This window comes from Streptomyces sp. NBC_01669 (assembly GCF_026339735.1).
Taxonomy (GTDB): Bacteria; Actinomycetota; Actinomycetes; order Streptomycetales; family Streptomycetaceae; genus Streptomyces; species Streptomyces yanii.
Genome location: NZ_JAPEQG010000001.1, coordinates 1,439,718 through 1,554,596 on the forward strand (window position 1 = coordinate 1,439,718; position 114,879 = coordinate 1,554,596).

Genomic DNA, 114,879 nt, shown 5'->3' on the forward strand with positions numbered 1-114,879 from the left:
AGGCTGCGCCTGCCGGCTGCGAAGAAGCCGGTGCTGGAATCGGCCCTGATGCCAGTTGACTCATTCTCGACCGGTCGTCTATATTCAAATAGCCGACCGGTCGGCTAGTAACAACCACTTCAGTTTCGAGGTCGGTCATCATGAGCTCTCAGGGTCAAGGCCGCAGTCCTCACCGGCGCCTCGCCACATGGTCGTCGAACCATACGGAACCCGGCCCGCCGACAACCGGCACAGGCTTGCGGCATGCGACGGCCGAACCCGCGGCCGACGTCATGACCGGCCTGACCCAGCAGCCCTGAACCCGATTCCACCCGACAGGAGAACCCTGATGAACAGCACGACAGACAGCGAAGCGATCCTGCGCGGTGTCCTCGACCAGTGGAAAGCGGCCGTCGACGGGCACGAACCGCAGCGGGTCGCCTCCCACTTCACCGAGGACGCGATCTTCCAGGGTCTGCGCCCCTACAGCGTCGGCCGGCAGGGCGTCGCCGACTACTACGATTCCCAACCCCTCGGGCTGAAGGCCGCGTATCGGATTCTCGAAACCAGGCGGCCCGCCGACGACCTCGTGCTCGGTTACCTGAGCGTCGACTTCTCGTTCACCGACCGGCCCACCCTCGGCGTCAATCTCGGCGTACTGGTCAAGCGCGTGGAGGACGGCTGGTACATCAGTCACTACCAGGTGTCCCGCCTCGATTGATTACCGCAGGCCGGCCGGGGCACCACCGAGGAACGGCGATGCCGGCCTCCGCGATTGCGAGAGCCGGCCCGTCCGGTGGTGTATCAGTTGATCCCGGTCGTCGCCCTCCCCCGGGGCCGCAGTGCGCGTGCGGTCACCCTTCACCATTCCGCTTCCCGGTAGTCCTTGAGGAAGACGCCTGAGACGGGCGATCCCGCCTCGCCACGCACGATCGGATCGTAGACGCGGGCGGCGCCGTCCACGATGTCGAGCGGGGTACGGAAGCCTCCGGCGGCGATCCGCTCCTTCTTCGGCACCGGGTTCTCGTCGGTGATCCAGCCGGTGTCGACGGCGCACATGTGAACGCCCTGAGCGGCGAGTTCGGCGCCGCTGGTGCGGGTCAGCATATTGAGGGCGGCCTTCGCCATGTTGGTGTGCGGGTGGCCACCCGTCTTGTTCCGTACCGCGAACCGGCCCTCCACCGCCGTCACATTGATGATGTAGCGGCGCGGCCGCGGGGAGGCCAGCAGGAGCGGGAGCAGCCGGTCGCAGAGGAACACGGGGGCCAGGGAGTTGACGAGCTGCGTCTCCAGGACTTCGGCGGGGTCCAGTTCGCCGATCCTCGCGGACCAGGAGTTCACGGGCGCGGTGTCCGGCAGCAGGCCGGCCTCGTCGACGCCGGGAAGCAGGCCCGATCGATCGACACCGTCCGGCAGTCCGGCCTGCTCGGCGTCGGGGAGCACCAGTGCCAGTGCGCTCGACGCGGAAGGCCCTTCGAGGGCGGTCATGGCCGCGTATCCGGGGGCGCGGAGCACACCGGCGGGCAGTGATCCGTACTCCCCCGCCGCCAGCAGCGCGTACGACCCGGGCGGGCGGCGAACGGTCTGGGCGGCGTTGTTGATCAGGATGTCGAGCGGCTCGCCCGTATCCCGCAACTGCTCGCACAGGCCGAGGACCTGGCGCGGGTCACGGAGGTCGACGGCGGCGACGGTGAGCCGGTCGAGCCACTTCGGGCTGTCATGGACGGCCCGGAAGCGGCGCAGGGTGTCGTGCGGGAAGCGGGTGGTGACGACGAGTTCGGCGCCGTCCCTGAGCATCATGAGCGCCAGCTGGAAACCGATCTTGACCCTGCCTCCGGTCAGCAGGGCGCGGCGTCCCGAAAGGTCGGTGGAGAGCGCGCGGCGGGACCTGTTCTTTGCCGCGCAGTCCGGGCAGAGCAGGTGGTAGAAGGCGTCGACCTGCCGGTACGGGGTCTTGCAGATGTAGCAGCGGCGGGCCCGCGCCAGTGTTCCCGCCGGACCGGCGGAAACCGCGCCGGGGTCCAGCGGGGCGTCCTCGCGCCGGTCGGCCGCGCCGGTCGCCGTCGCCGAGGTCACGGCGACGTCGGCCTCGGTCCGCCGCTCGCCGCGGATTCTGCGACGCCCCAGCCGGCCGTCGCGGGCGAACGAGGAGGCGACCTGTTCCGCGCGGAGCCGGGCGGGGTCGTCGACGGGCAGTGCCCGGAGCCGGCCGACGAGGCGGTCGAAGGCCGCCAGCTCCTCGTCCGTGATGCCGCTCTCCATGGCTCCGCCCCCTCGTGGTCCCGACCGGATTCGAACCGGCGTCCTCCCGCATGCCATGCGGACGCGACTGCCTCTGCGCTACGGGGCCCCGAGGGGGCGACCTGCCAGGACGGCCGGATTCGAACCGGCGTACCCGCCTTGGCAAGGCGGTGCGCCTGCCTCTGCGCTACGTCCGGGCATTGGGGAGATCCTAACCATCTGTCACCCGCGCGTCCTCACGAATTATTTCGGCCGCCCGCTCGGCGATGGCGACAGGGGGCGCATGGGTGTGGCCGCGGGTGCTACGCGGCATGGCCGAGGCGTCGACCACCCCGCAGTCCCGTCACGCCGTGCACCCGCAGCCGGCCGGAATCCGGATCTCCGGCTTTGGGTCACGCCCTCCTGACTCGACGAGCGCGACCCGGACCGTGGGGTCCTCGGAGAGGCGCGCGGCCGGTACGCAGCCGGCCGATCCCGCCCCGACGACGATGTAGTCGCAGTCGCTCAACTCGGCCCCCTGGAGATGCGGGCTCAGGACTGCGGAGGGCTGAACCATGGTGCGTACCGGGGAAGTTCAGGCCCTGCCGCGCTCAACCCTGCGCAGCCGCTCCCGCTCCTTCTCCGAAAGTCCGCCCCAGACGCCGAACCGTTCGTCGTTGTCGAGGGCGTACTCCAGGCATGCCACTCGCCCCTCGCAGGCGTTGCACAGCTGCTTCGCCTCACGCGTGGAGCTGCCGGGGGCAGGGAAGAAGAACTCGGGTCCCGCTTGCGCGCAGAGCGCCGTCTCCTGCCAGGCGAGTGCGGGGTCGGTCACGGTGTTGATCAGCATGGTGCACACAGTGCCCGGTCGCGATAAACGACTGATCAACGCCGCATCAATGCGTGGTCCGTGCGCCCTCCGGTCAGCTTTCCGACGCGTCCGAGCTCTTGATCACGGCGAACTGCGCCCCGTACGGATCGGCGACGTTGGCGAACTTGCCCACGCCTTCCATCTCCATCGGCTCCAGCGTCAGTTTGCCGCCCAGCCGCTCCACGTCCGCGACCGTGGCGTCGCAGTCGTCCACCTCGAAGTACGGCAGCCAGTGCGGCCCCAGGACACCCTGGGTCGCAACGGCCTCGAGAGGTACGAGCCCGCCGAAATCGGCATGCTCGCCGCCACCCTTGGTGCGGATCAGAGTGTAGGACCCACCGCCGCCGGGGTACGCAACCTGATGGGTCTCCCACCCGAAGACTCTGCCGTAGAACGCCGCGGCCGCGGGCACGTCCGGGGTGTACAGCTCGGCCCAGCAGAGCGAGCGCGGCACGCCCACCACGCCCAGGCCGGTGTTCTTCTTCGGCTGCCAGGTCCCGAAGTACGCACCGCCCCGGTCCGTGAAGCCGCCCATCCGACCGAAGTCGAGGACATCCATCGGCTGGAAGGGCACCGCGCCACCGGCCTGCTCGACCGCCTTGGCGGTGGCATCGACATCGGGGGTCTGGAAGTAGACCGACCAGGACGACTTCGCCTGCTCCTGGGTGACGGTCATGGCGCCCGCGACCGATTTCCCGTCCAGCATGAACATCCCGTACCCGCCGGTCTCGGGACCGCCGGGAACGAAGTCCCAGCCGAAGAGGCCCTGGTAAAAGGTGGTGGCCCGGTCGAGGTCGGGCGTGCCGAGATCGAGCCAGTTGGGGGATCCGGTGACAAAACCGGTGGTGAGCATGGTGCGCTCCTTCAGCGAGTCCCGCGTGTGCACTGCAGGGGTTTCTCCTGACCATCCGAGTCTTGCACCGGGCACCGACAACCGCAGACTGCGCAACGCGGGAAACCATTGCGCCTCGGCCCGGCCCTCATGGATGATCGGCGCATGACCATCAGAAAGGCTCATGCCTCGTAGGCGCCCTCTGCTCCGCCCCTCGGCCCACGCGCCGCCGGCACCTGTGCATGCCCCACAGCCGCCCGGTTCACGTTCCGCGTTCCTGCTTTCCTGCCGAGGAGCACCATGGAGTCCACACCTCTGACCCCGTACGCCCGTCTGCCGCACACCTACCGGGGTCTGCACATGATGAGCAGCACCGTCGACGCGCACGGCCGCGCGCACTGGCTGCTGAGCGAGCGCATCCCCGTGCAAGGCACGTCCGATCCGTACGAAGCCACGATGGTCACCGCGGACGACGGCCGTGTGTACGAGACACACCTCAGCGCGGTGCAGCTGTACTGCCCCGCCTTCGACGCGCTCCCGGACGGCGGATTCGTACTGGCGGAGAGCCGCAGCACCATCGACAGGCAGCACGTGCAGGTCTTCGACGCGCTGGGACGGTCGTCCTGGACATTCCGGATGGGCGATGCCATCGAGCATCTGATCGCCGACGAGGCGGGTGATCTATGGGTGGGCTATTTCGATGAGGGGGTCTACGGCGGTGATCCACTCAGCCATCCCGGTCTGCGCCGCTGGAGCAGCACCGGCGAGCCGCTCTGGTCGTTCCGCCCCGGCCCCGGGCTCATCGACATGTCGGACTGCCTGGCGCTGAACGTCGACGGCGGGACTGCCTGGGCCTGCCCGTACATGCACTACCCGCTGATCGAGGTGCTCGGCGACGGGACCGTACACGTGCGCCCCACATCGGTGCGCGGTGTGCGCGGTCTCGCGGTGAACGGCGAACGGGTCGTCTTCCTGACCGGCAACGGCACGCTGGAACACGGCCGGATCACCGAGACGGCTGTCGAGCCGGAAGAGCGAGGGACGCTGCTGGCCCGGCCGGACGGCGGCGTGCCGGACCGGAACGCGGTCGTCTGCCGTGGCTCCCGTATCTACCTGCGGGAGCGCAAGGGCACGGACTGGTCGGTGTTCGACCTCAGCGCGTAGTACCGCGGCAGTCCGCCCCTCGTATGTATCGCGGTCGGCGGGGTCCTACTTGGTGATCCGTCAGCGGACGAGGTGTTCGCTCACGGCCGGGAGCATACGGCACGGCCCCCGCCGACCACGCAGACTGTCCGCCTACCCCCGCCGCACCCCCAGTGCCGGCAGCACGGTCTCCGCCACCCGGTACGCCTCCTCCAGTAGCGGATTGCCGGAGAGGATGAACGTGTCGACGCCGAGCTCCTCGAACTCCTGGAGTCGCTCCACGACCTGTGCCGTCGAGCCGACGACTGCCGTGCCGGGGCCGGGGCGGAACAGGCTCATGCCGGGCCACATGTTGGGGTGCACCTCCAACTCCCTTGCGCGTGCGGGGACCTTCCCGCCGTGCTGGCGGAACTGGCGCTGCCAGCCCACCCCGTCCTCGCCCGCCCGGTCTCCGAGCTGGCGGGCGTACGTCGCCTCGCTCGTGACATCGAGCAGCCGGTCGGCCGCCGCCCATGCCTCGTCCTCCGTGTCCCGGACGATGAGGTGGAGCCGCAGTCCGATCCTGAGGGTCCTGCCGTAGGCAGCGGCGCGTTCGCGGACCCGGTCCAGCTTCTCCTTCAGCAGGTGCGGGGGCTCGCCCCAGGTGAGGAAGACATCGACGTGTTCGGCCGCCATCTCGATGCCGGGGGCGGACGAGCCGCCGAACCAGAGCGGGATGTGCGGGTCCTGGACGGGCCTCAGCTCCCGGAAGGAGGCGCCCGCGTTCCTCAGGTCGTAGAACCTGCCCTTGTGGTCGAACACCTCCCCCGCCGTCAGCCGCTTCACGATCGACCAGTACTCGGCGCTCAGTTCGTACCGCTCGTCATGCTCGACCTGGAGTCCGTACTCCTGAAGCGCTTTCGTGGAGCCGTTGACGACGTTGAAGCGCAGCCGGCCACCGAACAGCGTGTCGAAGCTGAGCGCCATCTTCGCCAGAAGGGTGGGCGAGATCAGCCCCGGGTGGACGGCGAGGAGTGGCTTGAAGTGGGTGCTGGTGGACGCGGCGAGGGCGCTGCCGAGCGGCCAGACGTCATACAGGTCGGTGGCGAGCAACGCCCCGCTGTAGCCGAGGCGTTCGACCGTACCGGCGAGCTGGGTGAGATAGCCCAGGTCGACCGGGCGGCGTCCTTCGGGCTCCCAGGGGTAGGCGCCTTCGCGCGGGATGATGTACCAGAGGACTTCGGTCGCCATGTCGGTCAGGCCGCCTTCTCGGAGGCTGCGTCCGCCAGCGCACGGGCGACGATGACAGGGCGCTCGATGAAGCCGGTGCGGTGGAAGATGTCGGCGGCTTCCTGCTGTTCGGCGATGAACGCGTCGGTGACGGGCTCGATCCGCCACGGCAGGGCGCGCAGCGCGGTCTCCCAGTCGTCGGCGGATCCGCCGAGGTCGGCGGCGGCGATCTCGGCGGCCTGGCGGGGATGCGCGGCCGCCCAGTCATCGGCGCGCTGGAGTGCCCGGGTCAGCGCCTCGATGATCTCGGGGCGGCTCTCGGCGAGGTCGCGGCGGGCGAAGAAGACGGACCGGTCGGTGATGACGTCGCCGGTGCGGACGAGGGTGCGCAGTCCGCCGGTGCGGCGGGCGGCGGCCAGCTGGGCGCCCTGGGCGACCCATCCGGCGATGGCGCCGGTGCGGAGCAGGTGTTCGCTGTCGTCGTTGCTGCGTACGGCGGTGATGTCGGTGGCGTACGAGAGTCCGGCGTCGTCGAGCGCCTTGGCGATCAGGTGGGTCTGCCAGGAGCCGATCGCGAGGTGGACGGTGGCGCCCTTGAGGTCGGCGACCGTACGGACGGGACTGCCCTCGGGGACGAGGAGCGCGCCGTGCTCGGGGCGCGGGGCGGAGACGGCGGTGTAGACGATGTCGTGTCCGGCGGCCTGGGCGGTGACGGGTGGGGTGGAGCCTGTGCCGCCGAAGTCGATGACGCCCTGGGTGAGAAGTTCGCCGGTGCGGACGCCGTTCGTGTACGGGTGGAAGACGACGGTCTCGCCGAGCGGGACCAGTTCCTCCTGGGCGAGGCCGAGGCGGGAGAGGTGGTACAGGTGGTAGAGGGACGGGTTGCTGCTGTGCACACCGATGGTGATGGTCATTCAGATCACTCCGACTTCGGTTCGGCCAGGGGTGGGTTCGACGGGGGCGGGTACGGGCTGCGGGGGCGCGGCGACGCCGAGGTCGCCGAGCAGACGTCGGCGCAGTGCGGCGAACGCAGGGTTGCCCGGGTCGCGAGGCCGGTCGACGGTGACGGTCTCGTCGGTGATGAGCCGGCCGTCGCGCAGGACGGCGACGCGGTCGGCGAGGCGTACCGCTTCGTCGACGTCATGGGTGACGAGGAGTACGGCGGGGCGGTGGATGCGGCAGAGCTCCCCCACCAGGTCCTGCATCTTCAGCCGGGTCAGTGCGTCGAGGGCGGCGAACGGCTCGTCGAGCAGGAGGAGTTCGGGTTCGCGGACCAGGGCCCGGGCGAGGGCGACGCGTTGGGCCTCGCCGCCGGACAGGGTGGCGGGCCAGGCGTCGGCGTGCCGTTCGAGGCCGACTTCGGCCAGGGCGCGCAGCCCGTGTGCGGAGCGGCTGCGCGGCAGGGCGACCGTCACATTGGCGAGGACCTTCTTCGACGGGACGAGGCGGGGTTCCTGGAAGACGATGGTGCGGGCCTCCGGGACGAGCACCTCTCCCCCGTCGGCGCCGTCGAGGGCGCCGAGGATGCGCAGCAGTGTGGTCTTGCCGCTGCCGCTCGCCCCGAGCAGGGCGACGAACTCGCCGCGTGCGATGTCGAGTTCGAGGTCGTCGAGCACGGCCCGGTCGCCGAAGACGCGACGCAGGTCCCGTACCCGTACAGCAGGCGTGGTCGGCGTGTCGGTGGTCATCGGGAGGCTCCCTGTGGAGTGCGCCAGGGCATCAGGACCCGTTCCAGCAGGCGTACGACGATGTCTGCGGCCAGTCCGAGGAGCCCGTAGACGAGGATGCAGACGGCGAGGATGTCGGTGCGGGCGTAGCTCTGCGCCTGGGACATCAGATAGCCGATGCCTGCGGTGGCGTTGATCTCCTCGGCGGCGATCAGCGCGATGACGCTCAGCGTCATGGAGAGCCGCAGTCCGGCGAGCAGGGACGGCAGGGCGCCGGGGAGGACGACCTCACGGACGGTCGCGAGGCGGCCCATTCCGAAGCTGCGCATGGCCTCGATGAGCTTGGGGTCGGTGTTGCGTACGCCACTGGATGTGGAGACATACATCGGGAAGGTGGTGGCGACCGCGATGAGCAGGATCTTCGCCGTCTCGTTGATCCCGAACCAGACCATGAAGAGCGGGACGAGGGAGAGGAAGGGGATGGTGCGCAGGGTCTGGAGGGAGGAGTCGAGGAGTTCGTCGCCGAGGCGGGTGAAGCCGGTGGTGATGCCGAGGGTCAGGCCGGCGGCCAGGCCGATGAGCAGGCCGATTCCGGATCGTGTGAGGGACGTGGTGAGCGCATCGGACAGCTGCCCGTTGTCCCACAACTCAACTACGGCACGAAGGACTTCGGCGGGCGAGGCGAGCACGTCGGGGGTCAGCAGTCCGGTGGCGGAGGCCACCCACCAGAGCGCCAGGAGCACCACCGGGCCGAATGCGCGGACGGTCAGGGCGTAGGAGCGGCTGCGCGCCTTGCGGAGCTGGGGGCGCGGGGTGACAAGACCGCTCGCGGTCGTCTTCGGTGGGGCGCTCATGTCAGCTTCTCGATGTCGAGGAGATGGGCCGCCACATCGACCTCGGTCTTCGTGACCTTCTGCTCGGCGTAGAAGGCGGCGACGGCTTCGAAGCGCTTGATGTCCTCGGGGCCGATCGGTTCGACCGTGGCGCCCTTGCCGGTGACCTCGGTCTGTACCTCTTTGGCCTTGCCGGTGACGGCGGTCGGGCCGGCGTCGGTGAAGACGTTGAGGTACGCGGCCGGGTTCTGCTTCTCCTTGACGCTGCCGTCGTGAAGGTACTGGTAGAGCGCCTTCACGATCTCCGGGTGCTGTTCGGCGAAGCCCGTACGGACCGCATTGAGGCTGTAGTTGTCGGAGCCGATCGCCGCGCCGTCGGCGACGAAGTGGGCCTTGCCGCTGCCGATCTCGGCGACGGCGTAGGTCGCCCAGACGGACCAGGCGTCGACCTTGCCCGCGTTGAAGACGGCCGCGGTCTGGTCGGGCCGCAGATAGACGCGCTTGACCTTGTCGGCAGGGATGTCGGCTTTGGCGAGCGCCTTGAGGAGCAGGTATTCGCCGGTGCCGCCCTGATTGACGGCGACCCTCTTGCCGACCAGATCCGCGACAGAGTCGATCCCCGAACCGTTCTTGACGAGAATCCCCTCACCGGCCGCGTCGGGGTCGACCGCGGTGAAGAACTTGAAGCCGGGCCGCTGCGCGAGCGAGGTGATGCCGGAGGTGATGGAGCCGGTGGCAATGTCGAGCTGGTCGGCGTTCATCGCCTGGGCGGCCGGGGCGAAGGGCCCCGCGCTGCCGGTCCACTCCACCTTCGCGCCCACCTCGGCGAGCGCCTTGTCGAGGCTGCCGTCCTTCTTGCCGAGTGCGAGCACACCGGAGTTGCCGGGGTCGGGGATGCGCACGGACACCGCATCCTTGGCGCCGGAGCCGGTGCTGCCGCTGTCGGCTTCTGAGGTGCCGCAGGCGGTGAGTGCGACGAGGGCGGTGACCGTGAGGAGCGCGGGGGTGACAGTCGAACGGAGGTGTGGTCGGGGGAAGTTCATGGTGATCGGTTCCTCGGGGCTCAGGGGGCGGAAGGTCGGTGGGCGGGTTGCAGCCGGGCCAGGGCTGCCGCGCGGCGCAGCGGTTCGGGGTCGGCCCAGGCCGTGACGTCGACGGGTTCGGGCAGGAACCCGTGTGCGCGAAGTCCTGCCTCCTGCTCGGCGAGCAGGGCGAGGCGCTGGTCGGACAGGTCGGGGTGGAGGGTCAGATGGGTACCGGGCCGGTAGGCGCCGGCAACTCCGGCGGCGCCTGCCCCGGTCTCGGCGCCGAGGATGCGGGCCACCTCGTCGGGCTGTCCGGTGGCCCAGTCGGCGGCCCTGAGCAGGACGGCGAGGAAACGGTCGACGAGGTCGGGGTGGTCGTCGAGCAGCTGCTGGTGGACGGTGATGGGGCGCGGGGTGCCGTTGTTGATGCGGAACCTGCGGTCGGGCAGCTCATCGAGCTCGACGGCGACCTCGGCACCGGCCCGCCGCGCCGCCTCGACGGCAAGCGCGCCCTTCACGTACACGGCGTCGACGTCGCCGCGGCGCAGCGCGGCCAGCTCGGCGGCCCACTGGCCGTCGTGCTCGTCGGCGGGCACGTCGACGAGCGTGGCGTCGTCGAGCGTGTGACCGGCGGAGGCGAGCGCCCCTTCGAAGCCGCGTAGGGCCATGGCCCGCCAGAAGTCGATGGCGATCGAGTGCCGGGGCACGGCGAGACGAAGCCCGCGCAGCGCGTCGGCCCCCCGGATCCCGGAGCCCGGCGCGACCAGCACGGTCTGCCGTTCCTCGATCCAGGTGAGCCCGATCAGGCGGGTCCGCTCCCCCCTCGAGCGGGCCCACAGCGCGGGAACGTTGCCGCCTTCTCTGAAGAGGCCGGGCAGAGCATGGGTGAAGTGGGCGGCGCGGTCGGCGTCGGGTACGGCGTCCTGGAGGGAGCGCACGGTGATTCCGTCGGGGGTGAACTCGTCGGCCAGCCACTGCCGGTCGGCTGCGATACCGGTTGCGGTGGGCACGGGACAGCGGGTGAACCAGAGGGTGTGAGGCAGGACGGCATGCGTCATGAAGTCTTCCCGGAGGATCGACGAAGCAAGGGAGGGCGGCGCGGTAGGTCACGTGTCCCGTACGGGCATGGTCACGGTGACGCGGTCCCTGCCGTACCGGAACAGCACGGCAGGCACGGGGAGGGGCGCCGGATGACGAGGGGGAGAAGATCAGCGACAGGCGGCGCTGGCGACGCGCGCCAGGTCGATGTGACGGCGCAGCGTGAGGGCGAGCGGGGCGGGAGCGGCAGGCGTACGGGTCGCGGTTCGGCGACCGGCCATGGCACTGCTCCCTTCCGCTCGTCGGTGGTGACGGCAGCAGCCTGCCACGGACGCCCGCCCGCTCACAACTCGCTTCCCATGATGTGGGATTGAGGATGAACGGAGTGTTTCACAACCTCGTTAACACGCCTCCTCCCTCCCGTAGTGTGGCAACCGACTGTCCCACCTTTCCCCACCCCACGAGCGGAGAGTGATCCCGACATGACCGAGGCCGCGACAGTGCGTGTCCCCGGCGGCGCGCAGGCGGTCCAGCGCGCCCTGGACGTCCTGCACTGTTTCCACGACAACGGCCCCGACCTCAGCGCCTCCGAACTGGCCCGCCGCCTGGAGCTCCCGGTCTCCACGGCGCACCGGCTGGCCCGCACGCTGCTCGGCGCGGGATTCCTGGAGCAGGACGCCCGTACGTCCCGCTACCGGCTCGGCCCGGCCGTGACCGAGCTGGGCCGGCTCTCGTACCACCAGCGCGGTCTGCATCTCGCCGCTCCGGAACTGAGTGATCTGGCCGAACGCACCGGCGCGACCGCCGATCTGGCGCTGCGCAGCGGTCCCCATGCGGTGATCGTCGCGGGAGGCTCGGTCACGCCCAAGGTGGGGCTGCGCCGCCCGCTGCACTCCACCGCGCTCGGCAAGGTGCTGCTGGCCTGGGCACGGCCGGGTGAGGGAGGGCCGTCCTCGCTCCCCCCGCTGCCCGCCTTCACCGACCGCACGATCGTCGAACCTGCCGCCATGGAAGCCGAGTTGGCCCGCGTACGGGACGATGCCTACGCGCTCAACGACGGCGAGTCGGCGTACGGGGTACGCACGTTGGCCGTCCCGGTGCTGGACGGCGCCGGTCATGCGCGGTTCGCCCTGGCGGTACGGGCGACGCCTGAGGTGATCACGGCGGCGCGCACCGAGTGGTTCCTGGTGCAGGCGCGGTCCTGCGCCAGGGCACTGGAGGTCCTGCTGCTGTCCCCGGCCGAACGCCGTCCGCCCGCGTCCTGACCGCGCACCGGGGCTCTCGCTCCGTCGGGCCCGCACCGTCATCGGCCCATGGCACGATATGTCTCACTCGGGCAGCTGCCGGGCAAGGCGGCAGCGGGGCTGCGCGGACAGAGGAACGTACATGACAGAGGCCGGGGAGACCGGTACCGGGGCGAGGGACACCGGGGCGCCGACGGGGAAGGCAGCCCGGGAGCTGATCGCAGAGGCCGAACGGCTGCTCGACGCGGCGCGTGCCGTGCTGGCCGACCACACCCGCGCGACCGACGCCATACATGCTGCCCTCACCCCGATCCTCGACTCCCTGATCCACCGTGAGCTGGCCGCGATCCCGGTCTCCCGGCTCAAGGACGTCACCGAGGGCCGACTGCGCCTCGGCGCGGTCGAGCAGGCCGGCTACACGACGGTCGGTCAGGTCCATGAGGCCAATCGGTACGAGCTCCGCCAGATCCCCGGCGTCGGTGCGCAGACCGCCGATCAGGCGCTCGCCGCCGCGGGCCAGATCGCGCACGCGGTCCGGGACACGGTCGCCGTCCGGATCGACGTCGAGGCGCCCGACGAGTCCACGACCGCCCTGCTCATGGCGTTGCACCGGCTGGTCGAGGCGGGTCCGGACGTCCGGCGGGCCGTGGACGCGGCCCGGCGGCTCGTCGGGCAGCTGGAGCCGCTGCTCACCGAGGCCGGACCGGCCCGCGGGCGGTTGCGCATGCTGTTCGCCCGGCGGCAGGCCCGCACGGCGGCGCTCACTGCCGTCGCCTCTGTCCGGACCGTGGTCGCGGAGGCGACGGAGCGCGGGCTTCCGCTGCTGTTCGGGCAGGTGTCGGTCGATCTGCTGCGCGCCCCGGAGTCGGACCTCGCGGCATGGGTCGACTTCGAGCTGCGGTCCGCCGAGTACTACAGCCTGCTCGCCCAGATGTCGGGCACGCACCCCGACCGGGACGCCGCCGAGGGGTTCCTTCCGTCAGGGATCGCCGACCGGGTACGCGGGCTGCGGCTCGACGATGCGCATCTGCGGGTCTCCCTGCGGGGCTACCAGTCGTTCGGTGCGCGCTTCGCGCTCGCGCAGAAGCGGGTGATCCTCGGCGACGAGATGGGGCTCGGGAAGACCGTGCAGGCGATCGCCGCGCTCGCGCACCTCTCGGCACGGGGCGAGACGCACTTCCTGGTGGTCTGCCCGGCGAGCGTGCTGATCAACTGGGTGCGGGAGCTCCGGGCCCGGTCCACCCTGCGGGTGCTGCCGGTGCACGGCCCCGAGCGGCAGGAGGCGTTCGCCGATTGGCGCGAGCGCGGCGGGGTCGCCCTCACCACCTTCGACGCCCTGCACACCCTCCCGGCCGCCCGGGACGGCGGGAAGCGGCCCGGCATGCTGGTCGTCGACGAGGCGCACTACGTCAAGAACCCCGCCACCCGCCGCTCGCGCGCGGTCTCCGGCTGGGCGGGACGCACCGAACGGGTGCTGTTCCTGACCGGTACGCCGATGGAGAACCGGGTCGAGGAGTTCCGCAGTCTGGTCCGCCATCTCCAGCCCGAACTCGCACCGTCGATCAGGACCACCCACGGGGTGGCCGGTTCGCACGCCTTCCGCCGCGCCGTCGCACCCGCCTATCTGCGGCGCAACCAGGAGGATGTGCTGACCGAACTCCCGGCGCTGGTGCAGGTCGACGAGTGGGAGGAGTTCAGCGAGGCCGATCTCGACGCCTACCGGGAGGCGGTCGCCGCCGGACAGTTCATGCGGATGCGCCGGGCCGCGTACGCCCGCCCGGAGACCTCCGCAAAGCTGAACCGGCTGCGCGAGCTGGTCACGGAGGCCGCCGGCAACGGGCTCAAGGTCGTCGTGTTCTCCTACTTCCGCGAGGTGCTCACCACGGTCCGGGAGGCCCTGGACAACGGGGTGTTCGGGCCGGTCTCCGGCAACGTCCCGGCCGCCCGGCGGCAGGAGCTGATCGACGAGTTCAGCACGGTGGACGGCCACGCGGTCCTCCTGAGCCAGATCCAGGCCGGGGGCGTCGGGCTGAACATGCAGGCCGCGTCGGTTGTCATCCTCTGCGAGCCGCAGATCAAGCCGACCATGGAGCACCAGGCCGTGGCCCGCGCCCACCGGATGGGGCAGATACGCACGGTCCAGGTGCACCGGCTGCTCGCGACGGACAGCGTCGACCAGCGAATGCTGGACATCCTGGCCCGCAAGGAGCGGCTGTTCGACGCGTACGCGCGGCGCAGCGACGTCGCCGAGACGACGCCGGACGCCGTGGACGTCTCGGACGGGAGCCTGGCCAGGCGCATCGTCGAGGAGGAACAGCTGCGCCTGGCGACGGGACCGGCGGAACCCTGACCGGATTCTGTCGGCCTCGGTCCGTCGGCCTCAGGTCTTGTCCGTCATCGCCTTGTCGTTCATCGGTGTGTCGGCCTTCATGTCATGCATGGCATGGGGGTCGTAGCCAGGGACCGTGCCGTCCGCCTTGGCGACCAGCAGCAGTCCGGCCATACCCATGTCGGAATGGCTCTGCACATGGCAGTGGTACATCCAGGCACCCGCGCCCACGTATTCGCCCGCGATCCGGATCAAGGAGCTGTAACCGCTCGGGGAAGGTCAGGAGGCTGTGGCCGCATGCTGAGGCATGCCGTCACGGCCTCCGGGGTGCCGGTGGCGCCATACCCAGAACACCGTGCAGGAGACCAGTGACCAGCCGGCGAGCACCAGGTAGGGAAAGATCCGCTGGTGCCCCTGGTAGTAGACGGCGGCGTGCTGGGCGTTGACCGAAGCGCCCGGGGGGAGCCAGCGGCCGATGAAGCCCAGCACCGACGGCAGCAGCGGCCAGGACACCGCACCGCCGGAGGACGGGTTGCCGAGCAGCACCATCAGTCCCCAGGTGGGGATCATCGCCCAGCGCCCCATCAGGGCGTTGAACATGGTGAAGACCATGCCCGTGGTGAACATCGTGAAGGCGAGGATCATCCACGACTGGACGAACGGCAGATCGACGGAGCCGAGCAGCCAGTCCACCACGGCGGCGATCGCGAAACCGCCGAGCAGCGCGTACGCGACGGTGAAACCGATCCGCTCCAGCGGGTTCAGCCCCTTGGCGTGCACGCTCAGCTGGATGGCGCCGACGAAGCCGATGATGACCGCGGCGAGCGAGATGTAGAAGAGAGCAAGGCCACGGGGATCACCCCGCTGCAGTGGTTTCACATCGGTGACCTTGACCGGCACATGCGTCGCTTCCGCCACCTTCAGTGCGGACTCTGCGAGCAGCTGGGCGACCGAGGCTCCGGACGCGCTCGCGACATCGAGGGCGACCCCGCCGTTCGCGGACCACAGGACGGCGAAGACCTTCTGCTCCTCCAGGGCGATGCGGGCCTCGGCTTCGGTGGCGTAATCGCGCAGCACCAGCGAGGTGTCGAGCGCGACCTCCAGCCGGGCGAGGAAGGCCTTGTCGCGCAGCGAGTCGAGGCCGCCGACCACGGCGGCCGGGATGTTGCGCGGGGTCGGATTGGCCATCGCGTACGTGTACGACCCGGCGAAGAGACCGGCCGCCGCCGCAATGATGAACAGCAGCACGACGGCGGGCAGATACGGCGACTCCTTGAACGCCGCCCAGCTGTCACCGCGGGTCCGGGGGCGGGCGTGTTCCCCGTGCGGCGTGACGGGCTCCAGGTCGGGCGCGCTCATGCCTCCCCGTCCTCGTCGCGCCGGGCGCGGCTCGGCTGGACCCGCTTGGGTTCGCCGGGCATCTTCGGGTACTCCGGCGGGTAGGGCATGTCGCCGAGCCCGCGCTCCCGCTCGTCCCGGTCCGCCAGTTCCAGCAGCCGGTCGAGCCGGAAGGCGTGGTCGTCCATGTCCGCGTGCACGTCGCCGACCTCCCTGTACCGCTTCGGCATGGTGCGGATGTCGAAGTCCTGCGGCTCGGCGTCGTCGATCTCGTCCCATCGCAACGGCGCCGAGACCGGGGCGTGCGGGTGGGGCCGCACGGAGTAGGCGGAGGCGATCGTCCGGTCGCGGGCGGTCTGGTTGAAGTCGACGAAGATGCGTTCGCCGCGCTCCTCCTTCCACCACGCGGTGGTCACCCGGTCCGGCATCCGGCGTTCGAGTTCGCGCCCGGCCGCGATGGCCGCGCGACGGACCTCGGTGAAGGTCCAGCGGGGTTCGACGGGGACGAAGACGTGGATGCCGCGGCCGCCGGAGGTCTTGGGCCAGCCGCGCAGACCGTGGTCGTCGAGGACGACGCGCAGCTCATGGGCGGCGGTGACGGCGTCGGCGAAGTCCGTGCCGGGCTGCGGGTCGAGGTCGATGCGGAGCTCGTCCGGGTGGTCGGTGTCGGCTTTCCGTACCGGCCAGGGGTGGAAGGTGAGTGTGCCGAGGTTGGCCGCCCACAGGACGGCGGCGAGTTCGGTGGGGCAGATCTCGTCGGCGGGCCGGCCGCTGGGGAAGGCGATGCGGGCGGTGGGGATCCAGTCGGGGAGGTTCTTCGGGGCGCGCTTCTGGTAGAAGAAGTCGCCGTCGACACCGTCGACGAAGCGCTGGAGTGTGGTCGGCCGGTCCCGCAGGGCGCGCGTGATCCCGGCGCCCACGGAGAGGAAGTACTCGGCGACGTCCCTTTTCGTGTAGCCCTTCTCCGGGAAGTACACCTTGTCGGGGTTGGACAGCCGTACCGCCCGTCCGTCTGCATCCAGCTCCACCGCCGCGCCCATGGGGCCACGGTAGGCCGGGAGCTCGCATATGCCGCATATCGGGAGCCGTGTCGAGGTATCCGGGCAAGAATCGGTCCATGGATCTGCCAGTGATGCCGCCCGTGAAGCCGATGCTCGCCAAGTCCGTGTCCCGGATCCCGCCGGGCATGCAGTACGAGGCCAAATGGGACGGCTTCCGGGCGATCGTGCACCGCGACGGCGACGAGGTGGTGATCGGCAGCCGCACCGGCAAGCCGCTCACCCGGTACTTCCCCGAGCTGGTCACGGCGGTCCGGGAGAATCTGCCGCCGCGCTGTGTGATCGACGGCGAGATCGTCGTCGCGTACGACGGGAAACTGGACTTCGACCGGCTCAGCGAACGCATCCATCCGGCCGATTCACGGGTGCGGCTGCTCGCCGAGCAGACGCCGGCCAGTCTGGTCGCCTTCGACATCCTCGCGGTGGGCGACGACTCGCTGCTCTCCACCCGGCAGGCGGACCGCCGGGCCGCCCTGGAAGCGGCGCTGTCCGGTGCCTCGGCCCCCGTCCATCTCGCCCCCGCGACCACCGACCCGGCCGTCGCCCACGAGTGGTTCGCACGGTACGAGGGTGCCGGGCTCGACGGTGTCGTCGCCAAGCCGCTGGATCTGCCGTACCGCCCGGACGTCCGCGTCATGTACAAGATCAAGCACGAGCGGACCGCCGACTGTGTGGTGGCGGGATACCGCTACCACAAGAGCGGACCGGTCGTCGGCTCGATGCTCCTCGGCCTGTTCGACTCCGAGGGCGCCCTGCAGCACGTCGGGGTCTGCGCGGCGTTCTCGATGAAGCGCCGCGAGGAGCTGGTCGCCGAGCTGGAGCCGTTGCGGACGGAGTTCGCCGACCATCCGTGGGCGGCGTGGGCGGATGCCGCCGCGCACGAGACAGCCCGGCTGCCCGGTACGCCGAGCCGCTGGTCCGGGAAGAAGGACCAGTCATGGGTGGCGCTGCGTCCGGAGCGGGTGTGCGAAGTCGGTTACGACCACATGGAGGGCGACCGGTTCCGGCACACGGCCCAGTTCCGCCGGTGGCGGCCCGACCGTACACCCGGGAGCTGCACCTACGCACAGCTGGAAGAAGTGGTGCGGTACGACCTGGCCGAGGTGCTGTCAGCCCGCTGATGCCGCGCCCGACGGGGTGGCGCAGGGGTCGTCGCCCGGGCTCGGGTCCGGTGACGGCGAGTCCGTGGCCCCGGCCGTGTCGGTCGGATCCGGCGACGGGCTGTCCGTCGGGCAGCCGGGGTCCGTCGTACCCGGATCGGGCTCCGAGGTGGTGGGGTTCGGGTCGGGGCTCGTCGTCCCGGGGCGGTGGTGGCCGTCCGCTGTCGGTCGGATCGGGGCTGCCGGGATCGGTCGGGTCGGCGGAGCCGCCCGGGTCCGGCGAACCGGAGTCCGTCGGCGACGGGGCAGGGGAGCCCGAGGACGTGGGGTCCGTCGGATGGGTGGGCTTCGGACCGATGATGATGCCGTCGCTCGGGCTGCTGTCGGAGTAGTGGCACTCCGCGGCCCGGTAGTCACTGCCGGAGTCACTGCCGGGTGCGAGACGGAACGACCGGTGGGCGACTCTCCTGGAGAGGGTTGCCCCACCGGGGCGCGTACGGAGAAGTCGTCGGCCGGGCATCCCTAACGATCGTCGGCACGGCCGTCCGGGTCGTCGGGGTCGTCGGACGTCAGCCACTGGTCGGTGACCGGGTGGTCCGGCATGGCCGCCACCATGTCGGTGAGCCGTGCGCAGAGACGCTTGATCTCGTCGTGGGTGCGGTTTCGCTCGGTGATGACCGCCGCGAGCAGCAGCGCGGTCAGTGCCGTGGCGCCGTTGAAGGCCTGGAGCGTGACCATATTGGTGAAGAGGTCCTTATGGGCGAACGGACCGGCCCCGCGACCGGCGGCCAGAATCGCCAGTGTGGAGACTCCGAGCGCACACGACGCGGCGCCGGCGCGTTCGAAGCGGAACGCGGCCCAGATCAGGAACGGGAAGACAAGGAAGAGCAGGGTGGCACTGCTGCCGCCCGTCACCAGGAGCGTGATCGCAAGGGTGCCGAGCAACAGGGTCGCCGCTTCGACCCACCGCAGGAGTGCCACACCCCGAGGCCACCGCGCCTCGCGAAGGACGAGCAGAAACGGTGCGACGACCAGCACACCCATGGCGTCGCCCGTCCACCACACCGACCACGTGGGCCAGAAATCGCCTGCGGACAAGGCGCCGGAGAGCACCAGCACGCTGCTGCCCACGGTCGCACTGATGAGCATCCCTCCCAGGGCACCGATGAAGACCAGCGCCAGCGCGTCGCGCAGCCGGTCCAGGTCGTTGTGGAACCCCGCACGCCGCAGCATCAGGTAGGAGCAGACCGGTGCGAGCGTGTTTCCCACCATGATGACCAGAACGGTGAGAGCCGTCGGCCCGATGGACACGTTCGCCAGAAACGCCCCGATCGCAATGCCCGGCCAGACCCGGAGTCCGAAGACCAGCAGACCGGCCAGGGCAATGCCGGTAGGGGGCCAGAGCGGCGTGACTTGTCCGCGCACCAATTGTTCGAGCAGGCCCAGCCGGGCGGCACCGTAGTAGGCGGCTGCGACAGCGAGGACCAGGAGAGTCGCGACGCCCTTGCGCCGAAGCTCCGGATTGGTCACCACGGCAGTCATCAGACACCACCTGGAAGGGCTCTTCCGGCCAGGACACGCCGGGAGCCACCTCGGTCGCTGCAGCGCGGAGCATGCATCGCGTGCCGTGGCTACCCTGCGCTGGGGAGGCCGGCATATCGAACGACGAGGACGGCGGCATCGTCGCAGTGGCCCGTCAGATCGGCCACCTTCACCACTTCACGAGCCAGGTCGTCGGGGTCGCCGTCGTAACCACGGCACACCCGCCGCACCACCTCCTCCAGCCCTTTCTCGATCGGGTAGGTCGGTCCTTCCACCACCCCATCGGTGACCATGACCAACGATCCCGGCTCCTCCAGCCGTCTTCGCGTCACCGGATAGATCTCCCCGGGGAGAATGCCGAGGGGCGGGCCGCCGCTGTCGAGGATGATGCCGGAGTGACCGGCGGACGTGGCCCAGACCATCGGAATGTGGCCTGCCCGGGAGATGGCGAGCGCGCCGCTGAGCGGGTCGAAGGTCAGGAAGCAGCAAGTCGCGAAAAGGCCGCAGCCCATGGAAATGAGCAGATCATTGGCGCGGCTCAGCACCTCGCCCGGATCGGTCGTGGCGCAGGCGAGGGCCCTCAGGCTGGTGCGGGCCTGTCCCATGAAGGCAATGGCTTCCACGTCGTGACCCTGCACGTCACCGATGGCGATCCCGACCGCCCCGTTCGTCATCGGAAAGGCGTCGTACCAGTCGCCCCCGACATCGAGACCGTCATGCGAAGGGGTGTAGCGGGCCGCAATGGCCAGGCGGGGCAGCTGCGGAAGCTGGGGCGGGAGCAGATGGCGCTGCAATGCCTCGGCCAGTTCCACACGCGCCCGCTGGATCCTGATCCGCTCCAGCGCCTGGTCGACAAGACGCCCGAGGGTGAGCAGGGCTTCCTGGGCGCTGTCGGGATGGGTGGTGCGGTGTCGGCGCATGGCCCCTCCGGGGGCGTTCCTACATGACCCGTATACCACCTTAGTTCTCTTCGCGCCTGGGGGCCGGACTACTGACCGACGGTGCAGGAGACCTCGACGGATGGGGTCACGGTTGTTCATGCGACTCGTCCGACGTAGGCGGACCACTCACCACCGGATCCGGTCCCGACGACGAGGCCGTCGTCCAGACGCACGCTCGACCACGCGCTCCTGGGCACCCACGCGGCCATCGGCCTGACCGTTCCGACCGTCCTCGCCTCCGACTCGATCCGCTGGGCCCGCCGGGTCCTCGAACTCATCGATACAGGCGTCATCGACGACGCGCCCGTCGTCCTCCGCGAGGACCACCTCATCACCCTGTGGCTTCTCTCCGACCCGGTCCTCCTCGACCAGCTCGCCCGGCGCGAACTCGCGCCCATCGCGGAGATCAGCGCCAACCGGCGCGAACGGCTGATCGAGACGCTGCGGATCTGGCTCGAAACCCGCGGCACCGCCGCCCAGATGGGCGAGCTGCTCGACGTGCACCCGCAGACGGTCCGTTACCGGATGCGCAATCTGGAGACCATCTTCGGCGAGCAACTCGTCGACCCCGAGTCGCGGTTCTCGACCGAGGCAGTGCTGCGTGCGATGCAGCTGCGCACCCGCAGCGACGACGCGCCCCTCTGATCGGCGCAGCGCGGATTCCGACCGAGCACGTACCTCACGTGGAGTCAACTTACTTACGGGTAAGGGGAAATAGCCGGTCACTCTCAAACGGTTGCCAGACGGAGACGTTCTCAATGAGAAACCCGGAACTGCGTCCCGTTACATAAGGAGGAGTCGACCGCCCACCCGGCGGCCGCTGAGCACCACCTCCTGGTCAACCATCCGAGAGGGCCCCCCATGACCGCCTCGCACCTCCTCGTCCCCGTGCCGATCCCGGACCGGGTCGCCGAACTGATCGGGTCCTGCATCCCGCCGCACATCGTGCAGGCGGAGTTCGACGCCGAGTGCGCCGCCCGGGAGGTCCGCAGGTTCCGCGGCCCCCGGCTCGGCATCGAGGATCAGGCCGATCGCGAACAGGCCTTGTCCGAACTGGCCCGGGCCAACAAGGTCCTGGCCGCCCACCATCCCCGACTGGCGGTGCGCCCCGGCAGCTCCTGGTGACTCACCCGCATCCCGCCCGCTCCGCGCCTCCCTCGCGAAGGGACGGCACCCCCCTACCTTACCCGAAAGTAAGTTTACTTCAGAGTAAGGAACTGGCGTGGCCGACAACAGCAGCGGCAACCTCATCGACGATCTGGCCGGGCTCGACTTCTCGGCCGTCTCCCCCAAGGAGTTCGCGCGGATCGTCAAGGGACTGTCCGCCAAGCAACTCGGCGCTCACCGAGGAGCAGCAGGACCTGCGCAACTGGGTGCACGGCTTCGCCGCCCAGGCCGTCCGCCCCGCGGCCGCCGAATGGGACGAGCGGGAGGAGACCCCCTGGCCGGTCATCCAGGAGGCGGCGCGGATCGGTCTGTACGGTTTCGAATCGCTCGCAGACATGTACGGCGACCCCAGCGGGCCCTCTCTCCAGATCGCCAACGAGGAGCTGTTCTGGGGCGACGCCGGGGTCGGCATGGCGCTCTTCGGCACCTCCCTCGCCGTCGCCGGAATCTTCGCCTCCGGCACGCCGGACCAGTTCACGGAGTGGGTTCCGCAGTGTTACGGGGACAAGGACGACCCGAAGGTCGCGGCATTCTGCGTCTCCGAACCGCAAGCGGGATCGGACGTCTCAGCGATGACCACCAAGGCCCGTTACGACGAGGCCCGCGACGAGTGGGTTCTCTCCGGGCAGAAGGCGTGGATCACCAACGGCGGCATCGCCGAGGTGCACGTGGTCGTCGCCTCCGTCGATCCACAGGCGGCGTTGGCGACCTTCGAGGTCAGCCGCCCGACCGTCGGCGCACAGGCACTGGGCATCGCGCGCGCGGCGTACGAGTACGCGTTGGAGTACGCGGGAGAGAGGGAGGCGTTCGGCCGGCCCATCATCGAGAACCAGTCGATCGCGTTCGCCCTCGCCGACCTCCGGACCGAGATCGAGTCCGTACGGCTGCTGATCTGGCAGGCCGCCTGGATGGCCCGCAACGACCGGACCTTCGACGCGGCACAGGGATCCATGTCCAAGCTGCGGGCGGGCGAACTGGCCGTCGCGGCAACGGAGAAGGCCGTTCAGATCCTCGGCGGCGCCGGGTACAGCAGGGAGCATCCGGTGGAGCGGATGTACCGCGACGCCAAGATCTACACGATCTTCGAGGGCACCAGCGAGATCCAGCGTCCGGTGATCGCGCGGGCGATCTCCGGGCGGCACATCCGCTGAGAACGGGTCGTCAGTGCCCCGCGGCGGACTGTACGGATGCCGGGCAAGGATCTTCAGCTCGAAGCACATGCCACCGCCGGGCACCACACCTCCGTGGACGCCTCCGGAGACCGGCCCGGCAGCCGACCGCGCCCGAGCCCCCCGCCCGTGCGGGCGAGGGGCTCTCTGCGGGCGTGATGCCTGGGGCCTCTCGTCTGGATCCTGCCGGGCTCACGGGGTCCGGTACGCACATCTGCCGCGTTGTCGTCGGTCGACGACGCTCCGCTCCCCGATCCAGCCTCATCCGAACGAAATACCCTAGTGCCCCTCCCGGCGGGCTTTGCCGGTCACTAGTCGTGCTTGAGGGAGTCCTTCACACCCTTCACGCTTTCGCCCGCGTGGTGGACGGCACCCTTGACCTGCCCTTTGGCCTGGTCCGTCTTGCCTTCGACCTTCTTGCTTCGGTCGCCGGTCATCTTGCCCATGGCTTCCTTGGCCTTGCCCTTGGCCTTGTCCTTGGCGCTTCCGCTACTCACTACAGCTCCTTGGATCGTACGGATTGTGCCTGCCCAACGTAGGACATATCCGCCCATATCGCCTGCGGTGAGATGGGCGACCCCACCGTTCCGCCACCCGAACCCGTTGTGGCACCGGCGCCGAACCGTAAGGGCGGCCATGCGCCCACCCCGGCCACCCCTCAGCGCCGATCGAGACGCCGTCAGGGGTGGCCGGGCGAGACGCGAAACCCTACGATCACATGCGACCGGCGCACGGGGGGCGACGTCGGCCACACCATCGCATGCGTGCCCCCAGAGGGAGATTCCATGCGACCAACCACCCTTTCCTCGCTGGCAGTCGTCACGACACTCGCCTCGGCACTGCTGGGTGCCGTGCCCGCCTCCGCGGAGACCGCAGCACCCGGGAAGGACGGCTGGGTGCCCGCCCCCACCCCATCGTTCGACTATCCGGCCGGAGCCCGCTGTGACTTCCCCATCCACACCGAACCGATCGTCGACGAGGTCGTGAAGAAGGTACTGGTCGCCCGTCCGGACGAATCCCCCTCGAAGATCGCGTTCAGGGGCGATCTGGTCGTCCGGGTCACCAACACCGACACCGGCGCCTCCTACGACGCCGATGCCGGTGGCAGCGCGATCGTCGACATCCACACCGACCACTCGCAGCTCTGGCACGTAGTCGGGCCGGTGCTCGTCGGCGTGGGTGAGAACAACGGCAATCTGCCACGCGGCGAATACCGCATCGACGGCGTCTACACCCTTGCCATCAGCTCCACCGGGTACAGGACGCTGAATATGTTCAACGGGTCCACGGACGACGTCTGTTCGCGCATCGGCTGAGGGTCGCTCGGTCAACCGGAGGCGGGGGTGAACCGGACCGACAACGATTGCGGACCCCTGGTGAAGACGCCCCGTTCAGCGGGGGTGAATCCGTCCGCGAGACGCAGGTCGGGCATCGCGTCCAGCAGTTGGGTGACCGCGGTCTCCACCTCCGCCCTGGCCAGCAGCGCCCCGACACAGAAGTGCCGGCCGAGCGCGAACGCCAGAAGGTGTCGATCAGTTCGCGCGCGTTGCGTTCGATGACCGGCAGGAACTTCTCCTGGAGGTCGGTGCCACGGAAGGCGGGGGCGACCAGGGCCCGGCGCACCGTGTGCTCACGCCCGCTGAGCTGCAGGATCGTCCGGCCGTGCACCGGTTCGATCTGCCAGTCGTAGTTGTCGGTGGTGAACTCTCCCGCCTTGTCCTTGAAGACCCGCTCGACGTCCTCGTACCGGGAGACGAGGTAACTGTCCGTGGCCTCGTGGTGGATCAGCGGGGCGCTCTCCCTCATGGTCCGGTAGGCCCCGTAGGGGTCGGCGGCGAAGGCGGGCGAGAGAATGTCGGGCAGTGGCGACACGTGCGACTCCTGTGGGGCAGAGGTCATGATGCTCCGACGTGGTGAACGAGCAACGCCATCAAGGTTATTGATCCGCTGTCCGCCTCCAAACCCCCTGGGAGAACGTCATGCCCGCCGGTCCGCGCCTGTCCGTCCTCTTCGTCACCGACCTCGCGTACCAGGCGCGCGGCCGCCGCTACTGCGACGAGGACATCTTTCTCACCTCGCGGCTGCGCGAGGAATTCGATGTCGCGCTCTGTCATCCGCGCGACGCGGCCGCGCTGCTCGACGGCTTCGACGCCGTCGTTGTCCGCAACAGCGGGCCGGTGCTGCACTACCAGGAGGCGTACGACGCGTTCTGCGCCCGCGCCCGCGAGCGGAAGGTGCCGGTGTACAACCCGCTGACCGGGCGCGGTGACATGGCGGGCAAGCAGTATCTCGTCGATCTGAGCGCCGCGGAGTACCCGGTGATCGCGACCGTGGACCGGGTGGGCGATCTGGGGCTGCTGCCCGGGGCAGCCGAGTATGTGATCAAGCCGAAGCTGGGCGCGGACTCGGTCGGGCTGCGCTTCGTCACGCCCGACGCGCTCGCGGCCGAGGTGGGCGCCGAGCCGGACGGCAGCGTGCTCGTCCAACCGAGGATCGACTTCCGCTACGAGGTGTCCTTCTTCTTCATCGACCGCGACTTCCAGTACGCGCTCTACGCACCGCACCCCGAGCAGCGCTGGGTACTGGACCAGTACGAGCCGACGACGGCGGATCTGGACTTCGCTCGCCGGTTCGTGGAGTGGAACGACCTCGCGCACGGCATCCAGCGCGTCGACGCGTGCCGGACGGCGGACGGTGACCTGCTGCTCGTCGAGCTGGAAGACCTCAATCCGTATCTCTCGCTGGACCGGGTGACGGACGAGGTGCGGGAGGCGTTCGTGGCCCGGATGAAGACGTCGATACGGGCCCTGCTGCGCTGACCCGTCCGGTCGTCCCCCGCATGCGGACCCGGACCGTCTCCGGCGCCCGGCCGGAGCGGGTCGAGGAACGGCTCTGGATTCCCACGGCGCCCGGCCCGACAGCTGGGCGTCATCCGCGCCGATTTCGCGCTGCCCGACCGGCACGGCGCGTCACGCGGGGCTGCCACCCCGTAGCCATCACCTCTCCGGCCGTCGCGGCGCGATCAGACAGAAGGCGCCACTCCGGTACCGAGCTGCTCGCGTCATTCCGTGGTCGGGCGGTGCCGGCCGGAGGCCCAGGTGTGACTGGTGGCGACGATGGACGTGACGATGTCGAGTTCGGCTTCGTCCCGAGGCCCGTAGACAAGCACCATGCCCGGAGCGAGCCGGACTCCGGCGAGCGGATGTGCCACGGCCCAGCCGTGCGCGACCGCGTCGGCAGCCAAGTGCACAGGCAGCGCGACATGCAGCGAACCGTCGGGGTCAGGGTGCAGGTGGGCGAACTCCCCGGCATGCGGTACGAGGAACGCGTCGTCGGGTCCGGCCTGCGGTGCCGTGACCATGAATCCACGCGCGCCCGGGACAGAGAGGGCGGACTGACGGCTGTGCACGCCGGGTAGCGCGCTCAGTCGGGCGAACAGCTTCTCCTGCACCTCGACAGGTGCGTTGTCGGTACGTTGCCGCTGGGGAATCGTCGTACTGACGTCGGGACGCGGACCGGTCCGGTCCGGAAGGTCCCCGGGCAACGTCTCCCAATGAGCCGGCGCAGGTACCGGTCCGCCCTGCCGGGCGAGGAAGGCTGCCCGCTCGACCAGCCAGCCTGCCAGGGCCGCCAGCGCGTCACGGGCGATTCCATGGCCGACCTGGTCACGCCGGGAGATCGCAGGTGCCCCCGACTCGACAGTCAGGTAGCGCCATGTCCGGTCGAGCAGGTCGCGGGGAATGACCTGGTCGTAATCGCCTTGTGCGACGAAGACGGGCACTCCGGCGAGCCGTCCGGCATCGGTGGGAACCCCTGCCTCGAACGGCAACGTTCCGTACAGGATCGCCGCACCGGCGAACCGCGCGGGATCGTCCAGCAGAAGACCCCCCGCGAAGGCGGCTCCACCGCTGAAGCCGACGAGAATGACCGGGCGGTCCGGCGGGGCGATGCCGTCGAGCCACAGCCGGAACCAGTCCATGGTGGCCCGCAGCGACTCCGCGACGGGACGGCCGATGCCACGGTTGGCAAACCAGGCGAAGCCGCCGTGTTCAGCGATAGGAGCGCGAACCGCCGCGTAGGAGAGGCCACGGGGCAGAGCGTCCGCCAGTCCGATGATCTCGGTCTCACGCGAGCCGCGGCCGTGCAACAGAACGACCAGTGGCCCCTCCGCGTCTCCTCGGGTCACCACAACAGGTGTGTCGAAACGGCTCACCACGCGCCTCCCGTATCAGTGCCGTGGGTCGGTGTCGCAGGAGTAGTGCTCACGAATGCTGTCCTTTCAGGCGGTGGGGCCGAGCAGTGCCCGGCCGGTCCGCCGAGGCCGGTTGTTGCCGGCGGTGGGTGAAATGGTGAAAAGGCCCGGCTCGTGATCACGATCCGTGTCCTGGACCGCCCGTCCGGGCAGCTCGTGCGCGACGGACGAAGCCGAGAACGTTGCTGGAGAAGTGCACAGCGAACAACTGTGGTCAGTTACGGATGAGCAGCACGAGAGCAGCGATCACAGCGGCAAGCACCAGGGCCGCGACGCCGTATCCAAGCCGATGGGCCCGCAGCCCGGGGAGAAAACGGTCGACGGCGAACCTGCCCGGCCCGGTGAGGGCCAGCCCGGCCGCACCCGCGGACAGCAGGAGTTCGTACTCGACACCCGTCGGGGCGAAGAAACCGCCGCCCCACTTGACTGCGAGCGCGTTGATCATTGTGCCGAGCACGGCCGCGCCCGCGAGCGGCGTGAGCAGCCCGAACACAAGGCCGAGTCCGCCGAGGACTTCACTGAGTCCGGCAATCAACGCCATGGTTTCGCCGGAAGGGTAGCCACTCATGGTGAAGAACTGACCAAAGCCTTCAAGCCCGCCGCCACCGAACCAGCCGAAGAGTTTCTGCGCGCCGTGGGCGGCCACTGTCAGACCGAGGGCCAGGCGCAGGATCAGCAGCCCCACATCGTAGGCATGCAGAGAGGGGCCCTCCGCGCGGGCGTCGGAGGAGGTGGTGGTGGCGGCGGTGCGCAGGGTGGAGGTCATTTTTACACGTGCCCTTCCGCAGGGAGTTGAAGTTGAACTTTCAAACGTTAGGGGAAGCTTACCTGTTGCGTGAAACTTCAAGCAACTTCTGTTCGTCGCCACGATGCCCTCCTGAGATCCCGGCGGTCTGCCGCCTGGCTCTACGGCCGTACCGTCGGCCGAGGTGGCAGACCACTCGCAAGGACCGCGGCCCTGCCGCCTCCCACCCGGGTCCGACAGGCTGCCGCCGGTACACCCCGGTTGTCCCCACGTCGTCCTCGTCGACAGCGCGAGGAGCGCAGCATCCGCCGGCGTTCGCCGGACCCGGAATCGGGCAGGACAGTCACGGTGACGCCCTACGGCGAGGACAACTGGTGCCGTAATGTGCCCACAATCAGCGGCACCACCGCAACGCGTCTCTTCCTCGATGGTCAGGAGCCGGTCGACCCATCGGTCGCGGACCACCCAGTGCGTCTCCGCGGCCACCGGCGGCCGGTATGTGGCGCGTGTCGACGACGCGCACATCCATTACGGGGTGCCGGCTGTCACGTATGTATTCGCGAGACAGTGATGAGGGAGCGTATGAGGGGCGGGATCGGGGACGTCGTCCGCGGGGGCGTGTGCCTGCTGCTGGCCGCCGTGCTGCTGGGGGCGGCCTGGCCGCTCTGGCAGCGGGCGGAACAACTGCGCGCCGACGACGTGGACTTCGCGAAGGTGGCGGTGGTCGAGGACGGGCACCCCACCGACCGGCTGAAGGTGTGCGGGGACCGCTATCTCAAGCCGTACTGCATGCAGCGGGAACACGTCACTGTGCGGGACACCGACTACGAGCTCAAGCGCGCGTCCACGGTGTACACGCTGGAGCTGACCCGGGCGGACAAGCGCGCGATGGAGCTGCGCTACCGCGACCACCGCTCGCACGAGGAGCGGGACTCGGTATACGGGCGGGCACGGGCCGGGGAGCCGGTGACTCTGTTGTGGTGGCGCGGATCGGTACGGATGATCCAGGCCGGTGAGGGCGACGACACCACCACCGTGCGCACCGGCCACTACCCGGGACGGCTCTTCAGCGGGCTCGCCGCCCTGACCTCCGCGCTGTGCGGGATCGGTCTCGGGCCGCTGTGGGCAGCGCTGTGGCTGCTGCTGCGCGGGCGGCGCAATCCGCTGACGATGGCCTGGCAGTGGCTGGCACCGGCCCTCGCGCTGGGGGCCGCGGGCGGTGTCGGCGCGGTGGTGGCGCTGATCGCGCCGCGGCCCGACGCGGTGGTGCGGGGCTTCGCGGTGGCGGCGGTGGCACTGCTGGTACCGACCCTGCTGTGGCTGCGGTGGTGGACGCGGACGCGGCTGCCGCGCAAGTGCGAGGTGGAGCCGGTCGAACCGGTCGAGGTGCACGCGGTGGACGGCGCCGTCGCAGGAACGGGCCCGTGGAAGCTGGACATCAAGGGCCCGCTGTACGTGGGGCCCGGGGTGCTGGGCACAACTCCCGACCCCTGCGCGAAGGTGGCGTTGAAGCCGCTGCCGGGCCCGCTGCGGGTGCTCGCCGTACGGCCGCCGTTCCGCAGTGATCCGCGGGCGGTACGGCGGTACTCGATCACCCCCTACATGAACGAGGAAGCGCGCGCGAGAAGACCGAAGGGCCGGTACCAGCAGGTGGGGGCAGAGGCGACCCATCCACTGGTCGCCGTCTGCGAGGTACTGGACGGACCGGGGCGTGGCTCGCGGGTGCTGATAGGGGCGCCGGAGCAGGACATGCCCGAGGTGCTGGGAGCCATCGCCGCGCACGCGCGGCGATGGCGCTGAGCCAGTACGTCAGCAGCACCTGTACCGTGCGATCGTCGCGCACGCGCGAGGATGGCCGACGGCGCACGCCCCGGCCACGTCGATGGCGTGGGCGCTGCCGACGACCGCCCTGTCGACCGGACCGAGCAAATCGCGGGCACCCCAGCCGCCGGGCAGGTCGCCCAGTGTCTCGTCCATGGTGACGACCAGGTCGGCGTTGTGGATCGGCAGATCGGCAATGGTCACGGTTCCCCGTCGGTGTAGTCGTCCAGGATGGACAACGCCGCGGCGGTCGCGGCGATCGGATCGCCGGCGAGTACGGCCTCGAACAGCGCGGTGTGGAACGGGTCGTCGCCCGCGTCGTCCATGCACTGGTTGGCCTTGACGGTCTCCCACAGGGCGTCGCTCATGTTCCGGTAGAGGTCACCGAGCAGCCAGTTGTGGGAAGCCTCGGCGATGTACAGGTGGAAGTCGACGTCGGCGTCGGTGAAGGCGTCCAGGTCGGCCGCCCGGCCTGCGACAGCGCGACGTTCCATGGCTTCCCGGAGCTTGTCCAGGTCCTCCTCGGTGCGCATGGTCGCGGCCAGTCGGGCCGCAACGATGTCCAGACCCCGCCTGACGTCGAGGATATCGGCGGTCTCGGCCCGGCCGAGGTGGCGGCGGAGCGCGACCTGGCCCTCGTCCGTGGCGGTCACGTAAGTGCCGTCGCCCTGACGGGCGGTCAGCAGCCCGGCGTGAATGAGCACGCGGACAGCCTCGCGGATCGAGAGCCGGCTTACGCCCAGAGTCTCGGCGAGTTGGCTCTCCGGGGGGATCCGGTCACCGACCTGCCAGGCGCCCCGGGAGATTTCCTTTCGCAGTTCGATGATCAAGGTGTCGACGATCGACACTCGTCCAACTGGCTTCACCCAAACCCCTTCTCAGTCATCTGATGACCTGATAACTATATGAATCCCCTGGGCTGGGGTCCAGTCCTTCCGACAGATTCAAGGGGGTAACGACCCGTGGGTCACGTGCTGTTCACCCGAGTCCGCCCGTACGGCGGCGCCCTTCGCGACCTTCTCGTGACCGATGGCCGCATCGCTGCCATTGATCCCACGAACCGGCCGGAACATGTTCAAGTCGTCGAGGGTGGCGGCGCACTCGCGCTGCCCTCACCGGTCGACGCGCACATCCACCCCGACAAGTCGACCTGGGGCCAGCGCTGGCTGAGCCGGGAACCCGCCGAGACCCTGCGCGAGCTGATCGACGGCGACGTCGCCACGCGGATGCGGATGGCCGCCTCGGTCGAGGAGCGCGCCGGTGCTCTCATCGCCCACGCCGTCGGCCGGGGGACTCGGGCGATGCGTGCGCACGCCGATGTCGCACCGGTCTACGGAATGTCCAACGTGCACGGGGTCCGTGCCGCCGCCACGCCCTTCGCCGAGGCCATGGACCTTCAGGTGGTGGCCTTCCCCCAGCTCGGCCTGCTCACCGAGCCCGGCACCGCCGACCTGCTGGAACAGTCACTGAAGGAAGGGGCCGACATCATCGGCGGCCTGGACCCGATCGGCGTCGACGGCGACCTCGACGGCCACCTGGACCTCCTGTTCGGCATGGCGGAGCGGACCGGCGCGCCGATCGACATCCATCTGCACGACCGCGGTCGTCCGGGCCTGGCTCAGGTCACCGAGATCGCGCGCCGCACCCGGACGGCCGGCATGCAGGGAAAGGTCACCATCAGCCACGCCTTCTGCCTGGCCGAATGCGACCCGGCCGAGCTGGAGCGAACAGGTGAGCTGCTCGCCGACGCGGGAGTGGCGCTGACCACCTGCGCGCTGGGAGACGAACCGGTCGTCCCGTTCCCGCCGCTGCGCGCCCGCGGAGTGCTGGTCGCCGCGGGTTCCGACGGCGTACGGGACCCGTGGACGCCGTTCGGCGACGGCGACATGATCACGCGGGCGCACCTGCTCGCCTACCGCACCGACGCCAGGACCGACGAGGAACTGGCGGCCTGCTACGCCGTCGTGGCGCACGGGGGCGCCGACCTCCTCGGTCTGGACCGGGCCGACCTGCGGGTCGGCGATCCGGCCGACTTCGTCCTGCTGACCGGGGAGACGGTCGCGCAGGCCGTCGTGGACCGTCCCCTGCCCGGCATGGTCGTACGCGCCGGGAACGTCATTGCTCGTGCCGGTCACCTCGAGAGGAATCCCCGATGAAGCGTCGTACTTTCCCCCTGGCGGCGGGCGGCCTCGCGCTCGCCCTGACCGCCTGCGGCGGCTCGGCCGGGACCACACCGCACGCTGTCGACAAGCTCGACCTGAAGACCACGACCGCACCGGCCGGCCACGGCCTGGACAAGATCACCTGGAATCTGCCGTACGAGCCGCAGACCCTGGACCCGATCCGTTCCTTCAACTACGCCGAGAACACGGCCCTCGCCAACATGTGCGAGAGCCTGATGCGGCTCACACCCGACCTGAAGATCGAGCCGGGGCTGGCCGAGAAGGCGGCGAACCCGACCCCGACCACCTGGGTCTACACGCTCCGCAAGGACGTGACGTTCTGGGACGGCACCCCGCTGACCGCCGACGATGTGGCGGCCAGCCTGAACCGCCATCTCGATCCCGCGCTGGGCACGTGGTGGAGCGACTACTTCCGCACGGTCGACTCGATCAAGGCAACCGGGCCGCGCCAGGTCACGGTCGTCCTCAAGCAGCCCGACGTGCTGTTCAACCAGGCCATGGCCACCGCGGCCGGGGCGGTGGTGGAAAAGTCCTTCCTCAGCAAGGCCGGCAAGGACCTCGGCTCGCCCAAGAGCGGGGTCATGTGCACCGGGCCCTTCAAGTTCACCGGCTGGACGTCGGGCAACTCCATGACGCTGACCCGCAACGACACCTACTGGGACACCGCGCTCAAGGCCAAGTCGAAGTCGCTGGTGTTCCGCTTCATCGCCGACGAGACGACCGCGGTCAACGCGCTGCGCTCCGGCGAGATCGACGGACAGTACTTCTACCTGCCGCCCGCCGGGCTCGGCCAACTCCAGAAATCGCCCACCGGCTCGGTCACGCTCGGCCGCTCGCTCACCTTCTGGACCCTGCTCGGCGCCGCCAAAACCGGCCCGTACGCGGACCCGCGGGTCCGCGGGGCGCTGTCGGCAGCCCTCGACCGCGCGGCGATCGCCAAGGTGATCTTCCAGGGCGCCGCCTCCCCGGACCGCGCCCTGGCCAACCCCGACTACTGGGGTTACTCCACCGACAGCTTCCGGAAGGCCTACGACACCCTGCCGGCCGGTGGCGCCGACCTGGCCAAGGCCAACAAGCTGCTCCAGAAGACCGGCAAGCCCTCCCAGCCCATCACCATCGGCATCCAGGGCAGCTCGGCGGTGCACGAGCAGACCGCCAACCTCCTCAAGGCCACCGGCGAAGCGCTCGGCCTCAAGATCAATATCAAGGTGATCCCGGTCGAGCAGTACGGCAACCTGTACAGCGACCCGAAGGCCCGCACCGGCATCGACGCCTTCCTGAGCACGTGGTACGGCAACGTGCCCGACCCGCTGGACGTCTACCGTGTCTTCACCAAAAACGGCCGGTCCAACTTCAACAACTACCCGGCCGTCGACGCCGACATCATGAAGGCCCAGGCCGCGTACGACCCGGCCGAGCGCGCGGCGCTCGTCACCGGCATCCAGGCCAAGGTCACCCGCGACGTCCCCTGGACGCCGCTCAACAACCTGCCCGTCATCCTTTACATGAACAAGCGGGTCACCGGCGCGGTCGCCTCCTTCCCCTACCTCTACTACCCCTGGGCCGCCGGGCTCGGTGCGCGATGAGCTGGCCCCTCTTCCTGGCGCGGCGGCTGGCCGCGCTCGTGGCGGTCCTCCTCGTCGCCTCGTTCCTGGTCTACGGGCTGCTCTATCTGGTCCCCGGCGGGCCGATGGCCTTCCTGCTGGGCAATCGGAGCGGCAGCCCCGAACAGATCGCCGCCATCCGTCATGAGTACCGGTTGGACGATCCGTTCCTGATCCGCTACTTCGGCTGGCTGGGCGACGCACTGCGCGGCGACTTCGGCCAGTCCCTGGTCTACCGGCAGGACGTCTCCGACCTGATGTCCACGCGGCTGGCGACCACCGGGCTGCTCGTCCTCTACGCCACCGTGATCATCGTGGTGGCCGGCGTCGGACTCGGCGTCCTGGGAGCGCTGCGGCGCGGCACGGTCGACGCGGTCATCTCCCTGGTGAACAGCATCTTCCTGGCCACCCCCACGTTCGTCGTCGGAGTCCTGCTGGTCATCGTCTTCGCCCTCGGACTCGGCTGGTTCCCGGTCTTCGGCCCGGGGGCAGGACTGCCGGACCGCCTCTACCACCTGACGCTCCCGGCGATCGCTCTCAGCCTGGGCAGCGCCGCCTTCCTCGCCCGGATCACCCGGGCCTCGGTGGGAGAGGAACTCCGCCGGGAACACGTGGAGACCGCGCGCAGCCGCGGCTTCTCCCAGAGCCACATCGTCCGCAGGCACGTCCTGCGCAACGCCTCCATCCCGGTCGTCACCGTCACCGGCCTCACCGTGGCCGGCCTGATCGCCGGCTCGGTCGTCGTGGAGAACATCTTCGCTCTGGACGGACTCGGTTCCCTGCTCGTCCGGGCGATCCTCCAACGGGACTTCGCGGTGGTCCAAGGCGTCGTGCTGGTCCTCGTCACCGCGTTCGTCCTCATCAACCTGGCGGTCGACGTCTGTTACTCCCTCATCGACCCGCGTCTGTCTCCCGGGGAGGCGACATGAAGGCACGCCTGGGCCCTCTGGGGCTGGCCACCGTACTGCTGCTCGGCGTCCTTGCCGTGGTGACCGCCTGCGCACCGCTGCTGGCCCCTCAAGATCCGAATCAGCCCGACCTCTTCAACGCGCTGGCCGGCAGCTCCGGAACCCATCCGCTCGGCGGCGACGCACTCGGCCGAGACGTCCTGTCCCGACTGATGTTCGGTGCCCGTACGACGCTGCTGGGCCCGCTGTTCACCATCGTGCTGTCCACGGCGGCGGGCACGGTGCTGGCGGTCACCGCCGCCTGGGCCGGCGGCCGGGTGGACGCGGTCATCTCCCGGCTGCTCGACGTGCTGTTCGCGATACCGGGCATCGTGTTCGCCCTGGTGACCGTGGCGGTCCTCGGACCCGGCATGACCGGTGTGGTCGCCGGCCTGGCCGTCGCCTACACCCCCTACGTGGCCCGGGTCGTGCGCAGCGCGGCCCTCCGCGAGCGCAATCTCCCCTACATCGCGGCCGCCTGGGTCCAGGGCAGATCAGCCGTCGCCATCTGCAGCCGCCATCTGCTGCCCAACCTGCGGCCGATCATCGTGGCCCAGTCGGTGTCCGCGCTCGGCTTCGCGATCATCGACGTGGCTGCGATCTCGTTCCTCGGCCTGGGCGTACAGCCGCCGACCGCGGACTGGGGACTGATGGTCAAGAACGGACTGGACAGCGCAGTACGCGGCCAGCCGATGGAGGCGGTCAGCGCGGGTGTGCTGATCGCGCTCGTCGTGGTGGCGGTGAATCTGCTCGGCGACCGGCTCGGCAGGCAGGAAGGTGATCTGAGGTGAGCAATGATCTTCTGGTCCTGGACCAGGTGAGGCTCGACATCCCGGCCGGCCGAGACTGGCGGACACTGGTCGAGAACGTCAGCCTCACCATCGCCCCGGGCGAGGCCGTCGGGCTGGTCGGCGAGTCCGGATCGGGCAAGTCGATGACGGCCCGCTCCGTGCTACGGCTGGCCCCGCCCGGTGCCCGGCTCAGCGGCCGGATCGAGTTCGACGGCACCCCGGTCCTGGACCTGGGCCCGCGCGACCTACGTGCCCTGCGGACCCGCCGGATCGCGATGATCTTTCAGGATCCACGTGCGCACATCAACCCGGTCCGCAGTATCGGCGACTTCCTCACCGAGGCCATGGTCACCCACCTGTCGGTACCGGCGCGGGAAGCGCACGCCAGGGCCGTACGGCTGCTCGCCGATGTCGGTATCGCCGACGGTGAGCGCCGTATGCGGCAGCATCCGCACGAGCTGTCCGGCGGGCTGCTGCAGCGCGTCATGATCGCGTCGGTGCTGGCCGTGGAACCCGACCTGGTACTCGCCGACGAGCCCACCACCGCACTGGACGTGACCACCCAGTCGGAGGTCATGGCCATCCTGGACGACCTCCGCAGAGAACGCGGCATGGCCATGCTGCTGATCACCCACGACCTCGAGCTGGCGGCCGCCACCTGCGACCGCATCGCCGTCATGTACGCCGGGCGGATCCTGGAGGTGCAGTCCGCCGAGACACTTGTCCAGACGCCCCGACACCCCTACACCACGGGGCTCATGGTCTCCCGGCCCAGCATCGACCGGGTCGCGCACCGATTGCCGGTCATCGCCGGACGGCCGGTCGCCGCCTTCGAGGCAGGGGCGGGCTGCGCGTTCCAGCCGCGCTGCACCCAGGCCGGACCGGAGTGCCTGACCGGCCGGCCCCCGCTGCGGGAGCTGGCCGGCGCCCATGTCGCCTGCGTACGAGCGGAGGAATCGTGACCGAGATCCTGGTCAGGGCCGATGGGCTGCAGAAGGTCTTCGGGAAGGACATGGTCGCCGTCGACGACGTGTCCTTCACGGTCGCCCGCGGTCAATCGCTGGCGGTCGTGGGGGAGTCGGGCTCGGGCAAGACCACGGTCGCCCGCATGCTGCTCGGGCTGGAGACCCCCACCGGCGGGACGATCAGTGTCTGCGGGCGCGTCCGGCAGGGCCGCGCGGGTTCGGCCGAGCGCCGTCGCCGGGCCCGGGAGATCCAGATCGTGTTCCAGGACCCGTACTCCTCCCTGGACCCGCTGCAGCACATCGGCGATGTCATCGAGACCGGCCTCGCCCTGCACTTCCCACTGACGGCGACGGAGCGGCGCACCCGCGCCCTCGAGCTGCTGGAGGCGGTGGGGCTGACCGAACGGCATGCCGTGATGTTGCCCCGCCAGCTGTCCGGCGGGCAGCGGCAGCGCGTCGCCATCGCCCGGGCCATCGCCGTCGAACCGAAGGTGCTCGTCCTGGACGAGGCGGTCGCTGCGCTGGACGTGTCCATCCAGGCCCAAATCCTCAACCTGCTCGCCGACATTCGGGAACGGACCGGCATCAGCTACGTGTTCATCTCCCACGACCTGGCCGTCGTCAACCAGATCAGCGACACCGCCATCGTGATGGCCGCCGGCCGGGTGGTCGAACGCGGCCCCACCGCCGAGCTCCTGCGCACCCCCCAGGAGGACTACACCAAGGCGCTCCTGGCCGCCGTCCCCCGCCCCGGCTGGAAACCCCGCCGCCGCACCCCGTCGCCCAGCGGTTCCCCGGCCGGAACCCCGTAACCGTCCATGCCGGGCATTCCTGGTGAGCCGCCTGTTTCCTTCCGACGCGCTCCACGGTGTCCGTTCACCGCACGGACTTGGTCTGCGGTGGCGTCGGTCTCGTCCTTGCGCGGGGCAGGCGGACCGCGTCGAGCGCAGTCCAGGACGTGCGCCCCGGCTCCGGGGTCGCGACGAAAGAACTCGGAAGGCCCGGGGCAGAACAGCTGCTCCGGGCTGGTGGCACAGCGCCTGCACGGGGGCCACTCGCCCCGGCAAAAAAGCACCGCTGCCCAGGAGAGTGGCGCCCCGGCCTTTACGGCCTGGTGCACGATAGCGAGCGGGCTCCCGGCGTCATGCGACTCCGCCTACGGCGTTGTCGCATGACGCCGCTCGCTGATCCACTCTCTATCGTGCGCCAGGCCGTTGGACCGGGACGCCACCTTCAACCAACGCAACGCTTCTCAACACAACCCGGACAACCCCAGGCCGGCCCCTACACGGACTGTCTCGCGATCCCTCGCTCGGCACCCCCGTCGATCCCTCTGGACGAACCATCAACACCCCGGCTCACAGAGCACCCGACGCACCACCTACCGCCCCCCTGGGACGACAGTGGAAATACCGGCGGAAAGAGTTCGTTCACCGGGCGCCGACGACAGTCGCGCTCCGGATAAGCCGCGCGCATCACATCGAACAGCTGCTGACCGGCTCCGCCTCAGCGCGGTGAGATCGACACCCGGGATCGAGCCGTTGCGCATGACCACCTTGCCCGCGACCATCGTCAGGACTGCGTCGCGGGCAGTGCCGTTGAGCACCAGGGTGCGCAGCGGATCCTCCGTGACACCCATACGGAAGTCGTCCAGGGCGAACGCCGCCAGGTCGGCGGTGGCCCCCGCGGCCAGACGCCCGAGGTCCTGGCGGTGCAGCGCGGTCGCCCCACCGGTCCAGAGCGCATCGAAGTAGCCGGTGAGATGGCCCTGGCCCAGGTCGCCGGCCTGGAGTTTGGCGACCTGGGTGCCCACGTCGATTCCCCGGATCAGGTCGGGCGGGAAGGAGTCCGTGCCCAGACACAGGTTCACTCCCTGTGCCCGGTAGCCGGCGAACGTGTGCAGGTTGTGGGCATACCGGGCGTTGGTCAGCGGGCAATGCGCGATCGAGACGCCGGCGTCGGCCAGCACCGCAACATCTCCGGTGTCGCTACCGAGTACTTCGGGATGCACATCCAGCACTACCCCGTGCGGAACGATCAGCCGGTCGGACAACAGCCCGGAGTCGGCGATCAGCTGCAGCGGGGTACGCCCGTAGGTGTGTTGGATGTAGTCGCGCTCCGACATGCCTTGCAGGGCGTGCAGGCGCACCAGCGCGCCGCGTTGGTCCGCGGCTCGGGCGGCGTCGCGGAGCAGGTCGGGGGTCAGGGTCTCGATCCGGCACGGGAGCAGCACCCCGGTCACCAGAGGATCGGCGAGCTGCGCGGTGTGGTCCAGGAACCGCAGCGCGTCGGCCAGACCCCGCCGGCCTGCCTCCTCGTCGAACCTCACGGTGCGCTTGCCGTCGGCGCCGATCACGTTGACCCCGGACCGGAACGACGGCCCGAGGAAGGCGCGCAGACCCAGTCGCGTGGACACTTCGGCCATCGCCACCAAGTCCTCGTAGGTCTCCGCCCAATCGCTGTGCACCTCGGAGGCGATCGGCATGTAACTGGTGATGCCGTGCAGGGCGAGCTGGGCCAGCGCGTACTCGCGCACCGTGCGCCGTTGCGCGGCGTCGAACACCGCCCGGGGCGCGGCGAAGTACTCGGTCGACCAAGTGAAGCCGGCGGCCAGCTCCGGGGACGCCCAGGAGTCCAGGATCAGATGGTCGATGTCGGTGAGGGCGTCCAGGTCGATGAGGCCGGGGGTGACCACCGCGTCACCGAGGTCGATGCGTTCGTCGGCCTGGTGCCGGTCGAGTTCGGCGCGCTCGCCCACATCGACGATGGTGTCCCCGTCGATCAACACGGCCCCGTCCGGTATCTCCACGTGCGAGCGTCCGTCGTGGGCGATCACCCAGGAAGCGGTCACCAAGGTCTTCATCGACATCCTCTCAGATTTGGTAAACCAAATTATCGAACCGGCCACCGCTGACCCGAGCGCGGGTTGCCGCACCCCTCCACCGAAGGACTCACCGGCTGCAGCCCGCACATCCTTTGCGTGACCGTAATCCCTCCACCACAAGGGAAGTGTTGCGGCTGGCGGTCCGCACTACGGGGATGCAGCCGATGTCACAGCACCCTAGTGGAAACCGCGATTATTGGTATACCGTTCCGGCCACCCACACCCCCGAGCACCGAAGGATCGACGTGCCGGATCCGCATGAGTCGCCGAGTCGGACGCGCCGCGCCAGCACGCCGGAGCCCTCCGACGGACAGGTGGCCACCTTCTCTTCACCGGAATCCGCGGCCGCAACAGCCGAGCGCAGGCCCACCGCGGAGATCGCCACCGCGCGGTCGCTGCTGGGCACGGCGTGGCTTCGGATTCGGCGCAGCCGGATCGCCGTCGCCGCGCTGATCGTGGTGGCCCTGATGGTGCTGTTCGCGATCCTGGCCCCGGTGTTGGCGGCCATCGAGGGATCGGATCCGTTCACCGCCCGGACCGGGCCGGACTTTCTGGACGACTTCTACACGCCGGGCTTGCCGCTGTCATACTACCGTTTCCCGTCCGGCGAGCACTGGCTCGGCCTCGAACCAGGGCTCGGTCGCGACATCTTCGCCCGCATGGCCTACGGCGCAAGGATCTCTCTGACCATCGCGCTGCTGTCCACGGCGGTGTCGGTGGTACTGGGCACCGTGCTCGGCGCCGCCGCCGGATACTTCGGTGGCAAGGTCGACATGGCGATCAGCCGAGTGATGGATCTGTTCCTGGCCTTCCCTCACCTGCTGTTGGTACTGTCGCTGACCCCGATCATGCAGTCCCGACTGCGCGGCACCGCGCTCGATTCGGGCAGCCTGGTGCCGATCGCCTCACTGGTGATCATTCTCGGATTCTTCGGCTGGGCGTACCTGGCCAGGGTCGTGCGTGGTCAGGTGCTCTCGATCCGGCAGCAGGAATTCGTCGAGGCCGCCCAGGCCTACGGAGCTTCGCATCGAAGCATCATCTTCAGGCAGATCATCCCGAACGTCATGGGGGTCGTGCTGGTCTACGCGACCATGATGATCCCCACCAACATCACCGCAGAGGCGGCCCTGTCGTTCCTCGGCGTCGGGGTCAAGGACCCCACGCCCTCCTGGGGCCAGATGCTCAACGCGGCCCAGTCGGGCAACTGGTACCTCTCCGACCCCTGGTTCCTGGCCGTTCCGGCCGGCGCACTGGTGATCACCGTGCTCGCCTTCAATCTGCTCGGCGACGCGGTCCGGGACGCGCTGGACCCCAAGTCCTCTCGAAGCTGATGCACCCGTGATCCACCCTCCGCGCCATCCCTTTCTCGTCCGCAAGGAGACGCAGTGAAACGAAGCACCATGACGGCGCTCGCCCTGACGGTCAGTGCCGGGCTGGCCCTGACCGCCTGTGGCGGCGCCAAGCCGGCCCCTGGTTCCGGCTCCGACTCCGACTCCAAGGCCGACACCTACGCGCCGGTGACGATCGGGAAGGGCTACACCACCAAGGGCGGGAACATCAACGTCCTGATGTCCTCGGACTTCCAGACGCTGGACCCCGGCAACAGCAACTACGTGCAGACCGCCAACGTCGGGCAGCTGTACTACCGCACACTGACCATGGCCAAGGAGACCGCCGGCCGGCCGCCGACCATCGTGCCGGATCTGGCCACTGACCTGGGCAGGCCCTCCGCCGACGGCCTCACCTGGACCTACACCCTCAAGAAGGGGTTGAAGTTCGAGGACGGCACGCCGATCACCAGCAAGGCCATCAAGTACGGGGTCGAGCGCACCTACGCCCGCGATGTCTTCACCCAGGCACCGCAGGAACTGAACTCCGCCCTGGCCGACGACGGGTACAAGGGCCCGTACTCAGGCGGTGACTTCAAGGCGATCGACACCCCGGACGACCACACCGTCGTCTTTCACCTCAAGCAGCCGTTCGCCGAGTTCCCCGCCCTGGTTTCGCGGTCGAACACGGCACCGGTGCCGCGGGCCAAGGACACCAAGCTCGACTACACCAACCACCCGGTCTCGTCGGGCCCGTACAAGATCAAGTCGTACGACCGCGGCCGGTCGATGAAGCTGGTCCGCAACGACCAGTGGGACCTGGCCACTGATCCGAACCGGCCCGCCCTGCCGGACACGTTCACCTTCACCCTGTCCACCGCCCAGGCCACCATCAGCCAGCAACTGCTCGCCGACTCGGATCCGACGGCGATCACATTGGACAGCAACGGTGGCCTGCAGGCGTCAGACGCGGCCAAGCTCAACGATCCCAAGACCAAGGCGCGCACCGCGGCCGGCCTGCTGGGCTGCACGGACGTGCTGAACTTCAACACCGAGACGATCAAGGATCCTCAGGTGCGCAAGGCGATGGCGCTCTCCATCGACCGGGGCGCCGTCCAGGTGCAGTACGGCGGCGGACGGTTCGGCAAGCTGGCCCAGTCGTACATCAACCCGGCTCAGCGAGGATACGTCGAGCAGCACACCGCCTTGGACCCGACCGGCAAGCCGAAGCTGGACGAGGCCAAGAAGCTCCTGGAAGGCAAGAAGGTTCCCAAGAAGCTGGTGTACGGCTACGCCGACACCAACGCCCGGTACAAGAACGTCGGCACCGTGCTGCAGCAGAACTTCAAGAAGCTCGGTATCGACCTGCAGCTGCGCCCGATCCCGGCCGCCAACTACTACACCGTGCTGGCCGGTGACCAGATGCCGGACATCGCCCGCAGCGGCTGGTGCGGCGGCGCGGACAGCGGTTCGGTGCGCACCACCATCGACCCGAACGTGGGGCCGAGCCTGGACGGGAAGACCTACGGCTTCTCCAACATCCCGCGGTACCACGACCCGAAGATCTCCGGCGACATGTACAAGCTGCGTGGCACCAACGGGCCCAGCGAGGAACTCGGCAAGAAGTGGGCCACCCTGTTCGACCAGGCCATGCAGGACTACCCGCTGGTTCCGTTGGTACGCAGCTACACCAGCAGCGTGGTCGGCTCCAAAATCCGCAACGCGCAGATGGGTTACTTCTTCGGCGCCATAGACCTGTCGATCGTCGGCGCCGAGCACTGACGCTCGCGGCACAAGAGAGGTGGAACGGTGAGTTCATCCCGAGCCGGCAGGTCGCGCTCATGACCGGTTTCCTGATGCGGCGGTTCGTCGCGATGATCGTGCTTCTGTTTGTCATCAGCTTCGTGACGTTCAGTCTGTTCCAGCTCGGTCCGGCGGACCCTGCCGCCGCGGCCTGCGGTCAGGAGTGCACTCCGCAACGCATCGCGGAGGCCCGGGTCGCGCTCGGGATGGACAAACCGTTCCTCACCCAGTACCTCACCTACATGTCTGGGCTGCTGGGCAGCCACATGGTCGGCGCGCCGGGAGCCGAAACCCTGTGCTCCTGGCCGTGTCTGGGCAAGTCCTTCCAGACCAACGAGGATGTCACCACGATCATCGAGCGAGCCCTGCCGTACACGCTGTCGATGGCCAGCGGTGCGATCGTGCTGTGGACCGTCGCCGGCGTCGGGTTGGGCCTGCTCGCGGCACTGCGCAAGGGCCGGTTCACCGACAAGCTGATCGTCGGCGCAGCCTCGGTCGGGGTGTCCCTCCCCATTCCGGTAACCGGCCTGTTGCTGCTGCTGTTGTTCGTCAGCACGCTGAAACTTCTGCCGTTCACCACGAATGAGATCGCCTCACCGTTCGGCGCCGCGGGTCCGGGCGGCTGGTTCTTGAACTACCTGCTGCCCTGGGTGGCACTGGCCGTGCTGTTCAGCACGCAGTACATCCGGGTCACCCGCAGCAACATGCTGGAGACCTTCGGCGAGGACTTCATGCGCACCGCGCGCTCGAAGGGCCTGTCCCGGCGGCACATCGTGTTCAAGCACGGTGCGCGGGCCGGCATCACTCCGGTGGTCACCATGCTCGGGCTGGACATCGGCGGCCTGTTGGGCGGTGCTGTGCTCACCGAGCAGATCTTCTCGGTGCCGGGTGTCGGATTCACCGCGGTGCACGCCGCACAGGCCGGCGACCTGCCAGTCACCATGGCCATCACCATGATGGCCGCGTTCTTCATCATCGTCGCCAACGTCCTGGTCGACATCGTCTACGCGGTGATCGACCCGCGAGTGAGGGTCGCCTGATGACCACGCCCGAAGCCGCGCCCATGCTCGCCATCCGCGACCTGCGGGTGAGCTTCCCGACCGACGACGGCGTGGTGCACGCGGTCAACGGCATGGACCTGACCCTGGCGCGCGGGGAAACCGTCGGAATCGTCGGCGAATCCGGCTCCGGCAAGACCGTCACGAGCCAGGCGCTGATGGGGCTGCTCAAGGGCACCTCGGCCACCGTCACCGGGCAGATCCTCCTGGACGGACAGGATCTCAACGCGCTCACCGAGGCACAGATGCGTGCCCACCGGGGCACGAAGATCGCGATGATCTTCCAAGACCCACTGTCGGCGATGCACCCGTTCTACCCGGTCGGGGTGCAGATCGCCGAGGCCTATCGGGTACACAACGACGTGTCCAGGAAGGCCGCGGCGCAGGTCGCCATCGACATGCTCGGCCGGGTCGGGATTCCCGACCCGAGCCGCCGATACTCGGCGTACCCGCACGAGTTCTCCGGCGGCATGCGGCAGCGCGCGATGATCGCCATGGCGCTGGTCTGCGAACCCGAGCTGCTGATCGCCGACGAACCCACGACCGCGCTGGACGTCACCGTGCAGGCCCAGATCCTCGATCTGCTGGGCGAGCTGCAGGAGGAGACCGGGGCCTCGGTGATCCTGGTGACCCACGACCTCGGCGTGGTCGCCGAGGTCTGTCACCAGGTCGTGGTGATGTACGGCGGGGAGTGCGTGGAGCAGGCGACCGTCGCCGACCTGTTCAGCGACCCGCGACACCCCTACACCCAGGGACTGCTGGCTTCGATGCCGTCACTGGCAAGGCGGTCCGAGCGGCTCAACCCGATCCCGGGTTTCCCGCCGTCTCTGCTGGCGCTGCCCGACGGCTGCCTGTTCGCGGACCGCTGTCCGAAGACACACCTGGTGCCCGACAACGCCTGTGGTACGCGCCGGCCGACCCTGATCGGACCCGACGGGCACCCGTCGCGGTGCCACCTCGAGATCCTGCAACCGACCGGAGATGTGGTCCGATGACGCCGCTGCTGCAGGTCACCGACCTGACCAAACACTTCCCGATCCGCTCCCGCGCCTTCCGGTCCGCCGGCGGCGTGATCAAGGCGGTTGACGGCGTCAGCTTCTCGGTCGACGCCGGGCAGACCCTCGGGCTGGTGGGAGAGTCCGGTTGCGGCAAGTCGACCACCGGCCGACTGCTCATGCGGCTACTGGCGCCCACGTCCGGGAGCATCCAGCTCGGCGGCCGGGAGATCGCCGAACTGCGCCGGTCGGACCTGCAGGAGTACCGGCGCCGGGTGCAGATGGTGTTCCAGAATCCCTCGTCCTCCCTCAACCCGCGTCAGTCCGTGGGCAGCGCGATCGCCGCACCGCTGCTGGCCCAACGGGTCACGCCGGCCGGCGGCGTCAAGGCCAAGGTGCGGGATCTGATGGACCGGGTGGGGTTGCGCCCCGACCACTACAACCGCTTCCCGCACGAGTTCTCCGGCGGCCAGAAGCAGCGCGTGGGCATCGCCCGGGCGCTCGCCCTGGACCCGCAGCTGATCATCTGCGACGAACCGGTATCCGCGCTGGACGTCTCGGTGCAGGCGCAGGTGATCAATCTGCTTGAGGACATCCAGCGGGACACCGGGGTTGCGTACCTCTTCATCGCCCACGACCTGTCCGTGGTCCAGCACTTCGCCGACCGCATCGCGGTGATGTACCTGGGCAAGATCATGGAATACGGAGACACCGCAAGGGTTTTCGGCGCTCCGGAACATCCCTACACCCAGGCGCTGCTGTCCGCCGTCCCACAACCGGACCCGGCGGCAGACCGGAGCGGGCGGATCCGGCTGTCCGGAGATCTGCCCAGCCCGGCCGACCCGCCGCGCGGCTGCGTGTTCCGGTCCCGGTGTCCGGTGCATCCGCGGCTGGACCCACAACGCCGGCAGCTGTGCAACGACAGTGTGCCGAGCGGCGACATCGCCTGCCATCACACCGATGTCGCAGCCGAGGCACTGGCCACGACAACCCGATAACCCGTTCCGCATCCGGGTGAACAGCCCTACCGCACAACAGAAAGGTGACAACAGTGTTGATCCGTGACGTCCGTCCGTGGGGTGGCCGGCGCAGCGACATCGACCTGTCCGGCGATCGCATCGCGGCAATCCGACCGCACGACCCGGCCGCGCAGCCGGCCGGCGAGGTGGTCGAAGGCCGTGGCCGGCTGTTGCTGCCCTCGTTCAGCGATGTGCATGTGCACCTGGACTCGACCCGGATCGGCCTGCCGTTCCGGCCGCACACCGGCGGCCCGGGAGTCTGGACGATGATGCTCAACGACCGGCAGAACTGGCGCACCGCAGAGGTTCCCCTCATGGAACGGGTCGCCGGCACGCTGGAGCAGATGATCGCCCGCGGCACCACCCGGGTGCGGTCGTACGCGCAGGTGGACGTGGACTGCAAGCTCGAGAAGTTCGATGCCGTGGTGGCCGCGAAGGAGAAGTTCGCCGGTCAGGCCGACGTCCAGATCATGACGTTTCCGCAGGCCGGCATCCTCCGTGAGAAGGGCACCGTCGACTACCTGGAGGCCTCGCTGAAGGCGGGCGCCGAGGTGATTGGCGGCATCGATCCCTGTAGCCTCGACCGGGATCCCAAGGGACACTTGGACATCGTGTTCGGGCTGGCCGAGAAGTACCAGGTCGAGGTGGACATCCACCTGCACGAGCCGGGTCATCTCGGGGTGTTCTCCACCGATCTGGTGCTCGAGCGCACCCGGGCAGTGGGCATGCAGGGCAAGGTCACGATGTCCCACGCCTACGAGCTGGGCTCGGTCTCCGAATCGGTGAGCCGCCGCATCATCGACGACTTCGCCGAGCTGGACATCGCGATGGCCACCGTGGCACCACCGGACCGCGGACAGCTGTCTCTGGTGGCGCTGACGGAGGCCGGTGTCCGGGTGGGCCTGGGCGAGGACGGCCAGCGCGACTACTGGAGCCCGTACGGCAACTGCGACATGCTCGATCGCACCTGGCAACTCGCATTCACCAACAACTTCCGCCGCGACGATCTGATCGAAATGTCGCTGGCGGTCGCAACCGTCGGCGGAGCCTCGATCATGAGTCACGACGTCGCCCGGCTGTCCGGGACCGCCGACCGCCCCGGCCTGGCCGTCGGCGACCGTGCCGACCTGCTGCTCGTCGACGGCGAGACGCCGGCCAGTGCCGTGATGGACCGCGGCACCGACCGCACCGTCCTGCACGACGGCGTCGTCGTCGCCGACCAACTGGCCCTGGTACGCCGCTGAGCTCGCGAGCAACAGCCCTTGCCCGTCCCGACGACGAGAACTGCAGCTCGCCGTCCGGACCACCACTCGCCCGCCGGACATCACGAGTTCACGCCGAGCAACTCGGCCCACAACGTCCGGCACGCTCTCGTCGTCGATCAGAACGTGTCCGCCGGCGCACCCGGCCGCGAGGTGTTGGCCGCATCGGCGCACGATTCCCGCTGCGCAGGGTGATGGGACACTCTCGTCCCCCGGCATCCGCGGACCGGTGAGCCGTGGCGGCCGTCCGGCGCCGGGGCGACGGTGCCGCTGGCCACAGAGGTCTGGGCGTATCTGGCCTTCCCCCGGGAGACCTCGCCGATTCCGGCGTCCGGCACGCTGCCGGACGGCGTCCTCCGCGACGACTATCCGCTGCCGCCCCACCCGATGTACACATTACGGCCGGACAAGCAGGTGTTCCTGAACACGCCGGCGAGGCTGCCGGCCGTCCGGCAGCCGTGGCTCCGCGATCTCTACGACCGGGTGCGGAAGGAGCGCAACACCTTCCTGGGCCAGTGCCGTGACCGGCAAGCTTTGCCGGTCACGGCGCTGGGGAACTCGGCCCGCAGACCGCCATGATCTCGGGCATCGCCATCGGCTGCGGAATGCCGGCGTTCGTGGCCACTACCGGGGTGGGACAGCCCTTGGAGGTGATGCACGGCCGACGTCTCGTGGCGCGGGAACGGGGGGAATGCGCGCGACTATGCGGCCTCGTCTCCGCTGTACCTCCAGAGCTGAGGAACACAGAGCGCGAGCACCGCAAGCACCGCGACCAGCAGCAGTGCGCTCAGGAACGTGGTCGTCCCCACTCCGGCCCACTGCGCCGCCGCGCCGAGACCCAGCGACGCGAACGGCATGACACCGATGGCCAGTTCCTGGATTCCCAGGACGCGCCCCTGGACCGACGGTTCGGTGACCATGAGCAGCAGGGTCGTCTGCAGTACGCCGAAGGACGCGCTCATCACGCCGATGCACGCCATCAGGACGAAGGAGAGAGTCACGCTGTGGGACAGCGCGAAGAGTGACCACAGGGACGCCCACGTCGCCGTACCGAAGACGAACAGGCCGCCCTTGAACCTGAAGTCGCCGAGCGTGGCGATGACCAGCGAGCCGACGAGTCCGCCCGCGCCGCTGCAGGTCAGGAGCCAGCCCAGGCCCGCGGCGTCGAGACCCAATGCCTCTTGGGCGAAGACGGGCATGAACGCCTGGTAGATGGGCCACAGAAGGACGTTCGCGGCGAGTGTGACAAGGAGGACGCTCGTGGCGAGCCGGTTGGTGAGCACGGTACGGACGCCGGCGCGCAGCATCGTGACGAAGGACCCGGGGCCGAAACCGGATGCGACCCCGGTCGTGCGTCCGCCGCTGGTGCGGAGCGGCCACAGGGCCGCAAGTGACACCCCGTACCAGGCAGTTGAGATCCAGAGGGCCTCGGGTGCACCCAGGGTGCTGATCATCGCGCCGCCGATGGCCGGTCCGACGACCTGGGTCATGTTCATCGCCATGGCGTTCAGGGCGTTCGCGTTGCTCAGGTTCTCCCGTCCCACGAGATCGAGGACCAACGCGAAACGGGCGGGCTGCGACGGCGACTGTGCCAGACCGATGGCAAGCCCGCCGAGCACCAGCGCCCAGTACGGAACCCGGAAGAACGACTCCATCGTCGCCACCACCGCCACCGCGCCCAACGCCCAGGAGCAGGCGAGGGCGAGGAGGCGCACCCGGTCGTATCGGTCCGACAGCACACCGGCGAACGGGCCGAACAGCATCGGGGCCAGGCGCACCGCGGTGAACACGGCGAGGAGCATCTCGGAGCGGGTCGTCTCGAAGACGAGCCAGCCCATGATCAGCGTCTGCGTCCAGGCCCCGCAGAAGAAGAACAGGTTGGACACCCACAGCCACCGGAAGCTGGTGCTGCTCTGCAGGGACGACAGGGCCCTGGTCGCTCTCGGGGCTGTGGGTGTCGCAACGGTGTGGTTCCTGGGAGGGGAGGCCATCTATCGCGCGGCCGCCGGCCTCGTGAGGACCCGCTCCAGAACCACGTACGCGACCACGGCCACGACGAGGCCGCTCACTGCGTCCGAGAACTGCGGCGCATACCAGTGCACGAGCCCGCCCACCATGGCGCCGGCGGCCCACGCGGCGAAGGCCGTGGGCCGTACGGCAGTGGTGGGGCGCCGGTCGACGCGGCTGCGCAGAATCACCTGATCGGCGATGAGCACGCCGCCGAGGGGCGGGACGAAGACGCTGAGGACGACCAGCCAGTCGAGGAAGTGGTCCCATACGCCGGCGAGGGCGGCGGCAGTGCCGATGATGCCCAGGACGAGGGTCGTGATCCGCATCTTGGTACGGGTCAGGTGCGACCAGCTGAGCGCCCCGTTGTAGAGGCAGTGGCTGCACACCGAGCCGAGGTTGACGAAGACGAACACGGCAGCGAGGGCGTCGAGGAGGAGGCCGTGGTCACCGGTGAGGATCGGCAGGAAGTTGCCGCCGACCGTGGCTGCGGAGGCGATGGCACCGGCCGCGACGACAATGCCGCCGGTGATCTGGGCGACCATGCTGGCCAGCGGGAACGCGGTCGCGGTGGCGAGGACGGCCTGCTTGCCGTTCTTGGACCATCGGGTGAAGTCGGCGGTCATCGTGCCCGAGTCGGCGAACGTCGCCATGATGAGCGACACGGCCGCGCCGAACGTCATGGCGCTGTCCGGTGCGACGCCCTGGTAGTCGAGCACCGCACCCAGGCTGTGGTCCCGGGACACGATGACGATGGCTATCAGGCCGACGATGACGAACAGCGGCGCGGCGACGGCACCGAGCCACGACAGGGCACGGATACCGAGATAGGTGATCGCGACGAAGGCCGCGCCCGCGAGTACGGCGACGAGTTGTTCGTGCCAACCGAAGGCCTGGTTGAGGGTCGCTCCGGTGGCACCGGTGTTGAAGGCGAACCAACCCACGACGATCGTGGCCAGGAAGCCGGAGGCGACGACATGACCGACGCGGCCGAAGGTCTTCGTTGCCTGGAGGGCGAAGTTCTCGCCGGTGCTGCCCGCTCGATAGCTGAGCAGACCGACGTACACGAACATGACGAGGTTGGCGACGAGGACGGCGGCCAGCCCGCGCCAGAAGCCCAGGACGGCGACGACGACCCCGCCGGGTACGGCGTTGGTGAGGATCATCGGGAATCCGAACCACACGGCCGACACGGTCAGGAGGGACTTACGCCGTTCCTGGGGAACGGGGCTGTGCTCGTACTCCGAGTCGAGCTCTGTGCTCGGGTGCGCGGCATCGGCCGCGACGGGTATACGACTGTCCATGGGCGAGTCTCCGAGGTGGGGCAGGTCCTGTCGTCCCACTCCCGTGGTCGCCGGGAGGGCGGACGGGAGTGGGACGACAAGGACCTGGCGCGTGGTCAGATGAGGGAGTCGGCGAGGGCCTTGGCGGCCTTCTCGAAGGCCTCGACGGGCGGGTGTGTGATGCCGGCGCCGATCATGCCGATGCCCGCTTCCTTGTGGGCGATCGCGGTGTTGATGACCGGCAGGATCCCGGTGGCCAGGACCTTGCGTACGTCGATCCCGGTGGGGATGCCCTGGAAGTCGAGCATGGGGATGGTGACGTTGGGGTTCTGTGCCGTGGTGATCTCGCCCATCTGGCGTGTGAAGCCGATGGCCTCCTGCACGGTGCCGCCGACGAGGGCCACGATGGCGGGCGCGGTGGCCATGGCGAAGCCGCCGAAGCCGTAGGTCTCGCTGATCGCGCTGTCGCCGATGTCGAGGCCGGAGTCCTCCGGCTTGTATCCGGCGAACATCGGGCCGACGACCTTTTGGGCGGGCCCGGTGAACCATTGGTTTCCGCCCAGGCCACTGACCCGTACGCCGAACTCGACGCCGTTTCGGGCCATCGTGGTGACGATGGTCGAGCCCTCGATGCCATGGGCCGCGTCCATGGCGGCCTTGGCCATGGCCAGCCACGTCGGGCCGGAGAAGTAGTCCGAGCTGGCGATGAAGTCGAAGACTTCCTTCTTCTGCTCGGTGGTGAAGCCGGTCTGCAGCAGGGACGGGGCGAGCGCCTGCAGGAGCAGCAGGGTGCCCGCGATATTGCGGTTGTGGCACTCGTCGCCCATGTGCAGCGCCTGCGAGAGCAGCAGCCGCAGATCGACGGGGCCGCCGATCTCCATGGCTTCCTTGAGCATGGGGCCGAGCACGTCGCGCATCCAGACGAGCCGCTCGATCACCGACTCGTCGTTCGCCCCCATGCGGAGGATCTTCGCCATCTGCTCGGACAGGTTGGTGTACGCCGTGTTGCCGTACGTCTCGTTGTGGACGATGTGCATGTACATCGACGCGGAGGTGACTCCGGCCATCGAGCCGACGCAGTCGTGCTCGTGGCACGGCGAGAAGGTGATCTCACCGGAGGCGGCGAGTGCGGCGGCCCCTTCCAGGTCGGCGGCGAGGCCCTCGAAGACGAGCGCACCGGTGACGGCGCCCTTCATCGCTCCGGCCATGCGGTCCCAGGTGATGGGCGGTCCCGCGTGCAGGATCGTCGTCGGGGTCATGCCGGGTACGACGTCGATGGCGCGGCCGAAACCGGTCAGCATGGGCTGCGAGTCGGCGATCCGTTCGACGGCGAGGGCGTTGGCCTCCCCGATCCGCGCGGCAACCTCCGGGACCTCCAGGGCGTCGAGGGCGGCGAGGATCTCGGGCTTGCCTCCACCCGGCGGCGTCCAGTCGAGCGTGGTGACCTTGGCGCCCTGGGCGGCGATGTCCTCGTCGAACATGGCCAGACCGACGTTGACGACGTCGAGGTCGCTCTCGAAGAGGCTGGTGATGCGGTTGCTCATGCGTGCTTGACCTTCCGGGCTAGGGCACGGGCGAACTGGCCCGTCTCGGTGCTGCTGCGGGTGACGGTGACGCCGGCTGCCTGCAGGGCGGCGATCTGGTCGGCCGGCGCCGGGGTGTCGAGGTCCGTGCCCAGGACGTAGCCGACGATCTCCAGGTGGCGGCCCGCTTCGGCGGCGATCCCCTTGGCCTGCTCGATGGCCGGCAGGGTGACGCCGACCGGGTCCTCGTGGGCGCCGAAGCCGAGGACGAAGTCCATGACGACGGCGGCGACCTCCGGGTCCTTGGCCTCCTCTACCAGGCGGGCCAGCCGCAGGGAGGGGTCGATCATGGGGTGCGGGCGGCCGTTGGTGAAGTCGTCGTCACCGAAGTCGAGGAAGGTGTGCCCCGTGCTGGGGCTGTCGGCTGTCAGCCGGCGCCCGGGGTCCTTCTGGATGTTGCTCCATACGTCGTCGCCGCTCTCGAGCATCGCGTACATCGACTCGTCGCACAGGGTGCCGCCGCAGAACAGGCCGCGTACGAACCGCTGTTCCGGCTTGAAGAGAGCGGCGACCTCGTCGATCCGGCGCGTGTCGAGCGGCTCGACTGCCGCGTCCGGGTTCACGCCGAGACGTACCGCCTGCAGGGCGGCGTCCTGGCTGCCGGACGCGAAGTGTCCGCCGGCCGCGACGACCGCTTCTTCGGAGCCTCCGACGAAGTAGACGACGACGGGCTTGCCCGCGGTGGCGATCTCGGCAAGCACCTTCTTCTCGACCGAGGGGGCCGGCGGCTTGGAGACGAGCACGATCACGCTGGTGGCCGGGTCGGCAGCGAACGCCCGGATGCCGTCGATCATCATGATGCCGCCGACCTGCTCGCTCAGGTCGCGACCGCCGGTGCCGATGAGCTGCGAGACACCCGCGCCCAGGGCGTGGATGCGGACGCTGACCTCCTGCGCGCCTGTGCCCGATGCGGCGACCACGCCGACCGAGCCGGGGCGGACGGCGTTGCCGAAGCACAGGGCGACATTGTTGATGATCGCGGTGCCGCAGTCCGGGCCCATCATCAACAGGCCCTTTTCGTGGGCCAGTTCCTTGAGGGCGACCTCCTCCTCGACCGGGACGTTGTCGCTGAAGAGCAGTACGTGCAGGTCATTCTCAAGGGCCTTGCGGACCTCACGGCCGGCGTAGGCGCCGTTGACCGCGATCACGGCGAGGTTGGCGGCCGGGTTGTCCTGCGCGGCGGCCGCGATGGTCCGGTGGGTGATGGTCGCCTCGCCCGTGGCGGACGCCTTGCGCTGGAGGAGCTCCTCGACACGCGCGAGGACCTCGTCGGCGCCGGCTCCCTCGCGGGCTTCGACCACGACCATGAGGTCGCCGTTGCCCGCGGCCTCGAGTTCGGGTGTGAGCAGGCCGAGGTTGCCCAGCACCCCCTTGTTCATCTCCGTGCCCATGGCCACGAAGGCCTGCTTAACCTCGTCGAGGCTGTTCGCCTTCGTCGAGATGGCCATCAGGGATACAGAGTCGAAGTAGGTGTTCTTCTTGACGACTGCTGTGATGCTCACAGCGAACCTCGCAGTTCTCTCTCCAGGTGAAGCCCGGCCACCAGACCGGACAAGGTGTCGGTGCCGGAGGTGTGGCCGTGGGCCAACGCGCGGCGGACCGGGGCTCGGACGGTTTCGATCGCCTGCACTTCGCTCTGCCCGGGGGTTGCGGCCAGGGAGCACAACACATCAACCAGTTCGGCGCGGAAGCGTCCTGACAGTGCCTCACGCAGGGTGGTCGTACTCAACAGCGTCGTACGGCCGGGCTGCTCGTCGAGTACGTCGTGGAGTACCCGGGCGAACAAACCGAGCCCGCTGCCGTCGAGCGACGACAGCAGGGCGATGGCGGTGAGGAAGTCGTCGCCGGCCGGGGTGAGTCCGGGGCCGAGGCCCAGGAGGGCGAGGACAGCGTCGCGCATGCCGACGGTGTCAGAGGAGCGTACGGCCCGCACCAGCGCATCGCGTCCGTGCTCCAGCGCCGTGCAGACAGCCACCTCCATCGGCGCAGCACCCGGCGAAGCGCCGAGCATCCCACCGGGCTCGCCGTCGACGGACACCAGGTGGTGCAGGGCCCGGGCCGAAACTGCCAGCTCTGACGGCGTCAGGGAGTCAAGACGCGGCAGAATGGGATGCCATTTTATGGCCCCCCGCACGGAGACCCGAAGGCCACCGAAAGCGCCCTGCAGGGCGATGCCGTCCGGGCCGAACTCGACGGCCCGACCCGCTTCCACCCCACGGTCGAGCCAGTGCGCGATGTCCACGACAAGGGTCCGGGGAGCGTCCCCACTCCCCCGCACAGCCAGCGCCATCAGCCCGCCATCCGGCAACAACAGGTTGATCACGCCCCGAAAGACGCTCTCCACACTCCCGCACCCCCTGAGCGTGCGCAGGTGCGCCAGGAGCACGGCATCACCGGAACACGGGCGCAGAAGCGTAGTCGCGCTCACCGATACCACCACCCCTCCTGTCCGACCGGACCGCCAGGGCGCGCTGCGCCCCTTAACCTCAACCACTGGAGACTGGTATACCATTTTGCAGCCGGAAGCGAACTAGTCGGAGGAGGAGTCCATGCGCATCGTCGTGGCTCTCGGAGGCAACGCGTTGGCACGGCGAGGCGAGCCGATGACGGCGGACCATCTGCGTGCGAACGTCAGGGCATCCTGTGAGGCACTCGCCGGACTCGCCGGCGAGCACGAGGTGGTCATCACCCATGGCAACGGCCCGCAGGTGGGCCTGCTCGCCCTGCAGAACCTGGCCTACCAGGACGTCGCTGCGTACCCGCTCGACATATTGGGCGCGGAGACACAGGGCATGATCGGGTACGTCATCCAGCAGGAGCTCTCCAACGCACTGGGTGGCCGGCGCGAGGTCGCGGCGGTCCTCACGACCACCGAGGTCGACGAGTCCGATCCCGCGTTCAGCCACCCCACCAAGCTGATCGGCCCCATGTACTCCGCCCACGACGCCGCCGACGCGGCGGCCGAGTACCGGTGGACCATCGCGCGTGACGGCGCAGGCTTCCGCCGCGTCGTCCCCTCGCCCCACCCGTTGCGCATCGTGCAGGCCCCCCTCGTCCGCACCCTCCTGGAGAACGACCGGCTCGTCGTGTGCGTCGGCGGTGGCGGTGTGCCCGTGAAGACCGACAGCAAGGGCCGCCAGACCGGTCTGCAGGCGGTCGTCGACAAGGACCTCGCCAGCGCCGCCCTCGCCGCCGAACTCAAGGCGGACATGCTGGTCATGCTCACGGACGGCGACTACGTCAGCGAGAACTGGGGGACGCCCGAGCAGCGGGACATCCTCACGGCCTCACCGGAAGCCATCTCCGAGCTGGCTTTCGCCGAAGGGTCGATGAAGCCGAAGGTGGATGCCGCGGTGCGGGTCGCGAAGGCCGGCGGACGCGCGCTCATCGGCCCGCTGGACCGCCTGGACGACCTCCTGGCGCGACGGGTCGGCACGGAGATCCGCTCCGATGTCGCCGATGGGATCGTCTTCGTCTGAGCCGAGGGGATCACCTTGGCGTGTGGCTGAGGGATCTCCTTCGCGTGCGCCGAGGGAATCACCTTGATGCACGCGAAGGGGTTCACCTTCGTACAAGCCGCCTCACGAGCGCCCGCGTGTCGCTCAACCGACCGGCTCCGCCTACTCCTTGGAGGACCGCAGATGGGCCGCAGCCGCGCTGCGGCCCATCTCCAGGTGCTTCAGCACGAGCTCCTCGACGCGCGGCACGTCCCGCGCCACGATCGCGTCGTAGAGATTCTCGTGCTCCCTCGCCACACCCAGCAGGTCGTCGTGCCGGCTGAGCAGCCAGCGCATGCGGCTGCGAAGGGTGCGCTCCAGCTCGCTCAGCAGCTCGTTCGCGGCCAGTGACGTCACTGTCTCGTGGAAGTCGGCCGCGGCGCGCCTCGCCTGTACGGCGTCTCCGCGCTGCGCCGCCTCCAGCTCGGCATCGAGGTCGGCGCGCAGCTTCTCCAGCCCCGCGCGGGTACGCCGCTGAGCCGCCAGCCGGAACGTCAGCGTCTCCAGCGCGGAACGCACCTCGCCCAGGTCCGAGACGTCGGTGGGGCTGAACTCCCGCACCACCGCCCAGGTCCGCGGCCGGGGCGTCACAAGGCCCTCCGTCACCAGTGCCTTCAGGGCATCGCGGATGGGCAGCCGGCTCACTCCGAGCTCGGCGGCCAGCTCACGCTCGACGAGCTTGCTGCCGGGCCGACGCACACCATCGAGAATGTCGTCGCGCAACTGACGAGTGACCCGATCCGACTCGGGCTCGAAGCCTTCAGAACCTGCCATGCCGCTCATTCTCTCATCACGTCGAGGAACGTCGGGTTTGGTATACCGCTAATACGCCGCCGACCGCACCCGTCACGGTCAGGAGGGTGTGTAGCCCCGCTCCCGCACCAGGCGGCTCGCGAGCCGGGTGAAGGCCCGAGCCGCCGCACTCTGGTACGCGCTGTCGCGGCGCAGGAGAGTCACTCGACGCGCGGGCAGGGGCGGATCGAGGGCGATCGTTGTGAGGTGCGGATGGTCGTGCGTGATGGCGTCCGGCAGCACCGTGGCCAGCAAGGGGGTGCGCTGCACGATCTCGATGAGGGCCTGAATGGAGTTGGCCTCCACGGCGATGGGCGGGTTGATGCGGTGCTCGGTGAAGTAGCTGTCGATGTGTCCGCGCGTGACGAAGTCATTGCTGAGCAGCGCGAGACGCTGCTCGGCCAACCTGCTGGGCGGCATCGGCTCCCGCGCCGCGGAATCCGCGTCATGGGCCGCGACGACCAGGCTCAGGGTCTCGGTGAACAAGGCGTGTGCGCTGATGCCGGCGGGATGTGGCGCCTCGAACGCGATCCCCAGGTCGATCTCGTCCGCCAACAGGCTTGCCTCGATGCGATCCTGTGTCATCTCCCGCACTTCCAGGGTGATCCCGGGATGGCGGGTGTGCAGCTCCTGCACCAGCGGGCCGATGAGGTAGGCCGTAAACGTCGGTGTCATCGCCAGCCGCAGCCGGCCCCGGGACAGGTCTGCCACGTCGAGTACGGCACGGTCGGCCGCCGCGAGGTCCCGCAGAGCCCGCCTGGCGTAGTGCACATAGGCGTCGCCGGCGTCCGTGAGCCGGACACTGCGGCCGCTGCGGTCGAGCAGTTGGACGCCGACCACTCGCTCCAGCTGCTTGACCTGCTGGGACAGCGTGGGCTGAGAGATGCGCAGCTCCTCGGCGGCGCGGGTGAAGTTGCCGTGCTCGGCTACCGCGATCAGGTAGCGGAGGTGGCGTAGCTCGGGACCCATGGCCCGAACTATAGGTGTGGGGGCACGGTCCCTCCTGGTCAGGACTTCCCGTCGGCTGCGGCCTTCCCCGGGCGTTCGGTGGCGTCCCCCCGCGCCTACGCGATCCCCGTCATGCCACGCACCGTACGAACGACCGCTGGCACTCGGCCCTGCACACCCGCCGGCACGCACATAGATGTCATCTATAGCAGGCATGGATATCAAGTCTTGGACACTATAGGTGCGGTTCATGCATGGTGAATGACGTCGGCCCGCAAGGGCGGCCGGCCACCCGAGGGGAGTGAACGAATGCACCATCTGTCAGCCGGCATCGCGCATTTCCGCCGTGCCGTGTTTCCCGCCAAGCAGCAGCTTTTCGCCCACCTGGCCACGCATCACCGGCCTGAGACGCTGTTCATCGGCTGCTCCGACGCCCGGGTGACTCCCGAGCTCATCACGCAGAGCGAACCGGGCGAGCTGTTCGTCATCCGGACCGCGGGCAATCTGGTTCCCGCCTACGCGCCTGGCGCGGACGGTGTCGCAGCGAGCATCGAGTACGCCGTTGCCGTACTCGGTGTGACCGACATCGTCGTGTGCGGTCACTCGGCCTGCGGTGCGATGACCGCCCTGGCCGAGGGGCACGACCTGAGCGCGGCCCCGGTGATCGCGGACTGGCTGCGGCATGCGGACGCGGCCCGCGCCAGGGCTCGGGCGACCGCGGCTCCCGCCGCATCGGCCGAGTCCAGGGTGACCACCCTCGTACGCGCGAATGTGGTCGCCCAGCTGCAGAACCTGCGCACCCACCCCTCGGTGGCCCGCGCGCTCGCCGAGCAGCAACTCTCGCTGCATGGCTGGATGTTCGACATCGCGTCCGGGTCGGTCGAGACGCTCGACGACGTCGATCGCGCCTCCGCGGCGGCCTGACGCCCGGCCGGTCCGTTCCCGCTCTCCCCCTCACCTGCCGCGCCTCCCCCGGGCCGGCGCCTAGGAAAGGAAACCCTCATGATTCACGCCCAGTTCTCCCCCACCGCCCGTGAGGCCGTGTCCGTGGCCGCTGTTGCGGCCAAGACCAGCAAGGACCTGACGTGGCAGGAGATCGCCGACGCGGCCGGTCTGTCCGTGGCCTTCGTGACGGCCGCCGTACTGGGCCAGCACGCGCTGCCCGAGGACTCCGCCAAGGCGGTCGGCAAGCTCCTCGACCTCGACGAGGACGCGGTGCTGCTCCTGCAGACCATCCCGACCCGTGGCTCCATCCCCGGCGGCATCCCGACCGACCCGACGATCTACCGCTTCTACGAGATGCTCCAGGTCTACGGCACCACCCTCAAGGCCCTGGTCCACGAGCAGTTCGGCGACGGCATCATCAGCGCGATCAACTTCAAGCTCGACGTGAAGAAGGTCGCCGACCCCGAGGGCGGCGAGCGGGCCGTCATCACCCTGGACGGTAAGTACCTGCCGACCAAGCCTTTCTGACCATAGGTCGGTGACGGCGTACGTCAGGGTTCGACCACCGGCGCACGCCGAAGGCCCCATGACGGCGGTGGGCCGCAGCACCCCTCCCGGCCCACCGTCTCCCCCTTGCTTCCGTGAAGCACCACCCCGAAGCACCACCCGCCCCACAGCCGAGAGGCAGTCCCGGAGGACCCCATGGACTTCGCGCAGCGCACCATCGAGCTCGCCCGCCAGAACGTCGAAGAGGGCGGACGCCCCTTCGCCACCGTCATCGTCAAGGACGGAAAGATCCTCGCCGAGAGCGGAAACAAGGTCGCGCAGACCTCCGACCCAACCGCACACGCGGAGATCCTCGCCATCCGCGAGGCCTGCACCAGGCTCGGCACCGAGCACCTGACCGGCAGCACGATCTACGTGCTCGCCCACCCATGCCCCATGTGCCTGGGCTCGCTGTACTACTGCTCGCCGGACGAGGTCGTCTTCCTGACCACCCGCGACGCCTACGAGCCGCACTACGTGGACGACCGGAAGTACTTCGAGCTCGACACCTTCTACGGCGAGTTCGCCCGCGACTACACCGAGCGCCGACTGCCGATGCGGTACGACCCGCAGGACTCCGCCGTCGACGTCTACCGGCTGTGGCAGAAGCACAACGGCGGCAGTCGACGGATCGAGGGCGCACCCACCGCCTGAACGATTTGGTCAACCACCACAGCGCCGTCCGCCCCGCCGGCGGGGCGGTCCCGCCCTGACTGCCCGGAGGGACCGCCCCCTGCGAGCGAGTCGCGGAACGATGAGCGCCCACGTCCCCCGCATCAACCGATCGGCTGACCCGCGGGTCGTCCCCACGTCCCCTCATCTCCAACCGGTTCAGCGACGACGGAGGCCTATGCGCGGACCGAGCATGGACCGTACTGCCCCTCGCACCCACGCCCCGGTCACCGAAGCACTCCGCCACCCCAGCTCCAAGGACGTCACCCACCACAGCTCCCCCACCGCACCGAAAGAGGAACCCCATGGCCTCTCTGGGCCGCACCACCCGCCTGTTCGTCTCCCTCGCCGGCCTGGCCGTACTCGCGACCGCGTGCAGCACGCAGTCCGACGGTGACGCCTCCGCCCGGCAGAAACCGTCGGCGGGCAGGACCGACTCCGCATCCCCCAAGGACAAGGTCGAACGCTCGGCCTCCCCCAAGCGTTCGGCCGCCGACCCGGCCGCGAGCCGGGACCTGCTCGAAGGCGCACGTTCCGGTGACGCCGACGCCATACGCAGCGCGATCAAGCGGGGCGCGGACCTGGAGACGCGCGACAGCGACCGTCGCACCCCGCTGCTCCTCGCGGCCACCGGCGACCATGTGGAGGCGGCCGAGGTACTCGTCGAGGCGGGCGCGGACCCCGATGCCCTGGACCGGCAGCACGACACCCCCTGGCTGGTGACCGGAGTGAGCGGCAGCGCCGCCATGGCCCGCACCCTGGCGAAGGCCGACCCCGACTACACCATCGTCAACCGGTACGGCGGCACGTCCCTCATCCCGGCCGGCGAGCACGGTCACGTCGACTACATCCGGGAGGTCACCACCAACCCGGACATCGACGTCGACGTCGACGTCAACCATGTCAACAACCTCGGCTGGACCGCCCTCCTGGAGGCCGTCATCCTCGGCGACGGCGGAGAGGACCACCAGGAGTCCGTGAAGCTCCTCCTGGACGGAGGCGCGGACAGGTCCATCGCGGACAAGTCCGGCACGACGGCGCTCGAGCACGCCGAGGAGCGCGGCTACGACGAGATCGCCCGACTGCTGCGCAAGTGACGCACCGCCTGCCGCAGCATGCGACTACAGACGGTCTTGGACCAGCTTTCCGTCGCGGGCGACGACCCGGCCGCCATGGACGACCAGGTCACGGGTGGGCATGTCCACCACGACCTGCGGCAGCCCTTCTCCGCGTACGAGGATGAAGTCGGCCGGCGAGCCGGGCCGCAGGTCGGCCCGGTCCAGACCCATCACCTCGGCGCCGCCGTACGCGCCCGCCTCGAAGCAGTCCGTCAGCTCCTGGTCCAGGCGCACGCCGGTCACCCAGCCCAGGATGTGCGCACGGTGCAGCATGTCGGCGTTCCCGAACGGGCTCCACGAGTCGCGCACCCCGTCCGAGCCCAGACCGACCCGTACACCGTGCTCACGGAGCTTGGCGACCGGCAGCACCAGCGACGCACTCGGCGCGACAGTCGTCAGCGAGATGTCGAGGTCGGCCAAGTCCTTTGCAATACCTGTCAGTTCACTGTCGGACAGGGACGGCAGGCAGAAAACATGGCTGACGGTGACCCTGCCGCGCAGGGACAGCGCCCGGGTGCGGTCGATGATGCCGCGCAGGACCGGCATGCCCTTGTCGCCGCGGTCATGGAGGTGGATGTCCACCCCGACGCCGTAGCGGTCGGCGAGACCGAAGACCAGGTCCAGCTGCTCGTCCATGGCGTTGTCGAAGCTGATCGGGTCGATGCCGCCGATGAAGTCCACGACCCCGCTGCGGACCGCCTCCTTGAGCAGGTCCGCGGTACCCGGTGTGCGGATGACACCGTGCTGCGGGAACGCCACCGTCTACACATCCAGGGCATGCTTCAGGCGCTCACGAGCCTCGGCGAGCCCTTCCACGCACGCCAGCCCGTAGGCCGGGGCGACATCCGCGTGCGCACGCATCGCACGGGTGCCTCGAGTCACCGCGTGGGCCATCAGGCCGTACGCCCGCTCCCCCACCGGACGCCGCTGGCTGCGGAACAACTCCGCGTCCTGCTCGGCAAGTTCGGCGATCGAACCGGCCGGTTTGCGCGACACCCACTCACCACCCCATGTCGTCTTGTCCGGGTGAATGTGCGCATCCACCAAGGACGGCAGGGCGATCCGGCCGTCACCGTCGATCACATCGGCCCCCGCAGGAGCCGCACCCTCGCCGATCCGGCCGTCGACCACGACCAGATCCACCGGCTCGCGCGCCCCGAAGGGCCGCACATTGCGGAAGACCACGTCCCTCAGCGGTCTTGTCCCGGCGTCGGCGCGAGCCGATGTGGATGCCGTGGACGGGTCGGCCGCTGAGGTACGGGACGTCATGTGCGAGGACTCCTTGGGGTCGAGTGAGTGCAGCGGGGTCAGAGCGGGAGGCCCTGTCGGACGACGCGGACCGGCGTCTTGAGAAGGGACACATCCTTGTGCGGGTCACCGGACAGGAGGACGGCATCACCGCTGAATCCGGGGGCCAGCCGGCCCAGGGTCCGCTCCTGGCCGAGGAGTCGGGCAGCGGACGTGGTCGCCGTACGGATGGCGTCCAGCGCGGACAGGCCGGACTCCTTCATCAGCTCCACCTCCCGGCCGATGGGGCGGACCCGGCCGCCGGAGGAGTCGGTGCCTGCCGCCAGCGGTACGCCCATCTCGTGCGCGTCAAGCACGGCACGCTTGAGTACGGGCAGGTAGGTGCGCCCGCGCTCGGCCAGGATCGGGTTGTCGGAGTCGGCGAGCCCGGCGATGGCCGTGAGGGTGGGGGTGAAGTACGTGCCCCGGCGGCGCATTTCGTGGAGCGTGTGCTCCCCGACGAAGACGCCGTGCTCCAGGGAGCGGATGCCCGCGGTCACGGCGTCGTGGCAGCCCTGGCGGCTATAGCTGTGGCAGAGGACACCCTTGCCGCCACGCCGTGCGGCGGACACGATCTCGGACAGCTGCTCGTACGAGTACACCTGTGCGAGCGGGTCCTGCTCGGGCAGGCCGGCGCGTTCGTTGACGCGGGTCTTGATCACGTCGGCGCCACGGGAGAGGTTCACCTCGACCACGCGGCGCAGCGCCTCGGCCGACCGCACGCCGTCCTTCAGGCGGGCCAGGGGGGTGAGGTCCGGGTCGGCGAGAATCGTGTCGCCGAGGTCGGGCGTGACGAAGACGCCCGCGGCGCTGAGCCTGGGCGCCGATTCAGGCAGCCGACGGGCCAACTCCCGTACGGCGATGTCCTGGTAGAAGTTGGTGGAGCCACTGCGTGCGCTGGTCGCGCCCTGGCGGACTGCGTCCCGTGCCTCGGCGACGGTGTTGATGTGGATGTGCGCGTCCACCAGACCGGGCAGCACCCAGCGACCCTGTGCGTCGAGGCGCGGCAGGCCGTCCGGCGTGTCCACACGACCGCGGGCCCCGGCTGCACGTACCACTCCGCCGCGGATCACGACGACCGCGTCCTCGGTGACCTCACCGGTCTTCGGGTCGAGCAGCGTGCCGCCCTCGATGATCAGGTCCCCGGTGCGCTGGGCGCCCTTCGGGGTGGCACCCAAGGCCTGGGGCGCGGCACTGAGCGCGGCGGCGGTGCCGGCCAGGGCGGCGGCACCGGCCAGCACTCCGCGACGGGTGACCCGGCTCGAGGGGGGTGGGACTGACTCGACACACATGGCGGACTCCTGGGCGTTTGATACCTGCCTCCGGCCCACTTTTTGTATACCAAATGAGTGAGACAGACAAGATCCCGTCCCACCAATCCCGAATAATCCACGCATTGACACCTTCGATGGGGCCGGTCTTGGTATACCCAACTCGAAGGTGAGCGAACGCGAGCTCACCGCGCCTCGTGGATGACGTTCTTGCTCAGCACGAAGCGCGCGCCCTTCACGCCGTTCACCATCTTTGTGGCCCTCAGGTCCCCGGCGACGCTCAGCAGGGAGCAGGACTCCCGCCGGGACAGTCCCCAGCAGCGCAATTCAGACGCGCATCGCATGGTCGAACACTCGCCCGCGGCAGGCCGCACGATTCGATCACCGTCACGCGGGTGGGTGCATTCGGGCGTTCCGACAACGCAGCGAGGTGCCGCAGCTGTCGTCGTGCGCCCGCCGGGGATCACGGGGCAGCCCTTGCTGATCGCTTCAGAATGAGGGCGCGGGCGGCGGAGGCAGATGAGGCTGCAGGCCAGTTCGAGCAGGACCGTGGATGTCCGGGTCCTCACGTAGGGCAGCGGCGACCAGGCCTCCGAGGGCCTCGCGCGGTACGTCGCCGCCGCTCACCAACCGGTCGAAGACCAGTCCGTCGACGCAGGTCAGCAGGGTGTGAGTGCGATTCGAAGCCGCGCTCGCCCGCTACGACGCCGAGCGCCGACCGCGCAGCCAGGCAGTCGCGCGGGCCGCCCGGCAGGCCGGGCGGATGGGCCAGCAGCTCTCCCACCCACTGGCCGTCGCCCTGCGGAACACGGCAATGAGGCTGACACCCTCCCACCTCGCAACCCGCATGATCCTTCGTCACCACGCCTGGGCCCCACCACAGCTGAACTGATCCGATTCGCCCCCTCCAATTCACCACCAGACACCTTGCGGGACAAAGTCGAGCTGCGGGTCCTGCCCCTGGAGGACTCGGTGGGCGGGGTGTCCGCGTGCGTGCTGATCTTGTTCCGGACGACCTGGGGGAGCGGGTGGCGCCACTGTTGCCACCCTCGCCTGAACGGCGCCACCGCTACCCCGGGCGACTGCGCGTTCCCGACCGAGCAGCCCTCGCCGGCGTCATGTACGTGCTGCGGACCGATGTCGCCCGACGCGACGGCCAGCGGGCCGCGGAGTTCATTGAGGGCGTGTCCGGGACTCCGTCGGCGCATCTGCCGTACGCGGATCTCGCGGTGACGCTTCTGGACGAGGCCGAGAAGCCGACGCTCCACCGCAGGCGGGTGTCCGTCTTCAACTGAGCCGGGCACGGGCAGCCGTCAGTCGACGAAGACCGCTGTCTCGTAGACCCAGGCACCCTCGTGCCGGACGAACCGGCTCTTCTCATGGAGCGAGTCCGGTCGGCCGTGGTCCATGTAGTGGGCGCGGAAGGTGACCGTGCCCGTGGTGTGGAACGCGCTGCCGTCCGTCGTCTCCAGGATCTCCAGGCGCACCCAGCGCATGCCGGGATCGAAGTCGAGGACGGGCGGCCGGGTGTCCGGGTGCCAGGTGCGGAGGAGATACGCCGCGTCCTGGACGACGAAGGCGGCGTACCGCGAACGCATCAGCGCCTCGCAGGTCGGCGCGGCGGCGGTCCCTGCGTGAAACCGTCCGCAGCAGTCCGCGTACGTGGCGGGCAGGCCGCACGGGCACGGCGAAGCCGGAGTGATCGAGCTCTCCGGGGCGGTCCGGGTGCTTGCGGCGGAGGGCTGCCGGGGGCGTGTGCTGCGTCGGGACATGCGTCCATTGTGACCTGCGGCGGGACCGGGTCAGTGCGTCAGGGTGAACCTGCGTCGGTACTCGGTGGGGGTGAGCCCGGTACGGCGGCGCAGCTGGGCGCGCAGGTTCGTCGCCGTTCCGAGCCCGCTGGCTCGGGCGACCACCTCGAGGCGTTCCTCGCCGCGCTCCAGCAGCCGGCAGGCCAGGGTGATCCGCCGCTCGGTCAGCCAGCCGAGCGGTGTCGTGGCCAGCTGGGCGCGGAAGCGGCGGTGCAAGGTGGCGGGGCTGACGGCGGCGCGGGCGGCGAGGCCGGTCACCGTGAGCTCCGTCCCGAGGCGCTCCTCCGCCCAGGCGAGCAGCGGACCCAGCGAGGTGTCGGGGACCTCGGGCAGCGGGTGCTCGACGAACTGGCGCTGGCCGCCGTCGCGGTGGACCGCGAAGACCAGCCGGCGGCTGACGGCGGCCGCGATCTCCGCGCCGTGATCGCTCCGGACGATGTGGAGGCCCGTGTCGAGGGCGGCGGCGCTGCCCGCCGCAGTGATCACCTGCCCGTCGTCGACGAACAGCACATCGGGGTCGAGTCGGACCTGCGGGAAGCGGGCGGTGAAGGCGCCGGCCCAGCTCCAGTGGGTGGTGGCCCGGCGTCCGTCCAGCACACCGGCGGCGGCGAGCGTGAACGTGCCCGTACAGAAGCTGACCAGTCGGGCGCCCCGGTCGGCGGCGCGTCGGATCGCGTCGAGGACGGCCGGGGCGGGGTCGGTTTCCGGGTCGGGGCGGTTCGGAACGATGACGGTGTCGGCCCGGTCGACGGCTTCGAGTCCGGCGACCCCGCCGAGCTGGAAGAAACCCTGGTGCATCCGCACGGTCGGGGTCTCGGCGCAGAGCGCGAAGTCGTACCAGGGCACGGGCAGCTCAGGGCGGCGCAGCCCGAAGAGTTCGGTGGCCACGCCCATCTCGAAGGGGTTGGAACCGGCCGAGACGATCATCACGACCCGATGCGAGGATTCTTGCGCCATATGCGATTCATAGCACTCACCCTTCGTGGGGCCCGGCGCCGAGGATGGGGATCATGAGCGATGACACGACGAAGGCCGGTCCGGACCCCATCCTGCTGAGCGAGGCCCTCGCGACGTTCGAGACCCTGTGGAGCCCGCGGATCGTGACCCGCGTCAACGACTACGACGTACGGGTCGCGAAGGTCCGGGGCGAGCATGTCTGGCACGTCCATGACGACACCGACGAGTTCTTCCTCGTCCTCGACGGCACACTCGACATCGTCCTGCGCGAGGACGGCGGCGAGCGCATGGTCACGCTCGACCGGGGCGCGGTGTTCGTCGTCCCGCGCTCCACCTGGCACAAGCCGTTCTCGGCGGACGGTGCCTCGCTGCTGCTGTTCGAGCCGTCCGGTACGTCGACGGTGGGCGACCGGCACGACGACGTACCCGGACATGTCGACGCGACGACCGGACACGCCTTGGGCGGCTGAACACGGGGCGGAGCAGCGGGGGGTTGACACTCCGTCGGGCTGCGGGCCAGAGTCCCGCCGATGGAGATCACCGAGCTGACTGCCGCCGAGCGCCGTGTCCGGGACGCCTTCCCGCGCGGCACAGCCGTCGATTTCCGTACGGGGGTGGCGGCCGAGGACGATCCGGAGACCGGGGACAGCTGGGGTCCTGAGCGCACGGTACGTGCCGAGGTGCTCAGGGCGCTGCTGGTCGGCGGCCCGCAGGAGGACGGGCAGGTGCCCGCTCTGCGGGTGCTGGGCGCACGGATCACCGGCGCTCTGAACATCCGGTACGTGACCACGGAGTGCGCGGTCGCGCTGTCCGGATGCCGGTTCGACCAGGCGCCGAACCTGTACGGCGCGCGGCTGCGGCAGCTGGCGCTGAGCGGTTCGGTGCTGCCGGGACTGACCGCGGCGACCGTCCACGTCGACGGCGTACTGCGGCTCACCGACTGCCGGATCTCCGGCCCGGTCCGGCTCGGCGGTTCGAAGATCGCCCAGGCCCTGTTCTTCGACCGAACCCGCATCGGAGTGAACGCGGACGGTACGACCGCGCCCAACGGCGAGGCGGTGCTGCAGCTCAATCACGCGGTCGTCGAGGACGACTTGTGGTGGCCCGGTCTCGTCGTGCACGGCGAGACCCGGCTCGGCGGCGCCGCCGTGACCGGGCAGATCCTGCTCGACGACGCCCACCTGTGCAACCCCGGGGCGACCGCACTGCATGCCGAGAATCTCGGTGTCGGCTCCGATCTGCACGGGATGCGGATCCGGGTCCAGGGGCGGGTCGATCTGCGCGGCGCCCGGATACCGGGGCAGCTCAACCTCGCGTACGCCTGGCTGTCCAACCCCGGCGGCGTGGCGCTCCGTGCCAGCAGTAGCACGATCGGCGAACTCTGGCTCCGGGAGGCCGCCCCGATCGACGGCAGAGTGAATCTGCGCCGGGCGAAGGCCGACCTCATCCATGCCACCCCATCGGTCTGGCCGGAGCAGGTCCGGCTCGACGGGCTGACGTACGCCACGCTCCTCCCCCATCTGCCGGCCGAGCGGCGGCTGCCGCTGCTCGAACGGGAGGAGGAGGGCTATGTGCCGTACGCGTACGAGCAGTTGACGGAGGCGTACCGGCGGATCGGCGACGACGACGCGGCGCGCACGGTGCTCCTCGCAAAGCAGCGCAGACACCGTGCCACCCTGCCCGCGTACGCACGGCTGTGGGGGCATCTCCAGGATGTCACCGTCGGGTACGGCTTCCGGCCGGTGCGGGCCGCGGCCTGGCTCTTCTCGCTGCTGCTGGCCGGGGCGCTGGTGTACGCGCTGCATCATCCGAGCCCGCTGAAGGCGGACGAGGCTCCGCCGTTCAGTCCGTTCGTCTACACACTGGACCTGCTTCTGCCGATCGTCGACTTCGGGCAGGAGCGGGCGTTCAATCCGCAGGGCTGGTACCAGTGGCTGTCGTACCTCCTCATCGCGACCGGGTGGCTGCTCGCGACGACGATCGCCGCGGGCATCACCCGGTCGGTCAGCAGGCAGTGAGCGTGCCGGTGACGGCCCGGGTCAGGGCTTGCGGGCCACACCCGCGTAGCCGGGGATCGGCTCGTCGCCGGGTACGTCGATGACCTCACCGAGCTCCGGGCGCCAGTCGGCGGAGAGCGAGACGCCCGGCTCCACGAGTTCGAGTCCGTCGAAGAACGCGGTGAGTTCGGCGCGCGAGCGCGGACGCAGCGTCATCCCGCGGGCCTTGTACATGGCCGACGCCTGCGCCGCACCCTCGGGGTTGAAGTCCCCGGTGGTGTGCGAGAGCACCAGGTAGCTGCCCGAGGGAAGCTTCTCCACCAGCCGGTCGACGAGCTCGGCGGCACCGTCCTCGTCGTCGAGGAAGTGCAGCAGGGCCAGCAGGGACAGCGCGATCGGCTTGCTGAAGTCGAGTACCTTGCCCGCCTGTTCGAGTATGGTCTCCGGCTCGCGGGCGTCGACCTGGAGGTACTCGGTGGCGCCCTCGGGAGTGGAGCGCAGCAGAGCCGCCGCGTGCGCGAGGACGATCGGGTCGTTGTCGCAGTAGACGATGCGCGCGTCCGGGGCCGTCTGCTGGGCGATCTGGTGGAGGTTCGGCTCGGTGGGGATGCCGGTGCCGATGTCGAGGAACTGCCGTACGCCCTGGTCGGCGAGCCAGCGGGTGGCGCGGTGCATGAACGCCCGGTTGACCCGGGCCATGTCACGGCCGCGGGCGTCGAGGGCCAGGAGCTGCTGCGCCATCTGTTCGTCGACCGGATAGTTGTCCTTGCCACCGAGGAACCAGTCGTACATCCGGGCGGGATGCGGCTTGCTGGTGTCGATCTCGATGGGCTGGGCCTCGTGCCCGGTCATAGCGCGCTCCTGGGGTCCGTGGATCGGCGAACTGAGACTGAGTGTGGAAAGGACAGACGCCGGAGGCGTCAGATTCCGGTCAGGAGGAAGTCCGCCTGGCCGGCCTTGGCTCCCTGGATGAAGGCGGCGATCTCACGGTGGGTGTAGATCAGGGCGGGGCCGTCGGGATCCGCGGACTGACGTACAGCGACTCTGCCGTCGGCCAGCTTCATGGCCTCGACGCAGTTGCCGCCGTTCCCACCGCTCCACGGCTTGTACCAGCCTTCGGAGCCGAGTTCGCGGGCGGGCATGCCGTTGTATATGGGGTCCATCGATCACAGCTCCTTGCGGAATTCCCGGAGGATTTCCTTCGTGCGTTGTGCAGTTGCGGCCTGAGCCGCCATGCGGTCCATGACTTCGAGGTAGGAGGCCACCTCGGGGCGCGCGTCGAAGTAGACGGCGCCGGTCAGGTACTCGCTGTACACCATGTCGGGCAGTTCGGGGACGCCGAAGCGGAAGAGGACGAACGGGCCGTAGGTACCCGGGTGGTGACCGGTCGCGAACTCCGCGATCTGCAGTGTCACATGGGACATCTCGGTGGCGTCCAGCAGCCGGTCGATCTGTGCGCGCATGGCGTCGGCGCTGCCGACGGGACGGCGCAGGACCGTCTCGTCCATCACCACCCACAGCTTCGGGGCATCCGGCCGCGTCAGCAGGGACTGCCGCTCCATCCGCAGCGCCACATGACGCTCGATGTCCTCGGGCCGGGTCTGGCCCACGGCGCCGGTACCCATCACCGATCGGGCGTAGTCCTCGGTCTGCAGGAGTCCGGGGACGAAGTGCGGTTCGTACATGCGCAGGAGGCTCGCTGCGCCCTCCAGGCTGACGTACATGCTGAACCAGTCGGGCAGGACGTCGTGGAACCGCTGCCACCAGCCGGGCTTGTTGGCCTCCTCGGCCAGCTCGACGAAGGACTCGGCCTCCTCGTCGGCGATCCCGTAGGCCTTCAGGAGCAGTTGCACATAGGGGATCTTGAGCGCGACCTCGGCGGTCTCCATCCTGCGTATCGTCGCGGGAGCGACCCGGAGCACCTTGGCAGCCTGGTCACGGCTCAGGCCGACGCGCTCCCGCAGATCCTGCAGGCGCTTGCCGAGAACGACCTGACCCACGGTCGGGGCGGACCGCGGTTCGCTCACTTCAGACCTCCCGATGCGCTGTTTGCGAGCAGTGTGCCATGCGTATGCCGTCAAAGACACGACCACTCTGAAAATTTCAGAGTGCCCCTTGCCAAGTGTTCACGACAGGGGGAGAGTTGGTGAGTGAACCAGTTCACGCAGTCATGCCCGCCCTCATGCCCTGAGATGCGCGGCGTGACGAAGCCCCCACTGTGAGGAATCGGTCGTGGCACCTGGCAGTGCGCTCATCCCCCGGCTCATCGACCTCAGCCCCGGGACGGAAGCGCTCCGATACTGCTTCGCGCTCCCTGCGCACCCGGAGTCGGTGGCCGGTGCACGGCGACTGACAAGGACCCGGCTGGACGAGTGGCAGCTGGACACGGAGGCGCACGACGCGGCGATCCTGATCGTGTCGGAACTGGTCACCAACGCGGTGGTGCACACCGTGAGCACGCGCGTCGTGTGCGAGCTGCGCTGTCTCGAGAGACGGCTGCGCATAGCCGTACAGGACCAGGGGCACCAGCCGGGTGGCCCGGAGCTGCGCCGCACCGCCGACGACGAGCACGGACGCGGCCTGCTGCTGGTCGACGCGTTGAGCAGCGCCTGGGGATCCCGTGACACGGGCGACGGATCGGGCCGCATCGTCTGGGCAGAACTGCCGCACGGCACGGAGCGGACATGTTGAGGAACGCGATGTCCCATCTGCTCGGATCGCGCCTGACCCGCGAGTCCCGGCTGCCCGGTTCCGGGGGTAACCTCGTGCAACTGGCGCTGCCTCCCGCACTGTCGGCGAGCCTGGGCTGCGACGCGGTGGGCGTGCCTGCCGGGTACGGCTTCCGGCTCATGTCCCATCTGCCGCGCACCGGCTGCGTCTTCGCGGACGCCGACCGCTGGTGGTGGATCGTACCGGCGGGCTCGGACCTCGATCTGGACTGGCCGTCGCAGGTCGCATACGCCAGGGGCGCGCACGTCCCCGCCGTGCGGCCCCGACTGATCCACGCACCCGACAGCCGCACGCCGTACACCCCGCCCATCCCGCTCTTCCTGATGGTGTGCCAGGTCACGGGTGTGACGCCGTCCTGGGCGGCGGCCGGTGGTCCGCACGCGGTACCCGCCGGCTGATCGGCCCGTACGGCCGAGGGGGCCGGGGCGTCGTCACCGTCGCCGCGGCCCCTCCGGCCTCTCTTTCGGATCACGCCGGGCTCACGGGGTCCGGCCTGATCCGAAAGAAGGGCCCTCGCCGTGATCGGAGCGGCTTGCTCTGCTGCCGGACGGAGCGGTGCTCATCAATACGGCACGGGGCTCGCTGGCCGACACGGCGGCGCTGACGCATGAGGGGGCGAGTGGCCGGATCGGGGCCGTGCTCGACGTGACCGATCCGGAGCCCCTGCCGCTCGGGGATCCGCTGCTCGACCTTCGAGGTGGAACAGCTGGTCGCGGGGCTGCCGTTCGCCCGCCCCGTCCGCCGCGAGGAGCTGGCACATAGCGCCTGACCTGCGAATTTTCACGTTCTGTAGACCGTCACGCTGCGTTGTCAGTGGCGGGATCTAGTGTGGCAGCACTGATCGAGAAGCCCGCCGCAAGCGGGCTGTCCGGATGTGAAGGGGGCGGGCCGGTGCGGCGCTGGGAGTACGTCGAGGGGACTGCGTCTAAGTTCTGGGAGACCGGGGCCGACGGCGGCGTGGTGACGGTGCGGTACGGGCGGGTCGGCAGCGACGGACGGACGCAGAGCAAGGAGTTCGCGTCGGCGGACGCCGCGCAGGAACAGCTGCGCAGGACGATCGCGGAGAAGGAACGCAAGGGGTACCGCGAGGTGGGCGGGGCGGCATCAGCGGTGAGCCCGGCCCCGGTGGTCGCCGAAGGCGCTGTGCCGGAGGGGACTCCGGGCGCCCTTCCCGACGAGGACACCTTCGAGCTGCCGGCCGTCTGGCGGCGCCACCTCCACCCGAGGCGCGGGGGTGTGCGGCGCGCGACGGCCAGGATCGCGCAGGACACGCTGGACTCGGTGGAGCTCAGGCTCTCCGAGGACCGCGAGTGGATCGCCGAATTCCTGGCAGCTCCGCGCAGCGACGACCGGCTTGTCGAGGCCACCCGGGCGCATCTGGCGGGCAGCCCCGATCCGGTCGGTGCGGCGGTCCTCGCCTCGGTGATCGGCCTTCACCCGCTGACGTACGCGGCATGGGCGGACCACTGGGTCCATGCGTACGGGCTGCCCTTCGCCGCCCGGGCGGTGGTGGAGCTCTTCATGGTCGAGGCGCACTGGATCCAGGAGGGAAGGCGCCGGTACGACCCGTGGCTGGAGCCGCTGACGGTCCGTCGCGGCGCGTTCTGGTCGGGGGCGCGACGACCGGCCGCCGACCGGGTCCGCGCGCTCCTCGCCACCACCGACGAGGAGACCTACCGGGTGGCGGTCGCCGCGCTCGGCGGCTGCCGTGACGAGGTGGTGCGCCGGATCATCGTGTCGTACCTGGTGCCGAGCGAGACGGAGTGGGTGGCCGAGCTCTGCGCCGACCCGCAGGTGGCCGGCGAGAGCGACAGCACCCTGCGCTCCATGGTGTTCTGTTCGCTCCACGCTCCCGAGCAGGTCGGCCAACTGGGCGGGCGGGTCGGATACGCCTGGTCGGCCGCGACGGTCGGCACGGTCGCCGAGGGCATCGGAACGGCGGTCGCGCCGTTGCTGGCCGACCGCCTGAGCGACAACTACTCCACGGACTATGTGAAGTTCCTCGCGAACGCGCTGGTGGAGCTGCCGTCGGACGAGGCGTTCGGCTTTCTCCTTGCCCACTCGGACGCGAAGCACGTCCGGGCCGCGCTGTTCGAGGCGGCGCACCGCTATCCGGTCCGCGCTCTGCGGCTGCTCGCCGCTGCTGTGCGGGACGGTTCGGCTCCGGGGTCCGCCGAGTCGACCAGGCTGCTGCTCGCCGGGCACATCGCCGCCCACCGCGACGTGGTGACGACGGTGCTTGCGACGCTCGACCCCGACCTTGTCGCGGTGATCGATCCGCTGCTCAACCCGGTCGGCCGGGTCGCCGACGTCGCTTCGGACACGCTGCCGGAGCTGCTGGTCTCCCCGCCGTGGTCCCGGCCGCGCAAGCGCACCACCGCCACGGTGATCAGCGGGCTGACGGCCGAGGCGGAGCCGACCGTGTCCTGGCTTCCGGGAGAAAAGGAGGAGTGGGCCACCTGCCGCTCCTGGTACAACCGCGAGCGCGGGCAGGGGGACGCTCCGTACTGGGAGAAGCAGGTCGCTGTGTACGAGGCGACGGACGCGCTGACCAGCCTCCAGCCCGCCTGGATGTTCCTGCACGGCCCGGAGGAGCAGGTCAGGCCCTGGCTCGACAAGTGGGCACCGGACGATCTGTGGGACGTCGAGGAGACGCTGAAGCCGGTCGCCGCCCGCTTCGGACTCGACATGCTTCCGGTGCTGCTCCGCGCGGCGCCCCATCAGCCGAGCTCCATCGCCCCGCTGCTCCTGCCGTATGTGGATGTCGCGGTCGCCCGGCACATGGCGGACTGGTCGGCACGGCTCAAGTCGACTGCGGCGACAGCCCGTTCATGGTTCGCCCGGCACGGCGCCACGGCTGCCGCCCACCTGGTGCCGGACGTGGTCGGCAAGGCGGGGCCCGCCCGTCGCGCCGCCGAGCAGGCACTGGTGCAGATCGCCGCGGTCCACGGGGACGCGGTGGTGCACGACGCCGCCGCCGGGTACGGCGCGGCAGCCGCGGCCGTGGTCGACGAGCTGCTGACGGCCGATCCGCTGGAGCGGGCGCTCCCCGCCAGGTTGCCGGTCGTCCCCGAATGGGCGGAGGCCGCTCTGCTGCCGCAGATCCTGGTCAGGGGCGGCGGCGCTCTGCCGGAGGAGTCGGTCCGGCATGCCCTGATGGTGCTGGCACTGTCCAAGCCGGGGGAGACGTATCCGGGCGTTGCCGTCCTCATGGAGACGGCGGATCCGGAGTCGCTCGCCGCCTTCGCCTGGGCGCTGTTCGAGCAGTGGCGGCTGGCCGGAATGCCGGCCAAGGAGTCCTGGACGCTGCAGTCGCTCGGGCAGCTCGGTGACGACGGGACGGTGCGTCGGCTCACGCCGGTCATCCGCGCCTGGCCCGGCGAGGGCGCCCACCACCGGGCGGTCGAGGGTCTCGATGTTCTCGCCGCCATCGGCACGGATGTGGCACTGCTGCATCTGCACGGCATCTCGCAGCGGGTGAAGTTCAAGGCGTTGAAGGTCCGGGCCCAGGAGAAGATCGCCGAGGTCGCCTCGGGGCTCGGGCTGACCGGCGAGCAGCTCTCCGACCGGCTGGTGCCGGACCTCGGACTGGACGCCGAGGGCTCCACGGTCGTGGACTACGGCACCCGCCGATTCACCGTCGGGTTCGACGAACAGCTGCGGCCCTACGTGCTGGACGGCGACGGCAAGCGCCGCAAGGATCTTCCGATGCCGGGTGCGCGGGACGACGCGGAGCTGGCCCCGGCCGAGCGCAAGCGGTTCATGGCGCTGAAGAAGGATGTGCGGACGATCGCTTCCGACCAGGTGCGGCGCCTGGAGGCGGCGATGGTCGCACGGCGCTCCTGGACGATGGCCGAGTTCCGGGAGCTTTTCCTGCAGCATCCGCTGCTCTGGCACCTGGTGCGCCGGCTGGTGTGGCTGAGCGAGACCGACGGGGTGACGACCGCGTTCCGGGTGGCGGAGGACCGTACCTTCGCGGATGTCGAGGACGACGCCTTCGAGCCGGCCGACGGGGCGACGGTACGGATCGCGCACCCACTGGCGCTGGGCGAACGGCTGGACGACTGGTCCGAGGTGTTCGCGGACTACGAGATCCTGCAGCCGTTCCCACAGTTGGGACGCGCCGTGTTCCGGCTGACGGACGAAGAGGCCGACGGCTACCGGCTGACCCGGTTCGAGGGACTCAAGGTGCCGACCGGCAAGGTGCTCGGGCTGGAGCGGCGCGGCTGGGAGCGGGGGACGCCGCAGGACGCCGGGGTCGAGCGGTGGATCTCCAAGCGGCTCGCGGACAACGTGTACCTGGTCATCGCCCTGGACGACGGGATCGCGGTCGGAGTCGTCGACATGTTCCCGGACCAGACCCTCGAAACGGTATGGCTCGACGATCACCCCAGCGACCACTTCCCCCGCCACTCCTATCCGCTGCGGTTCGCCGGGCTCGACGCGGTGACCGTCTCCGAACTCCTCGCCGACCTGGCGGAGCTGACCGAGGGTGTCGCGTCGTGACCGCGCAGACGCCGGACGGGGTGTCGGGGCCCTCCGTGCAGCGGCCCCCGGCCGAGGTCAGGTACGCGGCGGAGCTGGACACGCTGCGCGCCGGCGACGGCGATCCACGGCCGCCGGGCTGGCAGCTGAGCCTGCGGGCGGCGCGCCGGTTCATCATCGGTGACACGGACGCCGGCATCAGCCGGAAGTTCGTCGGCAATCCGTCGCTCGTCGACCGGGCGCTGGTGACCCTGGCGACAAACCGCGGCCTGATGCTGGTGGGCGAACCGGGTACCGCCAAGTCGCTTCTCTCCGAGCTGATCGCCGCCGCGGTCAGCGGGGACTCGACGCTGACGGTGCAGGGTGGCGCGGCCACCACCGAGGACCAGATCAAGTACGGCTGGAACTACGCGCTGCTGGTCGCCGAGGGCCCTTCGGCGCGGTCGCTCGTCCCGGCGCCGATGCTGCGCGGAATGGCGGAGGGCCGACTCGTACGGTTCGAGGAGATCACCCGTTGCCCGCTGGAGGTGCAGGACTCGCTGCTCTCGCTGCTCTCCGAACGGGTGGTGGCGATCCCGGAGCTGACCGGGCCGGACGGCATGGTCTTCGCCCGGCAGGGGTTCAACGTGATCGCGACGGCCAACACCCGGGACCGGGGCGTCAACGAGATGAGCGCGGCGCTCAAGCGGCGGTTCAACTTCGAGACGGTGTTCCCGATCCCCGACCTGGACACCGAGCTGGCACTCGTCGAGGCCGAGGTGAGCACGCTGCTGCGGCGCTCGGGCGTGGAGCCGCCGCCGGACCGGGATGTCCTGGAGGTGCTGGTCGGTACGTTCCGCGAGCTGCGCGCGGGCGCCGGGGCAGGCGGTTCCGACGGCTCCGGGGGCTCGGGGACGGGCTCGGACCGGCCCTCGGCGGTGATGAGCACGGCGGAGGCGGTCTCGGTCGCCCATGCCGTCGGCGTACGCGGCTGGTTCCTGCGCGGCGAACCGGGCAGCGCGGCCGATGTCGTGGCCTGCCTGGCCGGTACGGCGGCCAAGGACAGCCCGGAGGACCTGGCACGGCTGCGCCGCTACCTGGAACAGCACGTGCCGCGCCGCCGCGGCCCGCAGTGGCAGGCCCTCTACGACGCGCGCCACCTGCTGGCCGACTGATGTCCGCCGTCTTCCTGGGGGTGCGCCACCACTCCCCCGCCTGCGCCCGGCTCGTCGAGCGGACCATCGAGGAGCTGCGCCCCGCCCACGTCCTGGTGGAGGGCCCGGCCGATATGAACGCCCGGCTGGACGAACTGCTGCTCGGACACGAGCTGCCGGTCGCGGTGTTCAGCCACTACCGCGACGGGCAGCGGGCCGCGACGTCCTGGGCCCCGCTGTGCGACTACTCGCCCGAGTGGATCGCACTGCGGGCGGGCCGGGCCGCCGGGGCGGAGGTCCGTTTCATCGACCTGCCGGCCTGGCATCCGGCGTTCGCGGAGCGCACCAACCGGTACGCCGACGCGGAGGTCCGGTACGCGGAGGCGACCGAGCGGCTCTGCCGTCATTTCGCGGTGGACTCCTCGGACGCGCTCTGGGACCGGCTGTTCGAGGTGGAGCCGGACAACGGTCTCGCCGCGCGTCTCGATGCGTACTTCGCGCTGGTACGCGGGGACGCGGAGGCGGATTCGGGCGACCGGGCGCGCGAGGCGTACATGGCGGCGTGGGTGCGGGCTGCGGTCGCTGCCGCCGGGGAAGGGCCGGTGCTGGTGGTGACCGGTGGCTTCCACCAGCCGGCACTGCGGGTCCTGGCGTCATCCGGCGGGGACCGCGGGAGCGACGCGCACGGTTGGGCGCTCGGGGCCGACGGGTGGCCGGAGGTGCCCGCTCCGCCGGAGGAGGCGCAGGCCGGGAGCTTCCTCGTGCCGTACTCGTTCCGGCAGTTGGACGCGTTCGCCGGGTATCAGTCGGGCATGCCGTCGCCCGCCTACTACCAGCAGGTGTGGGAGGCAGGTCCCCGGGCGGCCGCCGACGCCTTGCTGCGGGTGGTCGTCGAGCGGCTGCGGGCCCGGAAGTTCCCGGTTTCCACCGCCGATCTGATCGCGGCCCGCAGTCTGGCCGAGGGCCTCACGGCGCTGCGCGGCCATCCGCGGCCCGCCAGGATCGATGTGCTGGACGGCCTCGCGGGCGCCCTGATCACGGACGACCTGGACCGTCCGCTGCCATGGACGACTCGGGGCACGCTGACGACGGGCACCCACCCCGCCGTCGTCGAGATGGTCGCGGCCTGCAGCGGAGACCGCGTGGGGCGGCTGCATCCCGCCACCCCGGCACCGCCGTTGGTGCACGATGTGGCGGCGCAGCTCGGCCGGCTGGGCCTCGACGGCGGCGGAGGCTCCTCGTACCGCCTCGACCTCACCGACGCCGCCGATCTGGAGCGGAGCCGGGTACTGCACCGGCTGCGGGTGCTGGGAATCCCGGGCCACGGTCGGACCGCCGGTCCCGAGCACGGCATCGACCCGGTGTTCACCGAGCGGTGGGAGCCTCGGCCGTCACAGGGGCGGGAGGCCGCGCTGGTCGAGGCGGGGGCCTACGGGGCGAGCCTGGCGGAGGCGGCGGCAGCCGCGCTCACCGAGCGGACCCAGGGCGTTGCCGCCGGGGCCGACGCACTGGCCGAGGTGCTGTTCGACGCCGTGCTGTGCGGGGTGGGCACGCTGTCGGAGCAGTTGCTCACCGAACTGGTGGCGCGAACCGGCGAGCTGAAGGCCGTCGGGCCGCTCGGCGACGTACTCGCCACGACTCTGGGGCTGTGGCGCCACGACCGGGTGTTCGGGGTGGCGCGCGGTCCGCTGCTCGCCGCCGTGATCGACGGGGCGACGGAGCGGCTGCTGTGGCTCCTGGAGGGCGCACGCGGGGGGCCGGGGGTGGACCTCCCCCGGCTGCGGGCCGTGGTGGCTGTGCGGAATGCGGTGCTGCACGCGCAGGAGTTGCTTGCGGTGTCCCGGCCGACCGTGGCCGGGATCGCGCTGCGGATCAGCCGTGACGCGGATGCGCCGATCGATCTGCGGGGCGCCGCTTTCGGGATGCACCGGGCGCTGGGGGGCTCGCCGGGGGCGTCCGGGGATCCCGCCGCGGCGGTGCGTTCGGTGGCGGCGGCCGGTGCGGATGCGCTCGGCGACTGGCTGGCCGGACTGTTCGCGCTCGCCCGCGACGAGGTGACGGGGGAGGCGGAGGGCGGCGGGGACCGGTCGGGCGCGGAGTCTCTCGTCGATGTGCTGGACAGCGTGGTCTGTGCGTTGCCCGACCATGACTTCCTGTCGGGTCTGCCCGCTCTGCGTCAGGCGTTCGCGTTCTTCCCGCCGCGCGAACGCGAACGGATCGCCGGGCAGTTGCTGCGGCGGCGCGGGGTGCGCGGCTCGTCGCGCACGCTGCTGCGGACCACCGCGGACCCGCTGGTGATCGCCCGCGCCGGCGCCCTGGAGAGGAACGTGTCCCGACTGCTGTCCCGTTACGGCCTGGGAGCCGCACCATGACCACGACGCCCGACCCGATGACGCACACGACCCCCCAGGATCGCGGCGGGGTTCCCGACCCGGGGCTGGAGCGCTGGCGGCTGATCCTCGGCTCCGCAGCCGAACGGCACACCGGCCCGCTGGGGCCGGGTCATGCCGACCGGGATGCCGCGCTCGACTGGCTCTACGGCCGGGACCCCGACCTCGCCAGGCGCGGTGTACGCCGGTCGGGGACGGCCGCCCGCCGTACGGGCGGGGACGGCCCCTCGCCGGTGACCGCGATCGACTGGCTCGACGACATCCACCGGCTCTTCCCGAAGGAGACCATCGAGCGTCTGGAGCGGGACGCGGTCGAGAGGTACGGCATCCAGGAGATCGTCACCGACCCGACGGTCCTGGAACGCGTCGAGCCGAGCCCGACCCTGCTGCGGGCGGTGCTGCGCACCAAGCATCTGATGAACCCGCAGGTGCTGCGGCTGGCCCGGCGCATCGTCGAGTCGGTCGTCAAGCACCTGCTGGCCAAGCTGCAGCCGGAGATCCGCCGGGCGTTCCACGGCACCCGCTCCCGGCAGCCGAGCCGGGTGCCGCTTGCCAGGGACTTCGACTTCCGGCGGACCGTACGGGCCAACCTCGCCCACTACCAGCCGGCGGAACGGCGCCTCCTGATCGAGCGGGCGCACTTCCATTCCCGTACCCAACGCCATCTGACGCAATGGCAGTTGATTCTGCTGGTCGACCAGTCGGGCTCGATGGCCGGATCGGTGATCCACTCGGCGGTGACCGCCGCCTGCCTGTGGGGGCTGCCCGGTCTCAAGACGCACCTGGTCGCGTTCGACAGCAATGTGGTGGATCTGACCTCCGATGTGACCGACCCGGTGGAGTTGCTGATGCGGGTCCAGCTCGGCGGCGGCACGGACATCGCACGGGCCGTGCAGTACGGCGCGGGCCTGGTGGAGAACCCGCGTCGCACGATCGTCGCCCTGATCACCGACTTCTACGAGGGCGGCGACTCCTACCGGCTGGTGCGCACGGTGCGCGGGCTGGTGGAACAGGGCAGCACGGTACTCGGCCTGGCCGCGCTGGACGAGGACGCGAACCCCGACTACGACCGCGAACTGGCCGGCCGACTCGCCGAGGCGGGGGCGCACATCGGCGCGATGACACCGGGCCGACTTGCCGAGTTCGTCGCCGAGAGGCTGGGCCGATGACCCGGACGAGCACCGGCGCGGGGCCCGGGATGAGCACCGGGACGACCGCGGAGGCAAGCACCGATACATCCGGCGCGTCCGCAACCCGTGCCGACCTGCTGGCCCTCACCCCGGAGACACTCGCCGCGCTCGCCAATCGTGGCCTGGTCAAGCGCGCCACGAAGGACTTGGACACGGGCACGGCGCCCGCTCTCACCACCGGGCCCGACACCACCGTGAGCGCTCGCTTCGACGACGGCACCACGACAGTCCTGCCGCCCGGCGCCGGTCTGGGCGACGGCAGCTGCAGCTGCGCCGCACCGGGCGTGTGCCGCCACCTCATCGCCCTCGTCCTCGCCTATCAACGCCATGCCGAGGCCGACGCGGACGCCTCCCCCTCCCCCGTCAGTGACTGGTCGCCCGGCAGCGTCGACGACCGCGCCCTGACCGAGGCTCTCGGTGCCCGGGCGCTCACCGCGGCCCGTCGCACGTTCGACCGCGGCTACGGCGCCCTGGTGCACCGGCCCACTGCTGACCGCCCTGGCCCCTGGGTGGAACTGCCCACCTGCACGGTGCGGTTCCCGGTGCCCGGCGAGATCGCGTACGCGCTGACGGACGCGTCCGCCGCGGTGCGGGACGAGATGGTGACGCTGGCGGTCTGGGCGTTCCGGGCCGCCGACGAAGCGGGGACCGAGGACCGTTCCACCACCGTGCAGGTCGGCGGCCGCTCCACCGGCACGCACCCCGCGGCACGGCCCGAACTGGACGCCGCCGCGGCACTCGCCGACGAACTGCTGCGGGAAGGCGTGGCCCATGCCGGTCCGCTGCTCCGCGCTGCACTGACCCGCGCCGGTGAGGCGATGACCGCGGCGTCCCTGCACTGGCCGGCCGGTGCGGTCGCCGACCTGGCCGGCCAGCTCACCGCCTACGCCGACCGCAGTGCCCATTACCGCCCGGAGCTGGTTGCCGCTCTGCTCACCGAGGTTCACGCCCGTCGACGGGCCGCCGCGGTCCCCGGCGCCCTCGGCACCCGGGAGACCGGGGACACCCCGCTGCGCCGGGTCCGGCTCACCTCGCTCGGCTGCCGGGTCCGCGGCACGGCCGAAGCACCCGTCGCCGAGGTGTATTTCGCGCACCCCGGCGCAGGAACCGTCCTGGTGCTCCGCAAGGAGTGGACCGCCACCGACGGCCAGGAGCTCACGGGCCACCGGCTCGCCACACGCCGGGTCCTGTCCACGCCCCTCGCCTCGCTGGCCACCGGAAGCCTGGTCAGCGAGAACATCCGGCGCACCGCGAGCCGCGCCCTCACCATCACCCGGAGCCGCCTCGGCACCACGAGCATCACCCCGGTCGGCGCGGCCTGGACGGAGCTCCCTGAGCCGTTGCTCGTGCGGGACCTCTCGGCGCTCGCCGCGGGCTGGGAGGGGCAGCCGCCGCGGCTGATCCGCCCCCGCGTCGAGGCGGAAACCGTCCGGGTGGTCGCCCTTTCTGCGATCGAAAGCGTCGGGTACGACCCCGCGGAACAGCGCCTCGAAGCAGCGGTACGGGACGTCTCGGGGACGTCCGCCCTGCTGACGTCCCCCTACCGGCCGGAGTGCCCCGGCGCCCTGGACGCCTTGGCCGATGCGCTGGAGAGCGGAGCCACGCACGTCAGCGGTTCGGTGCACCGCGCCGGCGGCGGGATCCGGATCGACCCGATCGCGGTGCTCACCCCGGCCGGGGTGACGGTGCCCGATCTGGCCCGTGGTGACGGGTCCACGGCCCTGGCAGCGGCCGTGCACCGGACACCCGATCCGCTGACCGAGGCGCTGGACGAGGCGATATCCGCTCTTGCCGCCGCGGCCCACAACGGGCTGCTCCGTCCGACGGCACCGGCCAGGTCCCGTATCGACGCGGCGGCGACCGCCTTGTCACGGACCGGGCTGTCCCGAGCGGCGGCACTGCTGCGGGCGTTCCTGAACACCCTGGACCAGCAGCCGGAGAACGGGCGCACCGAAGCCTGGCTGGAGGCTCAGCTCCACCTCCTGATCAGCAGCGAACTCCGGGCCGCCGAAGGCTGACGACGCTCCGGACTCGGCCCTGTTCTCCCAGGGCGACGGCCGGAGATCCGTACGGCATGCGGGTGCGGGAGCCTGTCAACTCCACGCTCGCCCACGCCGCCGGAGCGGCCCGTGCCCACGTCGGCGGGCGGTTCACCTCGCCTCAGCCTCCAGGAGTTCGGCGACCGGCGCCCGTTCGACCGCGGCGGTACCGATGCCCACCGGGCCATGGGCCACCTGCATCACAGACACCTCCCGGTCCGGGCTGCACGCGCGCCTCGCGCAGGGCAAGCCCGTCGCGGTGACCGACCACGGAGCCTGTGCGAACCGGGCCCGGGTGAGCGCGGGTGAGCGCGGCGGCCCGGCGGTGCACGCCGGGCCCGGCCGAGCACGGCCCCGACCACCTGTGCCGCGACCGGAGGCCGGCGCCTCTGCTGAGTTCCGTCACGACAGCCGCTCTGCATGCCGGCCGCTCGGTCCACGCAGGCATGCGCGGGATACGGGTCCGGTATGCCGCGGCACAGGGCGAACCGGGCCGGCAGGCACGACCGCCGGTCCGGCCCCGCCCTGGTTCGGCGGGGCCGGCCGTTGTGTCACCGGGACTCCATCCCGTCGGGCGCCTTGCTGAGCGCCGGGGCGAAGCCGGTGGGACGGGTGGTGAAAGTCCCCCGGCCCTGGGTCCGGCTGCGCAACCGGGTCGCGTAGCCGAACAGTTCGGCCAGCGGCACGGTCGCGGTGATCACCGCCGTGCCCGCCCGTGCGACCGAACCCGAGACCCGGCCGCGCCGTGCCGCCAGGTCGCCGAGCACCCCGCCCACGGCGTCGTCGGGCACGGTGACCGTGACCTCGACCACCGGTTCCAGCAGCACCATGACACCGGCGCGCAGGGCCTCCCGAAGTGCGAGCCGGCCGGCCGTCCGGAACGCCATCTCCGAGGAGTCCTTCGCATGGGTGGCTCCGTCGGTCAGCGTGACCCGCAGCCCGGTCACCGGGTGACCGCCGAGAGGCCCCTCGACAAGAGCATCCCGGCAGCCGGCCTCCACCGCCCGGACGAACTCCTGCGGCACCCTGCCACCGACGACAGTCGACCGGAACACGAAGTCCACTGCACTGCCGGTGCCGTTGTCACCGGACGTGCCCGGGGCGGACTCCAACGGCTCCGTGTCGAGGACGACATGGGCGAACTGGCCGGCGCCTCCGTCCTGCTTGACATGCCGGTACACCAGCCCCGACACACCGCGCGCGACGGTCTCCCGGTAGGCCACCCTCGGCCGACCGATGCCGACATCCAGTCCATGGGCGCGCCGGATCTTCTCCACCGCCACCTCCAGATGCAATTCGCCCATCCCCGACAGGACCGTCTGGCCCGTCTCGCGGTCGGTCCTGACCGCAAGCGAGGGATCCTCCTCGACCAGCCGCGCCAGCGCCGACACCAACCGGTCCGTATCGGTGCGCCTGCGGGCCTCGACCGCGACGGAGACCACCGGTTCGGCGACGGTCGGCGGTTCGAGGAGCAGAGGAGCTGCGGGTACGCACAGCGTGGCCCCGGCACGGGCCGACTTCAGTCCGACCACCGCGACGATGTCCCCGGCCACCGCCCGGTCCGTCTCCGCATGGCGGTCGGCCTGGACCCGCAGAATCCGGCCGATCCGCTCGGTGCGCCGCGCGCCGACGTCCAGCACCGCATCTCCCCTCTCGATCGTTCCGGAATACACACGCAGGTACGTCAGCCGCCCCGTGGCGGTCGAATTCACCTTGAACACCAGCGCCGCGAACGGCGCCGCCGGGTCGGCGGCCCGCTCCTGCGGCTCGCCGCCCCGGGTGCCACGTACCGCCGGCACGTCCAGCGGCGAGGGCAGATAGGCCACGGCGGCCTCCAGCAGCGGCTCGATCCCGCAGTTGCGGTACGCCGAGCCGCACAACACCACCACGCCCTCACCGGTACGGGTCAGGTCGCGCAGCGCGGATGCCAGAGTCTGCGCGGAGACCGTCGACTGAGCACAGAACTCCTCCAGAGCGACCGGGTGGAGTTCCGCCACCGCTTCCTCCAGCAGCCGGCGACGCCGGTGCGCCTCTTCGCGCAGCGCTTCCGGCACCGGGCCCTCCTCGAACGTGTCGCGGGCCCAGACCAGCGACCGCATGCGCAGCAGATCCACCACCCCTGTGAACCCGTCCTCCGCTCCGATCGGCAACTGGACCACCAGCGGGGCCGGATGCAACCGTGCCCGGATCGACTCGACCGCCGTGTCGAGGTCGGCACCGGCCCGGTCCAGCTTGTTGACGAAGGCGATGCGCGGCACCCCGTGGCGATCGGCCTGCCGCCACACCGACTCGCTCTGCGGCTCGACCCCGGCAACAGCGTCGAACACCGCAATCGCGCCGTCCAGCACCCGCAGCGAGCGCTCCACCTCGTCGGAGAAGTCGACGTGGCCCGGGGTGTCGATCAGATTGATCCGGTGGCCGTCCCAGGCACAGCTCACCGCAGCGGCGAAGATGGTGATCCCACGGTCGCGTTCCTGGGAATCGAAGTCGGTGACGGTCGTCCCGTCATGGACCTCGCCACGCTTGTACGTGGACCCGGTGACGTACAGGATCCGTTCGGTGATGGTGGTCTTGCCGGCATCGACGTGAGCGAGGATGCCGAGGTTACGGACGCCGGTCAGCGGGCTTGTGGGATGACGGTTCAGGTTGGTGCGCACGGCCCATGGCCTTTCGGGATGATCCGGAGCGGGCAGCGCAATTTCCGGGACGAATGGGCCCGCAGTCAGGCCACGTGGGAACCCCTGATCCGGCGCAACCTCATCGGGATGTTCCCGACCGGTTGACTCGACACCGGGCTGACAGGGGTCAGGTGTTCGTCACGGACATCCGGTTCCGGCCGCGCAGCCGGCACCGGGCGTACGAAGACACCAGGATCACCTCATACCGTGACCGGGGAACAACAACAGCGGTGCGGTAGCGCACGGCCGGGCTCCCCTCACTCGTCACGGCGCGCGCCGCGTTGGCGTGGTAGCGCGCGATTCCCGGTCAGTGTAGGGAACCGGGCTCAGGCGTGAAACCGACTTTTTCCGCAAGGAGTTCGACGCCGTGTGCAGGCTCGTCGCCGTACGCACCAGGAGGAAGTGTGATCCCCGGGTGGGTCCGGCCCGAGCAGTCCGGGCGCGCCACCCGGGTGCGGCACGGCGCGTGTTCAGGGACGCGGCGGACACTCCGGCCGCCCACTGCGCAGTCGTCCGGGTCCGGGAAGTCATCCGATGACCCTGTACGCCATCCCTTCTCCCGGAAGGGATGCGCCGCTACCATCATCCTGCACATGGGAGCGCTCCCACTTTTGTATCGGACCCGCACCGCCACTTCTGGCGGTCCCGCTCGGAGAGGACTCTCCCGTGCGCTCAAGCGCAAGACCCATCGCCGCCCTACTGGCGGCACGGGGACGTACGGTCTGTGGCACTCCACCGACTCGGGTGCGACGTTCAGCAGGGTCTCCGGTGTGGAGCAGGCGGACAGTGTCGGCTTCGGCAAGGCCGCCACAGGAGCCTCGTACCAGACGGTCTTCGTCAGCGCGAAGATCGGCGGGGTACGCGGAATCTTCCGGTCCACAGATGCCGGAGCGAGCTGGACGAGGATCAACGACGATGCACACCAGTGGGGTTGGACCGGTGCGGCGATCACCGGGGACCCACGGGTCTTCGGCCGGGTGTACGTCTCCACCAACGGACGCGGAATCATGTACGGCAATTCCCCCGACGGCGACAGCGGGGGCACCGACCCCGGCCCGGACCCTGATCCGGAGGAGCCGCCGGCGAACGCCGAATGCTCGGTGACCTACAAGGTCACCCAGGAGTGGTCCGGGGGCTTCCAGGCGGATGTGACGGTCACCAACACGAGTGATACATCGTGGAACGGTTGGCAGTTGGGCTGGTCGTTCCCCGACGGGCAGAAGGTCACCCAGATGTGGAACGCCACGCCGCAGCAGGAAGGGGCGAAGGTCACGGCCACCGACGTCGCCTGGAACGGCAACGTCGCGGCGGGTTCCTCGGTGGGGTTCGGCTTCACCGGCTCCTCGTCGGTCAGCAACGGCAAGCCGACCGCCTTCACCGTGGGAGGTGATGCCTATTCCCTCGGCTGATCGCCGACGGGCGGGGCAGGCGCCCGGGGCCCGGGAGGTTGGGTACACCGGCCGGGGCACCCGCCCTCCTTCCGCGGCCGACAGCCGGCTCCGCCTTCGGGCACGGAAAGCCCGAAGGCGGTACCAGGAGGCAGGGCCGGGCCCTCAAGGACGGTTCAGGTAGGCGAGCCCGGGATGGACCTTCGTGTATCCGTCGACCAGTCGGCGGGCGACCGAGACCGAGTCGACGAGGGGGTGCAGTGCGAAGGCCTGGACGGCGGTCGCGCGTGAGCCGCTCGCGGCCGCGTCCAGGACGGCGCGTTCGACGGCCTTGACCGCGGTGACCAGTCCGACGGCGTGGTACGGGAGGGGGTCGACGCTGACGGGACGGGCACCGTTCGCGTCGACGAGGCACGGCACTTCGATGACGGCGTCGGCGTCGAGCACGGAGAGCGTGGAGCGGTTACGGACATTGAGGATGAGCGAGGTCCGTTCGTCACGCGCGACGGCCCGCATGAGTGCGAGGGCGACCTGCTCGTACCCGCCGGACTCCAGATCGCTCTCGTCGCGCTCGCCGACCCCGGCGACCTCCCTGTTCTCCGACATATAGGTGGCCTCGCGCTCGGCGCGGGTCCGGTCCCAGGCCGGAAAGGCGGGAGCGGCCGGGTCCTTCATCCGGGCGTAGAAGCCCTCCTGTTGATCGCGGAGGAAGGCGCCGCGGGTCTGTTCCGCATCCTGGTAGGCGCGGACGGCTTCCCGGTTGAAGTAGTAGTAGTGCAGGTACTCGTTGGGGATCGCACCGAGTGACTGCAGCCAGTCGGTACCGAAGAGCTTTCCCTCCTCGAACGAGCCGAGCAGGCGCGGGTCGGCGAGCAGGCGCGGCAGTTCGTCGCGGCCGTCGACGTGCAGCCCGCGTACCCAGCCCAGGTGGTTGAGGCCCGCATAGTCGATCCGGGCCCGCTCGGGGTCGACGCCGAGGGTCCGGGCGATCCGGCGGCCCAGGCCCACCGGCGAGTCGCAGATGCCGATGACCCGGTCGCCGAGGTGACGGGACATCGCCTCCGTGACCAGACCCGCCGGGTTGGTGAAGTTGATGACCCAGGCGTGCGGGGCGAGCCGGGCGATGCGCCGGGCGAGTTCGACGGCGACGGGGACGGTGCGCAGTCCATAGGCGATGCCGCCCGCACCGACCGTCTCCTGCCCGAGCACGCCTTCGCCGAGGGCCACCCTTTCGTCGGCGGCACGTCCTTCGAGACCACCGACCCGGATGGCGGAAAAGACGAAGTCGGCGCCGCGCAGTGCCTCGTCGAGCTCGGTCGTGGCAAGGACGGCGGGTGCGTCCGGCACCCCTTCGGCCTGATCGGCGAGGACGCGGGCCATGGCGGTGAGCCGGTCGGCGTCCGTGTCGTAGAGGGTGACGGCGGTGACACGGCCCTCGGCACGGTCGGCGAGCAGCGCCCCGTACACGAGTGGGACCCGGAATCCGCCGCCGCCCAGAATTGTCAGCTTCACGCTTCCGCATGGTACGGGGGACCTTGTGCCTGCGCCGTGCCCGCCACCACGGCAACACCGCGCAGGCCGGTGGCCCGGAGCCAGGGGCCCCGGGCCACCGGCCCGTATGCATGTCGTCCCGCGGACGGTCCGGTCAGGAGCCGCTCCACCACCGTGTCACCGCATGCCACAGCCGAGCCGGTGCGGCGGGCCTGCGCTGCTGCGGGATCCGGTCGGCGGACGCACCATGGGGCGGTGCATCGGTCCGCACCCCGTCTGCGGGGCTCTGCCCGGCCTGCGCGGCCACCCCCGCCGGAACGGGCGCGGGAGTCGTGTGCGAGACCGGCGACTGCCCCTCCCAGTCCTCGCGCGGCGGTGTGCTCCGCGCCATCGACGGCAGCTCGTCGTCGTCCTGCGGCGAGCGTGCCGCGAAGCCGGCCGGCAACTCCAGCAGATGCCGGGACATGATGTTCCCGATCCAGTTCAATTTGCCTTCTTCGACGGCGAGTTCGAGGTCGGGAAGACGCATCAGCAGTGCGTCGACGCCGACATCTGCGATCGCCCGTCCGATGTCCTGCCCGGGGCACTCGTGCGGTCCGCCGCTGAACGCCAGGTGCGCGCGGTTGCCCTCCATGTCGGCGGCCAGATCGGGACGAACCACCGGGTCCGTATTGGCGGGTGCGATGCCGACGATCAGCGCGTCGCCCTCCCTGATCCGCTGCCCGCCCAGCTCCGTGTCGCCGACCGCCCAGCGGCCGAAGACCGCGGTGAACGGCGGCTCGTCCCACAGGGTCTGTTCGACCGCCTCCGGCACCGTCATGTGGCCGCCGCTGAGCCTGGCCCGGAACCGAGGGTCGGTGAGGACCATCCGCAGCACGTTGGCGATCAGGTTGGCGGTCGCCTCGTACGCGGCGATGAGGATCAGCCGCAGATGCTCGGTGACCTCGGTGTCGGTCATGCCCGCGGGATGCTCGACGAGCCAGGTGGCGAAGTCGGCGGCGGGTTCGGTCCGGCGGCGTCGGACGAGCCGGTCCAGTGCGGCGACCACGTACGCGTTGCTCGCGACGGCGGTCGCCGTGCCCCGGGTCATGTCGCGGGCGGCCTGCACCATCCGGTCGTTGCACTCCTCGGGCATGCCGAGAATCTCGCACATCACCATCATCGGCAGCCGCTCGGCGAACTGACCGACCAAGTCGACACGGCCGTCCTGGCAGAACTCGTTGACGAGCCGGTTGCTGTAGCGGTTGATGTGGCGGCGGACGCCGCGGTGGTCGATGCGCGCCATGCTGTCGGTGACCGCGCCGCGCTGCCGCTCGTGGGTGGCGCCGTCGGCGAAGACGCACACCGGCTGCCAGGTGAAGATCGGGGCCAGCGGGTGGTCGGGGGCGACGCTGCCGTCCTGCAGGGCCCGCCAGCGCCGGGAGTCGCGGGAGAACTGCGAGGGGGTGCGGGTCATGTGCAGGTTCTCGCTGTGCCCGAGCACCAGCCAGGCGGGTACGTCTCCGTGCAGCAGGATCGGCGCCACCGTGCCGTGTTCGGCGCGCAGCTTGTCGTACAGCCCGGCCGGGTCCCGCTCGGCCTCGGGGCCGTAGAACCGGCGCAGCCCGCCGGGTCCGACGCCGAGTCCGTGAGCCGGGCACTCGGGGGGCGGAACCGGCCCCATGGCCGCTCCGGGCTCGTGATGGAAAGGGGTTGTCACGATCGCTCCAGGGATCAGGCTTCCAAGGATCAGTGCGAATGATCAGACGGCGTGCGAGCAGGGGGTGGTCAGGCGAGCGGGACGGCCAGGCTGTGCAGATAGCGCATCAGGGTCATCAGCACATCGCGGCTGGAGCCGCGCAGTCTGGCGTCGCAGTCGATCATCGGCACCTCGTCCGGCAGGTCCAGTGCGCTGCGCAACGCCTCGACGGGGTGCTTCGGGGCGTCCGGGAAGGTGTTGATGGCGACGACGAACGGCACACCGCGTTCTTCCAGGCGTCCGATCACGTCGAAGCTGACCTCGAGACGCCGGGTGTCGATGAGGACGACGGCGCCGAGGGCGCCCTCGAAGAGACCGTTCCACAGGAACCAGAAGCGTTCCTGGCCCGGGGTGCCGAAGAGGTAGAGGATCAGTTCCTCGCTGATGCTGATCCGGCCGAAGTCCATGGCGACCGTGGTGGCGGTCTTGCTCTCCACCCCGAAGTTGTCGTCCACGCCGACCCCGGCCTGGGTCATGGTCTCTTCGGTGGTGAGGGGCCGGATCTCGCTGACGGAACCGACCATGGTCGTCTTGCCGACCCCGAACCCGCCGACGATGACCACCTTCACGGCGGCCGTGGCCGTGGTCGGAAGGATGTCCTCGGTCCTGGGGCCGGTGATCGTGTCAGAGTTTCTGAAGTCCATGCATCACCGCTTCGAGAAGGGATCTGTCCGGGAGAGTGGCGCGGACGATGGGCGCGCGTGATTCGATCAGTTCGCTCGCGAGGAGTTCGGTGAGGAGCGAGGTCACCACGCTGAACGGCAGGCTGAGGTAGGCCGAGATCTCGGCGACGGATAACGGTGCCTGGCAGAGCCGTAGGATCACGGCCTGCTCGGGCTGGACCGTCGGCGTCGGCTGCTCCTTCGCAACGACCATCGTGACCAGGTCGAGCGCCGCTCGCTCGCCGCCGTCGGGATCGCCGGTGATGACGTACAGCCGCTCCGGGTCGCTCAGCGCCGGATCAGCCTCCCGGCGCTCTCGTCGGGGAGAGCTCATCCGGCCTGCCCGTCATGGCGCGGCGGGCTCGTGAGATGGGCACCGATGCGGACGACCATGTCGCGCATCCGTGCTCCGACGAGTCCCGCGTCCACCGTCTCTCCGGCGAGGACGGCAAGGTACGCACCGGTCCCCGCGGCCATCAAGTAAAAGAATCCGCCGGTGACTTCGATGACGACGAGCCGCATCAGACCGTCGCTGTAAGGGATTTCGGAGGCGACGGCGGCCGCCAGACTCTGCAGTCCGGCACAGGCGGCGGCCAGGCGGTCGGCGACATCGGGGTCGCCGCCGTGCCGGGCGATGCGCAGGCCGTCCGCGGAGAGCACGACGATCTGATGGATGTCCGGAACGTCGTCGGCCAGTTCCTTGAGCATCCAGTCCATGTTTCCGCGCTGCTGGATCACTTCAGGTCTCCCTTGTCCCACGCGTCATCGGTGTCTTCGCCGGTCCTCGGCTCCTGCGGCACGCCGTTGACGGCGTTGGTGAAGGCCTCGAGCCAGAGCCCGGGGGGCTGCTCCTTGCCGCTGTCGCTCCCGTTGGCGTGACCGTTGCGCTGTCCCGAGGGCGGAGCGGCGGGCTGCGCGGGGAGGTTGTGCGAGCCCAGCGGTGCGCGGCCACGGCTGCGGCGCTGCGGGAGTCCGCCCGCGGTCCACTCGGTCACGACGGGGGCGTCGTCGCCCATGGCCGCCGACGCGGCCACCGGCCGGGAGTCGGAGGCGACCGGTCCGGTGGCCGGGCGGGCTTCCACCGGGAGAGGCTTGCGGCGCTTGCTGCGCGGCGGGACGACGTGCTTCATGCCCGCCACGTCGATGTCGCTGGTGGGCCTCGACGTGGCGCCGATGCCGTGGGCGATACCCGGGGCGGGACCGGTGGTGATCATGGCACGGGGCACGACGAGTACGGCGCGGACACCGCCGTACGCGGACTGTCGCAGCGAGACCTGGAGGTCGTACATCCGGGAGAGCCGGCCGACGACGGCCATGCCGAGCCGGGGGGACTCGCCGAGGTCGTTCATGCTGGACCCGGCCTGGGCCCGGGCGAGCATGTTCTCGGCCCGCGCACGGGCCTCCTCGCTGAGGCTGACGCCGCCGTCCTCGATCTCGATGGCGATGCCGGTCTGGACCTCGACCGCGGTGACGTGCACACGGGTCTGCGGCGGCGAGTAGCGGGTGGCGTTGTCGAGGAGTTCGGCGCAAACGTGGATGAGCGGTTCGACGGCGGTGCCGATGATGGCGACCTTGGCGATCGAGTGCAGGTCGACGCGCGGGTATTCGAGGATCCGGGACATGGCACCGCGCAACACGCTGAACAGCGGTACGGGCTTGGGCCATTGACGGCTGGGGCGGGCGCCGCCGAGTACCGCGATGGAGTCGGCGAGCCGGCCGATCAGCGCGGTGCCGTGGTCGATGCGGAGCAGGTCGTCGAAGACATCGGGGTTTCGCCCGTGGTGCTCCTCCATCTCCCGCAGCTCGCTGGCCTGCCGGTGGACGATCGCCTGGACGCGCCGGGCGACGTTGACGAAGGCGCGCTGCGCGGAGTCGCGCATCGCCTCTTCGTTGTCGATGATGTTCAGCACCGTGCGGACGAGGGCGCGTTGGGCTTCGGGAAGGTCGCGGTACACCTCGTCGGCGTCGACGATGTCGCGCAGCACCTCATCGGGCGAATTGCCCACGCGGAGCCGGTGGATCGCGGCCGGCAGGAGCTCCTTGTTGATCCGGATGGCCTCTTCGTCATGGGTGGCGAGGCGGTGTTCCAGGACGGCGAGGCGGTGCTCGTACTCCGCGCGCTGTCTGCGCATCGCGCGGGCGCGACGGGCCAGCGCGACGGTGAGCGCGGCGACCACGACGGTAGTGACCGCACCGCACGAGACGACTGGCACCCGGGTGGCCCCGGAAACCAGCGCCGCGGCGGCGGCGGTCGCTCCGGCCGTCAGGAGCACGGGGAGCAACGCGGCTCGGGCAAGGGGGATTTCTCGGTGGGTCGGCGGTGATTCAGCACGAGCCATCTAAGACCTCTGGCGGTTGATTCGGGAGGTATACGCACTTGTAGGGCACGAGGGAACAAGCACTCGAATTCATATCAACTCGACTTCACTGCGCGTGAGCTTAGTCAGATCGAGACAGTGCTTCGGCACATTCACCCAACCCCCTGCGCGAGCGTTCCCGCGGTAATACACTCACGAGTTTTCGCACGCAGCGCCTCCGGCCGCGTGCAAGGAGTGACGATCGTCGAAAGTGTCGCAGTGATACCGGGTGCTCAGCACTCTGGAAGGGCGCGGGTTCGCGATCCGTGACTCCTCCGGCCGCGGTTACTCGGCCGGCCCCGAGCTGGTACGGCTCGGCCGCCCGGCGGGTTTCGGCACCGCCGTCCGCGAACAACTGGGAGCCGTCCTGGACGACGCCGTACGGCGCACCGGCGAGACCGTGCAGAGCGCTGCGCTGATCGGCGACCAGATCATCATCACCGACGGGCGCGAGTCGTCCCACCCCGTACGGGTGATGCTGGAGACGGGGCGCACGCAGCCGGCGCACGCCACCTCCGGCGGCAAGCTGCTGCTCTCCCGGATGACGACGGAACAGGTCTGCTCGCTCTACCCGGAGGAGCAACTGCCGGAGGTCACCCCGCACACCCTCACCACCCGTTCCGCGCTGCTTGCGGAACTCGACGGGATCCGCGAGCGCGGGTATGCGCTCAGCCGCGGGGAGTCGGTGTGGGGCATGCACTCCGTAGCCGTGCCACTGGCCGGCTCCAGCCGGCCAGTGGCTCGCCCTGATGGCGTCGGCGCCCGCCGACCACAGCGACGAAGCCGCACTCGTCCGCCGGGCCGAAGAACTGCGGCAGTCCGCGTCGCTGCTCGGGCCGGCGCCCGGCGGAGCCCGTGCCGACCGGCCCCCGCGCCACCCCTGACAACCGGTGGCCGTCACCCACTCGCGCGGAGCGGGGTCCGGTGCGTGGTTCAGCGCCGGGCCCCGCCGAGGCGTCCCTCCAGTTGGACCAGCAACTCACTGAGCTGGGAGCTGAGTTCGCCACGGGTCCGTTCGTCGAGACCGGACAGCACCGTGCGTTCGTACGCCAGTTGCCGGGGCAGCAGCTCGTCGACCAGGGCACGCCCCTCGTCGGTGAGACGGACATGCGCGACGCGGCGGTCCCGGGCATCACTGCGGCGGTCGACCAGGCCGCGCTCCTGGAGGCCCCGGAGGCGTTTGGTGACGGCGGCGCCGGAGGAAAACGTTTCCCTGGCCAGTTCACCGGGGGTGAGTTCACGGTTGGTACGGCGCACCGCGCCGAGCAGGTCGAACTCGGCGCGGCTCAGTCCGGCGGAGCGCAGCGGGGCGTCCTCCGCCTGCTGGAGCAGGGCGGCGCAGCGGTTGATGCGCCCGATGAGTTCCATCGGTCCGGTGTCCAGCTCCGGGTTGACGGCCTGCCACTGCCGTACCACCGAGGCGACGATGTCGTCGGTCACACCGCTCCGTTCTCCTGGGCGGGGACGATCAGTCCCTGCCGTGTTGCTGTCGCCGCGAGCGTACGGTGTCCGGCCTGCTCCGCCGCGAGGACCCGCTCCTCGGGCAGGGCGCGCTGCCACCATTCGCCCGCCGCGGTGTCGCCCGCCTCGCGCAGCTCGACGAGCGATCCCGTCAGCCTGCGGCGAGCGGCGTCGAGCGCGGCAGGTGGGGGTGCCGGGGCGGCCAGGGTCTTTGCGGCGTGGGCGCGGGCCCGGTCGGTGGCGGCAAGGGCCCGCTCCAGGCGCCCGGCGGCCCGGCGATTGGTGACGGCCATGGCGGCGAGCAGTCCGACGGCGGCGCCGATGACGGTGTCCAGGACCCGGTCGCCGATGAGTTCACCGGCGGGGTGGGTGCCGCCGAACTCGATGACGAGGAGGGCCATCGGGGTCACGGCGATGGAGCCGAGCCAGTAGTTGCGGGTGATCAGTGCCTCGGCGGCGAAGTTGAAGACGAGGCAGCAGCCGATGAGCGCCAACGGCCCCGTCCGGGTGACAGGGAGGACGGCGGCGAAGACGAGCACGCCGAGGAGGTTGCCGAGGGTGCGCTGCAGGGCTCGGTTCCAGGAGAGCGTGACGTTGGCCTGGTAGAGGGAGGCGGCGGTGACGATCGCCCAGTAGGGGCGGCCGACGCCGAGGGCCATGGAGACGTATCCGGCGAGGGCGCAGCCGATGAGGGTACGGGCGGCGATGGGCAACAGCGGGGAGCCGGGGCCGAGCGCGCGCAACAGTGCCCGGCGGGCGTCGCGGCGGCTTCCGGTCCGCCGTGCGGCGCGCTCGGCGTCGATCCCGAAGAGCTCCTCGGCGGTGCCGGGGGCGGGCGGCGGGGTGGGGACGGGTCCGCGGGCCCGGGTCTGCTCCGCCCAGGCACGCAGTCGGTCGGGGTCGGCGGTGCGGGACCCGAGGGCGGCCTCGGCGAGGGCGGCTTCGGCGTGCACGAGGAGCCGTTCCAGCGCCCGGCGTACGGGGGTGGGGCGCCCGGCGGCGAGCAGCGTCTGCCAGCCGGCGTGCACGGCGGCGGCCGCGGCGTGCCGGGTGCGGTGTCCCGGGTCGGTGGCGTATGCGGCGGCGGCGTTCAGCGCGCGGGCCGTGGCGCGGCGCTCGGGGCCCTCCCGGCGGATCAGGGCGGGACCGACGGTGACCAGCCAGGCGACCGCGCCCGCCGCCACGGTGAGCGCCAGGTGCCCGGGCACCTGGCCCAGGTGCTGCGGGGCGAAGAGGGCGGCCGAGGTGACGAACGTGAAGATCACATGCCCGGGAGGCCCGATGCGGGTGGCGTCGCAGAGCGCCTTCTGCCCGGCCGCGAGGAGTGCGCCGACGGCGATCAGTACGGCTGTCGAGTCGGTGAGCGAGGCCGCGACCAGGGAGATCGCAAAGCCGACGAGCATGCCGAGGACGACTGCGGCGACGGTGCGGGCGCGGCGGGCGTACGGGAGGCTGTGGCCGTACAGCGCACAGAGCGAACCGGCCATCGTGTACATGACGAGGTCGAGCCGGCCGAAGGCGAAGAGCACCAGGTTCGGCACGGCGGAAGCGACCACCACGCTCAGCGCCGGCTTGAACCACATGTCCGAGGGGCGGGCCAGGCGCAGGGCGGGGGCCAGCGGAAGTCTACGGACGGAGGGCTGCCGGGTTCGCATGGTCGTATCACTCACGCAAACATCTTAGCAGGTATTACACCCGTAAAACACTTCTCCCCGACCACGGGCCGTCGCCCGGATGGCCCGGCTCCCCGGCCGGTCGTAGGTTGCGGGAAGACCCGCACACGCGCGCGTCCCCGGAAGAGAAACACAGGGAACGGAATGAAGCTCTCCGAAGCGGTGCCCGGCGGTCCCTGCTGGATCGAGCCGAGCACCCCGGACATCCCGGCGGCCACATCGTTCTGCACGGCGCTCTTCGGCCGGCGGTCCGAGGCCGATCCGCGCGAGGAGGCCGGCGGCTGCACGATGGCGCACCTCGGCGCCGCGCGGGTCCGCCGCCCTCAGAGCCTGTCGGGTACGCCCGAAGACGTCAGAGGCCGGATGTTCCGGCGCCGAGGGGCTCCTCAGGATTACGCAGCCCTTCGGCCGCGCCCGAGACCCGGCGCAGCAGATCGAAGAAGACAGCCTGCTCCTCGGCCGAGAGCGGGCCCAGGAAGACCTGGTTCATCCCGGCCGCCCGCAGGGAGATCCTGCGGTGGGTGCGCGCCCCGTCCTCGGTGAGCTGCAGCAGGGAGCGGCGGCCGTCCTGCGGGTCGCGGACCTTGTCCAGCAGCCCGCGCCGCGAAAGTCTGCTGATGACCTCGGCGATGGTGGAGCGGTCGAGTCCGACCCGCTCCCCCACCGTGCGCTGATCGAGGCCGGGCTCGGCGATCAGGCAGGTCCGGGCGCCACCGACTGGGATCTGCGCACCGCCGACACGATCGGCACCACCGCGCCGCCCGCGCCCCAGGGGCTCACCGCGCTGCGCGCCCTCGAGGCCGCATGACCCGAGCGTCCGACGCCCCCCGCGGGCTGCTCCACCACCTGTACACCCGGATCTGTCTGCGGGCTGCGGACGGCACCGTGCCCGCCGGTGACCCGTTGCTGGAGTCGCTGGACGCGGAGCGCCGGGCCACACTGATCGCGACGCCCACCGACCGGCGCACCCACCGGTGCGACATCCATCTGCAGGGCGTCGGCGAAACGGTCTTCCTGGAGTTCACGTGACGTACGAGAACGATGCCGGTCTGCTCGCCCCCGGGCGGGCCGGCTCCCCCGCCGAGACCAGCACCGACGATCGCGCCGTCCTGCAGGCGATGCTCGACGCCGAGGCGGCGCTGACCCGCGCCCAGTCCGTATGCGGGCTCGCCCCGGCGGAGGCCGGGCGGGCGGTCACGCAGGCGGCGGACGCCGACCGCTTCGACGTAAGGGATCTGGCGCTCCGGGCGCGCTCCGGCGGCAACCCGGTCATCCCCTGGTCACCGACCTCGCGGCGGCGGTGCCCGAGGAGGTGCGGCCGTATGTGCACCGGGGTGCGACCAGCCAGGACATCCTGGACACTGCGGCAATGCTCGTCGCCTCGCGCACACTGGCCGGGGTGCTCGACGATCTGATGCGGATGGCGGACGAGCTGGCGCGGCACTCCGCCGCGCACCGCAACACACCGATGGCGGGCCGTACGCTCACGCAACACGCCGTGCCGACCACATTCGGGCTCAAGGTCGCCGGGTGGCGTGCGCTGATCCTCGACGCACGGGACCGGCTGGCTTCCGTACGGGATTCCCTCCCCGCCCAACTCGGGGGTGCGGCGGGAACCCTGGCCGCCTTCTCCGCCTTCTCCTTCGAGGAGAAGAGCGTGGACGGACTCGCCCTCGTCGCCGCGTACGCACGCGAACTCGGACTGGTGGAGCCGGTGTTGCCCTGGCACACCCTGCGCACCCCGGTCGCCGATCTCGCCGGCGCGCTCGCCTTCACCGCGGGCGCGCTCGGCAAGACAGCGGCCGATGTGCTCACGCTGTCCCGTACCGAGATCGGCGAGGTCGAGGAGGGCCGGCTCGGGGGTTCGTCCGCCATGCCGCACAAGGCGAATCCCGTGCGCGCCACGCTGATCGCGGCCGCCGCCCGCCGGGCGCCCGGCCTGGCGGCCACGCTGTACGGCTCGCTGGCCGCCGAGGACGAGCGGCCCGCCGGGGCGTGGCACGCCGAGTGGGAGCCGCTGCGCGATCTTCTGCGGCTCGTCGGCGGCGCCGCGCGGGACGGCGCCGAACTCTCGGCGGGGCTGCGGATCGTCCCGTACGCCATGCTGGAGAACCTCCACCTCACCGACGGTCTGATCGTCTCGGAGCGGCTGGCCGCCGCCTTTGCCGAACGCATCGGCCGGGCCCGCGCCAGGGACGTCCTGGCGGGCGCGGCGGACCGGGCCCGGTCCGAGACGACCGACCTCTCCGATGTGCTCTTCGACGTCCTGGACGAGGAGCCGGAGCTCGCCGGTCTCGATCTGGCCGAACTGACCGACCCCGCCCGGTACACCGGATCCGCGGGCCCCCTCACCGACCGCGCACTGGACCGCCGATGACTTCCCCGCCCGACCGCCTTCTGCACCACCGCACGGAGGGTCCGGCCGCTGCTCCCCCGCTGCTGCTCGGCCCCTCGCTGGGTACGTCGACCGGGCTCTGGGACGCCGTCGCGCCCGACCTCTCCACCGCCCACCGGGTCGTACGGTGGGATCTGCCCGGACACGGCGGATCGGCCGCGGACCTGATCGGGCCGGGTGCGACGGTCGCCGATCTTGCCGCGCTGGTGATCGGTTGGCCGACTCGCTGTCCCTGGACCGGTTCTCGTACGCGGGGTGTCGCTGGGCGGCGCGGTCGGCCTCTGGCTCGCCGTGCACCACCGGGAGCGCATCGACCGGCTCGCCGTCGTCTGCTCCTCCGCGCGCTTCGGCGAGCCCGGGCCGTGGCAGGAGCGGGCGGCGCTGGTCCGGCGGGACGGACTCGCCCCGGTCGCGACCGGGGCCGCGGCGCGCTGGTTCACACTCGGCTTCACCGCCCCGGAACTGCGATGCATGTCCGGGCGGCACTGCGCAACGGTCTGACACCGGAAGAGATCGGCGCGGCACTGCTGCAGACCGGGGTCTACTGCGGTGTGCCCGCCGCGAATTCGGCGTTCGCGGTGGCCCGCCGGGTCCTGGAGGAGATACAGGAGACCGACCGGCCGGACGCCTCTCTGCCGAACTGACCGCCTCAGAGCCTGTCGGGTGACCTCTGATCGCCGGGCCGGAGAACATCCGACGTGGGGCAGCGCCGTCCGACGGCATGCGTACACGCCTGCGCCCCCGTACGTGAACGTACGGGGGCGCAGGCTGCTGCGTACGACAGGATTCCGTCAGCCGAGGCCGCGGGCGTCCTGCTTCAGGGCCGTGTCCACGGTCAGGGCCGTCGCCACGACGAGGCTGAGCAGCGGTTCGGGCAGCTGATAGTGGATCTGCAGCACGTAGTTGTCCGCCGTCGTGAACATCGTCTTCGCGAGGCCTTCCCAGGTCTTGGTGATCCGGGCGATCTCGGCGTCGTTGTGGTCGACGATCGCGAAGTTCCAGGCGCGCCAGTTCTCCGCCTTGATGGCACCGATCTGCTGACCGTCCACCATGATGGCGAAGTTGATCTTGCCTATGGCGTTCTGCTGCACGATCTCGCCGACCGGCTGCCCGTCCGGGCGCTGCACGATGACCCGGGACTTGATGAACTTCGCCGGCCGGGTCAGCAGCAGCTGCGGCTGCCCGTACGCGTCACGGATCTCCAGCTTGTGGGTCAGATACTGATCGATGCTGGAGACGAACCGCAACACCTTGCGCAGCGCGCTCTGGCCGACCTGGATGACCGAGCCGATCGTGTTGCCCTGCTGGTCGAAGACGCGGTACTCGTTCGTCACCTCGATCAGCTTGGCCTTCTGGTTCACGACCAGGACCTGCTGATTGAAGAGCGTGGCGCCGCCGGGAGCGATGCCCTGCTGCTGAGGGGCGGCCTGCTGGTGCTGGGGGGCCGCCTGCTGGTGGGGCATCTGGAACTGAGCGGGAGCCTGCGCGGGCGCCTGGGGCTGAGCGGTAGCCTGGGGCTGCTGTCCGCCGGCCGGGTTCGTGTGCTCGGTCCACTGGGAACCGTCCCAGTAGCGCAGCAACTGGGGCGCGCCGTGCGGATCCGGATACCAGCCCGCAGATACGTTCGAGTGCGTTGTCACCGGGGCACACTATCCCGCCGATCCGACAGGGCAAGCCCCATCCGTCACATTAATAGCATCCCCACACTCGTTGAAACTTCACACACCGCGTACGATGTCGGGGATGACCAGACTCAGTGAACGGACCGACCGACGACGGGACGGCGCCCGCGCGTCGGCCGTTCTCGGCTGGCTGCTCATCCTGCTGGCCATGGTCTCGTGCTGTTCGCTCGCCGAGACGGGCGCGGCCGCCCACCACACCACGGTCCGAACCGCGACCGCGGCCGCGACTCCTGCCCTGACTCCGCCCCCGGCCTCCGCCGCGCGGATCGTCGTGGTCGTCGCACCGGACGACCGGGGCGTCAGCAGTTCCTGCCACGGTCTCTCGGAGCACGCGACACCCGTCGTGCTGCCCGCCCAGGCCGCACCTGTCGCACTCCCCGGCTCTGCGGTCACCGCTCCGGCCGGCCGGCTCGCCGGCGCCGCCGGTATCCGCGGCCCCTCCAACGACGCCGTGGGCGCCGTCGACCATCTCCGCCTTCAGGTTCAACGGATCTAGAAGCAGGGCCCCTTCTCCCGCCCTGCCCTCTTTCCGTACATCGTCTTGAACCCGAGGACTCTCCATGGCTTCCGCCAAGAAGCAGAACACCCCTGCCGCCGCGCGCCGCGCCAAGCTCGAGGAGGCCCGCCGCAAGGAGCGGGCCCGCGAGCGCAGGAACCGCATCATCACCATCTCCGCCTCCGTCGCCGTCGTCGCCGCACTCGTCGCGGGCGGCGGCTATCTGATGTCAGCAGCCGACAAGCAGGACCAGGCCGAGGAGAAGGCCAAGTCCTCCCCCGTCCAGGGCGAGCGGAGCTGGGACAAGCTCACCCAGAACCATGTCGAGAAGCCGGTCGACTACCCGATGAACCCGCCTGTCGGCGGCGACCACAACCCGGTCTGGATGAACTGCGACGCCGACGTCTACACCGAAGCGATCCCGAACGAGAACGCCGTCCACTCGCTGGAGCACGGCGCGGTCTGGGTCACGTACAACGACAAGGCGCAGCCCGCCGACATCAAGAAGCTCGCGGACCGCGTCGCCAAGACCCCGTACTCCCTCATGAGTCCCGTGAAGGACCAGGACGCCCCGCTGATCCTCAGTGCCTGGGGCAAGCAGGTCACGGTGAAGAGCGCGACCGACGCACGCGTGGCGCAGTTCTTCACCAAGTACGTCCAGGGTCCGCAGACACCGGAGCCGGGCGCCGCCTGCACCGGCGGGATCGCCAAGTGACGTCCTCGGTCCGCGCGCTGCGGCCGATGGTGCTGGCGGGTGCTGCGGTACTGCTGCTGGCGCTGGGGCTGGTGGCACTCATGCTCGTACGGCCGTCCGCGTCGTCCGCCCCCCAGGGGGCGGCCCGGTCGGCCGTGCCCGCGGAGACGTCGGTCGATGTGGGGTTCGCGCGCGACATGTCGATCCACCATCAGCAGGCGGTCGAGATGTCGTTCATCGTCCGTGACCGGACGTCCGACGAGAACGTGCGGCGGCTCGCGTACGACATCATCAACACCCAGGCCAATCAGCGCGGCATGATGCTCGGCTGGCTGGAGATGTGGGGCCGTGCCAAGAGCTCCGGCCGCCCCCCGATGGAGTGGATGGGCCACACCGTCGCCCCCAGGGGCGATGGTTCGCTGATGCCGGGCATGGCGACCGACACCGAGCTGGACGCGCTGCGGGCGGCGAAGGGCAAGGACGCCGAGGTCCGGTTCCTCCGGCTGATGACCATGCACCACCGGGCCGGCGCGGAGATGGCGCAGGCGGCGGCCGACGCGGCAGGCACGGACGAGATCAGGAACCTGGCGGCGGGCATGGTCCTGGGCCAGCAGCCGGAGATCAGGCTGATGGCCGACATGCTGAAGGAGCGGGGCGCCACGGCATGAGCCGGCGGTCCGGGGCGTGGTGGTCCCGTACCTGCGTACGCGGCCACCACGCCCCGGTTGCTGCGGTCCGTCGGACGACGACCAGCTGTGGACGCGCCGGGGCAACGTTTCCGTCTGCAAGGTTGAAGTCGAGCGTGCATGCGTCGCTGCGGCGAACGGCACGCGGCGACCGCGCCCGGTCACCACGGTGTCGCGGCCCGCACCTCGAACGCGGCGGTTTCCGCCGCATGCTGCGAGGGGAACCGGTGCCCGCTCCGGACCGTACTGACGTGCGGAATCGCATAGGCTCAGCAGCGATATGAAGAGCAACCTCACGACGCTGGGGCCCAAGGCCGACAAGGACACCGTGCGACGGAGCAACCTCAGCCTGGTGCTGCGGGCCGTCCGTGACGAGGGCGAGCGCGAGGCGACCAGGGCCGGGGTGGCCGCACGCGTGGGGCTGACCCGTGCCGCCGTGTCCTCACTGGTCGAGCAGCTGCTCGACAGCGGGTTCCTCACCGAGTCCGGCAAGACGTTCAGCGGGCAGGCCGGGCGCCCCGGCACCGCACTCAAGGTGGCGCGCACCGGCCCCGCCGGGCTCGGCGTCGAGGTCAACATCGACTACGTGTCGGTCTGTGTCGTGGACCTGGCGGGCACTGGTCGGGTCCGGCTGACGGAACACCTCGACAACCGGGGCGCTCCGCCCGCCGAGGTGCTGGCGCGGGCGGCCCGGATCGCGGCCCGCACCCTGGATTCGGCGGCCGAACAGGAACTGTTCCCGGTCGGGGTGGCCCTGGCGCTGCCCGGACTGGTGTCGGGCGGCGCGGTGCGCCAGGCGCCCAACCTGGGCTGGAATCAGGTCGCGGCGGAGGAACTCTTCGCCGCGTCGCTCGCCGCGCTGCGTCCCGGCAGCCCGGAACTGCCGGTGAGTTCGGAGAACGAGGCCAATCTGGCGGCGCTGGCCGAGCTCTGGTTCGGCGGGCTCGACGAGATCCGCAGCTTTCTGTATCTGACGGGCGAGATCGGCGTCGGCGGCGCCCTGGTCATCGACGGTGAACTGCTGCGCGGTGCGCACGGGTTCGCCGGTGAGATCGGGCATGTGGTGGTGGACGCGGAGGGGCCGGAGTGCCGGTGCGGTTCGCGCGGCTGTCTGGAGCAGTACGCGGGACAGGCGGCGCTGCTGCGGGCGGCCGGGATCGAGGAGACCGGCAGCGGCATCGGGGTGGCCGAGCTGGAGCGGCGCACCCGGTCCGGGGACGAGCGGGCCGTGGCCGCCGTGGTGGAGGCGGGCCGGATGCTGGGGCGAGTGCTGTCCGGGGCGGTGAATCTGCTCGACCCGGACGCGGTGGTGCTCGGCGGGATATACCGGGGCCTGATGCCGTGGCTGTCGCCGCCCGTCGACGAGGAGCTGACGGGCCGGGTGGTGTCCGGGCTGTGGTCCCCGCGCGGCGGCCGGCTGCGCGCCTCGTCGGTCGCGGGCGACGCGGCACGGGGTGCGGCAGCGCTGGTGATGCAGGACGTACTGACCGACCCGGTGGCGTACGCGGCGCGGGTGGCGGGCTGAAACGGAAGCCGGGCCGGACCTGCCTTGCACAGGTACGACCCGGACTCGAACCGGAGCCGGGCCGCACCCGCCTGACACAGGTACGACCCGGACTCGCATGCGGAGGCGGGGGCGGACCTGCCCGACACAGGTAACGGCCTGGTGACGACAGAGAGCCCGCTCGCTGTCGTCACCAGGCCGTAAGGCCCCGGATCATCCGCCCGTGCTGTCAGCGGACCCCGAGCAGGTGGTCCATCGCCAGCTGGTCCAGCACCTCGAACGCCATGCCGCGCTCGGCCGCCGCGTTCACGTCGAAGTCCTCGAACGCCGAGCGGTCGGCCAGCAGCCCCGCCAAGCCGTCCTCGGCCGTCGGCCGGGCCAGCTCGTCGAGCCGGGAGGCGCGCAGCGCCTCCTGGACCGCCGGGTCGGCGCGGAAGGCGGCGGCGCGCTCCTTGAGGATGAGGTAGTTGCGCATGCAGCCCGCGGCCGACGCCCAGACACCGTCGTAGTCCTCGGTCCGCGGCGGCTTGAAGTCGAAGTGACGCGGGCCCTCGTAACCGGCGGTCTCCAGCAGGTCGACCAGCCAGAACGCCTGGCGCAGGTCACCGGCACCGAAGCGCAGGTCCTGGTCGTACTTGATGCCGGACTGGCCGTTGAGGTCGATGTGGAAGAGCTTGCCCGCCCAGATGGCCTGCGCGATGCCGTGCGGGAAGTTCAGCCCGGCCATCTGCTCGTGGCCGGTCTCCGGGTTGACGCCGACGAGTTCCGGGCGCTCCAGGCGCTCGATGAAGGCGAGGGCGTGGCCGATGGTCGGCAGCAGGATGTCGCCGCGCGGCTCGTTCGGCTTGGGCTCGATGGCGAACTTCAGGTCGTAGCCCTGCTCGACGACGTAGTCACCGAGCAGGTCGAAGGCCTCCTTCATCCGGTCGAGGGCGACCCGGATATCCTTCGCTCCGCCCGACTCGGCGCCCTCGCGGCCGCCCCACGCCACATAGGTGGTGGCGCCGAGTTCGACGGCGAGGTCGATGTTGCGGAGGGTCTTGCGCAGCGCGTACCGGCGCACGTCCCGGTCGTTGGCGGTGAACCCGCCGTCCTTGAAGACGGGGTGGGTGAAGAGGTTCGTCGTCGCCATGGGCACGACGAGCCCGGCCGCGTCCAGCGTCTGCCGGAACCGCTTCACGATGCTCTCGCGCTCGGTGTCCGACGAGCCGAACGGGATCAGGTCGTCGTCGTGGAAGGTCACCCCGTACGCACCCAGCTCGGCGAGGCGCTGCACGGTCTCGACGGGGTCGATCGCCGCGCGGGTCGCGTCGCCGAACGGGTCGCGCCCCTGCCAGCCCACGGTCCACAGGCCGAAGGTGAACTTGTCCCCCGGGGTGGGCTTGAAGCGTTCCGTCATTGTCTGACCACCTTCGGTGCCGTCCGGTCCGCGGCCGGTGGAGGCCGCCGAACCTCTATTTGTTCAGTGTCATGACTAATCATGCACGGTGCCCCGCGGAGACGTAAACCCCCCACCACCGGGAATCAAGGACGACCCCTGTTCCGAACGGGCCCGATCGCGTAATTTGTTTTCCGTACGATCAAATAGGTCGCACCAGCCCTCCGGCCCTCCGTGGCCCCCTGCACCGCGAGAATGAGGTAACCCCATGCCGCCGCGTACCGTCGTCATCGGCGTGGACAGCTCCACTCAGTCCACCAAGGCGGCCTTCGTCGACGCCGCAACCGGCCGGCTGCTCGCCGTCGGACGTGCCCCGCATGTCGTCACGGGCGAGGCGGGGGCCCGCGAGACCGACCCCGAGGTGTGGTGGCAGGCGCTGCGCACCGCCGTCGCCGCCGGCCTGAAGGAATCCGGCGTGCCCGCCGCGGCCGTCACCGGCATCGCGGTCGCCGGTCAGCAGCACGGCCTGGTCGTCCTCGACCGTGCGGGCCGCCCGCTGCGCCCGGCCCTGCTGTGGAACGACACCCGCTCCGCCCCGCAGGCCGCTGCCCTCACCGCCACGCTGGGCGGCGCGGACGCCTGGACCGCCCGCACCGGATCGGTCCCGGTGGCTGCGATGACCGCGTCGAAATGGCAGTGGCTGCGTGAGAACGAGCCGGAGACCGCCGCCGCGACCGCCGCGATCCGCCTCCCCCACGACTTCCTCACCGAACGGCTGACGGGCGCGGCCGTCACCGACCCCGGCGACGCGTCGGGCACCTGCTGGTACTCCACCGCCACCGGCACGTACGACCCCGAGCTGCTCGAACTGCTCGGTCTGGATGCCGCGTTGCTGCCCGAGGTGGCCGAGACGGGTGCGTCCCGCGCCGGTTCGCTGACCGAGGAGGCGGCGCAGGCGCTCGGTCTGCCGGCCGGGATCGCCGTGGCGGCGGGCACGGGCGACAACATGAGTGCCGCCGTCGGCCTCGGTCTCGGCGGCGCCGGACTGCTGGACCACCCCGTTCTCAGCCTCGGCACCTCGGGTACGGTCTTCGCCGCCTCCCGGGCCCGGCCCGCATCGGCGGCGCTCTCCGGATTCGCCGCGGCCGACGGCACGTACCTCCCGCTGGCATGCACGCTCAACTGCACGCTCGCCGTGGACAAGGTCGCCGCCCTGCTCGGCCTGGACCGCAACGATGCGGCGCCCGGCGGCGAGGCGGTGCTCCTCCCCTATCTCGACGGCGAGCGGACCCCCGATCTGCCCACCGCCTCCGGTCTGCTCACCGGCCTCCGGCACGACACCACCCCGCAGCAACTGCTCGGCGCCGCCTACGAAGGCGCGGTCGTCACCGTGCTGCGTGCCCTGGACGAGCTGCTGCGGGCCTGCGGGCTCGACCCGGCGGACCCCGAGGTCGCCGCCCGCCCGCTGCGCCTGATCGGCGGCGGCGCGCAGGGGCGCACCTGGGTGGAGACGGTACGACGGCTGTCGGGGCGGCCCGTGATCGTGCCCGGCAGCGGCGAACTGGTGGCCCTGGGGGCGGCCGCTCTCGCCGCGGCGGCGGCCGGCGGCGAGGACCCCGTCGCGATCGCCACCGGCTGGAACGCCGGCGAGGGATCCGAGGTGGACACCGAACTGCCACCCATGGCACGGGACATGGACACCTGGAACCGGGTCAACTCGGTATTGGAGCGGGCCGCAGGACCGCTGCTCGGCGGGGACCGGTAGCCACCCAGTCACCACATCCTGCAACGACCACTGACTGGCTGTCACTCGCCCCCGCCGGCCCGGGACAACGGCAACCCGGCAACCCCCGGACCGGTTTGGGGGTGGCATGTGATCTTCACTAGTATCCGGCGATGATCATAAGAAGAAGGCTGACGGTCGGGGTGGGCATCCTGCTCGCCACCCTGACCGCCGGGCTCGGCACGGCCCTCCCCGCCGCCGCCGATGAAACCCCCACCAAAGCCTCCCCCAAGGTCGAGCTGGTGCTCGACGTCAGCGGCTCCATGCGGACCCGTGACATCGACGGCCAGTCCCGGATGACCGCGGCGAAGCAGGCGTTCAACGAGGTCCTGGACGCGGTGCCGGAGCAGGTGCAGCTCGGCATCCGGACCCTCGGCGCCGACTACCCGGGCGACGACCGGAAGGTCGGCTGCAAGGACACCAAGCAGCTCTACCCGGTCGGCCCGCTCGACCGGGTGGAGGCGAAGACCGCGGTCGCGACGCTGGCCCCCACCGGATGGACCCCGATCGGGCCCGCCCTGCTGGGCGCCGCCGACGATCTCGAAGGCGGCGACTCCACCCGCCGGATCGTGCTGATCAGCGACGGCGAGGACACCTGCGGCCCGCTCGACCCGTGCGAGGTCGCGCGCGACATCGCCGCCCGCGGCATCCACCTCGTCATCGACACGCTGGGCCTGGTGCCGAACGCCAAGATCCGCGAGCAGCTGACCTGCATCGCCGAGGCGACCGGCGGCACCTACACCGCCGTGCAGCACACCGATGAACTCTCCGGCCGCGTGAAGCAGCTGGTGGGCCGGGCGGCCGAGCCCGTCGTCACCCCCGTGGCCACCGAAGGCGCGGACAGCTGCTCCGCCGCGCCTCAGCTCAAGGCCGGTCTCTACACCGACCGCGAGAAGATCGGCGAGCACCGCTGGTACCGGGTGGACGTGCTGCCCGGCCAGGAGCTGCGCGCCTCGGTGACCGTGTCCGCGGACCGCGCCGTCAACAACGACTACGGCGTGCTGCTGCGCGCGGTGACCGTGCACGGCCGCGAGATCGTCAGGGGTTCGGAGTCCGGCACCGGTCGCACCGACGCGATCTCGTCCGGGCTGCGCTACCCCAAGCCCGAGCAGGACGGCACGGACAGCGAGGACAAGCCGGCCGCGGAGACCGTCTGTCTGCAGCTCAGCAACTCCTTCTCGGCCCCGGCATCGGTGAAGACCTCACCGGGCATGCCGGTCGAGCTGACCGTCGACGTGGTGGACGCGCCGGACGATGCGGCCGATGCCGCCGCGTTCGGTCTCGGCCGCGGCTGGTGGCTCCTGGGCGTACTCGTCCTGACCGGACTGATCGCGGGTCTGCTCTTCGGCTGGATCTCGCGCTGGCGCATCGCCGTATGGAGGACCAACTGATGGTGCGTACACGACGGGTACTCGCGGGTGCCCTGCTGGCCGGGATGGCCCTGCTGACATCGGCCGGGTCGGCCGCGGCCGACGACCCGTCGGCGAGCCCGAGCCCGAGCGCCTCCGACGGCGGTACGGGACCCACCGAGGCGGGCACCACCTTCCGTACCGCGACGACGATCCAGCCGAGCCAGCGCGCCACCGCCGGGGCATCCACGGGTGACTACCTGTACTGGGTGTTCCCGGCCGACGCGGGACAGCGCGCCACCGTCAAGGCCACGGTCACCCTGCCCGGCACCGCCACCCGGCACGGCGCCTCGACCTGGCAGGTCGATGTGTACGACGGGCTGCGGCGCCGACAGGCCTGCATGTACGGCCACCAGACCAGGAAGGCGGCCGCCGACGCGTCGACCGTCGAACTCTCCTGCGTCCTGCGGACCGTTCGTGCCTGGTCCGAGCCGTGGGCGAACGACCCGCTGCCGGGCAACTACTACGTGCGCCTGACGGTTGTCGACCTGCCGTCGGCCGACCTCGGGCAACCGGTGCAGACCGCCGTCGAGGTGACGGCGGCCGACCAGGGCGGCGCCCATGACGTCGACGGCATGCTGAGCGAACCGCTGGCGCCCGGCGCGGCCTCGTTGCAGCAGACGGTCGACGCCTCGTCCGACGGCGACTCCATGTCGCCGGCCCCGCTCGGCACCGAGCCGGACGACGGCTGGGCCTCCGGCTGGTGGACGGACCGCTGGATCTGGACCGTGGGCGGCGGCGTACTCGGGGCGCTCGCGGCCGTGTTCGGCTACTCCCTCACCCGCGGCAACGGCCGCCCGTCCCGGGTCCCGCCGGGCGCCTGACCCGCCCCGGCCGCGAACCGGCCCTCATGCGCGGCGCCTTCGCCCCACACCGGTGGGGCGGGGGCGCCGCGGTGTTTCCCGTGGCGGAGCCGTCTGCTGAACGGGCCCGGACCAAGAGGGGGCCGGGAGGATCAGCGATCACGAACGGATCGCCCCCTCTCCCGTTCACGTGGGTACGGGACAGCACACACGATCCTTCGTCGGCAGTACCGCCCGGCCGACCACACTCCCGTAACGAGACCCGGATACCCTCGACAACTCACGTACTCCACAAGGCCGATGGGGTTCACCGACCCTGCCGGCACTCCGGAGTCCAGCCATGTCGCCGCGTACCGGATGCCGGTGCGCCACCAGGGAGCGGAGACCTTTCATGTCCACGGAGACCGGTCCGGCCGCCGATGCCGAGCCGCGCGGCCACGTGCCCGTTCCAGGCCCGAAGGGGCTGCCGTTCCTCGGGAATCTGCCGCAGTTCGGGAAGAACCCGCTGGAGTTCTTCGAGCGGCTGCGCGGGTACGGGGACATGGTGCGGTGGCGCTTCGGCCCCAACCCCTGTGTGTTCATAGCCGATCCGGAGTGCATAGGTGAGTTGCTCACCAGGACGGAACGCACCTTCGACCAGCCGGCGCTGGGCATCGCGTTCCGTACCGTGATGGGCAACGGCGTGGTGGTCGCGCGTGGGCCGGACTGGCGGCGGAAGCGGTCGCTGGTGCAGCCCTCGGTACGGCCGAAGCAGGTGCGGTCGTACGCGGCGACGATGGCGGGCAGCACGGTGGAGCTCGCGGACACCTGGTCCGGCGGTGAACGCATCGACATCAAGCGGGAGATGGCCGCGCTGACGCAGAAGATCGCGGTCCGCACCATCTTCGGGGTGGACACCCCGGCGGACGCCGAGGCGATGGGACGGGCGATGGATGTCGCCCAGCAGGAGATCGGCAAGGAGTTCAGCGGCATCGGCGCCCTGCTCCCCGACTGGGTGCCGACGCCCGGCCGGGCCCGGATCAAGAAGGCTGCCGCGGTCATCGACGCCGAGGTGGGCCGGGTCGTGGCCCGGCACCGGGACGGCGACGGCGAGCGTCCCGACCTGCTGAGCCGGCTGCTGACCGCGGTGGACGAGACCGGCGCGCACCTCACGGACGAGGAGATCCGCGACGAGACCGTCACTCTGTACATCGGCGGGCACGAGACGACCAGTTCCACGCTGGTGTGGGCGTGGTACCTGCTGTCGCGCAATCCGCAGACGCGCACGGCGCTCACCGAGGAGCTGGACCGTGTCCTCGGCAACCGGGAGCCGGAGTTCGACGACTACGCGCGGCTGACGTACACCCAGGCGGTGGTGAAGGAGACGCTGCGGCTGTACCCGACCATCTGGCTGGTGACCGGAGTCGCGAAGGACGGGGCGCGGATCGGCGGCGTGAACATGCCGAAGGGAACGAGGGTGTGGAGCAGCCAGTGGGCGACGCACCGCGACGAGCGGTGGTTCCCGGAGCCCGAGGCGTTCCGCCCGGAGCGCTGGGACGCCGACAACGGCGACGACGTGGCGGAGTACGCCTGGTTCCCGTTCGGCGGCGGACCCCGGGTCTGCCTCGGTACGCGGTTCGCGATGGTCGAGGCGGTGCTGATCCTGGCGGTGCTCGCGCGCCGGTTCGAACTGGACGTGGACCCGGGTGACGTCAACCCCGTGCCGACGCTGACCCTGCAGCCCGACCGGGACGTGCTGGCCACCGTGCGGGCGCGGTAACTCGGCGGGGAGCGTGTCCGTAAGGCGGAACACGCGCGGGCGCGATGTGACCTCGGCTTCCGCCGTACGGCATCCTCGTGCTGAACGAGCAGCGCGGCCCCGGAGCGGCGAGTGATCTTGCCGGTTCGGGGCCGTACCCGACTGTGGAGGATGCGGAACCCGATGACTGACAACTCCGACATGGTGGCCTTTGTCCGGGCCCGCCTGGCCGAGGAGGAACAAGTCGCGCGAGCGGCCGGCGGCGAGAGCTGGCGGTGCCCGGCCGAGGCACCGGGCGAGATCCACGACCGGACCGGCGCCATCGCGTTCAGCCTGCGGACGCATGGCTACGACGACCACATCGCCCTGCAGGATCCCGCGCGCACACTCCGCCGTATCGAGACGAGCAGGGTGCTCCTGGACGAGTACGAGGAGGTCGCCGCCCTGGACGCCGACCGCCCCCACCACGACTTCCCGTCGGGCCGCGCGGTCGGGCTCGGGTTCGTCGTCCGGCAGATGGCGGCGGAGGATGCCGGCCACCCCGACTATCAGGCCAAGTGGCTGCCGCGGTTCACCCGGTGACGAGCCCCTCGCAGGGGACAGTGACCGAGTTTCGAGACCGCGAGCTGTACGCGACCGGCGTCGGCGTCCTGCCGGGTTGAGGAGGGCCGACACCATGAGCGGATCGGTCAGGCCGCGCCGCCGCAGGGCCGCGGCCGGTTCGCTGACCTACCCGGCTCGCACGCCGCGTACGGCCACGGCTCCGTCCGGGCGCCGCCGGGACACCGCCTACGGCTGCGGCTGCATGACGGCTGTCGTCCTCGGCATCGTCGTCCCGGCGGTCGGGGCCACCTTCGGCGGCGCGGCGCTCTGGCGATGGGCGCGTGACACCTTCCCCGGCGGGGGCTACGGCTTCGCGGTGACGGTCGGCGCGCTGATACCGACGACGGATCACGAGGTGCACAAAAGGGCGGTCCGCCTCGGGCGGACCGCCCTCCTGTCTCTTGACTACGCCTTGGCGGCTACTGCTGGATCACGCCGCGGGCGAGCCATAGATGCCCATCTCGTAGACCGAGTAGCCCCAGGTCGTCTTCCGCTTGACGCCCTGCATTCGGACATACTGCACCGCACTGCCGGAGTTGATCTTGATCACGTCATTGCCGCAGCTGTCGGGGTGCTGGGTAGCCGCCTCGCTCCAGTTCGTCCCGTCCAGGGAGGTCTGGATCTGGTACTCCGTCGCGCAGGCGCCCTCCCAGGCGAGGGTTACCGCTGCGACCTCGGCGGGGGTGGCGAGCTTCACCTGGACCCACTCGTTGTCGCTGTAGCCGGATGCCCAACGGGTACCGAGCTGACCGTCGTTGACGTACCGGGCCGAGAGCCGGTCGAGGTTCTGCTCGACGCTGGATGCGCTCGCCGTGCCCTTCAGCGCGAGATTCTCCGAGCCGCCCGCGGCATCCCACAGCTGAAGCCGGATGTCCGCCTGGATGAGGAAGGAGTCGAGTACCCCGTCGCCGACCTTGGGCTGGGCCTTGCCCCAGGTGTTGCGCGCCGGATCGACCCGTACGGCCCGGGCCTGCTTCTGCAGATCCTCGGAGTCGGCGAGCAGCGCCTCGGCCTTCTCCTTGTCACCGGCCTGCCGGGCTGCGAGCGCGTCCAGTGTCTTCACCATCGACATGCCCCACAGCTGGGCGGCGTCCAGCCAGGGCTTGGCATCGGCGGCGAAGCCCTGCTCCACCGATCCGGCGCGGATGGCGGCCGGGGCGTCCTCGATTTCGTTCGCGTAGGTGCGCAGCGCCTTGACAGAATTGGTGCGGTCGCCCGCGTCCCATGCCTTCCAGAACTCGGCTACCCGGCCGGCGAGTTCGGGTGCCTGGGACTGCCAGGGGGTGGTGCCGAACGTCGGGGCCAGGTGTTCCAGGTCAGCGAAGACGAGCAGCGCGTCGGTGGCCCGGCGGTCACCGCCCGCGAGGTAGGCCATGGCGCGCGCCCAGTTCGCCTTCGCGTCGTACGCCTTGTCGTTCCAGGTGAAGTCCGCGGTGCCGAAGACCGCGATCTTGCTGGCGTACGGCTGGTTCATCGGGTTCGCGACGATGCCGGAGAGGTGGCTGGACAGGCCCGCCTCACGCTTGTCGTAGGGAGCGAGCAGCAGCCGACCGCTGGTGTTGCCGTAGTCGTTGACCGGGTAGTTGTCCCAGACGAAGACCTTGCGGCCGAAGAGCTTCGAGGCGCCGTCGGCCTGCTCGTTGGTGATCGCGGGCGGTACGACGTCGGTACCGGTCCACATGACGACGACCGCCGGGTCCAGGGTGGCCCGCATCGTCTGCTTGTAGCTGGTGTCGGTGAGGTCGCCGTACTCGGTCGGCACCATCTGCAGCGGCCGGGCGCCCTCATGGGTGGCGATGAAGTTCCGCTGGAGGTCGTTGAGCAGGTCGACCTGGGCCTTCGCGGCCGCGGTGCGTCCCGGTTGGCCGTACGCCGCCTGGTCGGCCGCGCAGTTCCACCTGGTGTAGCTGATGTCGTCCAGCGGGATCGAGAAGGACCGGGTGCCCAGGTCGTAGAGGGCCTGGAGCTTGGCCTTGAGGGCCTTGCGGTCGTCGGGGTCGGAGTAACAGACCGAGCCGCCGGGTGAGACGGCGAACGTGAAGCGGACGTGGTTCGCGGTGGCCCGGTTCACCAGCTCGCCCAGTTCGGCGAGTTTGTCGGTGGGATAGGGGTCGCGCCACTTGTCACGGTGGTAGGGGTCGTCCTTGGGCGCGTAGATATAGGTGTTGGCCTTGACGTCGCCGTAGAAGTCCATCTGATCCAGCCGCTCGGCGTGCGTCCAGGGCTGACCGTAGAAGCCCTCGATCGTGCCTCGCAGCGGCATCGACGGGAAGTCGACGGCCTGCGCGCCGGCGATCTTCCAGCCGTCGTCGCCGCGGACGAAGAGCTGATGGAGCGTCTGCACGGCGTAGAACTGGCCGGTGGCGTCGTGACCGCCCAGGGCGATCTGCGTGCCCCGCTCACTGACGTTGACCCGCAGGGCGTATCCCTCGGCGCGGTCCGGGGCGGCCACGTCGCCGAGCACCTCGGCAACGTCCGGCCGGGCGGCCGGGCCGATCCGCACGGTGAGCAGGCCGGCGGCGGCCTTGGGGACGTTGCCGGGCGTGACGATGTCGACCCGGTCGGCGCCGTGCTTCCTGAGCTCGCGGACGAGGCGGTCACGCGCTGCGGCGTCCGTGGCGTCGTCGGCGACGAGGAGCACACGGCCGGTCACGGTGGCATCGCGGCCGGAGCGGGTGAGCGACTGGGGCGTCGGGGAGACGGGCGGCAGCGGTTCGGCGGTGGCGGGCAGGTCCTGCTGCGATGTTGCGGCAAAGGCCACGGGGCCCTGAGCCAGCGCGCCAGAGGCCATGGAAATTGCAAGTGCGAGTGCGCTCAGAGCGGTAACGCGTCTTCCCACCAGGACTCCAAGAGGTCTAGACCACTATTCTGCCCGCAAGGATAGTGGTGGGACTCCATTCCCCGTCAAGGGCGTCGACCGTATTTGGGGTGGGCCATTGCCCGTTTCTCGGCTTCGCGCTCGGCAATCACCAACTACCCGACCGTCTCGGCCGGGTTCGCAGCGATCCGAGGTGCCGCGGGCAGGTGGCGGAGGCGGTCGGGAGCCGCGCACACAGGTGCGGACTCGGCTGCCCCTCACCATCACGTTGTCGGCTCAGCCCGGCGAAGCCGTGCCGGTGACCGAGCCATACAGCAGGAACGGACGTCCGCCGGTGGCGAAGTACCCGGACAAGCCGCAATCGGTGAAGCAGCTGGTCACCGTGCCGGTCGGAAAGCGGCAGAGCCGGTGCAATGACGTGAGGGCTCCCGGCCCGGCACCGGCCGCGGTGGCTTCAAGCGGATGTATTCGCGGTTCGTGGTCTTATCGAGCACGATTACCGGGAGATGAAACAGGCCCTGGGTCTGGCCTACTTCGAGGGCCGGACCTGGACCGGCCGGCACCACCACGTCACCCTCGTCTCCGTCGCACATGCCTTCTGCGCCCTGCAGCGACTGGCCAGAGCCCCAAAAAAACACGGCGCCGGCCTGAGCCTCTACCAAGTCGTCCGCGAGCTGCAGCTACTGCTCGTAGCCTGGACCGGCGCCTGCCCCACCTGCCACCGCGACATACCAGCACTCGCACCGACCTGACCAGGCCCTACTAGTCCTCGCCGCCGAAAACACCCCTCGCTCAACCGCTGTCGTCACAACAGCCCTCCTCGTCCACCAAGTCACAGGCTCGTGAGGAGGTCGTCGAGGGGGGCCGGTACCTGTTCGGGGGCGAGAGCCTCGACGAGGAGGCGGCCGTAGCGGATCTTGCGGCCTTTCTTCGTGCCGAGGAAGCGCCGCAACTGCTGCTGCCGGGGGCGACCGTGGTGTGCGGGCTGGTGCAGGAAGGTCTGCCAGGGGCGGAGGTCGCCCTCGGTCCGGACGACCTCCTCGACCCTTGCCGTGCCCAGCGCGCGGATGAGCTCGTCCTCCAGGTCCGCCGCGCACACGAAGATGTCCCGGCGTGGCGCCCGTGCCCGCTGCAGGCCGCGGTCGAAGAAGCGCTGCTCGCGCTCGTCGCACAGTCCTGCCAGACGCAGGCCGAGGCCGGGCGGCCCGAGGAGGCCGGCGTAGCGGCCGACGCTCATCGCCCCGCCCATCGGCACCACGCACACCCCCTCGGCGGCCAGGTCCCGGCCACGCAGCGCGGCCAGTGCCTCAACGGCCGCGAGGTCACTCAGCCCTTCCAGCAACACCGCCGTCCGCACCCCCAGTCGCACAGCCAGATCACTCGCCGGCCCGCCCGGACCGCCGCTCGCCCAGCCACTGACCGCGTCCCGGAACGCCCTCATCTCCGCCATGGAGCGAGTCTGCACCTCCACCGACAGCACAGCACGGGATTATTCGACGGCCCCGCTCGACATGACCGGCGCCCTCGTCACCTGGGCAGCCATCACCCTGAAAATCCGCCCATCACCTGCGGCACCGAGCCCTGCGAACCATCGGACGCCCGTCACCGAACGTCACTCCCAACAGAGATCAACGCCGTTGGCATTTGAAAAGCAGGTACTCACGTGAAAAGCAGGTACTCACCGGCAGAAGGTCCATAGCCGTCACAGCGGGCAGCTCGCAACCGGACGGCAGATACTGATCGGGTCCGTCCGCACCAGCCCTTCGCGGGGGCACACCGGCCACCCTGCCGCGATCACCGGCCGTCGAGCATCCGGGAGAAACACCATGCTTCTGCGCCCCACCATCGCCTCCGGCTTCACCGTCCCGGCCGCCGCCACCGCGATGGTTCTGGCGGCCACGGGCGCCACGGCCACGGCCGGCACCGCGCCCGCCGCCCCTGCGGCACCCTCCCGGCTCGGCACGTGCCAGGAGAAGGCCCTCAGGGTGAGGGCCGCGCCCGGCGGTCAGCAGAACGTGGTGCGCATCAGTGTCACCAATCGGGGCAGTCGCAGCTGTGTCGTCGACCGGATCCCGACCATCACCTTCCGGGGCCTGGACGGCTCCGCCCAGGCTGTGCCGCCTGCCGGGAGCGCCCCTTACGTGCTTTCGCGCGGTGGGCGGGCGTACGCCGCCCTGCGTACCGCCGATCCGGCGGGTACCGAAGGGCATGTGGTCGGCAGTGTGAGCGTGGCGGCGGATCCGGCCCACTACGGGGTCACGTTCGCAGCGGCCGGCGTGGGCATGCCCCGGGGGATCCGGGTCTGGGAGCCGGTCACCACGGTCTGGCAGGTGTCGGCGGCCGCCGCATCCGAGGCCCTGGCCGACGGTCTGGGCTGATCGCCGACGGTGCAGCGCTCG

The 114,879-nt window shown here is 70.3% G+C and carries 94 protein-coding genes, 2 tRNA genes and 18 pseudogenes; 59 read left to right on the plus strand and 55 right to left on the minus strand.

Translation table 11 applies throughout. From position 1 onward, the window contains the following. The first annotated feature begins 328 nt into the window (after positions 1-328). Positions 329-700, plus strand: a complete 372-nt coding sequence (locus tag OG972_RS06415; protein ID WP_266979103.1) for a hypothetical protein — start codon at positions 329-331, stop codon at positions 698-700. Between the two features lie 140 nt (positions 701-840). Here OG972_RS06415 and OG972_RS06420 read toward each other — a convergent pair whose 3' ends face one another. The 6 genes and pseudogenes from OG972_RS06420 to OG972_RS06445 all read right to left on the minus strand — a co-directional run bounded on the left by OG972_RS06420 (position 841) and on the right by OG972_RS06445 (position 3,923). Further along, positions 841-2,241: an SDR family NAD(P)-dependent oxidoreductase gene (locus tag OG972_RS06420; RefSeq protein WP_266979105.1), complete on the minus strand. Its 1,401-nt coding sequence runs from the start codon at positions 2,239-2,241 to the stop codon at positions 841-843. A 15-nt stretch (positions 2,242-2,256) separates the two neighbouring features. Next, a tRNA-Ala gene (locus tag OG972_RS06425) sits at positions 2,257-2,329 on the minus strand. A gap of 16 nt (positions 2,330-2,345) precedes the next feature. Then, positions 2,346-2,417, minus strand: a tRNA-Gly gene (locus tag OG972_RS06430). 167 nt (positions 2,418-2,584) lie between these two features. After that, a pseudogene (locus OG972_RS06435) lies at positions 2,585-2,776 on the minus strand (hypothetical protein); the annotation flags it as partial. An 18-nt stretch (positions 2,777-2,794) separates the two neighbouring features. Then, positions 2,795-3,049 carry a WhiB family transcriptional regulator gene (locus OG972_RS06440; protein ID WP_266979107.1) on the minus strand — a complete coding sequence of 85 codons (255 nt, stop codon included), beginning with the start codon at positions 3,047-3,049 and terminating at the stop codon, positions 2,795-2,797. A 73-nt stretch (positions 3,050-3,122) separates the two neighbouring features. Beyond that, on the minus strand, positions 3,123-3,923 hold the full coding sequence (locus OG972_RS06445; protein ID WP_266990309.1) for a VOC family protein: 801 nt from the start codon (positions 3,921-3,923) through the stop codon (positions 3,123-3,125). 279 nt (positions 3,924-4,202) lie between these two features. Here OG972_RS06445 and OG972_RS06450 point away from each other — a divergent pair, with 279 nt between their 5' ends. Beyond that, positions 4,203-5,066: a hypothetical protein gene (locus OG972_RS06450; protein ID WP_266979109.1), complete on the plus strand. Its 864-nt coding sequence runs from the start codon at positions 4,203-4,205 to the stop codon at positions 5,064-5,066. Positions 5,067-5,198: 132 nt separating this feature from the next. Here OG972_RS06450 and OG972_RS06455 read toward each other — a convergent pair whose 3' ends face one another. The 7 genes from OG972_RS06455 to OG972_RS49210 form a co-directional block, all read right to left on the minus strand. Then, positions 5,199-6,275 carry an LLM class flavin-dependent oxidoreductase gene (locus OG972_RS06455; RefSeq protein ID WP_266979111.1) on the minus strand — a complete coding sequence of 359 codons (1,077 nt, stop codon included), beginning with the start codon at positions 6,273-6,275 and terminating at the stop codon, positions 5,199-5,201. Between the two features lie 5 nt (positions 6,276-6,280). After that, the gene (locus OG972_RS06460; RefSeq protein WP_266979113.1) at positions 6,281-7,168 is read right to left on the minus strand and encodes an ABC transporter substrate-binding protein; all 888 of its coding nucleotides are present in this window, start codon (positions 7,166-7,168) and stop codon (positions 6,281-6,283) included. Beyond that, entirely contained in the window at positions 7,169-7,942 is a 774-nt protein-coding gene (locus OG972_RS06465) for an ABC transporter ATP-binding protein (protein ID WP_266979115.1), read from the minus strand. Next, on the minus strand, positions 7,939-8,775 hold the full coding sequence (locus tag OG972_RS06470; RefSeq protein ID WP_266979117.1) for an ABC transporter permease: 837 nt from the start codon (positions 8,773-8,775) through the stop codon (positions 7,939-7,941). The genes OG972_RS06465 and OG972_RS06470 overlap by 4 nt, the downstream gene beginning before the upstream one ends. Then, a complete protein-coding gene (locus OG972_RS06475; protein WP_266979119.1) occupies positions 8,772-9,797 on the minus strand; it encodes an ABC transporter substrate-binding protein in 1,026 nt (341 codons plus the stop codon). Before OG972_RS06475 ends, OG972_RS06470 begins: the two co-directional genes overlap by 4 nt. 20 nt (positions 9,798-9,817) lie before the next feature. Then, on the minus strand, positions 9,818-10,837 hold the full coding sequence (locus tag OG972_RS06480) for an ABC transporter substrate-binding protein (protein ID WP_266979122.1): 1,020 nt from the start codon (positions 10,835-10,837) through the stop codon (positions 9,818-9,820). 150 nt (positions 10,838-10,987) lie between these two features. Further along, on the minus strand, positions 10,988-11,098 hold the full coding sequence (locus tag OG972_RS49210; protein WP_323135851.1) for a putative leader peptide: 111 nt from the start codon (positions 11,096-11,098) through the stop codon (positions 10,988-10,990). 201 nt (positions 11,099-11,299) lie between these two features. Here OG972_RS49210 and OG972_RS06485 point away from each other — a divergent pair, with 201 nt between their 5' ends. Together OG972_RS06485 and OG972_RS06490 are read left to right on the plus strand one after the other, a co-directional pair. Beyond that, positions 11,300-12,082 (plus strand): IclR family transcriptional regulator, encoded by a 783-nt coding sequence (locus OG972_RS06485; RefSeq protein WP_266979124.1) that lies wholly within the window; start codon positions 11,300-11,302, stop codon positions 12,080-12,082. Positions 12,083-12,203: 121 nt separating this feature from the next. Beyond that, on the plus strand, positions 12,204-14,411 hold the full coding sequence (locus tag OG972_RS06490) for a DEAD/DEAH box helicase (protein ID WP_266979126.1): 2,208 nt from the start codon (positions 12,204-12,206) through the stop codon (positions 14,409-14,411). 30 nt (positions 14,412-14,441) lie between these two features. Here the strand turns inward: OG972_RS06490 and OG972_RS06495 are convergent. From OG972_RS06495 to ligD, 3 genes and pseudogenes are all read right to left on the minus strand, one after another. Further along, positions 14,442-14,636, minus strand: a pseudogene (locus OG972_RS06495) (multicopper oxidase domain-containing protein); the annotation flags it as partial. Positions 14,637-14,669: 33 nt separating this feature from the next. Continuing rightward, on the minus strand, positions 14,670-15,749 hold the full coding sequence (locus OG972_RS06500; RefSeq protein ID WP_266979128.1) for an ABC transporter permease: 1,080 nt from the start codon (positions 15,747-15,749) through the stop codon (positions 14,670-14,672). Then, positions 15,746-16,768 (minus strand): non-homologous end-joining DNA ligase, encoded by a 1,023-nt coding sequence (gene ligD / locus OG972_RS06505; protein ID WP_266979130.1) that lies wholly within the window; start codon positions 16,766-16,768, stop codon positions 15,746-15,748. Before ligD ends, OG972_RS06500 begins: the two co-directional genes overlap by 4 nt. A gap of 77 nt (positions 16,769-16,845) precedes the next feature. On the opposite strand from ligD, the gene OG972_RS06510 reads away from it, so the two are divergent. Beyond that, positions 16,846-17,907, plus strand: coding sequence for an ATP-dependent DNA ligase (locus OG972_RS06510; RefSeq protein ID WP_266979132.1), 1,062 nt, complete (start codon positions 16,846-16,848; stop codon positions 17,905-17,907). Between the two features lie 501 nt (positions 17,908-18,408). Here OG972_RS06510 and OG972_RS06515 read toward each other — a convergent pair. Continuing rightward, positions 18,409-19,428 (minus strand): MASE1 domain-containing protein, encoded by a 1,020-nt coding sequence (locus OG972_RS06515; protein WP_266979134.1) that lies wholly within the window; start codon positions 19,426-19,428, stop codon positions 18,409-18,411. A gap of 89 nt (positions 19,429-19,517) precedes the next feature. Beyond that, complete coding sequence (locus OG972_RS06520) at positions 19,518-20,348, minus strand: PP2C family protein-serine/threonine phosphatase (protein WP_266979136.1); 831 nt, start codon at positions 20,346-20,348, stop codon at positions 19,518-19,520. A 186-nt stretch (positions 20,349-20,534) separates the two neighbouring features. Here OG972_RS06520 and OG972_RS06525 point away from each other — a divergent pair. The 4 genes and pseudogenes from OG972_RS06525 to OG972_RS06540 all read left to right on the plus strand — a co-directional run. Continuing rightward, positions 20,535-21,014: pseudogene (locus OG972_RS06525) on the plus strand (helix-turn-helix domain-containing protein); the annotation flags it as partial. Between the two features lie 216 nt (positions 21,015-21,230). Further along, complete coding sequence (locus tag OG972_RS06530) at positions 21,231-21,494, plus strand: hypothetical protein (RefSeq protein WP_266979138.1); 264 nt, start codon at positions 21,231-21,233, stop codon at positions 21,492-21,494. 97 nt (positions 21,495-21,591) lie between these two features. Continuing rightward, positions 21,592-21,705 (plus strand): annotated as a pseudogene (locus OG972_RS06535) (acyl-CoA synthase); the annotation flags it as partial. Position 21,706: 1 nt separating this feature from the next. Beyond that, positions 21,707-22,687: pseudogene (locus OG972_RS06540) on the plus strand (acyl-CoA dehydrogenase family protein); the annotation flags it as partial. Positions 22,688-23,016: 329 nt separating this feature from the next. Here the strand turns inward: OG972_RS06540 and OG972_RS06545 are convergent. Next, the gene (locus tag OG972_RS06545; protein WP_266979140.1) at positions 23,017-23,202 is read right to left on the minus strand and encodes a CsbD family protein; all 186 of its coding nucleotides are present in this window, start codon (positions 23,200-23,202) and stop codon (positions 23,017-23,019) included. Between the two features lie 288 nt (positions 23,203-23,490). Here OG972_RS06545 and OG972_RS06550 point away from each other — a divergent pair, with 288 nt between their 5' ends. Next, the gene (locus OG972_RS06550) at positions 23,491-24,021 is read left to right on the plus strand and encodes a hypothetical protein (protein ID WP_266979142.1); all 531 of its coding nucleotides are present in this window, start codon (positions 23,491-23,493) and stop codon (positions 24,019-24,021) included. Between the two features lie 11 nt (positions 24,022-24,032). Here OG972_RS06550 and OG972_RS06555 read toward each other — a convergent pair. Beyond that, a pseudogene (locus OG972_RS06555) lies at positions 24,033-24,604 on the minus strand (hypothetical protein). 80 nt (positions 24,605-24,684) lie between these two features. Here OG972_RS06555 and OG972_RS06560 point away from each other — a divergent pair. Beyond that, positions 24,685-25,524: a hypothetical protein gene (locus tag OG972_RS06560; RefSeq protein WP_266979144.1), complete on the plus strand. Its 840-nt coding sequence runs from the start codon at positions 24,685-24,687 to the stop codon at positions 25,522-25,524. Between the two features lie 242 nt (positions 25,525-25,766). Here the strand turns inward: OG972_RS06560 and OG972_RS06565 are convergent, their stop codons facing one another. After that, positions 25,767-26,918, minus strand: a complete 1,152-nt coding sequence (locus OG972_RS06565; RefSeq protein ID WP_266979146.1) for a luciferase family protein — start codon at positions 26,916-26,918, stop codon at positions 25,767-25,769. Between the two features lie 253 nt (positions 26,919-27,171). Beyond that, entirely contained in the window at positions 27,172-27,723 is a 552-nt protein-coding gene (locus tag OG972_RS06570; protein ID WP_266979148.1) for a DoxX family protein, read from the minus strand. A 561-nt stretch (positions 27,724-28,284) separates the two neighbouring features. On the opposite strand from OG972_RS06570, the gene OG972_RS06575 reads away from it, so the two are divergent. Continuing rightward, positions 28,285-29,502: a hypothetical protein gene (locus OG972_RS06575; RefSeq protein WP_266979150.1), complete on the plus strand. Its 1,218-nt coding sequence runs from the start codon at positions 28,285-28,287 to the stop codon at positions 29,500-29,502. Between the two features lie 9 nt (positions 29,503-29,511). On the opposite strand, the gene OG972_RS06580 is transcribed toward OG972_RS06575, so the two are convergent. Then, positions 29,512-29,727 carry a hypothetical protein gene (locus OG972_RS06580; RefSeq protein WP_266979152.1) on the minus strand — a complete coding sequence of 72 codons (216 nt, stop codon included), beginning with the start codon at positions 29,725-29,727 and terminating at the stop codon, positions 29,512-29,514. Continuing rightward, on the minus strand, positions 29,724-30,389 hold the full coding sequence (locus tag OG972_RS06585) for a FadR/GntR family transcriptional regulator (protein ID WP_266979154.1): 666 nt from the start codon (positions 30,387-30,389) through the stop codon (positions 29,724-29,726). The genes OG972_RS06580 and OG972_RS06585 overlap by 4 nt, the downstream gene beginning before the upstream one ends. Positions 30,390-30,485: 96 nt before the next feature. Here OG972_RS06585 and OG972_RS06590 point away from each other — a divergent pair, with 96 nt between their 5' ends. Genes OG972_RS06590 through OG972_RS06615 form a run of 6 tightly spaced genes read left to right on the plus strand, consistent with a single transcriptional unit; the run spans position 30,486 to position 36,825 of the window. Next, on the plus strand, positions 30,486-31,679 hold the full coding sequence (locus OG972_RS06590) for an amidohydrolase family protein (protein WP_266979156.1): 1,194 nt from the start codon (positions 30,486-30,488) through the stop codon (positions 31,677-31,679). Next, positions 31,676-33,292 (plus strand): ABC transporter substrate-binding protein, encoded by a 1,617-nt coding sequence (locus OG972_RS06595; RefSeq protein ID WP_266979158.1) that lies wholly within the window; start codon positions 31,676-31,678, stop codon positions 33,290-33,292. The genes OG972_RS06590 and OG972_RS06595 overlap by 4 nt, the downstream gene beginning before the upstream one ends. After that, positions 33,289-34,239, plus strand: a complete 951-nt coding sequence (locus tag OG972_RS06600; RefSeq protein WP_266979160.1) for an ABC transporter permease — start codon at positions 33,289-33,291, stop codon at positions 34,237-34,239. The genes OG972_RS06595 and OG972_RS06600 overlap by 4 nt, the downstream gene beginning before the upstream one ends. Next, complete coding sequence (locus tag OG972_RS06605; protein ID WP_266979162.1) at positions 34,236-35,048, plus strand: ABC transporter permease; 813 nt, start codon at positions 34,236-34,238, stop codon at positions 35,046-35,048. Before OG972_RS06600 ends, OG972_RS06605 begins: the two co-directional genes overlap by 4 nt. Next, positions 35,045-36,010: an ABC transporter ATP-binding protein gene (locus tag OG972_RS06610; RefSeq protein WP_266979164.1), complete on the plus strand. Its 966-nt coding sequence runs from the start codon at positions 35,045-35,047 to the stop codon at positions 36,008-36,010. Before OG972_RS06605 ends, OG972_RS06610 begins: the two co-directional genes overlap by 4 nt. Then, positions 36,007-36,825 carry an ATP-binding cassette domain-containing protein gene (locus OG972_RS06615; RefSeq protein WP_266979166.1) on the plus strand — a complete coding sequence of 273 codons (819 nt, stop codon included), beginning with the start codon at positions 36,007-36,009 and terminating at the stop codon, positions 36,823-36,825. The genes OG972_RS06610 and OG972_RS06615 overlap by 4 nt, the downstream gene beginning before the upstream one ends. Positions 36,826-37,394: 569 nt before the next feature. Here the strand turns inward: OG972_RS06615 and OG972_RS06620 are convergent. Beyond that, a complete protein-coding gene (locus OG972_RS06620; protein ID WP_266979168.1) occupies positions 37,395-38,876 on the minus strand; it encodes a chlorohydrolase family protein in 1,482 nt (493 codons plus the stop codon). Positions 38,877-39,211: 335 nt separating this feature from the next. On the opposite strand from OG972_RS06620, the gene OG972_RS06625 reads away from it, so the two are divergent. The 7 genes from OG972_RS06625 to OG972_RS06655 all read left to right on the plus strand — a co-directional run bounded on the left by OG972_RS06625 (position 39,212) and on the right by OG972_RS06655 (position 46,941). Continuing rightward, positions 39,212-40,228 carry an ABC transporter permease gene (locus OG972_RS06625; protein ID WP_266979170.1) on the plus strand — a complete coding sequence of 339 codons (1,017 nt, stop codon included), beginning with the start codon at positions 39,212-39,214 and terminating at the stop codon, positions 40,226-40,228. A gap of 54 nt (positions 40,229-40,282) precedes the next feature. Beyond that, entirely contained in the window at positions 40,283-42,007 is a 1,725-nt protein-coding gene (locus tag OG972_RS06630; protein WP_266979172.1) for an ABC transporter substrate-binding protein, read from the plus strand. A gap of 59 nt (positions 42,008-42,066) precedes the next feature. Continuing rightward, positions 42,067-43,068, plus strand: a complete 1,002-nt coding sequence (locus OG972_RS06635) for an ABC transporter permease (protein WP_266979174.1) — start codon at positions 42,067-42,069, stop codon at positions 43,066-43,068. Then, positions 43,068-44,081 carry an ABC transporter ATP-binding protein gene (locus OG972_RS06640; RefSeq protein WP_266979176.1) on the plus strand — a complete coding sequence of 338 codons (1,014 nt, stop codon included), beginning with the start codon at positions 43,068-43,070 and terminating at the stop codon, positions 44,079-44,081. Before OG972_RS06635 ends, OG972_RS06640 begins: the two co-directional genes overlap by 1 nt. Beyond that, complete coding sequence (locus tag OG972_RS06645; RefSeq protein ID WP_266979178.1) at positions 44,078-45,079, plus strand: ABC transporter ATP-binding protein; 1,002 nt, start codon at positions 44,078-44,080, stop codon at positions 45,077-45,079. Before OG972_RS06640 ends, OG972_RS06645 begins: the two co-directional genes overlap by 4 nt. Before the next feature lie 53 nt (positions 45,080-45,132). After that, a complete protein-coding gene (locus tag OG972_RS06650; protein WP_266979180.1) occupies positions 45,133-46,344 on the plus strand; it encodes an amidohydrolase family protein in 1,212 nt (403 codons plus the stop codon). Positions 46,345-46,626: 282 nt separating this feature from the next. Further along, entirely contained in the window at positions 46,627-46,941 is a 315-nt protein-coding gene (locus tag OG972_RS06655) for a hypothetical protein (protein ID WP_266979182.1), read from the plus strand. 122 nt (positions 46,942-47,063) lie between these two features. On the opposite strand, the gene OG972_RS06660 is transcribed toward OG972_RS06655, so the two are convergent. The 5 genes from OG972_RS06660 to OG972_RS06680 all read right to left on the minus strand — a co-directional run bounded on the left by OG972_RS06660 (position 47,064) and on the right by OG972_RS06680 (position 53,579). Beyond that, a complete protein-coding gene (locus OG972_RS06660; RefSeq protein ID WP_266979184.1) occupies positions 47,064-48,353 on the minus strand; it encodes an MFS transporter in 1,290 nt (429 codons plus the stop codon). Next, complete coding sequence (locus OG972_RS06665; protein ID WP_266979186.1) at positions 48,354-49,673, minus strand: cytosine permease; 1,320 nt, start codon at positions 49,671-49,673, stop codon at positions 48,354-48,356. Positions 49,674-49,768: 95 nt separating this feature from the next. Further along, entirely contained in the window at positions 49,769-51,196 is a 1,428-nt protein-coding gene (locus OG972_RS06670) for a DUF1116 domain-containing protein (RefSeq protein ID WP_266979188.1), read from the minus strand. After that, positions 51,193-52,737, minus strand: a complete 1,545-nt coding sequence (gene fdrA / locus OG972_RS06675; protein ID WP_266979190.1) for an acyl-CoA synthetase FdrA — start codon at positions 52,735-52,737, stop codon at positions 51,193-51,195. Before fdrA ends, OG972_RS06670 begins: the two co-directional genes overlap by 4 nt. Then, positions 52,734-53,579 (minus strand): DUF2877 domain-containing protein, encoded by an 846-nt coding sequence (locus OG972_RS06680; RefSeq protein WP_266979192.1) that lies wholly within the window; start codon positions 53,577-53,579, stop codon positions 52,734-52,736. The genes fdrA and OG972_RS06680 overlap by 4 nt, the downstream gene beginning before the upstream one ends. Before the next feature lie 205 nt (positions 53,580-53,784). Between OG972_RS06680 and OG972_RS06685 the strand changes: the two genes are divergently transcribed. Then, a complete protein-coding gene (locus tag OG972_RS06685) occupies positions 53,785-54,714 on the plus strand; it encodes a carbamate kinase (RefSeq protein WP_266979194.1) in 930 nt (309 codons plus the stop codon). A 141-nt stretch (positions 54,715-54,855) separates the two neighbouring features. Here the strand turns inward: OG972_RS06685 and OG972_RS06690 are convergent, their stop codons facing one another. Together OG972_RS06690 and cynR are read right to left on the minus strand one after the other, a co-directional pair. Continuing rightward, on the minus strand, positions 54,856-55,506 hold the full coding sequence (locus OG972_RS06690) for a GntR family transcriptional regulator (RefSeq protein WP_266979196.1): 651 nt from the start codon (positions 55,504-55,506) through the stop codon (positions 54,856-54,858). Between the two features lie 78 nt (positions 55,507-55,584). Then, complete coding sequence (cynR, locus tag OG972_RS06695) at positions 55,585-56,493, minus strand: transcriptional regulator CynR (RefSeq protein ID WP_266979198.1); 909 nt, start codon at positions 56,491-56,493, stop codon at positions 55,585-55,587. A 288-nt stretch (positions 56,494-56,781) separates the two neighbouring features. On the opposite strand from cynR, the gene OG972_RS06700 reads away from it, so the two are divergent. The 4 genes from OG972_RS06700 (at position 56,782) to OG972_RS06715 (ending at position 59,732) form a co-directional block, all read left to right on the plus strand. Next, positions 56,782-57,396, plus strand: coding sequence for a carbonic anhydrase (locus tag OG972_RS06700; protein ID WP_266979200.1), 615 nt, complete (start codon positions 56,782-56,784; stop codon positions 57,394-57,396). A gap of 78 nt (positions 57,397-57,474) precedes the next feature. Next, positions 57,475-57,945, plus strand: a complete 471-nt coding sequence (gene cynS / locus OG972_RS06705; protein WP_266979202.1) for a cyanase — start codon at positions 57,475-57,477, stop codon at positions 57,943-57,945. Between the two features lie 174 nt (positions 57,946-58,119). Continuing rightward, positions 58,120-58,617: a nucleoside deaminase gene (locus OG972_RS06710; protein ID WP_266979204.1), complete on the plus strand. Its 498-nt coding sequence runs from the start codon at positions 58,120-58,122 to the stop codon at positions 58,615-58,617. 533 nt (positions 58,618-59,150) lie between these two features. Continuing rightward, the gene (locus tag OG972_RS06715) at positions 59,151-59,732 is read left to right on the plus strand and encodes an ankyrin repeat domain-containing protein (RefSeq protein ID WP_266990310.1); all 582 of its coding nucleotides are present in this window, start codon (positions 59,151-59,153) and stop codon (positions 59,730-59,732) included. A gap of 24 nt (positions 59,733-59,756) precedes the next feature. Here OG972_RS06715 and OG972_RS06720 read toward each other — a convergent pair. From OG972_RS06720 to OG972_RS06735, 4 genes and pseudogenes are all read right to left on the minus strand, one after another. After that, positions 59,757-61,022, minus strand: a pseudogene (locus OG972_RS06720) (amidohydrolase). 38 nt (positions 61,023-61,060) lie between these two features. Next, positions 61,061-62,332, minus strand: a complete 1,272-nt coding sequence (locus OG972_RS06725; RefSeq protein ID WP_266979206.1) for an amidohydrolase family protein — start codon at positions 62,330-62,332, stop codon at positions 61,061-61,063. Between the two features lie 164 nt (positions 62,333-62,496). After that, positions 62,497-62,655: a hypothetical protein gene (locus OG972_RS06730; protein ID WP_266979208.1), complete on the minus strand. Its 159-nt coding sequence runs from the start codon at positions 62,653-62,655 to the stop codon at positions 62,497-62,499. A 145-nt stretch (positions 62,656-62,800) separates the two neighbouring features. Continuing rightward, positions 62,801-62,992, minus strand: a pseudogene (locus OG972_RS06735) (hypothetical protein); the annotation flags it as partial. Position 62,993: 1 nt separating this feature from the next. Between OG972_RS06735 and OG972_RS06740 the strand changes: the two are divergent. Beyond that, positions 62,994-63,203 (plus strand): annotated as a pseudogene (locus OG972_RS06740) (FAD-dependent oxidoreductase); the annotation flags it as partial. A 97-nt stretch (positions 63,204-63,300) separates the two neighbouring features. Next, positions 63,301-63,447, plus strand: a pseudogene (locus OG972_RS06745) (IS5/IS1182 family transposase); the annotation flags it as partial. A 177-nt stretch (positions 63,448-63,624) separates the two neighbouring features. Here the strand turns inward: OG972_RS06745 and OG972_RS06750 are convergent. Both OG972_RS06750 and OG972_RS06755 read right to left on the minus strand, forming a co-directional pair. Then, a complete protein-coding gene (locus OG972_RS06750) occupies positions 63,625-64,083 on the minus strand; it encodes a YchJ family protein (protein ID WP_266979210.1) in 459 nt (152 codons plus the stop codon). 30 nt (positions 64,084-64,113) lie between these two features. After that, positions 64,114-65,079, minus strand: coding sequence for a helix-turn-helix domain-containing protein (locus tag OG972_RS06755; protein ID WP_266979212.1), 966 nt, complete (start codon positions 65,077-65,079; stop codon positions 64,114-64,116). A 53-nt stretch (positions 65,080-65,132) separates the two neighbouring features. Between OG972_RS06755 and OG972_RS06760 the strand changes: the two genes are divergently transcribed. Both OG972_RS06760 and OG972_RS06765 read left to right on the plus strand, forming a co-directional pair. Beyond that, positions 65,133-65,549 carry a cupin domain-containing protein gene (locus OG972_RS06760; protein ID WP_266979214.1) on the plus strand — a complete coding sequence of 139 codons (417 nt, stop codon included), beginning with the start codon at positions 65,133-65,135 and terminating at the stop codon, positions 65,547-65,549. Positions 65,550-65,609: 60 nt separating this feature from the next. After that, positions 65,610-67,097, plus strand: a complete 1,488-nt coding sequence (locus OG972_RS06765) for a membrane-associated oxidoreductase (protein ID WP_266979216.1) — start codon at positions 65,610-65,612, stop codon at positions 67,095-67,097. Between the two features lie 21 nt (positions 67,098-67,118). Here the strand turns inward: OG972_RS06765 and OG972_RS06770 are convergent, their stop codons facing one another. The 3 genes from OG972_RS06770 to OG972_RS06780 all read right to left on the minus strand — a co-directional run bounded on the left by OG972_RS06770 (position 67,119) and on the right by OG972_RS06780 (position 69,103). Further along, on the minus strand, positions 67,119-67,928 hold the full coding sequence (locus OG972_RS06770; RefSeq protein WP_266979218.1) for an SAM-dependent methyltransferase: 810 nt from the start codon (positions 67,926-67,928) through the stop codon (positions 67,119-67,121). A 68-nt stretch (positions 67,929-67,996) separates the two neighbouring features. Continuing rightward, positions 67,997-68,239 carry a DUF397 domain-containing protein gene (locus tag OG972_RS06775; protein ID WP_266979220.1) on the minus strand — a complete coding sequence of 81 codons (243 nt, stop codon included), beginning with the start codon at positions 68,237-68,239 and terminating at the stop codon, positions 67,997-67,999. Positions 68,240-68,242: 3 nt separating this feature from the next. Beyond that, positions 68,243-69,103, minus strand: coding sequence for a helix-turn-helix transcriptional regulator (locus OG972_RS06780; RefSeq protein WP_266979222.1), 861 nt, complete (start codon positions 69,101-69,103; stop codon positions 68,243-68,245). A 205-nt stretch (positions 69,104-69,308) separates the two neighbouring features. Here OG972_RS06780 and OG972_RS06785 point away from each other — a divergent pair, with 205 nt between their 5' ends. From OG972_RS06785 to OG972_RS06820, 8 genes and pseudogenes are all read left to right on the plus strand, one after another. Further along, positions 69,309-69,767 carry an ATP-binding protein gene (locus tag OG972_RS06785; RefSeq protein WP_266979223.1) on the plus strand — a complete coding sequence of 153 codons (459 nt, stop codon included), beginning with the start codon at positions 69,309-69,311 and terminating at the stop codon, positions 69,765-69,767. Beyond that, complete coding sequence (locus OG972_RS06790; protein ID WP_266979224.1) at positions 69,761-70,204, plus strand: hypothetical protein; 444 nt, start codon at positions 69,761-69,763, stop codon at positions 70,202-70,204. The genes OG972_RS06785 and OG972_RS06790 overlap by 7 nt, the downstream gene beginning before the upstream one ends. Positions 70,205-70,334: 130 nt before the next feature. Then, positions 70,335-70,575: pseudogene (locus OG972_RS06795) on the plus strand (NAD(P)-dependent oxidoreductase); the annotation flags it as partial. A 59-nt stretch (positions 70,576-70,634) separates the two neighbouring features. Beyond that, a complete protein-coding gene (locus OG972_RS06800) occupies positions 70,635-74,312 on the plus strand; it encodes a WGR and DUF4132 domain-containing protein (RefSeq protein WP_266979225.1) in 3,678 nt (1,225 codons plus the stop codon). Beyond that, positions 74,309-75,445, plus strand: coding sequence for an AAA family ATPase (locus OG972_RS06805; RefSeq protein WP_266979226.1), 1,137 nt, complete (start codon positions 74,309-74,311; stop codon positions 75,443-75,445). Before OG972_RS06800 ends, OG972_RS06805 begins: the two co-directional genes overlap by 4 nt. After that, the gene (locus tag OG972_RS06810) at positions 75,445-77,796 is read left to right on the plus strand and encodes a DUF5682 family protein (protein ID WP_266979227.1); all 2,352 of its coding nucleotides are present in this window, start codon (positions 75,445-75,447) and stop codon (positions 77,794-77,796) included. The genes OG972_RS06805 and OG972_RS06810 overlap by 1 nt, the downstream gene beginning before the upstream one ends. Further along, positions 77,793-78,983 carry a VWA domain-containing protein gene (locus OG972_RS06815; RefSeq protein ID WP_266979228.1) on the plus strand — a complete coding sequence of 397 codons (1,191 nt, stop codon included), beginning with the start codon at positions 77,793-77,795 and terminating at the stop codon, positions 78,981-78,983. Before OG972_RS06810 ends, OG972_RS06815 begins: the two co-directional genes overlap by 4 nt. Then, complete coding sequence (locus tag OG972_RS06820) at positions 78,980-81,022, plus strand: hypothetical protein (protein ID WP_266979230.1); 2,043 nt, start codon at positions 78,980-78,982, stop codon at positions 81,020-81,022. Before OG972_RS06815 ends, OG972_RS06820 begins: the two co-directional genes overlap by 4 nt. A 572-nt stretch (positions 81,023-81,594) precedes the next feature. Here the strand turns inward: OG972_RS06820 and fusA are convergent. Then, the gene (gene fusA / locus OG972_RS06825; RefSeq protein WP_266979232.1) at positions 81,595-83,700 is read right to left on the minus strand and encodes an elongation factor G; all 2,106 of its coding nucleotides are present in this window, start codon (positions 83,698-83,700) and stop codon (positions 81,595-81,597) included. A gap of 737 nt (positions 83,701-84,437) precedes the next feature. On the opposite strand from fusA, the pseudogene OG972_RS06830 reads away from it, so the two are divergent. Beyond that, positions 84,438-85,130, plus strand: a pseudogene (locus tag OG972_RS06830) (cellulose binding domain-containing protein); the annotation flags it as partial. A gap of 144 nt (positions 85,131-85,274) precedes the next feature. Here OG972_RS06830 and OG972_RS06835 read toward each other — a convergent pair. From OG972_RS06835 to OG972_RS06860, 6 genes are all read right to left on the minus strand, one after another. Further along, complete coding sequence (locus tag OG972_RS06835) at positions 85,275-86,621, minus strand: 6-phospho-beta-glucosidase (RefSeq protein ID WP_266979234.1); 1,347 nt, start codon at positions 86,619-86,621, stop codon at positions 85,275-85,277. Between the two features lie 133 nt (positions 86,622-86,754). Then, positions 86,755-88,299 carry a cytochrome P450 gene (locus OG972_RS06840; RefSeq protein ID WP_266979236.1) on the minus strand — a complete coding sequence of 515 codons (1,545 nt, stop codon included), beginning with the start codon at positions 88,297-88,299 and terminating at the stop codon, positions 86,755-86,757. A 68-nt stretch (positions 88,300-88,367) separates the two neighbouring features. Continuing rightward, positions 88,368-88,982 carry an ATP/GTP-binding protein gene (locus tag OG972_RS06845; RefSeq protein ID WP_266979238.1) on the minus strand — a complete coding sequence of 205 codons (615 nt, stop codon included), beginning with the start codon at positions 88,980-88,982 and terminating at the stop codon, positions 88,368-88,370. Further along, positions 88,963-89,334, minus strand: coding sequence for a DUF742 domain-containing protein (locus tag OG972_RS06850; RefSeq protein WP_266979240.1), 372 nt, complete (start codon positions 89,332-89,334; stop codon positions 88,963-88,965). Before OG972_RS06850 ends, OG972_RS06845 begins: the two co-directional genes overlap by 20 nt. Next, positions 89,331-89,738: a roadblock/LC7 domain-containing protein gene (locus OG972_RS06855; RefSeq protein WP_037698641.1), complete on the minus strand. Its 408-nt coding sequence runs from the start codon at positions 89,736-89,738 to the stop codon at positions 89,331-89,333. Before OG972_RS06855 ends, OG972_RS06850 begins: the two co-directional genes overlap by 4 nt. Next, positions 89,735-91,339, minus strand: a complete 1,605-nt coding sequence (locus tag OG972_RS06860; protein WP_266979243.1) for a sensor histidine kinase KdpD — start codon at positions 91,337-91,339, stop codon at positions 89,735-89,737. Before OG972_RS06860 ends, OG972_RS06855 begins: the two co-directional genes overlap by 4 nt. Positions 91,340-91,832: 493 nt before the next feature. Here OG972_RS06860 and OG972_RS06865 point away from each other — a divergent pair. Further along, a pseudogene (locus OG972_RS06865) lies at positions 91,833-92,036 on the plus strand (IclR family transcriptional regulator C-terminal domain-containing protein); the annotation flags it as partial. Positions 92,037-92,106: 70 nt separating this feature from the next. Beyond that, positions 92,107-92,241, plus strand: coding sequence for a hypothetical protein (locus OG972_RS06870; protein WP_266979245.1), 135 nt, complete (start codon positions 92,107-92,109; stop codon positions 92,239-92,241). 49 nt (positions 92,242-92,290) lie between these two features. Here OG972_RS06870 and OG972_RS06875 read toward each other — a convergent pair whose 3' ends face one another. The 3 genes and pseudogenes from OG972_RS06875 to OG972_RS06885 all read right to left on the minus strand — a co-directional run. After that, complete coding sequence (locus tag OG972_RS06875; protein WP_266979247.1) at positions 92,291-92,797, minus strand: MarR family winged helix-turn-helix transcriptional regulator; 507 nt, start codon at positions 92,795-92,797, stop codon at positions 92,291-92,293. After that, complete coding sequence (locus OG972_RS06880; protein WP_266979249.1) at positions 92,794-94,488, minus strand: FUSC family protein; 1,695 nt, start codon at positions 94,486-94,488, stop codon at positions 92,794-92,796. The genes OG972_RS06875 and OG972_RS06880 overlap by 4 nt, the downstream gene beginning before the upstream one ends. Before the next feature lie 355 nt (positions 94,489-94,843). Next, positions 94,844-95,188: pseudogene (locus tag OG972_RS06885) on the minus strand (MarR family winged helix-turn-helix transcriptional regulator); the annotation flags it as partial. Positions 95,189-95,319: 131 nt separating this feature from the next. On the opposite strand from OG972_RS06885, the pseudogene OG972_RS06890 reads away from it, so the two are divergent. The 3 pseudogenes from OG972_RS06890 to OG972_RS06900 all read left to right on the plus strand — a co-directional run. Next, positions 95,320-95,520 (plus strand): annotated as a pseudogene (locus OG972_RS06890) (protocatechuate 3,4-dioxygenase subunit alpha); the annotation flags it as partial. Then, positions 95,517-96,868 (plus strand): annotated as a pseudogene (gene pcaB, locus OG972_RS06895) (3-carboxy-cis,cis-muconate cycloisomerase). The pseudogenes OG972_RS06890 and pcaB, both read left to right, overlap by 4 nt. After that, a pseudogene (locus OG972_RS06900) lies at positions 96,865-97,530 on the plus strand (alpha/beta fold hydrolase). The pseudogenes pcaB and OG972_RS06900 overlap by 4 nt, the downstream one beginning before the upstream one ends. 147 nt (positions 97,531-97,677) lie before the next feature. Here the strand turns inward: OG972_RS06900 and OG972_RS06905 are convergent. After that, positions 97,678-98,526, minus strand: coding sequence for a phospholipid scramblase-related protein (locus OG972_RS06905; protein ID WP_266979251.1), 849 nt, complete (start codon positions 98,524-98,526; stop codon positions 97,678-97,680). 103 nt (positions 98,527-98,629) lie between these two features. On the opposite strand from OG972_RS06905, the gene OG972_RS06910 reads away from it, so the two are divergent. From OG972_RS06910 to OG972_RS06925, 4 genes are all read left to right on the plus strand, one after another. Continuing rightward, the gene (locus OG972_RS06910; protein ID WP_266979253.1) at positions 98,630-99,064 is read left to right on the plus strand and encodes a hypothetical protein; all 435 of its coding nucleotides are present in this window, start codon (positions 98,630-98,632) and stop codon (positions 99,062-99,064) included. A 64-nt stretch (positions 99,065-99,128) separates the two neighbouring features. Beyond that, positions 99,129-99,779 (plus strand): DUF3105 domain-containing protein, encoded by a 651-nt coding sequence (locus OG972_RS06915; RefSeq protein ID WP_266979255.1) that lies wholly within the window; start codon positions 99,129-99,131, stop codon positions 99,777-99,779. Continuing rightward, a complete protein-coding gene (locus OG972_RS06920; protein WP_266979257.1) occupies positions 99,776-100,426 on the plus strand; it encodes a DUF305 domain-containing protein in 651 nt (216 codons plus the stop codon). The genes OG972_RS06915 and OG972_RS06920 overlap by 4 nt, the downstream gene beginning before the upstream one ends. A gap of 298 nt (positions 100,427-100,724) precedes the next feature. Beyond that, positions 100,725-101,969 (plus strand): ROK family protein, encoded by a 1,245-nt coding sequence (locus OG972_RS06925; protein ID WP_266979258.1) that lies wholly within the window; start codon positions 100,725-100,727, stop codon positions 101,967-101,969. A gap of 208 nt (positions 101,970-102,177) precedes the next feature. Here the strand turns inward: OG972_RS06925 and xylA are convergent, their stop codons facing one another. Further along, on the minus strand, positions 102,178-103,347 hold the full coding sequence (gene xylA, locus OG972_RS06930) for a xylose isomerase (RefSeq protein ID WP_266979260.1): 1,170 nt from the start codon (positions 103,345-103,347) through the stop codon (positions 102,178-102,180). A gap of 247 nt (positions 103,348-103,594) precedes the next feature. On the opposite strand from xylA, the gene xylB reads away from it, so the two are divergent. The 5 genes from xylB to OG972_RS06955 all read left to right on the plus strand — a co-directional run bounded on the left by xylB (position 103,595) and on the right by OG972_RS06955 (position 109,641). Next, a complete protein-coding gene (xylB, locus tag OG972_RS06935) occupies positions 103,595-105,091 on the plus strand; it encodes a xylulokinase (protein WP_266979262.1) in 1,497 nt (498 codons plus the stop codon). 131 nt (positions 105,092-105,222) lie between these two features. Further along, complete coding sequence (locus tag OG972_RS06940) at positions 105,223-106,500, plus strand: VWA domain-containing protein (RefSeq protein ID WP_266979264.1); 1,278 nt, start codon at positions 105,223-105,225, stop codon at positions 106,498-106,500. Further along, entirely contained in the window at positions 106,500-107,342 is an 843-nt protein-coding gene (locus tag OG972_RS06945) for a hypothetical protein (protein WP_266979266.1), read from the plus strand. Before OG972_RS06940 ends, OG972_RS06945 begins: the two co-directional genes overlap by 1 nt. A gap of 370 nt (positions 107,343-107,712) precedes the next feature. Beyond that, the gene (locus tag OG972_RS06950; RefSeq protein ID WP_266979268.1) at positions 107,713-109,080 is read left to right on the plus strand and encodes a cytochrome P450; all 1,368 of its coding nucleotides are present in this window, start codon (positions 107,713-107,715) and stop codon (positions 109,078-109,080) included. Between the two features lie 162 nt (positions 109,081-109,242). Continuing rightward, entirely contained in the window at positions 109,243-109,641 is a 399-nt protein-coding gene (locus OG972_RS06955; RefSeq protein WP_266979270.1) for a DUF6221 family protein, read from the plus strand. 451 nt (positions 109,642-110,092) lie between these two features. Here OG972_RS06955 and OG972_RS06960 read toward each other — a convergent pair whose 3' ends face one another. Then, the gene (locus OG972_RS06960; RefSeq protein WP_266979272.1) at positions 110,093-112,453 is read right to left on the minus strand and encodes a beta-N-acetylglucosaminidase domain-containing protein; all 2,361 of its coding nucleotides are present in this window, start codon (positions 112,451-112,453) and stop codon (positions 110,093-110,095) included. A 500-nt stretch (positions 112,454-112,953) separates the two neighbouring features. Between OG972_RS06960 and OG972_RS06965 the strand changes: the two are divergent. Then, positions 112,954-113,131 (plus strand): annotated as a pseudogene (locus OG972_RS06965) (IS701 family transposase); the annotation flags it as partial. Between the two features lie 181 nt (positions 113,132-113,312). On the opposite strand, the gene OG972_RS06970 reads toward OG972_RS06965, so the two are convergent. Continuing rightward, the gene (locus OG972_RS06970) at positions 113,313-113,930 is read right to left on the minus strand and encodes a TOPRIM nucleotidyl transferase/hydrolase domain-containing protein (RefSeq protein WP_266979274.1); all 618 of its coding nucleotides are present in this window, start codon (positions 113,928-113,930) and stop codon (positions 113,313-113,315) included. Between the two features lie 376 nt (positions 113,931-114,306). Here OG972_RS06970 and OG972_RS06975 point away from each other — a divergent pair, with 376 nt between their 5' ends. Next, a complete protein-coding gene (locus tag OG972_RS06975; RefSeq protein ID WP_266979276.1) occupies positions 114,307-114,858 on the plus strand; it encodes a DUF4232 domain-containing protein in 552 nt (183 codons plus the stop codon). The last annotated feature ends 21 nt before the right edge of the window (positions 114,859-114,879 follow it).

Excerpts from the sequence above, each read along its gene's own strand:
- OG972_RS06415 (WP_266979103.1), top strand. The coding sequence starts at position 329 with ATGAACAGCACGACAGACAGCGAAGCGATCCTGCGCGGTGTCCTCGAC.
- OG972_RS06420 (WP_266979105.1), bottom strand. The coding sequence starts at position 2,241 with ATGGAGAGCGGCATCACGGACGAGGAGCTGGCGGCCTTCGACCGCCTC.
- OG972_RS06440 (WP_266979107.1), bottom strand. The coding sequence starts at position 3,049 with ATGCTGATCAACACCGTGACCGACCCCGCACTCGCCTGGCAGGAGACG.
- OG972_RS06445 (WP_266990309.1), bottom strand. The coding sequence starts at position 3,923 with ATGCTCACCACCGGTTTTGTCACCGGATCCCCCAACTGGCTCGATCTC.
- OG972_RS06450 (WP_266979109.1), top strand. The coding sequence starts at position 4,203 with ATGGAGTCCACACCTCTGACCCCGTACGCCCGTCTGCCGCACACCTAC.
- OG972_RS06455 (WP_266979111.1), bottom strand. The coding sequence starts at position 6,275 with ATGGCGACCGAAGTCCTCTGGTACATCATCCCGCGCGAAGGCGCCTAC.
- OG972_RS06460 (WP_266979113.1), bottom strand. The coding sequence starts at position 7,168 with ATGACCATCACCATCGGTGTGCACAGCAGCAACCCGTCCCTCTACCAC.
- OG972_RS06465 (WP_266979115.1), bottom strand. The coding sequence starts at position 7,942 with ATGACCACCGACACGCCGACCACGCCTGCTGTACGGGTACGGGACCTG.
- OG972_RS06470 (WP_266979117.1), bottom strand. The coding sequence starts at position 8,775 with ATGAGCGCCCCACCGAAGACGACCGCGAGCGGTCTTGTCACCCCGCGC.
- OG972_RS06475 (WP_266979119.1), bottom strand. The coding sequence starts at position 9,797 with ATGAACTTCCCCCGACCACACCTCCGTTCGACTGTCACCCCCGCGCTC.
- OG972_RS06480 (WP_266979122.1), bottom strand. The coding sequence starts at position 10,837 with ATGACGCATGCCGTCCTGCCTCACACCCTCTGGTTCACCCGCTGTCCC.
- OG972_RS49210 (WP_323135851.1), bottom strand. The coding sequence starts at position 11,098 with ATGGCCGGTCGCCGAACCGCGACCCGTACGCCTGCCGCTCCCGCCCCG.
- OG972_RS06485 (WP_266979124.1), top strand. The coding sequence starts at position 11,300 with ATGACCGAGGCCGCGACAGTGCGTGTCCCCGGCGGCGCGCAGGCGGTC.
- OG972_RS06490 (WP_266979126.1), top strand. The coding sequence starts at position 12,204 with ATGACAGAGGCCGGGGAGACCGGTACCGGGGCGAGGGACACCGGGGCG.
- OG972_RS06500 (WP_266979128.1), bottom strand. The coding sequence starts at position 15,749 with ATGAGCGCGCCCGACCTGGAGCCCGTCACGCCGCACGGGGAACACGCC.
- ligD (WP_266979130.1), bottom strand. The coding sequence starts at position 16,768 with ATGGGCGCGGCGGTGGAGCTGGATGCAGACGGACGGGCGGTACGGCTG.
- OG972_RS06510 (WP_266979132.1), top strand. The coding sequence starts at position 16,846 with ATGGATCTGCCAGTGATGCCGCCCGTGAAGCCGATGCTCGCCAAGTCC.
- OG972_RS06515 (WP_266979134.1), bottom strand. The coding sequence starts at position 19,428 with ATGACTGCCGTGGTGACCAATCCGGAGCTTCGGCGCAAGGGCGTCGCG.
- OG972_RS06520 (WP_266979136.1), bottom strand. The coding sequence starts at position 20,348 with ATGCGCCGACACCGCACCACCCATCCCGACAGCGCCCAGGAAGCCCTG.
- OG972_RS06530 (WP_266979138.1), top strand. The coding sequence starts at position 21,231 with ATGACCGCCTCGCACCTCCTCGTCCCCGTGCCGATCCCGGACCGGGTC.
- OG972_RS06550 (WP_266979142.1), top strand. The coding sequence starts at position 23,491 with ATGCGACCAACCACCCTTTCCTCGCTGGCAGTCGTCACGACACTCGCC.
- OG972_RS06560 (WP_266979144.1), top strand. The coding sequence starts at position 24,685 with ATGCCCGCCGGTCCGCGCCTGTCCGTCCTCTTCGTCACCGACCTCGCG.
- OG972_RS06570 (WP_266979148.1), bottom strand. The coding sequence starts at position 27,723 with ATGACCTCCACCCTGCGCACCGCCGCCACCACCACCTCCTCCGACGCC.
- OG972_RS06575 (WP_266979150.1), top strand. The coding sequence starts at position 28,285 with ATGAGGGGCGGGATCGGGGACGTCGTCCGCGGGGGCGTGTGCCTGCTG.
- OG972_RS06595 (WP_266979158.1), top strand. The coding sequence starts at position 31,676 with ATGAAGCGTCGTACTTTCCCCCTGGCGGCGGGCGGCCTCGCGCTCGCC.
- OG972_RS06600 (WP_266979160.1), top strand. The coding sequence starts at position 33,289 with ATGAGCTGGCCCCTCTTCCTGGCGCGGCGGCTGGCCGCGCTCGTGGCG.
- OG972_RS06605 (WP_266979162.1), top strand. The coding sequence starts at position 34,236 with ATGAAGGCACGCCTGGGCCCTCTGGGGCTGGCCACCGTACTGCTGCTC.
- OG972_RS06620 (WP_266979168.1), bottom strand. The coding sequence starts at position 38,876 with ATGAAGACCTTGGTGACCGCTTCCTGGGTGATCGCCCACGACGGACGC.
- OG972_RS06635 (WP_266979174.1), top strand. The coding sequence starts at position 42,067 with ATGACCGGTTTCCTGATGCGGCGGTTCGTCGCGATGATCGTGCTTCTG.
- OG972_RS06640 (WP_266979176.1), top strand. The coding sequence starts at position 43,068 with ATGACCACGCCCGAAGCCGCGCCCATGCTCGCCATCCGCGACCTGCGG.
- OG972_RS06645 (WP_266979178.1), top strand. The coding sequence starts at position 44,078 with ATGACGCCGCTGCTGCAGGTCACCGACCTGACCAAACACTTCCCGATC.
- OG972_RS06660 (WP_266979184.1), bottom strand. The coding sequence starts at position 48,353 with ATGGCCTCCCCTCCCAGGAACCACACCGTTGCGACACCCACAGCCCCG.
- OG972_RS06665 (WP_266979186.1), bottom strand. The coding sequence starts at position 49,673 with ATGGACAGTCGTATACCCGTCGCGGCCGATGCCGCGCACCCGAGCACA.
- OG972_RS06670 (WP_266979188.1), bottom strand. The coding sequence starts at position 51,196 with ATGAGCAACCGCATCACCAGCCTCTTCGAGAGCGACCTCGACGTCGTC.
- OG972_RS06685 (WP_266979194.1), top strand. The coding sequence starts at position 53,785 with ATGCGCATCGTCGTGGCTCTCGGAGGCAACGCGTTGGCACGGCGAGGC.
- OG972_RS06690 (WP_266979196.1), bottom strand. The coding sequence starts at position 55,506 with ATGGCAGGTTCTGAAGGCTTCGAGCCCGAGTCGGATCGGGTCACTCGT.
- cynR (WP_266979198.1), bottom strand. The coding sequence starts at position 56,493 with ATGGGTCCCGAGCTACGCCACCTCCGCTACCTGATCGCGGTAGCCGAG.
- OG972_RS06700 (WP_266979200.1), top strand. The coding sequence starts at position 56,782 with ATGCACCATCTGTCAGCCGGCATCGCGCATTTCCGCCGTGCCGTGTTT.
- cynS (WP_266979202.1), top strand. The coding sequence starts at position 57,475 with ATGATTCACGCCCAGTTCTCCCCCACCGCCCGTGAGGCCGTGTCCGTG.
- OG972_RS06710 (WP_266979204.1), top strand. The coding sequence starts at position 58,120 with ATGGACTTCGCGCAGCGCACCATCGAGCTCGCCCGCCAGAACGTCGAA.
- OG972_RS06725 (WP_266979206.1), bottom strand. The coding sequence starts at position 62,332 with ATGTGTGTCGAGTCAGTCCCACCCCCCTCGAGCCGGGTCACCCGTCGC.
- OG972_RS06730 (WP_266979208.1), bottom strand. The coding sequence starts at position 62,655 with ATGCGATGCGCGTCTGAATTGCGCTGCTGGGGACTGTCCCGGCGGGAG.
- OG972_RS06750 (WP_266979210.1), bottom strand. The coding sequence starts at position 64,083 with ATGTCCCGACGCAGCACACGCCCCCGGCAGCCCTCCGCCGCAAGCACC.
- OG972_RS06755 (WP_266979212.1), bottom strand. The coding sequence starts at position 65,079 with ATGGCGCAAGAATCCTCGCATCGGGTCGTGATGATCGTCTCGGCCGGT.
- OG972_RS06760 (WP_266979214.1), top strand. The coding sequence starts at position 65,133 with ATGAGCGATGACACGACGAAGGCCGGTCCGGACCCCATCCTGCTGAGC.
- OG972_RS06765 (WP_266979216.1), top strand. The coding sequence starts at position 65,610 with ATGGAGATCACCGAGCTGACTGCCGCCGAGCGCCGTGTCCGGGACGCC.
- OG972_RS06770 (WP_266979218.1), bottom strand. The coding sequence starts at position 67,928 with ATGACCGGGCACGAGGCCCAGCCCATCGAGATCGACACCAGCAAGCCG.
- OG972_RS06775 (WP_266979220.1), bottom strand. The coding sequence starts at position 68,239 with ATGGACCCCATATACAACGGCATGCCCGCCCGCGAACTCGGCTCCGAA.
- OG972_RS06790 (WP_266979224.1), top strand. The coding sequence starts at position 69,761 with ATGTTGAGGAACGCGATGTCCCATCTGCTCGGATCGCGCCTGACCCGC.
- OG972_RS06810 (WP_266979227.1), top strand. The coding sequence starts at position 75,445 with ATGTCCGCCGTCTTCCTGGGGGTGCGCCACCACTCCCCCGCCTGCGCC.
- OG972_RS06815 (WP_266979228.1), top strand. The coding sequence starts at position 77,793 with ATGACCACGACGCCCGACCCGATGACGCACACGACCCCCCAGGATCGC.
- OG972_RS06820 (WP_266979230.1), top strand. The coding sequence starts at position 78,980 with ATGACCCGGACGAGCACCGGCGCGGGGCCCGGGATGAGCACCGGGACG.
- OG972_RS06845 (WP_266979238.1), bottom strand. The coding sequence starts at position 88,982 with ATGGACTTCAGAAACTCTGACACGATCACCGGCCCCAGGACCGAGGAC.
- OG972_RS06850 (WP_266979240.1), bottom strand. The coding sequence starts at position 89,334 with ATGAGCTCTCCCCGACGAGAGCGCCGGGAGGCTGATCCGGCGCTGAGC.
- OG972_RS06860 (WP_266979243.1), bottom strand. The coding sequence starts at position 91,339 with ATGGCTCGTGCTGAATCACCGCCGACCCACCGAGAAATCCCCCTTGCC.
- OG972_RS06870 (WP_266979245.1), top strand. The coding sequence starts at position 92,107 with ATGGCGTCGGCGCCCGCCGACCACAGCGACGAAGCCGCACTCGTCCGC.
- OG972_RS06910 (WP_266979253.1), top strand. The coding sequence starts at position 98,630 with ATGACCAGACTCAGTGAACGGACCGACCGACGACGGGACGGCGCCCGC.
- OG972_RS06915 (WP_266979255.1), top strand. The coding sequence starts at position 99,129 with ATGGCTTCCGCCAAGAAGCAGAACACCCCTGCCGCCGCGCGCCGCGCC.
- OG972_RS06925 (WP_266979258.1), top strand. The coding sequence starts at position 100,725 with ATGAAGAGCAACCTCACGACGCTGGGGCCCAAGGCCGACAAGGACACC.
- xylA (WP_266979260.1), bottom strand. The coding sequence starts at position 103,347 with ATGACGGAACGCTTCAAGCCCACCCCGGGGGACAAGTTCACCTTCGGC.
- xylB (WP_266979262.1), top strand. The coding sequence starts at position 103,595 with ATGCCGCCGCGTACCGTCGTCATCGGCGTGGACAGCTCCACTCAGTCC.
- OG972_RS06940 (WP_266979264.1), top strand. The coding sequence starts at position 105,223 with ATGATCATAAGAAGAAGGCTGACGGTCGGGGTGGGCATCCTGCTCGCC.
- OG972_RS06945 (WP_266979266.1), top strand. The coding sequence starts at position 106,500 with ATGGTGCGTACACGACGGGTACTCGCGGGTGCCCTGCTGGCCGGGATG.
- OG972_RS06950 (WP_266979268.1), top strand. The coding sequence starts at position 107,713 with ATGTCCACGGAGACCGGTCCGGCCGCCGATGCCGAGCCGCGCGGCCAC.
- OG972_RS06955 (WP_266979270.1), top strand. The coding sequence starts at position 109,243 with ATGACTGACAACTCCGACATGGTGGCCTTTGTCCGGGCCCGCCTGGCC.
- OG972_RS06960 (WP_266979272.1), bottom strand. The coding sequence starts at position 112,453 with ATGGCCTCTGGCGCGCTGGCTCAGGGCCCCGTGGCCTTTGCCGCAACA.
- OG972_RS06970 (WP_266979274.1), bottom strand. The coding sequence starts at position 113,930 with ATGGCGGAGATGAGGGCGTTCCGGGACGCGGTCAGTGGCTGGGCGAGC.
- OG972_RS06975 (WP_266979276.1), top strand. The coding sequence starts at position 114,307 with ATGCTTCTGCGCCCCACCATCGCCTCCGGCTTCACCGTCCCGGCCGCC.